The following is a 115,343-nucleotide window of genomic DNA, read 5'->3' as shown; positions in this document are numbered from 1 at the left end:
GATCACCGCCGCATCCACGTGAACGCCATGCGCCCGCGCGATGAATATGTCCGCACGCTGCAGGCCTCGCACGCGCATGTCTATTTCACCGAGCCCTTCGTCACCTCCTGGTCCCTGTCCGAGGCGATGGCCACCGGATGCCTGGTGATCGGATCGAACACCGCCCCGGTGCGCGAACTGGTCCGCGACATGGAGAACGGCCTGATCGTCGACATGGACGACGCGGACGAGGTCGCGGACGCGATGGCCTGGGTGCTGGACAATCCGGGTGACGCGGCCGACCTGCGCCGCGCCGCGCGCCGGACGATCCTGGCCGATCACGATGCGGCGCGGGTGTTTCCGGCCAAGGATGCATGGCTGCGCGCGGCCATCGGCGCGCCGGTCCACTGACCTTGTTGGACAAATTGCCGCGCGACCCCGCGTCGCCGTCGAAAAGGCTCGCAATCGGGCGTGAACCGTTCCAACATGGGGACTGTTGACGGTGGATGACCGGTCGCGGGATACCGCTCCGGGCCAGGCCATCCCGCCAGGTCAGAACCCAAGCGCGAAGGCACTGATGAGACGAGACGTCAACCCGATCCACGCCACCCTTCTGCAGACCAGACTTGAGGAGATCGCCCAGGGATTCGGTGCCGTGTCGCAGCCGCTCGGCGCGGCCATGAGCCATGGCGCGCTGTCCTCGGGCAAGCGTTTCCGCGGCATGCTGATGCTGCTGGCGGCCGAGGCTTCGGGCGGGGTCTGCGACACGATCGTCGACGCCGCCTGCGCGGTCGAGATGGTGCATGCCGCATCGCTGATCTTCGACGACCTGCCCTGCATGGACGATGCCGGGCTGCGCCGCGGCCAGCCCGCGACCCATGTGGCGCATGGCGAAAGCCGCGCCGTGCTGGGCGGCATCGCCCTGATCACCGAGGCGATGGCCCTGCTGGCCGGTGCGCGCGGCGCGTCGGGCACGGTGCGGGCGCAGCTGGTGCGGATCCTGTCGCGGTCCCTGGGGCCGCAGGGCCTGTGCGCCGGCCAGGACCTGGACCTGCACGCAGCCAAGAACGGCGCGGGGGTCGAACAGGAACAGGACCTGAAGACCGGCGTGCTGTTCATCGCCGGGCTGGAGATGCTGGCCGTGATTAAGGAGTTCGACGCCGAGGAGCAGACCCAGATGATCGACTTTGGCCGTCAGCTGGGCCGCGTGTTCCAGTCCTATGACGACCTGCTGGACGTCGTGGGCGACCAGGCGGCGCTTGGCAAGGATACCGGTCGCGATGCCGCGGCCCCCGGCCCGCGGCGCGGCCTTCTGGCCGTGTCCGACCTGCAGAACGTGTCCCGTCATTACGAGGCCAGCCGCGCCCAGCTGGACGCGATGCTGCGCAGCAAGCGCCTTCAGGCTCCGGAAATCGCGGCCCTGCTGGAACGGGTTCTGCCCTACGCCGCGCGCGCCTAGGCGTGATGCGGCCGGGTCCAGAGGCCCTGCCGCGACACGCCCGCCCCCGGCAGGCGTGATCGCGCGACATCCCAGCCCCCGATGCCCAGCAGGCCGATCTTGGCGGCCTTGGACGTGCTGATCCGCTGGCGATAGGCCTGCGGCCCGCCCTTGCGGATGCGCAGCCCGATGGCGCGATAGATGCGCAACGCGGCGGCGATGGACCAGGCGCAGCGCGGCGGCAGATCCGCCAGACCCACCCGCGCCGACGCGTAATAGGGTTCTGCCGCATCCAGCAGCCGCAGGATCACGGTGTACAGCTCCGGCGACGGCACCGGCCCGTCGACCCGCGCGCCCGCCTGATCCAGCCAGTCGCCTGGCAGATAGCACCGCCCGATGCGCGCGTCGTCGATCACGTCGCGCGCGATGTTGGTCAGCTGGAACGCCAGCCCCAGGTCGCAGGCACGGTCCAGGACAGGATCGTCGCGCACGCCCATCACGCGGGCCATCATCACGCCGACGATGCCTGCGACGTGATAGGAATATTCCAGCACATCGTCCAGCGTGCGATAGTCGCGCGCCTCGACATCCATCGCAAAGCCTTCGATCAGGTCCATGGGCCACGCCTGCGGGAAATCATGCCTCCGCGCCACCGCGCGCAGCGCCGCAAAGGGCGGGGTCACCGGACCGTCGCCCTGCAACGCGGCCAGCGTGTCGGCGCGCAGGCCGTCCAGCCGCGCCTGCGGGTCGTTCACCGCCTCGGGGCGGCTGCCCAGGGCCTGACCGTCGATCACGTCATCCGCGTGGCGGCACCAGGCATAGAGCATCACCGTGTCGTCGCGGATGCCCGGCGGCATCAGCTTGGCCGCCGTGGCAAAGCTTTGCGACCCTTGGGTGATCGCCTCGGTCGAGGTCAGGACCAGATCGCTCATGCGCCCGCCAGGTCGGACAGCATCACCTGGGCCGTGGCCTTGGCCGAGCCCACGACGCCCGGAATGCCCGCGCCCGGATGGGTGCCCGCGCCGACCAGATAGAAGTTGCGGATCGTCTTGTCGCGGTTGTGCGGCCGGAACCACGCGGATTGCGTCAGGATCGGCTCGACCGAGAAGGCGCTGCCATGATGGGCGTTCAACTCGCTGGCGAAATCGGACGGCGTGAAGATGCGCGTCGTGGTCAGGTTGGCGCGCAGGTTCGGGATCAGCCGCTCCTCCAGGCTGGCCAGGATGCGGTCGGCATAGCGCGGCCCCTCGACCGCCCAATCGATCTCGGCGCGGCCCAGATGCGGCACCGGGGCCAGCACGTAATGCGTGGACATGCCCGGAGGCGCCATGTCCGGATCGGTCGTGCAGGGCGAATGCAGGTACAGCGAGAAATCCTCGGCCAGCTTCGGGCCCTTGAAGATCTCGTTGACCAGCTCCTTGTAGCGGGGGCCGAACAGGATGGTGTGATGCGCGATGTCCTTGGGCGCCTCGCGCAGACCGAAATGCAGCACGAAGAGCGACATGGACCAGCGCTTGCGGTCCAGCGATTTCGCGCGGCTCTGCCCGCGGGCGGTGTGGCCCAGCAGGTCGCGATAGTTGTGCATGACGTCGCCATTGCTGGCGACCATGTCGGCCCTCAAAGACCGCCCGTCGGCCAGGGTGACGCCCGTGGTCCGCGCGCCCTCGGTCTCGATCCGGGCGACTTTGGCGTTCAGCATCATCTGGCCGCCAAGCCGTTCGAACAGCGCGACCATGCCTGCGACCAGCTGGTTGGTGCCGCCCTTGGCGAACCAGACCCCGCCGCGCCGCTCCAACGCGTGGATCAGCGCATAGATCGAGCTGGTCGAGAAGGGATTCCCGCCCACCAGCAGCGTGTGATACGAAAACGCCTGCCGCAGATAGGGGTCCTTGATGAAGGTCGCGACCTTGGCATGGACCGACTTGTAGGCCTCCAACTTCATCAGCGCGGGCGCGGCCTTGAGCATCTGGCCCAGCTTGAGGAAGGGCACGGTGCCCAACTTGACGTAGCCCTCCTGGTACACCTCCTCCGCGTAATCGCGGAAGCGGCGGTATCCCTCCAGATCGTCCGGGTTGAACTGGGCGATCTGGCGCTCCAGCTGATCGGCCTCGTTCACGTAATCGAAGACCTTCCCGCCCGGCCACATCAGCCGATAGAAGGGCGACACCGGCATCAGCGTCACGTCGCGCGCCATGTCCTGCCCGGTCAGCGCCCACAGCTCCTTGAGCGCATCGGGGTCGGTGATGACCGTCGGGCCCGCGTCGAAGACATGGCCCTGGTCGTGCCAGACATAGGCGCGCCCGCCGGGCTTGTCGCGGGCCTCGACCAGGGTGGTGGCGATGCCCGCGGACTGCAGGCGGATGGCCAGGGCCAGCCCGCCAAAGCCTGCGCCGATCACGATGGCGGTCTTGGCCGCGGGCGAATGGGCGTTCATGCGTTTTCCTTCAGCAGGGGACGTTCGGGCAGGCAGCGGATGGCCGTGCCAAGGGGAATGGGAGGCTTGCCGGTCACGATGCGCAGCTGATCCGCCACGCTCAGCCGGCCGGCATAGAACCGTTCGATCAGTCCATGCGGCATGCGGTAGAACCGCTGCAGCAGGGTATAGCGCCGGTCGGGCGCGCAGCCGCGGAACAGCATCCGGTTCAGCAGTCGCAGAAAGCGGTCGCGGCGTGCCCGGTCGATCGCATAGTCGCGGATGGCGCCGCGCAGCGCGTCGGTGCCGGGCGGCCCGGACAGACCCGCCACCACGTCCGCCACCTGTGCCGCATAGGGCAGCGAATAGCCGGTGACCGGGTGAAAGAACCCCGCGCGCAGTCCCACGGGAACAGGCCCCGCCGCGTGATCGGCCCAGAAGCCCGCCGCGTCATGGGCCAGCGCAATGGGAAGGATGCCGCGTTCGCGCCGGACCTCGGCCCCGGTCCAGCCCTGCTGGCGGGCATAGTCGTGGGACGCCGCCGCCAGTGCGTCGTCGTCCAGATCGCCGCCATCGGAATAGCGCGTGTCCTCGATCAGGATGCGCGTCGGAGAGAAGGGCAGCAGATAGATGAAGCGGTACCCGTCCTGCTGGGTGACGGTCGCGTCCATGATCATCGGGCGGGGCACGCCGTGGGGGCGGTCGGTCTCGATCTCGACGCCCACGAATTTCTGGAAACCCACGGTCAGATGCCGCGACGGCTGCGCGCCGCGTCCGTCCAGCACCGCGCCCGCCTCGATCCGGGCGCCGCAGGATAGTGTCGCCCCCTGCGCATCCAGCAGGGCGATGTCGCTGTTCCAGCGGATCTCGGCGCCCGACCGGACCACCGCATCCGCCAGCGCCGCCCCGTCCAGCGACCCGTAACCGGTGGCCAGCCGCCGGGCATGGCGAGGAAAGCGCACCTCCTGGTCGGGCCAGTTGGCGCGGCGCAGGGGCTTCAGCCGCGCCAGCCAGTCCGGCGACAGGTCGGGGTCGTGGCAGGACCAGGTGTGGCCGTCTGACGGTCCCGCGGCATGGTCCAGCAACAGCACCCGCAGGTCGGGCCGCGCCGCGCGCAGCGCCAGGGCGATCAGCCCGTTCGCAAGGCCCGCCCCTGCCAGCAGCACGTCATGGGTCACGTGCGCTCCTGCGCCTCGGCTCGCAGCACGCCCGACGTCTTCAGGTCCTGCTTCAGCTTGTCGACCGGCGGCGCATAGATGAAGCCGAAGCTGACGCAATGGTCGCGTCCCTCGACCGCGTGGTGCAGGCGGTGGGCCTGATACAGGCGGCGGGCATAGCCCTTGCGCGGGATATAGCGGAACGGCCAGCGCTGATGCACCAGCCCGTCATGCAGGACGAAATAGATCAGCCCGTAGACGGTCATGCCCAAGGCGATCCACCACAGGACCGGTGCCCAGATCCAGCCCACCGTGAACAGCACCGTGGCGATCACCGCAAAGACCAGGCCGTACAGGTCGTTCTTTTCCAGCGCGTGGTCGTGTTCCTCGTGGTGGGACTTGTGCCAGCCCCAGCCCAGGGGGCCGTGCATGATCCAGCGGTGGACGGAATAGGCCGTCAGCTCCATCACCAGCACGGTGGCGACGACGATCAGGAAATTGGTCATGCGGTGTCCCCCTTGGTGCGGGTGCTGGGCAGGCGCCACCAAGGCACCGTCGGGTGCAGGTGGTGTTCGTGATGATAACCGCCAAAGTGAAAGCAGGTCAGCAGCGACACGGGGTCGCTGATCCGCGACGACCGCGCATTGTGGCGGTCCGGGAACGCGTCGTGGCCGGGGCGGTGCGGCAGCCAGGTGCCGAACACGAACAGCTGGATCGACGCCAGGATCGACGGCAGCGGCCAGAAGACCACGTACATCCAGCGATCCCCAAGGATCAGCGCGTAGACCGTCACGATGACGGGCAGCAGCAGCCCCTCGCGCCAGCCGAAATAGGTGCCGATGAAGCGGGCGTACCAGCGGACCGGGCCGCCATGGTCGAAATCGGGGTCGTCGTCGGTTCCGGCATGGCGGTGATGCGCCATGTGCTTGACGATCATCTTGCGCCACGAAAATCCGGCATACAGCCACAGGACAAGCTGGCCCATCGCCGCATTGGCGCGCGGACGCCCCGGCACGACCGACCCGTGCATCGCGTCATGCGCGATGATGAACAGACCGACCGACAGCCAGGTCAGCCCCAGGAAATTCGCGACCGCCAGGATGGGATGGGCCGCCGCGTCCAGAAACCACAGCGCATGCACATGCAGGGCCAGCCACGCGGCGATGATGCCGCCCGAGACGATCAAACTGGTGGCGGTCAGATCTGCCTTGGGCAGGGCATGTGCGCTCATCTTGTCCCCCGGACCGGCGATCCGCGCAGACTACAGTCCCGCATCGCCGGTTTCCATCCCCGTTGCTTGCGACCATTGGCCACCCGGCCCAAGCACCAGCAAAGGCGCGCGGCGCAGCGCCGCAAGGTCGCCGGATCCCGTGCAGAACATCGCGATGCGCAGCTGGGTCACCACGTCGGACAGGTGATCGGACAGGGCCTCGGCGCTGTGACGCGCGGCGGGCAGAGCGCGGGCCGCCTGCCCCACGAGATCCGCGCCAAGGCGGATGGCCCGCGCGACGTCCAGCCCGTGACGCACCCCGCCCGATCCGATCAGAACCCGGTCCGGACCCATCATCGGCGCGATGGCGCGCAGCGACGCGGTCGTGGGAATGCCCCAGTCGTGGAACGGTGCCGCCAGCGCCTGCAGGCGGTCGGGACCGCGTTCGGCCTCGACACGCGCCCAGCTGGTGCCGCCGGCGCCGGCGACGTCCAGGATCGTCACGCCCGCGTCGATCAGACGGCGCGCCACGGGCGCCGACAGCCCCGCACCGACCTCCTTGACGCCCAGGGGGACCGGCAGGCTGGTGGCAAGTTCCTCGATCCGCGGCAGCAGGGCCGCAAAGTTGCGGTCGCCACCCTCCTGGATCGCCTCCTGCAGCGGGTTCAGGTGCAGGATCAGCGCGTCGGCCTGGATCATGTCCACCGCGCGCTGCGCCTGCGCCACGCCAAAACCATAGTTCAGCTGGACCGCGCCAATATTGCCCAGGATCGGAATCTGGGGCGCCCGTGCCCGCAGGCTGGCGCCCAGGCCGCCATTGCCGCCCGCCTCGACCGCGATGCGCTGCGATCCGACGGACAGGGCGATGCGGTGATGGGCACAGGCCTCGGCGATGTGCAGGTTGATGCGTTCCGCCTCCTCCGGACCGCCGGTCATGGCCGAGATCAGCAGCGGCGCCGCCAGGCTGCGCCCCAGGAACCGTGTTCCCGTGTCGACGGCATCCATGTCCAGATCAGGAAGCGCCTGATGCAGGAACCGGACCTGGTCGAACCCGCTGTCCAGCCGGTCCTGCGCCCCGCGGCCTTCGGTGACGATGCGCAGGTGATCCGACTTGCGACGAGAGATTTCGGTCATGTCCTGCCATCCGGTTGCGTCATCCGACTATCGCGTCAATGCCTTCCGGGTTCCAGCCCCAGTTCCAAGAGGACGAACTGTCGCGTGCCACGGCCCGGCGCCGTCGAACCCCTTGGACGGCGCCGCACGGCGATCTGCAAAAAGGGGCCAGAAAGCCCCTTGCCCCCCCTTGGCGACATCCATATACGGGTCGGCGGAGACGTGGCCGAGTGGTCGAAGGCACACCCCTGCTAAGGGTGCAGGCCCGAAAGGGTCTCGAGGGTTCGAATCCCTTCGTCTCCGCCATCACACCTTTATTGTTATATTACCGTGTGTTAAGGGTTACTGACCACACACGCTGACAACACACGTTTGCGTCACACACGCCATGCAAAAGTCAGTTCCCTCAAGACCCTTTCAAGCCTACACAAATCTCCACTACAAGAATCTTACCTTTAGTATGGGTAGGAGTGATTTGTGCAAGTCAAAGCGTTTGGAGAACAGGGCGAGGGTCTGTGAGTTTTACAAATGAAGATGCAGAAGCGTATATTAATAAGAACCTCAGCCATATTAATCGGCTGCGACGCACAGTAATTGCGCTAGCTACAACACAAGATATTCTCATATACTCGAAAAGGCTGAGAGAAGTCAGCGAAACAGATGCTTCAATAGATGCATACCGGCGCGTCATGGACATGGAAGCCTTCACCACAATTATCGTTATCTCCTATGGTAGACTATTTACCGAGAGTAAGGGTGCGCCTGTTTTTAAGCGCAAGCTGATACCAGAACATCTGCTTCCAGTGCACGATAAAATTATCTCTCTGCGGCATGAGCGCTATGCTCATCATGGGGACCATGAAACTGTAGCTGCAAGACTAGGACTTTATGTAACAGAGCATGAGGTAAAGACAACAATCCACTGGAATGCAACCGTTCATGACGGGGTTCCGCCGCAGTGGCTCGAACTATTCCAATGGTTGAATAATTACATAAAGGGTTCGTTCTCTAAGCAACTTGAATATCTAAATACAACAGGAAAGCGTTGGGAAAATTTTGATCCTGTGCTAGCTCCCAGATAGGCACCTGCCATTAGATAAAGGCATGAGGATTTAGTTTATTATCCTACAAATTACCTTTCCAAATTCTCGCTTCGTTTCCCCGAATCCCGACATTGACCCAGATGATCCAAAATCGACTAATACAAGGGTCATATCGCGAAATGCAAAGGGTAGCGTTTGGTTGTAGTCACCATTTGCGACAAGCTTCTTGGCTACTACTATGCCTTCACTCCTCCGAACTTCATGCGCCTGTAGCTTGCCCACGATCCGATCAGATTGCTGAATCTCATCAGGGTCCAACGGTTGTGCTTTCTTAGGTGTAGCCAGCGCATCAGCAAGCTTCGTGGTCAGTTCAGCGATCCTGTGGTCACGATCCACAAGCTTGCCTGTCAGATCATCAATCCTATCGTCACGAGTTGAAAGGCTACTGTTCAAGTTTGCCATGCGCGTCGTGTAGGCCCACTGAAGTACTCCCCATACCACAACGGCTACAACCGCAACCGAGCCTACAAAAGACCATGGAGCACCAGCAATTACTGGCCATTCCGCACTTAGCGTCGTCACCAACCCTGCCATATCAATGCTTCCTAAGTTGAGTTTTATTTTTTTATATAGTAGATCAGTGACCCTACCCACGCGCCATAGGGGTGGCCCGGTTATTTTCGGGGGGGACCCTACGCATGACTAAGAGGGGAACTCCACCAAAGGAATCCCCCACCTACATAGTTCCAGGCAGCAGCGTGACTACTCTAGGAAGCGGTAGACGCTGGAACGAGCTACACCCATACGCTTAGCTATCTCCGACGGTCCTACACCCTCAGCCGCAAGCTGCTTGACCACAGCAGGATCAATAGAGGGCTTGCGCCCCTTGTACACACCCTTGGCCTTAGCAGCCGCTATGCCCTCTAGCTGACGCTCTTTGCGTAGGTTCGTCTCGAACTCAGCGAACACACCTAGCATCTGGAAGAACGCCTTACCTGCCGGGCTACTGGTGTCTATGGGCTGTTCCGTTGCCCTCAGTTCAACACCCTTCTGTTCAAGCTGGCGTACTATGGTGGTCAGATCATCCATAGAGCGGGCCAGACGATCAAGCCGTGTGATCACCAGAACGTCCCCTGTGGTCAGGAAGTCTAGCAGAGTGGTCAGTTCCCTTCTGCCTTCCAACTTGGTCCCTGTGGCCTTCTCAAAGCGTATGACGGTACACCCTGCCCTCTTGAGTGCTTCCTGCTGAATGGTCAGGTCTTGGTCTGTGGTGCTGACGCGGGCGTATCCGTAGGTTGCCATGATGATGTGTCCGATTAGGGTCTAGATGTACTCTAGGTACTGTCCGATAATTCCTGAGTCAACCCTATTAGGACGCTTAAACTGTCCGATTGAGACGTAGTGCTACGGTACACCCATTTCGGACAAAGAATCATCTAAGTTTGCGGCTTAAGCTTATTCCTGGGAGTCAATAAAAATAGAGAACTTGGACTAAAAGAATCATTAAGTGGAGAGATTATGAAAAGGAACAAATGTCAACGCAAAGAAGGGCGATCAATAGAGGTAAAGTCAGCACCCTACCCGCGATGGGAATGATGATTTAATTTGACTAGGAGAGCGGCAGGGTAAGACTTTTCCACCAAATACGAACAATGCTGAAATGGAACCAAAGTAGAACATAGTATTGAAATAACAGAATAATCTTAAGGATACATCACTACTATAGCGGTGTGTAAGCTATTGTTATGTAACTAAGGTATTACAGCTACAGATAAGAGAACAGTAACGAGCGCCAGCGGGTCAGCCATGACAGCTTACGCTGCCCTGTCTGTGACTACTACGTAGCCAAAACCCTTGGACTCCTGTCGGGAACCTACAAAGAATAGCTACATAATAAGATGGATACGTAGTAGTCTAAATCATATCTTCTACTAATAATAAGGCCGACAGGCCAGCCGATAGGCTAAGTCATGACCATATAGTATCTAACTACTGTAGCCTCTTTAGCTTATGCTTTAATTACCGTGCTATCGCATCTTGGCTTGTAAGCCATTTATATATTTAGAGATAAGAAAGATAACTACAGTTACAGCACTATACCATACTTCTTATTTTGTAGATGGACTTGATAAGTTAGCTAAACGAGTCAAGGAAATTCATCACGAAGGGATGACAGGAAGCAAGACGTAAGGCTTGATTGCTGGTCCGCTGTGCTCGTTATCACAGTAGTTATTGGCATGTCTGTCTTACTAGTTTTATTCTAAGGGTCAGGCTGAATTTCCCTTTTTTATCCAATGGTTAAGACCCCCACTTGGGCACATTCCGCCCAACCCTGTAATAATTGACTGACCAATCAATAATAAATCAGGCTCAATAAGCACCTGGACTAACGCCACTCCTCATGTTTATTTTCGCAAGTGACATGGTTTACGCTGCAAAAATCGGGCAGAGTGCTTATATTAGTAATTCAAAGAAAGCATAGACCAACCGTTCTACTACTTAGTGCGGGTGCGGTTTGGGTAATCTGGATATTACCAAATAAATCACCGATTATATTCAAGGTGACGTAACGTCATATTGCCTATACCCCTTGAAATTTCAGAAAAAAGTATTATATTATAATCGGAGACAAAATAGCACGTTCTGCTGTCTATGTGTTAATGCAGCGTCTGCCAGTGCTGCTAAAAAGACAGTAATCCTTGGTTGTTAAATCATAGACTTTAGCCGATAGCCCGATGTCTGAAATCGTTAGCTATCGGCCATTTCTTCTTTTAACCAATCATCCCCATTCACATTCACGACTTTAGATGCCGGGGGGCATTGTCGCGATATAAGAAATACCTTGGTCATTCCTCAAGGTTTAAGCCGTCACTCACGTTCCCCCGGACGTTGGAGTGGCGGCTATTTTATTTTTTAGGCTAATCCCATGAAAACAATTTTAGTACTCGATGCCCTTCCAGGCACAGGCAAGTCTACAGCTATCTTCAACATGATGCGCAAGAACCAAGACAGTAAGTACATCTACGTGTCACCGCTTCTCAGTGAAGTAGAAGAACGTATTCAGTCAGAACTGCCAGAACTGCAATTCAAAGCCCCTAAGAGCGATAGCGATACCAAGACAGCAGACGCTCTGAAACTACTCCTAGACGGTGAGAACATTGCCACTACTCACTCACTGTTTGCCCTTATGGATCAGCGGCATTGGCAGGTTATTCAATCTCAGAGTTACAAACTGATCCTAGATGAAGAAATCAATGTAGTTGAGGAATTTGCCTGCAAGTCTCGTGACGTTACCATGATGGTAGAACAGGACAGTGCAGAGATTGTGACGTTGCCCCCGACTTTTATCCAGCGTGAGCGAGACTCCGAGTTTGAGTTTTGCCGTTTTGGACGGGTTGGGCAACGGGGGCTGGCGCGGAGCTTTGCGGGTTGCGCAGCGTCAGGCCCCGTTGCGGGGTGAAGGTTTGGGCGAACTCGGCTGGCGTCTGCCAGCCAAGGCGTGAATGCGGGCGTTCGATGTTGTAGTCCATGCGCCAGGCTGCGAGCGTGGCGCGGGCATGGCTCAGGGACGGGAACAGCGTCTCGTTCAAAAGCTCGTCGCGCAACCGACCATTGAAGCTCTCGATGAAGGCGTTCTGGGTCGGCTTGCCGGGCGCGATGTAGTGCCATTCGATCTTGCGATCGTCAGCGAAGGTCAAGATGGCGTTCGACGTAAATTCGGTCCCGTTGTCGCTGACCACGGTTCCGGGCTTGCCGCGCACATCGAACAGCGTTGCCAGTTCCCGCGCGACCCTCGCACCGGACAGCGATGTGTCGGCGATCAGGGCAAGGCACTCCCGCGTGCAGTCATCGACCACAGTCAACACGCGGAAGCGGCGGCCATCGGTCAGCTGGTCGGAGACGAAGTCCAGTGACCAGCGCTGGTTCGGCATCAGTGGCCGCGACATCGGAGCTCGTGTGCCGATGGCCCGCTTGCGCCCGCCGCGGCGCCGGACATGCAGCCGTTCCTCACGGTAGATGCGGAACAGACGCTTGTGGTTCACCTCATGCCCCTCGCGGCGCAGGAACACATGCAGCCGCCGATAGCCGAAGCGGCGACGGACCCGCGCCAGTTCCTTGAGCCGCTCGCGCAGCACCGGATCGTCCTGCCGGATCGCCTCATACCGCATGGTCATCCGGCAACAGCCGATCACCCGACACGCCCGCCGTTCGCTCATCCCGTGGCCTGCCACTAGATGTGCGACCGCTTGCCGCTTCGCGGCGGGCGCTACCACTTTTTTCCCAGGAGATCTTTCAGCGCCGCAGTGTCGAGCATCGCATCGGCCAGCAGCCGTTTCAGGCGAGCGTTCTCGTCCTCAAGCCCCTTCAGGCGCTTGGCCTCGCTGACGTCCATGCCGCCATACTTGGCCTTCCACTTGTAGACCGTCGCATCGCTGACGCCGTGCTTGCGGCACAGATCGGCGACGGAAACTCCTGCCTCATGCTCCTTCAGAATGCCGATGATCTGATCTTCGGTGAACCTGCTGCGCTTCATCTCTGGTCCTCTTGGTTGGGCCAGAGTCTACCTCAAACTGGATTAGGCGCAGGGGGCAACGTCAATTACTCATCCCTACAATCAGGTTATTCTAAAAAAGCCTGTTTCATATTTTGTCGGTGGATCATTCGAGAACATTGCTAAGGAAGCAAGTAAAGGCAATCTCTACACTACCAAGACAAACACATTCCTAGTAACACAAATTCCTATTGAGTTGTTTAAGGCTGCTAAACAGACAATCATCATCACGTACATATTCAAAGGCTGTGTACTAGAGCGATTTCTTAAACTTTATGGTATTGATTGGAAGTATCTAGATATTCCTCTCTACAAATCGAATGACGATGTAATTAAGTCATTGCGCGACAACATCCAATTTGTCCATATTCCAACTATGGACCCCGTGAAGCGAATTAGTCTTTCTTCTACTTGGTATAAAAGGACTGCCACCCCAACACAGCTACAGCTAATCGGTAAAATTGTTCGAGGGGTAAGGAATCATGCAGATAACGATGACAACAGGATCATGGCAGCACTGCCTAAGCTGAATGCTAACAAGGGTCCTAAGTATGTAGGTCGCCCCAAAGATCGGCCAGTATCGAATGTATATCTATCAGCAATGTCTAGGGCGACTAATGACTACTCACACAAAGACGTAGTTCTACATTGCTATGATCGGTACCCACACGTCTCAGTCAGTGCCTATTTTCAGTCTCACGACCTACCGATTGACAGTGACCAATTTGCACTAAGTGAGATGATCCAGTTTGTGTTTCGCAGTGCAGTTCGTAACGGTAAATCTATTTCACTATTTGTAGCATCTACAAGAATGAAAAAACTTCTAGAAGATTGGCTTAACAGTCAGGAAGAAGAAGTATTGGAAGAACTATTAAACTAAATACTATTCAAGGAAATAATTAATGAAGGTAATTACATTAACATACAAACTACGAACTTACGAAACACTACCAAGCCATAAGTCAGACAAGAAATCTAAGTTTGCTATCTACCTAAATGACAACCTGATCGGCCTAGTCAACAGTCCCGTACGTGATGGTGCAAGAGCCTTGCTCAAGATGGGTTTCGATCCTGAGACGCTCATGACCACTCAGGCTAAGGACAGTCAGAATCCCTCATGGAAGCCTCAGACGCTACGCCATCGGGCTAAGCTGACAACAGAGGAACAAGACGACCGTGCAGTACGTGCTAAATCGTTCAGAGAGTGGGAACGGATAGGGACTACAGAGCCATCAGAGCCTTTCCCTATACCGACCTACTTGGACAGTGAGGGAGGGCTTGAAACAGGCTGTCGGGGACACGCAGAAGCTATCCGGGACGCCACCCTATAAGTACTGGTTTCGTCATAGACTACGGGAGGAAGGGCTGTGCTCATGACTAGCGTATCCCGTACACGCCACAGTGTATCAAAGCAGGGTGTAGCTCAAAGCCCTACCACGAGGGTAACATTCATTACAGTCCATGCGTAACCCGCCTACAGAAAGAGTAGCTGAGCCCATTTAGAGTAGATCACACCAGGAAGATTTTAAACTCTGTTCTGGCGGACGTTAAACGCTATTATGATCCATCCAAAGATGAATCTGTTGATAATCTTCTTTCACAGGCAACTACTGAAGTTCTAGCCAAGCTTGGTCTTCATAGAAGCAGAACTTGAATCTGAATTTTTCGAATATCTCACCCCTAGATGGCATAACAAGATACGTTACCTCCAACTCAAATACGGCCTCTTCGTACTGCCTTGGCCATTCAGACGAGGGAAAGGCGAAATAAATTGTTTTGGTATTCTTCTCTGGTGGAACCGCTGAGAAGCGCACTGGTTCGCTAGGTAATTTTAGAAAGGGATCGTGTTTGGAATTTGCGGCGTCATCTGCTCCACCTGAATAGAACTTAATCGCCTTATTAACACTTACGTTAAGAGCGGGCGTATTTCCAAAATTCCTCAGGCTTACCCAGATCCTATCATAAACTTCGTATTCACCTTCATGGAATGTCTCTTCGTTTGCTTCATAACCGAAATCGTGGACATGCAACCAAGCCCGAGTTTGCGCGATGTTCGTTTCAGCTTGCTGCTTAGCCATGTCTTGTGTTGCTGAGAGCGTATCTCCTGTTGCCCTCAAAGTTTCGCTGACAAGATAAACAGCGTAGATGCTGACGAACGTAGCAAAGCCGCTAAACACTCCCTGTAACCAGGGTGGGACTGCCTGAATGGTACCAACACCAAAGGCTCCAGCCAGCATTGATAGTATGAAGCCAATCATACACCCAGCAAACAGGCCAACTACTAACGTGTTACTCAAGTCACCGTCCTTGATGCGCCTCTGGGGTGGGTTTGTCGCTCGATGGCTGTTCAGCGTCACCGAATAGCAGGCCACTGTTCGCAACCAGAAGCAAGGTTACTGGGATCAGAACTAGAAAAGCGACGACGCCCTCAGTTCGGTCTCTCTTTGGCTCCAGGCCGAAAATGTACGCCAACGAAAGCACCCCGCTCTCGTAGGCCATGAAGTGTAAAGGGATCGAGAAGATAAACCAAAGCACTCCAGCAGCTACCCCTGCCCTACTAACATCTGCGTTCCCCATAAGGAACAGAAAGAGCGTCAGGGAGGCTGCTAGCAATGCTACGCTGTAAGTGAAGGCTTCAACACCTTTGAGTAGTGTGTCTCGATCATCTCTCATAAACTGGCACTCCTTTGGTTGCCCGCCAGTGGCTCCGGCTCATTTGTAAGGTGTTGTCTATAAGCGAACAGCGTCCAACATAAAGGACTTGAAGAGCATGGCCAATACGGACTTTTGACTTGTATCTCATTGAAAAAAAAGTTCCACATGACAACACTGCAAACCAATTTCAAGCCAAGCAATAACTACACAAGCGAATTCATCAAAGAAAACAAGAACAGCCTTTTAGGTATTCATGGTGAACAGAGACAGGAACTAGAGAAAGTCATTTAGATTGAAAGTAGGCTTGGAGACGCCCGTGCTCAAGTTTCTAAGGCACAGATTGAAGCTATGGCAAGAGAGGAGCTTGCCCTGGAGCGAAAGCTTCAAAGAGAGCAAGAAATCTAGAATCTAGGCAAGAATAGCGTGGAGAGCCTTCTAATGACTGTCGTGGATGGTACTTCAAGTATCAAAGATGCTTTCAAAGGTATGCTTAGAAATATTCTCCTAGAAGTCTATCAGCAATATGTAGCTAAAGGTGCTGCTGATATGGCTGGTAATGCTCTATTCAGTCTGCTGTCAGCTAAAGGTAATGCCTTTGGTGCTGGTGGTGTCAAAATGTTCGCTAAAGGTGGCGTTGTAGGTTCCCCTACCCTCTTTGGCTATGGCGGCAATAAGACAGGAATGATGGGTGAAGCAGGACCAGAAGCTATCATGCCGCTTAAACGCAATGCTCAAGGTCAACTTGGTGTAGCTGTCTCAGGTGGTGGCGGTAGTCAGGTGAATATTTACCGCAATTTCCACATTGCAGCCAATGGCGACGAGTCTGTTGCTAGAATTGTCAACGCACAGATTCCAAGAATTACTAAGGCTTCAAAGCAAGCAGTTCAGGATTCAATTCGTAGGAACAAGCGGGGGTTTTAATACCCCTTCCTACATAGACTATTTTACAATCAAGGAACTTAAACATGATTAAATTCAAAACAAACTGGTCTGTCCTATCACAAGATCAAGCTACAGCCCAAAAGGTAGCAGAACTGAAATTCTACCTAGATAATCGACTATCTGTTGTCAAAGAGGCTACAAAAGATGATCTAGAACGTATTCTGGTAAGCTTCCTAGCCTATGGTAGTAATGAGTTTCAGATTGCTATGGAGACTATCCCCGATCAGGACAAGGAACTTGTTGCAGTATGTAGGGATACGCTCACAGGGAAGCTGCTACAGCGGACTAAAGGTCGAAATGGCTACCGGGTCAGGGACGATCAATTAGGGCAGTACAGCGTCACTACAATAGGTGTGGAGAGCAAGTTTAGGGTACTCACCAAGTACGGTTCAGCGATCCTGGACGACAGCTACCATAACATTCCCCTAGATCAGCTAAAGACGCTAAATTACTATCCTATCTCGTCAATCACTGTCATTAAGCCCCATCTACAGACAAGCTGGTGTGTGACAGGTGCGGGTCCCGCGCTACGGTGGCTTAATGTAGAAGGTGATGAACTACCCGAAACAAGTCTATTCACACAGATTAGGGACAGGGCTGTAGCTGACAACTGGATGAACCTAGCACCTTATGGAAAAGATACCATTCTCTGTGTAGATGCCAATCGGGCTTGTGTGTCCCTCAGGACTGCTACAGCAAAGGTCACAGGACAGCTCTTCAACTATTCCGCATCATTCAAAGACCAATTTGGACGAAAAGGTGTTACTTGGGGCAGTAAAGAATAGATTCTACAATCATCAAATAAATATATCCCTAGGGCATTAAATAGCCTTAGGGACTTTTTCTATCTTAAAGGAACATATTATGATCTTTAGCTTTATCTACATCGCCTCAGCACTAGCAGTAGCCGTATCAGCAATGAATAATTCCTACACCTTCAACGAGTAACTATAGTTACTTACTATAGTACTATCTTATTCCATGACTGATTGATGATTTGTCATGCCTGTAGTTTCAACTACTATAGTAGTGCAGATAGGCACGGTTACTGCCCTGTCAAGAGCGCAGCATTCACTACATCAAATAAAGTTCGGTGTTTATTGAGCGTAGCGTAGAGCGGCATTGGCACTCTCAGGTAGGATGATCTACATAAGGGTTCTTTCGCCGCTCTACGGTGCCTTCTACGGCCTCTATGACTACTTCAACTTGCCGCTCTTGACTGCCTCAACAAGCCAAGCAGGAAGCCTACCCTTATCTTTGACAATGTATGTCTTACCTTGAGGGTCAACATAACCCTTACCAAGCTTAGTGGTTCGCCATTCCGTCAACATCTGACTATCTTTATCCGCTGTAGGCTTGTTCTTCTTTGCTGCTGGCACAGTAGATAGACCGAGCAATTCGGAAACGCTTTGACCAGTTGCGCTACTGATAGCCTCAAGACGCTCTTTAATTTCTGCTACTTCTTCTTGCGAAGCGTCTACAATTTGCTGCTTAAGTTTTTCCTGTTGAGCCAGCAGATCACTAAGTTTAGCCATTTTTATTTCCATTCCAGCTTGTTGATGGTTTCTTGCAGAACAGTAAAGTCCAGCTTGTTGCCTGAGTATAGGCCGTAGGTCATTGTCGGTATGTCATGCCCTAGCAGGTTAGCAGCTACATTCTCAGCTACACCAAGTCTCTGAAATTGAGTAGCAACACCTTTCCGCAACGAGTGAAAAACTATGTTTCCGCCAAACCCACATTTTAGCTTTAGCTTGCCAAAACGCTTACCTATTGCGTTTGACCTGTCGCCATACTTGTTGAAGGATAATCCAGAAAGCAAGTGACGTTGCCCCCTGCGCCTAATCCAGTTTGAGGTAGACTCTGGCCCAACCAAGAGGACCAGAGATGAAGCGCAGCAGGTTCACCGAAGATCAGATCATCGGCATTCTGAAGGAGCATGAGGCAGGAGTTTCCGTCGCCGATCTGTGCCGCAAGCACGGCGTCAGCGATGCGACGGTCTACAAGTGGAAGGCCAAGTATGGCGGCATGGACGTCAGCGAGGCCAAGCGCCTGAAGGGGCTTGAGGACGAGAACGCTCGCCTGAAACGGCTGCTGGCCGATGCGATGCTCGACACTGCGGCGCTGAAAGATCTCCTGGGAAAAAAGTGGTAGCGCCCGCCGCGAAGCGGCAAGCGGTCGCACATCTAGTGGCAGGCCACGGGATGAGCGAACGGCGGGCGTGTCGGGTGATCGGCTGTTGCCGGATGACCATGCGGTATGAGGCGATCCGGCAGGACGATCCGGTGCTGCGCGAGCGGCTCAAGGAACTGGCGCGGGTCCGTCGCCGCTTCGGCTATCGGCGGCTGCATGTGTTCCTGCGCCGCGAGGGGCATGAGGTGAACCACAAGCGTCTGTTCCGCATCTACCGTGAGGAACGGCTGCATGTCCGGCGCCGCGGCGGGCGCAAGCGGGCCATCGGCACACGAGCTCCGATGTCGCGGCCACTGATGCCGAACCAGCGCTGGTCACTGGACTTCGTCTCCGACCAGCTGACCGATGGCCGCCGCTTCCGCGTGTTGACTGTGGTCGATGACTGCACGCGGGAGTGCCTTGCCCTGATCGCCGACACATCGCTGTCCGGTGCGAGGGTCGCGCGGGAACTGGCAACGCTGTTCGATGTGCGCGGCAAGCCCGGAACCGTGGTCAGCGACAACGGGACCGAATTTACGTCGAACGCCATCTTGACCTTCGCTGACGATCGCAAGATCGAATGGCACTACATCGCGCCCGGCAAGCCGACCCAGAACGCCTTCATCGAGAGCTTCAATGGTCGGTTGCGCGACGAGCTTTTGAACGAGACGCTGTTCCCGTCCCTGAGCCATGCCCGCGCCACGCTCGCAGCCTGGCGCATGGACTACAACATCGAACGCCCGCATTCACGCCTTGGCTGGCAGACGCCAGCCGAGTTCGCCCAAACCTTCACCCCGCAACGGGGCCTGACGCTGCGCAACCCGCAAAGCTCCGCGCCAGCCCCCGTTGCCCAACCCGTCCAAAACGGCAAAACTCAAACTCGGAGTCTCGCTCACGCTGGATAAAAGTCGGGGGCAACGTCACAAGTACTCATCTTTACTCTCTTTTTTCATTGTAGCGACGAGATCAAGAATGTCCGTATGTAGGGGTATAGTTCTCCACCCTGCGGGTGACTTTGCGTCCTCTACCAACAATCTGTCAGGAAGTACCTTGTCCAGCTTAATGCTACAAAGTTCCTCTACCCTAGCGCCTGTATAAGCCCCTAGCTGTATGAGGTAGGCAAGTTGGGTATCACCCTTCTCCTGTGCAGCTTGTAGGAGTGTACGGTAGTCCTCAGGCTCTATGTCCTTGCGTCTGGTGGCAACCTGCTGCTTACGGCTCACAGTGCGGTCAGGGACTACATATTTGAAGGGTTCTAGGACGTTCAGGTCTTTCCTGTCGGTAAGGTATTTCCAGTACTGGCGCAGGTTAGACATGATCCTTCTACAAGTGGCTACAGACAGTCCATCCTCAGCGATCAGGTTGACCTCTACCCATTCTTTTACGTCTCTGTTTGTAGCATCCTCAGCATATTTGAATTTCTTGATGAACCTACGAATGTCAGAGAGCCGCATGTCCTTAGACTTGGCTTCAATGTGTGAAAGCGTCTTTTCGTAGGCTGCCAGATGGTGCTTGAGGGGGAATTTCTTGCCATGCAGGACAGCAGACAGGTCCTTACGGTTCGTCTCTAGATCACTCATGTCATGATCGGTTTGGGGGGTCAGGATCATAGCAATGTCTACAGGGTCAGGTTTGACCTTCGCGGCCATCTTCTGACGGACAAGTACAACCCTGTCTAAGTTGGGTGAATTACCCTGTGCAGCCTGTATCTCTGCCTTCCAGCGACCTATCAGTTCATGCTTCCTGACCTCAGCAACCTTGAGGCTGTCAGTCTGTAGCGACTGGATGAACCTTGCCTTGCCCATCTTGCCTCTGAGAGCGCGTGGGACCTCTAGGACTGCATAGTAGCCCTGACGACGCTTCTGTAGGTATTGGGGCACGTTCAACACCCCTCATGGGGTGAAGGGGCATAACCCCTGTTTGAACTGACAAGTTGAAGCTCTGCTTCTACGGGCATGATGATCCTGGTAGCAACACACGCTGACCATCATAACTACATGGGATCAATGAAAATAATACGTTAACCCCTTAGATCATCCCATCCCTTCGTCTCCGCCATCACCTCACCGTCACGATATGATCAACTGACCTGATGCGGTTCTGTGGTCGTCGTGAGTGTCGTCGGACGCCTCCGTCGCATGACCAAAGCACCGTCGGCCATGGGCCAGGCAAACCATCATTCCGTCCGCGGCGATGAGGGTGCCGGTCGCCCGACATCCTCACCGCAGCAGATGCAGATCTTTGGACGGTCAGCGGCGGGGGATGATCCGGTCTGCCTCCAGCTGTTCGAACAGGTCGAAGAACGCCTCGTCCGTCGCCTGATAGGCGGTGAAGCCCAGCTTGCGGCTTTTGGACATGTCGGTCACGACCTCGATCGGCCGACCCAGGTCGGCGTCGGTGTGCCACGGCGACACCAGGCGGGTGATATCCGGCTCGGCCAGCCCTTCGCGTTCGGCGATGCGTGCCCAGATCGCGGCGTCGTCCGCCATCTGGTCGGCCAAGGGGCGTTCGGTGCCGTCGAAATCCTCGGCTTTGACGCCGAACCAGTCGGCCAGACGGTGCCACATCCAGTTCCAGCGAAAGACGTCGCCGTTGACGATATTGAACGCCTGGTCATGCGCGGCGGGTGTGGTCGCCGCCCAGATGACCTGGGCGGCCAGCTGGCGGGCGTCGGTCATGTCCGTCAGGCCGTTCCACTGCACGGCCGATCCGGGAAAGCGGAACGGGCGCCCGGTCTCGCGGCAGATGGCGGCATAGACGGCCAAGGTGGTGCCCATGTTCATGGCGTTCCCGACCGCCTTGCCGATGACGGTGTGGGGGCGGTGGATGCTGTAGGTGAAGCCGTCGCTGCGCGCGGCCTCGAACAGTTCATCCTCTTGCGCGTAATAGAAATTCGCGACGTCCAGCCGCCCCTGATCCTCGCGGAACGGGGTCTTGGGCAGGCTGCCCTTGCCATAGGCCTCGAACGGTCCAAGGTAATGCTTCAGCCCGGTCACCAGCGCCGCGTGGCGCACGGTGCCAAGCGGACGCAGACCGTCGAACAGGTTGCGCAGCATCAGGGCGTTGACGCGGATGTTCTCGGCCTCGGTCGACTGGCGCAGCCAGGTGGTCAGGAACACATGCGTCGGGGCCAGACCGTCCAGGGCGGCGGCGACGGATGCGGGGTCCAGCAGGTCGGCGGCCACGGGCGTCACGCCCTCCTGCGGCTGCGGATTGCGGCTGAGGCCCAGGACGGCCCATCCGTCGCGGACCAGTTGGGCGGCGATGGCCTGGCCCTGAATGCCGGTGGCGCCGACAACCAATGCGGTGCGGGTCATGAATCTCTCCTGTCTTTGTGCTGTCAGGGGATCTAGTCAGCGCGGCGCGGTCGTGCCAGACGGCACCAAATTGGGACATAGCCACCGAAAGGTAACCACCATGGAACCCGGCAGCATCGACACCGACTGGCGCGAGGATTGCGCCCCCCGGCGCACGATGGAGATCTTTGCCACGAAATGGACCAGCATGATCCTGCACACGCTGCATGCCCAGCACGGGGGTGCGGCGCGCAATGGGGTGCTGCTGCGCAGCCTGCCCGGGATCTCCAAGAAAATGCTGGTCCAGACCCTGCGCGAGATGGAGGACAGCGGCCTGATCGACCGCCATGTCGAAAGCACGGTCCCGCCGGCGGTCGAATACAGCCTGACGCCGCTTGGCAGGCGCTTCGTCGACCTGGTCGAGACGGTCTATGCCTGGGGCCGGGCCAATGCCGACGCGCTGGATCAGCTGCAGGCCCGCGCGACGTCCCGGCGGAACCGCTAGGCCCGCGACCAGTCGCGCAACCAGCGCATCGCGTCGAACCCCGGCGCGCCGGCGGGGGCATAGATCTGGTGGTCCAGCTGGCGCAGCAGGGCCTGCCTGCGCGGCCCGCCGCCCCCGCGCCACGCCAGATGTGCCGCCGCGGCTGCACGCAGCCCGGTCAGATCGCCACTGGCTGCCGCCCTGCGCATCGCGGCCGCATGCGGGCCGGGCCGCAGCCGGCGCAGGCCGCGCCCGATCGCGGGCAGCCTGCCCCACAGCACCACGGCCAGCGCGACCACCCCGCCCGAGAGCGCCAGCCCCACCATCTGCCAATACAGAGCGACGCCCGTCCCCGATGCGGTGCTGAAGCCCGCGAAACCGAAGGGGATCGGCTTCATCGCCGCCACCTCGATCCGGCGGCTGTCGGTGTCCAGCCAGGGAAAGGGGATCGCGGGCAGGACGCCTGGCTCGCCCGTGCGGGGGCGCATCTGCCATTCCCAGACCACGCGGGCGACCGGGCCGTCCGGGGTCGGGATCGTCTCGCGGGTTTCCGGCAGGGTAAAGCTGATCAGCCAGGGCTGGGCGATGTCGGGGCGCGGCGGCAGGTGATGGGCCATCGCGCCCAGGGCCTCGATGGTGACGCGGCGGGTCAGGATGTCGTCCTTGGCCAGGCGGCCGGGCGGTGCGGACAACTCGTCCGTCAGCACCAGCCTGCGTGCCGTCAGGGGGCGGCCAGAATGGGGAAAGGGCTTGACCGTCAGGCGCGTTGTGCCCGACGTGACGCTGACCTCCTCGCGGACGCCGCTGCGGGTGATGTTGGTCAGGTTATGGGTTAGCGGACCGATGGTCAGGTCCCCTGCCCGGCGCGGAAACAGCGCGATGTCGCGTTCGAAGATCTGGATCATCCGCCCGCCGATGCGTTCCTGGAACCAGCGGTCGCGGTCGATCTGCATCCAGTCATAGGCGTCGGACGACGGAAAGGTCAGGCTTTCCAGCGACACGGTCAGGTCGTATTCGCCTCGGAGCGTCAGGCGTACCATCTCGGCCACGACGGGGTTGCCGTGATCGTGCAGGATCAGCAGCCGCGCCTCTCCGGGGGCCAGGGGCGCAGGGGTTTCGGCGCGCAGCGGCGTGGCCAGCATCAGCAGCAAGAGGATCAGCCGGATCACCACGGGTCACCCGCCTCGGGCCGGATCAGGCCCAGCCCGGCGCGCCGGTCGTGTTCGGCCTGCAACCGCAGGGCCAGGAATTCGCCGGGATCGTCGGCGATGGTTTCCAGCCACGCGTCGCTGGCGGCCATGCCCCGCGCCTCGACCGGACGGCGCCAGCTTTCGGCGGCGGCGTCGGTCAGGGCGTTGGCGATCATCTCGTCCGGGGCGGGACGCCCGCCCCGCCCCAGGATGCGACCCGGCGCGACGCTGTCGCCCTGCTGCGGCGGAAACATCGTCGCCACCAGGTCGCGGCTGGCGCGGGCCTGTTCGTCGGCGGGGTTGGCGAACAGCACCGCGTCGAAATAGGCGACCGCCAGGGGATAGTCGCCCGTGGCGGCCAGCGACAGCGCGCGGTTGTAGGTCTGCGACCGGCCCGCGCGGGCGAAATCGGCATCGGCCAGGCCGTGGTCGCCCAACCGGTAATGGGCCACGCCCCGTGCGCCCGGATCGTCCAGCAGGATCAGCGCGACCCGGTCCCACCCCGCCCGCAGCGCCAGCGCACCAAGCGCCGCGGGGCCGGCAAGGACCAGCGCCGCCACGGCCAGGACCAGAAGGACCGCCGCCGCCCTCATTGCCGCCGCCTCAGCATCTGCAGCAGCGGCAGGGCGGCCAGCGCGGCCAGGAACGGCCCCAGATCGCGATAGCCCAGGGCCGTAACCGCTGGATCGCGACGGCGATCGCCCCCCTGGCGCAGCCGGGCGGCCAAGTCGTCGACATCCTGTGCCAGCACCATCTGACCGCCCGATTGCACTAGCTGCGCCAGCGCATCGGGCGCAGGGGTGGGCGCCTGCGGCGCGGCGCCCACGACCCGGACCGCCCAGATGCGCGTGCCCAGGGCGGCCAGACGCCCGGCCTCGGCCACGGCCTGGCCATCGACCCCCGCCCCGTCCGAGATCAGGACCAGATCGGCCTGCCCCGCATCGGCGAACATCTGCCCGGCCAGGCCGATGGCGGCGGCGGGTCTGCTGCCCTGACCGGGCACCGTGTCGGCATCCAGGACCGCGATCAGCGTCTGCAGCGTGCGCGGATCGGTGGTGGGGGCGGATGCGGCATAGGCCTCTCCGCTGTAGAGGATCAGGCCGACGGGCCGGCCGGCCAGCCCCTGCAGCAGGGCGGCGGCGGCCTGTTGCGCCTGCGCCAGCGCCGGTCCCCGCGCGACCGACGGGGACAGGTCGATGGCGATCAGCACGCTGTCGGTGCGCGCCAGGACGGGCGCATCGGCGCGCGGCAGGGCCGGCCCGGACAGGCCCAGCACCAGCAGCGCCGCCGCCCCCACGGGCAGCAGCGGACCCCACCGGCCGGTGCTGCCGCCCAGGGCGCCAATCGCGCGCATCGCGGCCAGCATGTGCGCCGGCATGACCTGTTCCCACCCGCCAGCGGACGGCCCGCGACGGTCCAGCCACCACGCAAGCGCCAGAAGCGGCACCAGACCCGCCAGCCACCACGGCCGCAGCAGCAGCGCGCCGGTCATTCCCGCCTCCGGATCGCGGCCAGCATCAGGCAGGCGGCGCACAGCATCGCGGGCCAGATCCACAGCGACCGCCAATAGCGCAGCGGCGGCCGTTCGCCCGGGCTGGGCTCCAGCCGGTCCAGCGCCTGCGCCATCGCGGTCAGGTCGGCGGTGTCGCGCACGCGAAACAGCGCGCCCCCCGCGGTTTCGGCCACCGCGCGCAGGGTCGCCACGTCGACCGCGTCGCGGGCGGTGGGGCGGGTCTCCAGGTCCTCGGGGCCCAGGGCGATGGTGTGGATGCGCAGCCCGTGCGACGCCGCCAAGCGCGCCGCGTCCACCGCCAGCACGCTGCCCGAGGTGTCGACCCCGTCCGACAGCAGCACCACGACCCGGCCGGGCGACGTGCTGTCCTGCAACCTGCGGATCGCCAGGCCCAGGCCGTCGGCGATGGCCGTGCCGCGGCCCGACACGCCGATCTGCGCCTCGTCGATGGCCTGCACGACGGCGTTCAGATCGAAGGTCAGCGGCGCCGCGACATAGGCGCGTCCGCCGAAGATCACCAGGCCGATCCGGTCGCCCGTCCGGCTTTGCACAAAGGCGCGGGCGGTGCGCTTGACCGCGTCCAGGCGGCTGACGGGCTGACCGTCCAGGGTGAAATCGGCCTGTTCCATGCTGCCCGACAGGTCCAGCGCCAGGACGATCTCCCGCCCGCTGGCGGGAACCACCTGGGCCTGGCGTTCCACCTGCGGCCCCGCCAGGGCGACGACAAGCAGCACCCAGGCCGCGGCCGCCAGCCACGGGGCGCGGTGCAGCGGCGGCAGGCTGCCAGGCGTGGCATGGGGCAACAGGTGGTCGGGCACGTCCAGCGCGGCACGGGGCCGGACCACCGGCGGCAGAAGCCAGCGCAGCAACAGCGGCAGCGGCAGCAGCGCCAGCAGCCAGGGTGCGGCCAGGCTCATCTGCGCCACAGGCGGCGCAGGCGGGCGCCGCGGGTGATCGCCTCGATCCGGCGGTCGGACGGTGGCGGGGCCGCGCCATAGGCGGCCGGGCGCAGCGCCGCTGGCAGATTGCCCAGCATGCGGGCGATGGCCAGCAGGCGGTCCGGCACCGGCAGCCCCCGCAGCGCCGCCACGCGCAGACGCGGGCGGGCCGCCCGGCGGCGCGTGAAGGGCAGCACCGCCAAGGCCAGCACCAGCCCCGCGATGATGCCCAGTGCCAGAAGCGCGGCCATCTCTGCCGTCGACAGGATGGCCATCGGCGTGGGCAGGCGGATCGGGGACAGGGCCTGCATCAGCTGGTCATGGGTCATCGCCTCAGGCGTCACGGCTCAACCCGTCGCGCAACGGCGCCCATCGCGGCCAGGCGGTCGGTCTGGCCACCCAGATCGGCGGGCTGCAGGCGCAGCAGCCGCGTGGCGCCGCCCTGTCGAACCGGCAGCGGGCGGGCGGGTGGCGCGGTCTCCAGCGGGTCCAGGATCAGCGCGACCTCCACCCGGCGGCCGCGGGCCAGGCGGGACAGCGCGGCATCGGCCCCCTGCCAACCATCGGGCAGGGTGGCCAGGACGACATGGGCGCCCGTCGGCGCGGTGCGGGCGGCCAGGGACAGCGCCTCGGTCAGGGGCGCCGTGCCGGGGGGATCGGCCAGGGCGGCGGCATGGCGGTCGACCAGCAGGCGGCAAAGGGTCAGCATATGGCCCGCGCCGGTCGCGGGCGGCAACACGCGGACCCCCGCCCCTTCGGCGACGATCAGGCCGACCGCACCCTGGCGCGCCACCGCCTGCCAGCCAAGCTCCGCCAGATGCCGCGCGCCGCGCACCGACCGCAGCGAGTCGCCCGTGCCCCACAGCATCGGCCCGCGCAGATCGGCGATCAGCAGCGTGATGTCGTCGCGATCCTCGTGCAGGGCGCGCACATGCGGCACGCCCGTGCGCGCGCTGGCCGAAGGGTCCATCCGGCGCGGATCGTCGCCGGGGACATAGGCGCGGATCTCCCTCAGGTCCATGCCGCTGCCCGGATGGCGCGAGGCCATGACCCCCGCCCGCCGCGCCATGGGCCGCTGCCGGGGCATGACGCCCTGCCCCGCCTGCAGGTCGACCAGCGCCTCCAGCGTCAGGGCGATGCCGGGCGCGGACCGCCAGCCGCTCATGGCGCCCCTACCACGGGGTCACCTGGCGCAGCGCCTCGGCGATCAGGCGGCGGCCGTCCTGCCCTTCGCTGGCGGCCTTCCAGTTCGGGACCAGCCGGTGGGCCAAGGCATCGGGGGCCAGGGCCTGCACGTCCTCGGGCAGGCCGTGATCACGGCCCTGCAGCCAGGCCCGCGCGCGCACCGCCGCGGCCAGCGCCAGCGTCCCGCGCGGAGAGACCGGGTGTTCGACCGCCTCTGCCAGCGCCCCGCCGGGCCGCGTCGCCAAAACCAGCCTGATGATGAAATCCTTGAGCACGGGGGCCAACGTCACCTCCGCGACCTGCAGGCGCGCGCGATCCAGGTCGGCGGCCGTCACCTGCGACAGCACGGCCGCCATGCTGCCCCGGCCCTCGGCCTCGACCAGGTCCAGAATGGCGCGTTCGTCGTCGGCGCCCGGCAGATCCAGCCGCAGGTGCAGCAGAAAGCGGTCCATCTGCGCCTCGGGCAGCGGAAAGGTCCCTTCGTGCTCGATCGGGTTCTGGGTGGCCACGACCATGAAGGGATGCGGCAGGGGGCGTGTCACGCCGCCGGTGGTGACCTGCCCTTCGGCCATCGCCTCCAGCAGGGCCGACTGGACCTTGGGGGGCGCGCGATTGATCTCGTCCACCAGGACGATGTTGTGAAAGACCGGGCCGGGCAGAAAGTCGAAGCCGCCGGTCTCGGGACGGAACACCTGGCTGCCGGTCAGGTCCGACGGCAGCAGGTCGGGGGTGCACTGGATGCGCGCATGCTCGCCCGGCAGACGAGCCGCCAGCTGCTTGACCGCGCGCGTCTTGGCGATGCCCGGCGGCCCCTCCAGCAGGACATGGCCGCCGGTCAGGTACGCGATCAGCAGACGTTCGACCAGCCAGTCGTGGCCCACCAGCGTCCCCGCCACGTCGTCGGCCACGGCCCTGACACTGGCGCGGGCCAGATCGACATCAGCATGATCGTCCATGAGCGCCCCTCGGATTGCTTGCAGATGGTGCAGCGGCTTTCCCATCATGGCCAGCCGGGCCGCGCCGCGCTGCCACCAAAGTCGGGCAGGCCCGCCCGCGCTGTGCGACGGTCCCGCCTCGCCACCGGAAGTGGAATCACGCCATTGTGGGGGGCGGAACGGGCCGCCGCAGTACCGATAACCGGGTGGATTCGGCATCTTCCCCTTGCCCTGCAGGCCCTGGCGCGGGATGGTGCACGGCGCGCAATCCAGCGCCCATCGCATACGGAGCGGACAGTGCCTGACGTCGGTCTGAGAGAGTGGTTCGCGGTCGGCCGCGCCATCGCAAGCGGCAGCCTGCTGCGCTATGACAGCGGGGCCAGCCGGACGGCCCTGTTCGAACGCGAGATGGCCGCCCAGACCGGCGCCGCGCATGTGCTGGCCGTGAATTCGGGGACCAGCGCGCTGGTTGCGGCCTTGGCCGCCGCCGGGATCGGTCCGGGCGACGAGGTGCTGGTGCCGGCCTATACCTGGATGGCGACCGCCGCCGCGCCGGTGCAGGTCGGGGCCGTGCCGATCCTGGTCGACATCGACGAGACGCTGACCATGGACCCCGAGGACATCCGGGCCAAGATTACCCCCTATACCCGCGCGATCATCCCGGTGCACATGGTCAACGCGCCCTGCGACATGGACGCGATCATGGCGATCGCCAAAGAACATGGCCTGATCGTCATCGAGGATTCGTCCCAGGCCGTTGGCATCCGATACAAGGACCGGCATTGCGGGGCGATCGGCGACCTGGGCGTGTTCAGCTTCAACCGCATGAAGAACATGAACATCGGCGAAGGCGGGGCCGTCCTGACCAGCGACGAACGCTATTTCATCCGCGCGCGCAGCTATCACGATCTGGGATCGATGGTACGCCAGCACGGCGACCGGCTGAACGAGCCCGAATTCGTCGGCATGAACATGAAGGTCACCGAGATGGACGGCGCCATGCTGCGCGTCCAGCTGAAGAAGGTGGTCCCCATGCTGCGCCGGATGCAAAAGCGCCGCGCCGTCCTGGCCGATATCCTGCAGCACAGCAGCGAATTCAGGGTCACCCCGCACAACGATCCCGCATCGGCCGTCAGCCTGTCGATCCTGGCCCCGACCCGAGAGAAGGCGATCGAGCTGACCGGCCGCCGGGGCGTGCACAACCGCCTGCGCGACAGCTCCAAGCACCTGTACACCAATTGGGAGCCGATCCTGAACAAGCGGACCTTCCATCCCAAGATGAACCCCTGGGCCTGGGCCAAGCGCGACATCGAATACACACCCGACATGTGCGCCCGCACGCTGGAGATTCTGGACCGGACCTGCATCGTCACGCTTGGGATGCGCTATCCCACCCCGCTGATGGCGATGGTGGCCCGCAAGCTTGCGGGCCAGCGCTGATCAGCGGGCGGCCGCATGCGCCGCGGCGCGTGCGGTCAGCATCATCATCGTCAGGGTCGGGTTGTGGACATGCTGGCGCGGAAAGCACGCCCCGTCCGTGACATAAAGGCCCGGCACGTCCCAGCATTCATTGTGCATGTCCACGACGGATGTTGCGGGATCGGTTCCCATCCGCGCCGTGCCGCATTCATGCACGCTGGTGCCGCCGGGGGACAGGTCGGTGTTCACAATCACGTCCGTCAGACCGATATCCGCCGACAGCTCGCGGATGATCTGCGCCTGACGGTCCGCCAGGGCGCGCTGTTCCGCCGAATGGCGGAAGCGGATCACCGGGACCGGGATGCCGTACCGGTCGGTCTGCGACGGCGACAGCGTCACCCGGTTCCACGGATCGGGCAGCATCTCGGCGAACGAGACGATGTCGACCCGCGCGGCCCCGTCGGGACGGGGATGGACATGGATCTGCATGCTGATCGACGGATGCAACGACGGGTCGGGCGGAATGTGGATGCAGCGGCCTGGCTCTGCCTGTTCGGGCAGGACGTCGTCCGATCCGGCGCGATATCCGGTTCCGCTCATGACCGCATGGTCCATCAGGTGACGGCCCAGGGCGGGCGATTCCGTCCCGATGCCCGCATCATCGCCCACCGACCGCGACAGCAGCAAAATGCGCGTGCTCTCGATCGCCGAGGCGCAGAGGAACACGACCGGCGCGTGGACGGTCCGGACCGCGCCCGTGCGGCCGTCGATCCATTCGACCCCGCTGACCGCGCCCGACGGATCCTTCAGGACGCGGCGCACCACGGCACCGGCCTGAAACGCCATGCGGCCCGTGCCGGCCGCGATGTCCAGCCATGACAGGGGCGGCGCGAAATTGCCCAGCACCGGCCGTGCCCGCGGCCATCTGGACCGGATCGCGCCGATGATCGCCTGCTCGGACGGGGTGGGCTGCAGGACGCCGGCCAGGCGGCTGGTGTCCGGGCCGGGAACGGCCTGATCGCCGCCGCGCAACTGCAGCTTGTCCTCGACCCATCCGTACCAGTCGGCGACATCCTCCAGCGCAAAGGGCCAGGCATTGTCGGCGCTGTTCGAGCCATCCGACTTCATGCCGGACAGACGATAGTACTGGCGCCCATGGCCGGGAACGGTCATGCGCCCCCCCGGCTGGCGGGCGCGGAACCACAGGAACTGGCTGCCGTCCTCGGTCTGGTAGGGACAGTCGCGGTCGTCGACCAGCACGTTGGGGGCCATCGCCCAGGCAAAGCAACGCGACTGGACCGGCTGGCGGGCGCGGCCCAACAGCCGAAAGGCGCGTTCACCAAAGCGGGCCAGGCTGGGCGGCATCCGGCTTTCGGCCCTGGTCCTGTCCAGGAACCGGGCCACGGCCGTCAGGGCCTTGGTCACGGGGTTGATGCGGCCGGGCCCGGCATCGCCGGCCTCTAGGACCGCCACGCGCATCCCCGCCTCGGCCAGCGCGGTGGCGGCGACGCCACCTGCCGCGCCAGAGCCCACGACGATCGCGTCAAACCGGCTGCCATCCGCGATGGATGCGTGCCTCCACGTTGCAGCGCCGGTCATGGGCATGCCGATCGTTGAAGATGATCCAAAAGGCCGGAAGCCGGCCACGATCGGGTGGGGGCGCCCATTGCGCGGTGCAGGGCGGACCGACGCAAATCGTCGAACGGAAAGGACGTGTGGAAAAGGAACTGGCTGAAATTCACCTGATCATCCTTGTGGTCGCAATATGCCACGGTCCTAGACGTTTCCAACGGGGCGGGTCATCGACGTCCGTTCCGTCATGACAGACCGCATGCTCTTCGCCGACGTGACAAGGTTGCGCACCGGCAGGTCAGGGGAACAGCTCATCAAATACTCCATGCGTCAAAACGGGCATCATTCATCGTGCCGCACCGCACCGACCGGAAATTGAATCGTTCGCACGATAATATTGCGAAAAGCATACAGGTTCGGCATCGATTGCGGGAATAAGACATGTCCGTGACTGTGACAACAGTCCCGCGATCGACCGGTCTGCGCGCAAAAAGATTGCGCAGACAACCACAGCGGGCGTCGCGCGGCGCTAAGGTGCTGTAGTCTATTTGTATTATTAATTTCCCGCCGCAATCTCAAACGGCGGATTTATCCATTAACCACCGTCAAAATACGTCAATATATATATATTGGCAGTTTCGGCCGTCATTTCGCAATCGAGCCCGGTCGCTTTGCATATATCAATCCGCAACATTCGGCGGGGCGGATTTTTCCGGAAGATTGAACAGGTCCATGAACCTGCGCAGGTCGCAAGCTGCGCCCCTGCAGGTCACGCCGGCCGTTTCAGGTGCGACTTTGCCATAGAACAGCGCGGCCATACGGGGTGCCGCATCCGCCTCGAAGACCAGATCGGCCGCGTCGGGAAGCCCGCGGGTGACATCCAGACAGGCCTGTTCAAGACGCAGGCCAAAGGAGGATCCGCCGATGGTGATCGCCACCGTCAGGGACAGCCCCGCGGCCGCCTGGCGATCCAGCATGGTCCGCAGGGACATGATGAAGGACGCCGCCGACAGGGGCAGCGTCGGGTCATGCAGCGGAGAGGCGGCAGCCCACCGCCCGATCTCCTGCAGGATGGGTTCGGCCGACCGGCCCCAAGGCGTCAGCTGATAGACCTGCGCGGGCACCGGGTCGGACAGGGTGATGCGGGCCAGGATGCCGCTGCGCTCCATTCCGGCCAGCCGTTCGGTCAGGATCTTGGCGCTGATGCCGGGCAGGTCCGCGCGCAGGTCGGTGAACCGGCGCGGCCCGAACATCAGTTCGCGCAGGATCAGCAGGGTCCAGCGTTCGCCCAGCAATTCCATGCCGAAGGCACTGCCGCAGGCATCGTCGTACCAGCGGCCATGGGCGGGTTCCGGCCTGATGGTTTCTTTTTGTAACTTCATGGTTGCCTCAGGTAACCAAGCGCCCCCATCCTGTCAACAGCACAGGAGGAGCGAATCGATGACCCGGATGATCTTCGTCAACCTGCCCGTCACGGACGTGGCGCGGGCGACCGCCTTTTACGAGGCGATCGGCTTTACAAAGAACGAGGCCTTCTCGAACGAACAGGCCAGCGGCATGGTCTGGTCCGATGCGATCCACGTGATGCTGCTGGATCACGCGTTCTACGCCACCTTCACCGACAAGCGCATCATCGAAGCCCGTACCCAGTCGGGCGTGCTGCTGTGCCTGACCTTCGACAGCCGCGCGGCCGTCGACGACATCCACCGCCGCGCCCGCGAGGCGGGCGGGCACGACACGCGTCAGGTCGAGGACCAGGGCTTCATGTATGGCGGTGCCTTCGACGACCCCGACGGCCACGGGTGGGAGACGGTGTGGATGGACCCCGCCGCGACGCGGGACGGCCCCCCCGACATGCAGGATGCGGGGGGCCGCCATGCCGGTTGATCCCGCGGCCAAGATCACCATCACCGCCTTCGACTGGGTTCCGGATTTCGCCAGGGGCCAGGTCCGTGACCTGCGCGTCCGGTGGGCGCTGGAGGAGGTGGGCCAGCCCTATTCCGTGCGCCTGCTGTCCCAAGGCGCGCAGAAGCGGCCGCCGCACCGGTCGCGCCAGCCCTTCGGCCAGGTGCCGACGCTGGAGGATGGTGACCTGATCCTGTTCGAAAGCGGTGCGATCGTCTGGCACATTGCCGAACGCTTCCCCGGGCTGATGCCAGGCACGGTGGCGGCGCGGGCGATGCAGCTGGAATGGGCATTCGCCGCCCTGAACACGCTGGAACCACCGTTCATGGACCACGCCATGGCCACGCTGTTCGAGGCCGACGCGCCCTGGTCCGCGCCCCGCCTGCCCGCGGTCATGGCCCGCATCGACGAACGCCTCCACGAGGCGTCGGACCGGCTTGGCACGGCGGACTGGTTCGGCGGCGAATTCGGGCCGGGCGATCTGCTGATGGTGTCGGTCCTGCGGATGGCGGACGGGATGCTGGACGACCATCCCAACCTGGCCGCCTATGTCGCACGCGGAACGGGGCGCGATGCGTTCGCCCGCGCCTTGGACGACCACATGGCCGGCTTTACCGGCGCCCCCCCTCCGGTCGGCCCGGAACGGGCGCCGCCGCCGGACGGGCCGTGACCGCCCAACCCCTGTCGCACAAGCGCCATCAGAGTGTCGCAAGGCCGTCACCGACCGTGATCAAAGAGGACCCCGAACCAAAACGGGGGATTCCACGGTGCAAAGACTTGCCCTTCTGACGTCGGCCGTCGCGCTGGCCACGGCCATGCCTGCGATGGCCCAGACCACCTTCGACCGGATCGCGACATTCGCCACGCCCGACAACATGGCCGCGGGAGAGGACCGGTCGCGCCCGACCTCGGCCGAGATCATCTCGGCCTCCGAAGACGGCAATACGCTGGTCTATTCCGACAGCCCGCTTGGGGTGCTGGGCTTTCTGGACATCACCGACCCGGCCGCCCCCCTGCCCCTGGGCACCGTGCCGATGGACGGGGAACCCACCACCGCCGTGATCATCGGCGACCGGGTGTATGTGGGCGTGGACACGTCGACCTCGTTCACCGAACCCTCGGGGCAGCTGCGGGTGCTGGACCTGAAGACCCGCGCGATGCTGGCATCCTGCGACCTTGGCGGGCAGCCGGATGCGGTCGCCCGTGCCGATGACGGCAGCTTTCTGGCCGTGGCGATCGAGAACCAGCGCGACGAGGATCTGAACGACGGCGCCCTGCCGCAGATGCCCGCGGGCCATGTGGTCACGCTGGCCGTCACCGACGGCACGCTGGACTGCGACGGGCAGACCCGCATCGACTTGACCGGTCTGGCGGACATCGCCCCCGACGACCCCGAGCCGGAATATGTCGACATCAACGCCGCGGGAGAGATCGTCGTCACCCTGCAGGAAAACAACCATGTCGTCGTGATCGGCGCGGACGGCACCATCGCCGCGCATTTCAGCGCCGGCACGGTCAGCCTTGACGGCATCGACACGCGCGACGACGGGGCGCTGACCTTTGACGGGGCGCTGACGGACGTTCCCCGCGAACCCGACGCGGTCAAGTGGATCGACGCCGACCATTTCGCCACCGCGAACGAGGGCGACTATCAGGGCGGGTCGCGCGGATGGAGCATCTTTCACCGCGACGGCACGGTCGTCTACGACTCGGGCAGCAGCTTCGAACACGCGGTCATCCGGGCGGGTCACTATCCCGACAAACGCTCGGACGCCAAGGGTGTCGAACCGGAATCGATCGAGGTCGCGACCTTTGGGGGCATCCCGCATGTCTTCGTCGTCTCGGAACGGGGATCGCTGATCGGCGTCTACGATGTCAGCGACCTGGCGGCGCCGCGGCTGACGCAACTGCTGCCGTCGGGCATCAGCCCCGAAGGCATCGTGGCCCTGCCCGCCCGCGACCTGCTGGTCACCGCCAACGAGGCCGATCTGGGCGCAGAGGGCGGCGCGCGCGCCCACGTCATGCTGTTCGGCGCAACCGACGGTCCCCCCCGCTATCCGACGATCACCGCGGAGGGCGCGGACGGGCTGATCGGATGGGGCGCGCTGTCGGGCCTGGCCGCGGGCGACGCACCGGGCCAGCTGTTCGCCGTGTCGGACAGCGCCTATGGCGCGCAGCCCGCGATCCATACCATCGACGCCACGCGGACACCGGCGCGGATCACCGCCAAGACGATCGTGACCCGAAACGGTGATCCGGCGCAGAAGCTGGACCTAGAGGGCATCACGCCCGACGGTCAGGGCGGCTTCTGGCTGGCGTCCGAGGGTCGCAGCGACCGTCTGATCCCCCATGCCATCATCCATGTCGACGCCCAGGGCGAGATCCAGGAGGAGATCGGCCTGCCCGCCGAACTGCTGGCCCACGAGGACCGCTATGGGTTCGAGGGGATTGCCCGGCAGGGCGACCGCCTGTGGATGGCCGTCCAGCGCGAATGGGGCGACGACCCCGCCGGCCAGGTCAAGCTGGTCTCCTATGACCTGCTGACGCAGGACTGGGGCGCCGTCGCCTATCCGCTGGACCCTGCGGGCGACGGCTGGACGGGCCTTTCAGAAATCGCCATCGACGGCGACTGGGCCTATCTGGTCGAACGCGACAACCTGATCGGCGACGCCGCCGTGCTCAAGGCGCTGTTCCGCGTGCCGCTGTCGGAGATGGTGCCCGCAGGGCTGGGCGACCCCCTGCCCGTCGTGACCAAGGAGCTGGTCCGCGATCTGATCCCCGACCTCAAGGCGCAGAACGGCTATGTCCTGGACAAGGTCGAGGGGTTCGCCATCGACGCGGCCGGTATGGGCTGGGTGGTCACCGACAATGACGGCACCGACGACAGTTCCGGCGAAACACTGTTCTGGTCCACAGGCCGGATGCGCGCCGCGCAATAGGCCGCGGTTCCACAGCCGCCGCTGGAACGGAACACAGTGCCCGGTCCGATCGGACTGGGCACAGTCGTGAGTGGCCCTTGACCGTCGGGTGATGCGGCTGGCACGCCCGCCCAAAACCGCTCCCGACATTCGCACGGCGATCCGGGAGGATGACGCGGGGGCATGAATCGGGCCATGCAGCCATCAGGTGCGCCGAACCGACGCGGGTCCGGATGCATCCCCCAGACCGGCCGCGCCCGATCACTCCGGCATTCCGGCTCCCGGCGCGGCCCGCGCCGGTATTCTGGCACACAATGGCAGGACCGCCCGGCGTTAACGCCCGGTCAACCACGACCGGCAAAAAAGGCCTGCGTCGCGCGGGATGTTAACCTTGCAGAACATGCAAATCCCTAATGGTCGGGAAAACCCTGCAGAAGGACATTCCCGTGATCACGTTCAGCATTCGGGGCGATCAGCTGATCGTCGATCCCGCCGTCGGCACCAACTCCTCTCAAGGCACGGCCACGGTGCAATGGGGTCGCCAGATGTGGGCCAAGGACCACCGGATCGAGATCACGGCCATCGACGACACGGGGACCGAGCTGACCGGCAGAAGCGGCATCACCGGGATGAAGGTCTTTGACGGGTCGGGCCGGCAGGTGGCGGAATACCGGCCCATGAACCCCGGCCAGACCGCCAATATCCAGGGCGACCTGTCGGGGCTGGGGGATCACTATGCCCGGATCAACACCTCGGTCATGCAGCCCGCGGCGGGGTCGCCCTGGATCGGGCCGATCATGATCACGAACGGCGACCGCTCCTTTGCCACGCTGCCGCAGACGTTCCAGGTCGGCAACGGCGCCTATGACATCGCACCCGCCCCGCAGCGACAGGCAGCGGCGCCCTGTTTCGGACCGGACGTGCAGGTCGACGTCGCCCGCGCAGGCGTGATCGCGGTTCGCGATGTCCGCGCGGGCGACGCGATCATGACGACCGACGGACGCCAGCCGGTGCTGTGGACGGGCGCGCGGCACTGTTCCGGGAAGACCCCCCAGGATTGCCCCGTTGACCTGAACGGAGAGCTGTTCTCTCCGCTGCACCGGATCCTGTGGCGCGGGCGTTGGGCCAAGGCCAGGCATTTGGCCGAGGCCGGGCGCGCCATGGCGCGGCCCGATCATGGGCCCATCGACTATCACCACATCCTGCTGCCGGTGCATTCGGTCATCCTGACCGCGCGCAACCGGGTCGAAAGCCTGCTGATGACACCCTATTCCCTCGACCTGTGGAAGGACGCCCCTGCCCTGCGCAATCATGCAAGCGCGTCGACGCGCTTGCGCTACGAGGAATGGCGGCGGGGCGATCTGCTGCGCCACGAACGGCGCACAGGCGGATCGGGCGACGTGCGGCAGGATCACGACGCCCACGTCCCGGCGCATTAGGCGCGCCTATTCGCCATAGCCGCGCGACAGCACGGCATCGACATGCAGCAGCGCGTCCTCCAGCATGCTTTGCCATGCGGGCCAGTCATGGCCCGCTTCGATCACGCGGAAACGGTGGCGGATGCCCGCATCGCGCAGGGCGACGTGCAGCTGGGCCGTGCCCTCGAAGAAGCTGTCATCCGACCCGGTCTGGACATGGATCGACGGGATGCGAGCCAGCCGGGCCGCATCCGCCGACGCGGCCATCGCTGCGGGCCGGAACGCGGCCCACCGGTCGGTCAGCCGCGCCGCACCCTCAAGATCCGGGCCCAGCAGGGTCGCGAAACGGTCGGCATAGTCGCCCGGCGACAAGGCCAGCAGCTGTTCGTCCGTGCGCAGCGCCGGGCTGAGGGCGGCGGCCCCGGCGAACAGGTCGGGATGCTCTAGCCGATAGACCAGCGCGGCGAACCCGCCCATCGAAATGCCCATGACCGCCCGCCGTCCGGGCAGCACCGGGTGACGGGCCTCGATCCCCGGCATCGCTTCATCCAGAAAGGCGGTCTGCCACCGGGCGGCCCCGTCCGCATCGTCCAGGAAATAGCTGGCCGGCCCGTCATCCGGCCGCCGACCGTTGGGCGCGACCGCGATTAGGGGCCTGATCCGCCCCTGGGCGATCAGCCGGTCCAGCACCTGGTCGATCCCCGCCAGGGTGAACCAGTACGACGGCTGCCCCGTCCCGCCGCCATGCAGCAGGTACAGCACCGGATAGGCACGCGTGCCCCCCTCGCTGCCCGGCGGCAGGTAGATGTCGTAGGACAGCGCACGCCCCAGGACGGGGCTGAAGACCGTCTCTCCCATCCGGACCTCGGCCCGCGACACGGTGGGCGGGGCGATAGCCATCAGCAGGGTCAGCAGGACAAGGCGGATGCGGGTCATCGGGCTCTCTCAGAAGGACAGATCGTAGGTCAGCGACAGGGTGCCGTCGCGCAGCCCGGCGCCGGGCCCGTCGCCCCGGTTCCAGGGAAACCGGTTGGCGGCGTAATTGCCATAGCCGACGCGCAGGCGGTCGGTCACCTTCCAGGTCGCGCTATAGGTGTAATCAGGGTCCCACGGCCGTTGCACCCCCGACGCATAGGCATGGGCCGAAAGGCCCAGGGACAGCCGCTCGGTCAGCCTGAGGCCACAGGACAGGACCAGCGCATCGCGGGTCGGATCGGGCAGCGTGACGCGCATCCGGCAATCGGCCCCCCGTCCCGCAGGCAGGGGGATGCGCGGCAGGGTCAGTTCGGCCCGCAGCCTGCCTTCCAGCAGACCGCTCCAGGACCCGTCCATGCGGATGGACCTGCTGGCATAGCTGAGCGACAGGCGGTCCGTCGCGCGCCAGGTCAGGGCATAGCTCAGGTCGGGGTTCCGCCCTGCCCCGCCGCGTCCGGTCACACCCAGGTTCAGCGTCACACGATCCGACAGCCGTGCGCCGCATCCCAGGGTGACGCGCGCCGGCCCCGGGCCGCCTTCCCCCTGCGTTGACAGCGCAACCCCCGCAGTCACCGCGCAGGTCGTCCGCGGCCTTTGGGCCTGGTCGAACACTGACGGCAGGCGGAGCGGTGCCGTGCATGCGGTGCCGCGACATGGCAGGAACGCGCCGGGGAACATGGTCAGCCGATACCCGTCCCGCGCCAGCGGCGGCGCCGGATGGTCACTGTGACGGCGGTCGGGTGCCGCAGGTCGGGGCGCGATGGCATCGACCACGGGAACCGTGGCGCGGGGTTGCGACCCCGAACCGGCCAGCACCCACAGCGCCAGATAGCGGGCAAGCGTCTCGCCATCCGCTGTGTCGGGCACCGTCGGGCGGGGGCTGCCCGTGGCCGGGATACGGGTCACCAGACGCGTGCCCGACCAGATGCGGCAGGCCTCGCCGCGAATGCAGTCCATGCGCAGCGGTCGCGCCTGCGCATCGCCGTCGGGCATCACCACCGCCGACCCGTCAGGATACAGCCAATAGCGCCAGCCGCCCAACCGGCCTGCCTGCGCGCGCGACCAGGTCAGGGCGTTGGGCGTGTCCGACAGCACCTCGACCGCGCCCGGAACGGCCGGATCATCGGTGCGCAGGATCTGGGGGCCGGGCCAGGCCAGCGCGGCGCCCGGCCCCCAGATCGCCAGCAACGTGGCCATCAGGACAGGTCCCAACCCCCGCATCGCTCAGCCCCCGCAGCGCATGGCCAGCAGCGCCAGGATTGCGTGCGGCACATCCGCATCCGACCCCGGCCCCAGTGCGGCCCGCAGCGCCGCCCGGCTGCGCGCACCCAGGACGCCGTCATCCGGGCCGGGGTCCTGCCCGGCAGCCAGCAGCATCCGCTGCACCGTCTGCGCCGGCGTGTCGCCGAACAGCGCCGGGTCGGGCATGCATCGCGCCACCGCGCGGCGCGGTGCCTGCCCCGCCGCCGTGGCCAGCGCTGCGGCGGGGGGCAGAGACCGACCTCGATCCGGCACGTCATCGGACAGACCGGTCGGAAAGGCCGGTGCGGCGCGCCGCAGATCGGTTGCGGTCACGTCCCGTCCCATCAGGCAGCGCCCCAGGGCATCGGCAATGCGATCGGCTCCCGCATCGGGCACGCCGGTCGCCGTGATCCGGCAGGTCGCGGCGGCGCACTCGATCCGGACCTGCCATCGCGGTGCGCCGGGGTCGTCGGACAGGACCGCCGTGCCGTCACCGAAGATCCGATAGGTCAGCCCGTCCACACGGCCCTGCTGCCACAGGCCGGGAAACCGCGCGGTCGGCACATCCGCGCTGACCTGTCGCGCGTCCAGGGCGCCCGGCAGAGGACGGTCCAGCGCCGCCCCGACGCAGGGCGCCGCAGCCACGCAGCCGGGCCAGGCCAGCGCAAGGATCAGCAGGACCACCCTCATGGCGCACCCCGCAGCAGCGGACCCGCGGCCTTGAAGGCCAGCGCCGCCAGGACCAGGGCATTCGTGTTCGCCGTGATCGAGGCGTTGGTGGTGCCGTCGACCTCGTAGATGCCCTCGGGCCAACCGCGCCGGGGGTCGGCGGTGGGGACCACAGCCTCGACCAACTGTGCGGTGTAGGGCGTGCCGTAAAGCGCGTCCCAGCCGAAGGCGGCCTTGGTCGCCAAGGTGCGGCGGCTGTCGATCCGATCGCCCTGGAATGTCAGGACGGACCATGGCGCGCCCCCGCCCCAGACGGTGGAATATGCAAAGAACGGCGCCTCATCCAGATGCGTCTCGGTCACCGCGGTCAGATGGCCGGTCTGGTCATGGCGGGCCTGCTGAGCCAGATAGACCGCGGACGCGATGCGCGACGAACGTGCGTCAAAGCCGAATTCCAGCCCGTCGAACAGATAGGGTTCGCTGACGACGAAGGCCGGGGTGCGGCCACGATGCAGGCGCGTGTCGACGGGAATGTCCTGCCCCATCACGGGCTGGATCATGGCGCTGTCGGCGGGATCATAGGCGCGCACCATGTCGAACCCGGACAGCATCATCGCCTTGGCGGCATATTGTTCATAGCCCAGGCGCCCCTCCTGGTTCTCGCGGACCTCCGCGTCCACGACGCTGGCGCCATAAAGCTGTCCGTCGCGGATCATCCGATCCAACCGCCAGTCATCGGTCGCGGCCGCGATGGCCGGGGCCATGTCGGGATGGGCCGCGCGCGCGATGGCCAGTGCCGCCATCAGCCGCGCCACGTCCAGCGCCGACCAGCCCAGACCCAGATCGGTGGGTCGATTGGCGTAATCGACCATTTTCAGCGACCGTGTGTCATAGGCCTTGTTGGGCAGGCTGTCCTGGAACAGCGGCAGGCGGTCCAGGCTGGTCAGGATGGCGGCCAGCCGATCCTTTGCCTCGGTGGCATCGATCAGCGACACACGCTCGGCCGCGACGATGGCCACGATCAGGGACCCCGTTTCCCACATGGTGGTCGAGGGATAGCCGTCCACCGAATGCACCAGCCCGGTGTTCGGATCGGTGTTGTTCCTGAAATACGTCCAGGCGATGGCGGCATGGTCCAGGTCGGCAGCGCTGGAGGCACCGCGGATGGCCAGCGGCAGCGGCGTCGCGGCCTCGATCGCGGCCAGGGGCGTGACCGGAGCCTGCCCCGCGGCCGAAGGTCCGGCCTGCTCAAGCCAGGTCACGACCATCAGGCCGCCGATGACCCCCAGGATGAAGACGATATGGCCGCGCGCGCGGACCAGGTTCTGACGAAGGCGCATCAGGGTTCCTCGGGGGTTGATGGGTCGGGCTGCCACAGCGCGGCGCGGATGATGCCCGACATGGCGATGCAGTTGTTCAGGCCCCACAGGGCGTTCGTCACGACCCCGGTCGCCGTGTGCCCGGTATCCAGGGCCCACAGCGCCAGCGTGGCCCAGGCCACGCCCGCCACCGTCAGCGCTACGACCGCGACCTGCGGACGGACCAGATGCAGGAAGCGGCCCGCCTGGCGGTCCTTGGGCGTGACACGGAACGCGATGCGCCGGCCGCGCAGCACGGTCCACAGCGCGCTGAGCCCGATGGGGAACGACGCCAGGTAGCTGGCCTTGGCCGACTGGCCCGCGATCCCCCAGGTGCCCACCATCATCGCCAGTTCCAGCGACAGGATGAACGGCACCACATGCAGGAAGAACTGCGACGAATAGGCCGCCACGGGCGAGATGCCGGTGAACAGATAGGCGGTGGGCGCGAACAGGAACACGACGTTCCACAGGGCGCCCAGATAGGAATAGAAGGTCGCCCCGTACATCAGGCGCTGTCGCAGGGTCAGGCCGCGCCGGAACAGCGGGTTGTCGTTGACCAGGATGTCCAGGCTGCCGCCCGCATACTTGAACCGCTGGATGGTCCAGCCGATCAGGTCCTGGGGCGACAGCATCCGCGTCTCGACGAAGGGGTGCAGCAATGATGTCCAGCCGCGGTCGCGGTCGGCATGCAGCACGATTGAGGTATAGATGTCCTCGGACACGTGAAAGCGGTAGGGGCTGAGGATCTCGGTGCCGACCGCCTGGGTGCGGATCGCGTCCAGAAGATCGGGGGCCACGCCGCGTTCCCGCGTCTCCAGCGTGATCTCCTCCTCGGCCTCGATCACGCGGCGTTCGACCTTGGCCCCGAAGGCGCGCAGCGCGGCCTCCATCACCGCCTCGCGCCGGTGGATCGACCCCGCGCCGCAGCAGAAGGCTGCATTGGCGTGGTTCCGGCGGCGCTGGATCACGTCATAGAACATCTGCGGATCGTTGGCCAAGGGATCGCGCCCGATGCGGCATTCGCCGACGATCCGCTCGACCGCGCGCCCTGCCCGTCCGGCCCGTGCGCCCCATCGGGCCTGCAGGACCTGGGACAGACGGCGCCCTTCGGGCAGGTCATAGAACCATTGCGGCGTCTGCACCCAAGCCAGGCTCGGGTCGCGGAAATGGCCCAGGGTGCGGGCCAGGCACGTCGGGAACGGCCGCGTGTCCGCATCGCAGATCAGCAGGAAGTCGCCCGAGGTCTGCTCCATCGCGTTGCGCAGGTTGCCGGCCTTGAACCCCTCGTTCGTGGCGCGGGTGATGTAGCCCACGACCTCCTGCCGCGCGACCTCGGCCATGGCTGGGCGGCGGCCGTCGTCCAGCACGTGGATGCGGATGTCGATCGGATGGGGATAGGCGATGGCCTTGGCGTCGATCAGGCCAAGCCGGACCAGCTCCGGATCCTCGTCATAGGTGGCAAAGAACACGTCGACGGTGATCGGCAGAGACGGGTCCGGTGACGCGGGATCGACCTCGCCCCGCGTTGCGGGTGCGTCGGGGCAGGTCACCGGCTGATCGCGCCACAGGTTGGCGACGAACAGGATCAGGCCCAGATAGGCCAGCGTTTCGGCCAAGGCCAGCAGGGCCGCGAACCAAAGCGCGTCGGGGTTCAGCGAGGAGGACCAGCGCCAGGCGATGTACCAGCCCCCCATCACCAGCGTGACGACCGCCAGAAACTGCCACAGCGCCTCGCGCAGCGGATTGTAAGGCAGAGGTTCGGGCGGCCTGCGATCATCGAAGGCACTGTAATACGGGATGCTCATGCCGGGACCGCTCCGGGCTGCGGGCGCGCCTTGCGGGCGGCCCAGGGGGTGGGGCCAAGGCCGATGGTCCAGGCGACGGCGGGCAGACGGCCGATCGCCACGGCCAGCCCGAAGGCCACCGGCAGCACCACCGCGAACCGCGTCACGACCAGCAGGGCGGGCGACGGCGCCAGATCCGCCTTGATCAGCGCGATGTCGAAAAGGTCGATGACCGCGGGATGGACAAGATAGACGCCGAACGTATAGCGCGCCATGACCGACCAGCGGGGCGACCAGTCGCTGTACTGGCTGCCCAGAAAGGCGCAGAAGACCAGCAGCGGCATCAGGAAGTGGCCGTAGTAATCCCAGCCCGCCCGCACCGGAAAGCTGCCCGTCAGCAGGGCGCCGCCATAAAAGGGCAGCGTCGCCAGATAGGCCAGCAGGACCAGATACAGCGCGCCGCGCCGGATCAGGCGGCTTTCTCCGCGCGGCAGGCCGTCCTTCCACAGCGAATAGAGACCGAAGGCCGCCAGGCCATAGCCGACATAACCGCAGACCTTGGTGACCCGTACCAGATAGTCGCGCGTCAGCGGCGCAAGGTCGATCGCATAGAGAAACCCCTGCGCATGGTTCATCGCGCCCAGGGTCGCGACCAGCAGCACCCCCAGCATCGGATAGCGCATGGCCAGCCGCATCACCGGATAGAACAGGAAGATCGCGAACAGCGTGGGCAGGAAATGCATGTGGTACTGGGCCTTGCCCAACAGCAGATAGGCGACCCAGGTCTTGATCTGGGCCAACTGCACCAGATATTGCGGGGCATAGCCGAAGGCCTCGGCCTTGATCAGGCGGAACAGCGCATAGAACAGCGTCCAGACCGCAAAGGGCACCAGCAGCCTGTGCGCCTGGGTCGCGATCGCATCGCGATAGCGCGGCCTGTGGCGGTCGATTCGCAGAGCCATCAGGAACAGCGAGAACAGGAAGAACATCTCGGACCCCGAGAACTCTCCGATGGAGCGCAGCAGGACGGGCACCGCGCGTTCCGCCACGCCGGCATCGGGGAAAGGGCGACCCGCGAAATCGGTGGTGCTGTGGATCAGCACCACGCCCGCGGCGGCGCAGACGCGGTTGGCGTCGAACCACAGCATGCGGCCCGTGGTCATGGCTGCACCGCGGCGGTGCGGCACTGACGCGGCAGCACGTCGCGCGGTTCGGGCCTGGCCGTGACCTGCGGGCCGGTGGTGCAATCGGTCGCGGCGATGCCGTCCTCGCCCTCGACCGGGCGGCACAGGATGAAATCCGCGGAGGCGATGGTCGGGACCGGCGGCGGCAGATCTCCGCAGGTGCAGCAGGGAACCTCGCGCAGCATCGGCTCGGGCAGGCACTTGTTCGCGCGGATGTCGGTCTGGGAATAGGCCATGTCCCAGACCGTCGTGTTCGGGTTGGCGAACTGCAGGATCGGCCCCTGCACCTTGTAGAGCAGCGCGGCCAGGATGATGCCGTTGTTGTTCGCGGTCTGCAGCGGGATGACGCCGTTGCCGTTTTCGTACAGGCCTTCGAAAAACCCGCCATCGGCTTCGGACAGGTCGGCCACGGTGTCGAACAGCAGCTGGGTGTAGGGCACGTCCCACAGCGCCCACATGCCAAGCGCGGCCTTGGCGGATACCGCCGCCCGGTCGGGCTGATAGACGTCGCTGGGGTCCAGTGTGTTCCAGGCATAGCCGTCGGCGAAGATCGCGTCATAGACGAAATAGGGCTGCCCCTCGACCTGGTGTTCCGACCGCGCGGTGATGATGCCGGTGCTTTCGAACCGCCGCTGCTGGACCAGGAAGATCCGGTGCGCGAATTCCGCCCGCCAGCCCTGCGACGCGACGCCGGGGCCCGCGGGGTCTGCCGCGGGCATGTCCCAGCCCATCTCCAGCCCGTCCAGCAGATAGCTTTCGGTCAGGACATAGTTCTGGTTGTGAAAGATCCGCGGATCGCGGCCGTCATAGGGAATGTCGATGTCGTGGATCGTGGTATAGGCCAGCGGCGCGGGCTCCAGCGCGCCCGTAACGTCGAACCCCCAAAGGGCAAAGCCCTTGGCCGCGTATTCCTCGTATCCCAGGCGGCCTTCCTGGACATAGCGGGTGTCGCCGTCGCCCGACACGACCGACCCGAACAGCCGCCCGTCATCCCTGACGATGTTGCAGAAGTTCCAGCGCAGCGGCACGTTGTCGACGCCGTTGGCCAGATAGGGATAGCGTTCGCGCAGGATGCGCAGCCAGACCAGCATGCGGCCCATGTCCAGGACCGAGAACCCGACCTCTCCGGGTTCGTTGGCATAGTTCACCTTCTGCCCGGTCTTGGTGTTGTAGACCTTGTTCGGCGCCTCTCCGCGATACAGGTCCAGATTGCGCAGCGTGGCGATCAGCAGCGTGGCCCGGCGGTCGAAGTCGCGCTTGTCTATGATGCCCAGCTCGTATGCCGCGACCAGGGCGCTGACATAGGACGCAGTGTCCCACAGTGTCGTCGACGGATAGCTGCCCACCGCGTTGACCAGCCCCGTCTCGGGCTGGAACCCGGCCTCGAAATAGCTCCAGGCGGCGCGGGCCATCGCCATCTCGCGCTCTGTCAGGGGGCCGTGGCGGCCGAAGGGCGGCGCGGGCCGCTCTGCCTGCTGGTCGGCCAGCGGCTGCAGCGCCTGCGGCAGCGGGCCGTCCTGGGCCGCGGCCTGGAACGGCAGCAGCAGCGCCAGCAGCGGCACCGCGATGCGCAGGGTCCGGGTCATCACGACCGTCCCCCCAACGCCGCCGATGCCGCGGCGCAGTCAGCGAAGACCGGAAAGACCTTGTCCATGCGGGTGATGCGGAACATGCCCGCGACGCTGCCCGACAGGCCGCACAGCACGATCTCTCCGCGCATGCCCAGGCGCTTGAGCACGCCCACCAGCGCGCTGATGGCGGTGCTGTCTATGAAATCGACGGCGGCCAGGTCGACGACCAGCCGATCCTCGCCTTGGTCGACCAGGTCATAGACCTGGTCGCGAAAGGCGGTGGCGTTCGTCGCGGTCAGGCGCCCGGTCCGCAGGCGGATCTCGCAGCTGCGGCCCGCTGCGGGGCGGGTGATGCGGAACATGCCGCGGTCGGCGGCCATGGGGTGGTCGGGATAATCGATCGTCAAGTCACGCATGTGCGGCCCCGTCTCTGGTAAGGATGGCATGGGAGGTCCTGCGACCGGCACCGACAGGTGCGGCCCGGACAGGACCGGACAGCCCGCCTGCGGCGGGGTCGTCCGGCAACGGATCGTTCGTCAGGTCAGATCAGGTGATCATCTTGCGGTCGCGGGCGATCATCGCGGCCTGGGTGCGGTTCCTGGCGTCCAGCTTGCGGCACAGGGTCTTGACGTGCAGCTTGACCGTGACCTCCTGCAGGCCCAGCAGCCGCCCGATATCCTTGTTCGACCGCCCCTCGGTCAGGCCGCGCAGGACCTGGGTCTCGCGTGCGGTCAATTCGCCCACGGGGGCGTGGTCGTCCTGTTCCAGATAGCCGTAGGGCACGAAGATCTCTCCGGACGCGATGAAGGTCACGGCCGCAGCCAGCGACCGCGCGTTCATCGTCTTGGGCAGAAAGCCCCGCGCCCCCGCCGCCATCGCGTCCCGCGCCACGCTGCGCGAGGCGGTCCCCGACAGGATCGCGACGGGGCGCGGGTGCATCAGGCCGCGGATCACGGCCAGTCCCGCCAGCCCGTCCATCCCCGGCATGTCATAATCCAGCAGCGCCAGATCGAAGGGAACGTCCCCCGCCTGCGCGATCGCCCGTTCCGCGCCGGGGACATCGCCGACCTCGACGACCTGGGCGTCGATCTGCGCGCCCAGATACAGGACCAGGGTCTCTCGGATCAGGTCATGGTCATCAGCCAGTAAAATTTTCACGACTTCACCTCTTACGCGGCAAGCCAGACATGCTAGCCTGTGTTGCCGGGGTCCGTGATACCCGATGATCGGAGGTCTTCGATCCGCCCGTATCCGCATGGCCCGCCCGTCTGCGCCAAAGGATACAACCGGACTATCCGTTCGTATAGCGTCCGATACGAATGATGTCGTGCGTGTCTGTGTCGTCCATGCGACATTTCCGACCATGATCGCCAGACTGCATCGGGATACCCTCATGGTTCGCACATTCCTTCACGGCACCCTTCTGTCCGCCGCCCTTGCCCTGGCCGGGCCGGCTCTGGCACAGGAGGCGGCCCTTCTCAGCGTCGACGGTCCGAACGGGTCGCGCAGCTATGACCTGCCGGCGCTGCAGGCCCTGGGCGAGGCGCAGATCAGCACCTCGACCGTCTGGACCGAAGGGGTGCACGGCTTCACCGGCGTCCCGCTGGCCCGCATCCTGGCGGATGCCGGCATCGCCACCGGCCCCGGCAGCACAGGAGAGGTGTCGGCGACCGCGATCAACGACTATGCCATCAGCATTCCCCTGGCCGAGATCGGCCCGGACGTGCCCCTGGTGGCCTATCTGATGGACGACCGCGAGATGTCGGTTCGCGACAAGGGACCGCTGTGGATCGTCTATCCCTATGACGCCGACCGGCAGTACCAGACCGAGGTGATCTACTCCCGCAGCATCTGGCAGCTCAACCGTCTCAGCACCGCCCCGGTACCATGAGCGCCATCCGCACCCGGCTGCAGGTCGCAGTGGCCGTCCTGACGGTCTCGATCGCCGTGTGCGGGTTCGTGGTCTGGGTCGTCAGCGACGATGCGCGGCGCCAGATCGATCAGCTTGCCACCGCGAATTCAGACAGCATCCAGTGGTCGCTGGCCCAGTCAGAGGTCGAGCTGCTGGCCCTGCTGGTCGCGGTCGGCGACGCCCGCGCGCAGCCCGGCGACCCCGCGATGCTGGCCGAGGTCAGGACGCGGTTCGACATCCTCTATTCCCGCATGCGGACGCTGACCACGGGCCGGGTGTTCCAGACCCTGCGTCAGGACGACCCCGCCCGCCGCAGGCTGGACCAGACAGAGGCCGCGCTCGACGCCATCGTGCCGCTGATCGACGGGTCCGACGACCGGCTGCGCGACGCGCTGCCCACGCTGCAGGCCCGGGTCGCGGCCCTGCGCCCGGTGGTGCGGTCCGCGTCGCTGGAGGGGGTGCGGCTGTTCTCGGGGCAGTCCGACCGCCAGCGCGAACAGGTGTCCGCGGCCATGCACGACCTGGCCCTGCTTGTCGGGATGATGGTCGTGGCGGTGACGTTGGTGGTCGCGGCGCTGGCGGTCATGGCGGACCGCGCGCGGCGCCAGGCGGCACGGATCGCCACGACGCACGCACGGCTGCGCACGGTCATCGCAACATCCCACGACGCCATCGTCGTGGCCGACACCGACGGCCGCATCCTGGATTTCAACGAATCCGCGCAGCGTATCTATGGCTATGGCGCGGAAGAGGCATTGGGCGCCGACATGCTGACCCTGATCGTCCCCGAGGCCGCCCGCGCCGAGGTGCGGGGGTTCCTGGCCGACATCTCCACACCGGCCACCGATCCGGGCCGTCCGGTCCGGGCCACGGCGATGCGCAAGTCCGGCGAGATCTTTCCCATCGAGGTCACCGTCGCCCGCGCGCCCAGCGAACGGGGGCCGGTCATGATTGCCTTCGTGCGCGACGTCACCCGCCAGGTGCAGGAGGCCGATGAGCTGATCCGCGCCCGCGACCGCGCCGTCGCCGGAGAGCGGGCCAAGGACGAGATGCTGACCGTCATGAGCCACGAGATGCGGACCCCCCTGAACGGCCTGCTGGGCACGCTGGACCTGCTGTCAGCCACCCCGCTGAACCCGCAGCAGCGCCGCTATGCCGAGGTCATGGCCCAATCGGGCGCCCTGCTGCTGGGGCATGTCAACTCGGTCCTGGACATCGCGCGGGCCGATGCGGGGGCGATGCGGCTGGAGCAGGTCGCCTTCGACCCGCACAGGCTGGTGCTGGACCTTCTGGAGGCGCTGCAGGCGCGCGCGCGGCAACGCGGAAACACGCTGTCGGCGCAGGTGATCGGGGACGCCGCCTGTCCTGTCCTAGGCGATCCGGCGCGCCTGACGCAGATCCTGATGAACCTGATCGGCAATGCCATCAAGTTCACCGAAGGCGGCCGCATCACCGTCACCATCGACCGGCGACAGCGCGGTCTGGTCGGATTCCGCGTGCATGACACCGGCATCGGCATCGCCCCCGAGGATCACGCACGCATCTTCCAGGAGTTCGTGACCCTCGACCCGTCGTTCCGCCGCACGGTCGAGGGGACGGGCCTGGGCCTTGGCATCGTGCGCCGCCTGACCCGGCTGATGGACGGCGACATCCGCGTGGAGAGCGCGATCGGACAGGGCGCGTGCTTCATCCTGACGGTGCCGCTGGCCGACCAGCCGCTGCCGCCCCCGGTAACGACCCCCGCCCGCCCTGCGCCCCCCATGCCCGGTCCCCGGCGCCGCGTGCTGGTGGTCGAGGACAACGAGGTCAACCGGATGGTCGTCCGCGAGATGCTGCATGCCCGCAACTGCGACGTCGTCGAGGCCGTGGACGGGCAACAGGGCGTGGATGCCGCGCTGGCGCAGCGATTCGACCTGATCTTCATGGACATCAGCATGCCCCGCATGGACGGCATTACCGCCGCGACGCGGATCCGCGCGCAAGGCCCGAACGTCGCCACGCCGATCATCGCCCTGACGGCCCATGCCCGGCCTGCGGATCAGGACCGGTTCCAGGCGGCGGGCATGTCGGCCACGCTGACAAAGCCGCTGTCCTTCCAGGCCCTGGACCCCCTGCTGGATCGCATCGCGACCATGCGCGGCGCGTCCCCGGCAAGGGACGCCGCCCGGCGCCATCTGGCCGGCAACATCGGGCCGGAGCATGCCGACAGGATGCTGAACCGCATTTTGTCTGAGTTCCACGACGGGCTGGCCCGGCTGGATGACCTGACGGCCGATCCGGCGACCCTGTCGGATGCGGCGCATCTGGCCCATCGGATGGCCGGGTCCGTGGCGCTGCTGGGCCTGTCCGAATTGCGCGATGCGCTGAGCGACCTTGAGAGCGGGCTGACGGCCGGCACGCTTGCGCGGCCCGACATCCTGAACCGGCTGGCAGCCATCGGCGCCATGTCCCCGTGATGCTCCTGCCCGCCCCGGGGTTCGTTGGGGCCTACCTGGGATTGGATGATCACGCGCCATCAGGGCCGCGGTGCCGGTCCTTGGGCAGGCTGGTCAGGACCGCGGGGTCGCACACTCCACCTCCAGCACGCCGTACTTGGCCAGCCGCGAATACAGCGTCGTGGCCGCAACACCCAGCAGGGCCGCGGCGCCGTCGCGGCCCGACACCATGCCGCCCGCCTCGCGCATGGCGTTCAGCACGGTGTCGCGGGCCAGGATGCGCATCTGGGCATCCCTCATCACCGCCCCGCCAGGATCGACAGGGGCGAATTCGTGGAGATCCTAAGCCATTTGGGATGCGGAAAATCGACGATCATGAACATCCTGGCGGGCTTGACGCAGACCACCTCCGGCGTCGTGACCATGGACGGGGCCGAGATTTCCGGCCCCAGCCTGGACCGAGGCGTGGTCTTCCAGAACTACGCGCTGCTGCCGTGGCTGACCGCGCTTGGCAATGTCCGTTTCGGGGTGCGCGCCCGCCATCCCGATTGGAGCCGCGCACAGGTCACGAGGTCGCGACCCGGTACCTGTCGATGGTCGGGCTGAGCGCGGAGGCGATCCACCGCAAGCCCAGCCAGCTGTCGGGCGGCATGCGCCAGCGCGTGCCCATCGCCCGCGCCTTTGCCAACCACACCAAGCTGCTGCTCTTGGACGAGCCGTTCGGCGCGCTGGACGCGCTGACCCGCGGCACCATCCAGGACGAGCTGCTGAAGATCTGGGGCGGCGCCAACCAGACCGTCTTCATGATCACCCATGACATCGACGAGGCGATCCTGCTGGCCGACCGCATCCTGCTGATGACGAACGGACCCTTTGCGCGGGTGGCGGAATCGGTTCGGATCACCATCCCGCGGCCACGCGCGCGCACCGACATCGTCGATCACCCAAACTACTATCCGATCCGCAACCACCTGGTGCAGTTCTTGGGCAGGCGGTCCGCGGAACTGGCGGGACAGGCCTTGGGCGGGGCGGCGCAACGCCCCGATCCGGTCCGCATCGACCTGACCGGACCGGTCCCGGCGCATCTGCGGGCCATCGCCGAATGACCCGCCCGCCGGTGCCGCCCTTCTCGCGCGAAGACGCGATCCTCAAGGTCCGCATGGCCGAGGACGCGTGGAATGGCCGCGATCCGGCCCGCGTCGCGCTGGCCTACACGCCCGACACCGTCTGGCGGAACCGGTCTGACTTCCTGCATGGCCACGACCAGGTGCAGGCGTTCTTGGCCCGCAAGTGGCAGGCCGAACAGGACTATCGCCTGATCAAGGCTTTGTGGTGCCACGCCCCCGACCGCATCGCGGTGCGGTTCTGCTATGAATGGCACGATGCCGAAGGCCGGTGGTTCCGGTCCAACGGCAACGAGAACTGGCAGTTCGACGCGGACGGCCTGATGGCCGCACGCCACGCCTCGATCAACGATGTCGCCATCGGCGATGCCGACCGCCTGTTCCGCTGGCCGCAAGGGCCGCGCCCTGCCGATCATCCTGGCCAGACCGACCTGGGCCTGTAACCCCCTTTACCGCAAGGAGACGACCATGAAAGACCAGATTGCCCACACCCTGACCGGCGAGGACGTGACCGCCCTGATCCTGGCCGCCAGAAAGGCCAAGGGCCTGTCCTGCGGGGGATCGCCCAGCGCATCGGCATGTCGCAGGTCTTCACGCATTCGGACTGCATGGGCATGAACGCCTTTTCCTTCGACAAGGCGCAGGAACTGGTCACGGCGCTGGACCTGCCCGCCGATGCGGCCGACCTGCTGTCCGAACCGCCCACCAAGATCTGGAGCCAAGCGGTGCCAACGGACCTCTGCCTCTATACCTGTACGAGATCGTGGGCGTCTATGGACCCACCATCAAGGCGCTGATCGAGGAGAAGTTCGGCACTGGCATCATGTCCGCCATCGACTTCGAGATGTCCGTGATCCGAGAGATCAACCCCAAGGGCGACCGCGTCAAGCGGGAGATGCCGGGCAAGTATCTGGCCTATGACGCCTGTTGACGGCCGCGGCCCGGGAGCCGGGGACTTTGGGACGCCCCGGACGGGACCGCGGGGCCGCTGCGGGGCCGTCTCTCAGTCCTGGTCCCGGGGCGTGTTGCCGATGGGGAACATGTCCTCGCCGTAATGGTGCAGCTTGACGTGATGGGTGCGGCACAGCCAGCGCACCGCCAGCGGCTGGTCATAGTGGTCGTGATGGGCATCGACCGTCTCTGCGCCGCAGACCTCGCAGGGCCGCTTTTGCAGCTGCCCCGAGGCCAGCGCCCGCTGCACCGCCAGATGGGCGCTGTATTTCAGCAGGTTGGCGCGGCGCCAGTTGGTCTGCCGCGTGTCGCTTTTCAGTGCAGGGGGCATGGGGCCCGCGGGATCGGGGGTCACCGACCCCTGATCGTCCTCATCCTGCTGTTGCACTGTCTGTCCCTGATCCATCGGGCCAGCATATGCCCGACCCGCGCAAAAGACAAAAGGTCGCTTGATGCGCATCGCCGGGCGCGGCGTCAGGCATCCGGCCCCGGCCCGAAATCCAGCGTGACGCGGGCGCGCGCGTCGGTCATCGCATAGCGCACCGCAATCCCGTGGGCCGCGGCCATGCGCGTCACGATGGCCAGGCCCAGCCCGGCACCCTGCGACCCCGCGCCCTTGTCGAAGGTCGCATGGCGAAAGGCCGCGCCCGGCCCGACCGCATTGCTGACCGTCAACGCCGGCCCCGCCGAAATCAGCACCCGCAGGTCCCCCGTCCCGTGGTCGACCGCGTTGCGCAACAGGTTACGCAGGATCAGCGCCAGCGCGTCGGGATCGACGGCCACCGGGGCCTGCGTCGTCTCTCCGTCGTCGAACATCACCGGCTGGCCGATGTCGTCAATGACCATCCGCGCCACGCGGATCAGGTCGCACGGGCCCGCGCCCATTGCCCCTGCCTCCGCCCGCGACAGCTGCAGCAGGCGTTCGACCAGGTGGCCCATGCGGGAAAGCGCGCCCGCCAGCCGCCCGGCCGCCGCGTCGTCGGCCAGCCCCGCCGCGATCAGCTGCGCCTGGCCGGACGCGGCGGAGATGGGCGTGCGCAACTCGTGCGCGGCGTTGGTGGCGAACTGGCGTTCCGCATCGATCCGGGCGCGGATCGTGTCCAGATAGCCGTTCAGCGCCTGCGCGATCGGGTCCAGTTCGATCGGCAGGTCCGGGGTCGCGACGGGGGACAGATCCTGGGCCGATCGCCGCCGCAATTCGCCCGCGAAGCGCGTCGCGGGCCGCAGCGCAGACCCGACCGCCCCGCGGATCGCCAAGGCTGCGGCCAGCAGCACCGGCAGCATCAACCCCACCAGCCAGGTCAGGCTTTCGCGCAGCTCGTCGCGGCGCCAGGCGGTTGTGTGGCCGACCTCGACGACCAGATCGCCCGCCGGATCGGCCAGGCGGAACACCCGCCAGCCGGGCAGGTCCTGGCCGCCATCGGCGGTGACCGGCGCCCAGGGCGCGTCGGTCACCGCCACGCCTCCGTCAATGATGCGGATCGCGCTGTCGCCCGGGGCCAGTGTCCCGACCTGACCCGCGCCACGGTACAGCGACAGCGACAGGCGGGCCGATGCCTCCAGGCTGTCATCCATCAGCTCGGACATCTCGTGAGAGATCACCGTCGCGGCCAGCGCCACCCCCGCCAGCCACGCGGCGCAGGCCCCCAGCACGACCCGGCGCACCAGCCTGCCGCGCAGGGACCAGGGCCGCGTCACGGGATCAGGTATCCCAGGCCGCGCCGCGTCTGGATCGCATCGGCCCCCAGCTTGCCCCGCAGCCGCGAGACATAGACTTCGACCGCGTTCCCCTCGATGGCGTCGTCGAAGGCATAGAGGCGATCCTCCAGCGCCTGCTTGGACAGCACCCTGCCCCGCGCGGACAGCAGTGCGTCGAACAGCGCCCATTCGCGCGAGGTCAGGCGGATCTCGGTCTCGTCCTTGAACAGGCGGGCTCCGGCGCGGTCCACCCGCAGCCCGCCGAGCCGGCTTTCCGTCGCCGGATCGCCCGATGCACGGCGGGCATTGGCGCGCAGACGCGCCTCGATCTCGGCCAGGTCATAGGGTTTGACGACGTAATCGTCCGCGCCCGCATCTAGCCCGGCGATGCGTTCGGTGATCTGGTCGCGCGCGGTGGCGATGATCACCGGCACGCGGTTGCCGCGATGGCGCTGTTCGCGCAGAAGCACCAGCCCGGACCCGTCCGGCAGCGCCAAGTCCAGCAGGATCGCGTCAAAGCCCGCAACCTCCAAGGCCGCGCGCGCGATATCCAGGTCCGGTGCGTGATCGACCGCATGACCCTGCGCCCGCAGGTACCGGACCAGCGCATCTGCGATGTCGGCCTCGTCTTCGATCAGCAGCACACGCATCCGATTTCCCTTCGTTCCGCCAAGACATGGCGGGACGGGGGGCCCGGATCAATGGAAAAGAGCGCCTCACGGCGTCGTGATGATGGCTTCCCTGTCTGTAAGCCTGCTGCAAGCTTTGCCCGTCAGATCAGGGGCACGAACCACGCAAAGGCCCCACCATGCATGCACTGCGCCACCTGTCCGACCACGCCATGCACATGCAGATCCTGCAGCCCCTGGACCCCGGCTGGCAGGCCGCGGCCCTGATGATCGAAGGCCATTTCCATGACGCCTTCGACGCCCGCATGACCCTGCCCGCGGTTCCCCTGGCGGTGGCGCGGTCGGCCTCGGGCGCGGTGCTGGGGGCGGCGGGCCTGCGCGATGCGGCGGCGGGGTTTTTTTCACAGGTCTATCTGGACCGGCCGGTGGCGCTGCTGCTGTCTGAACGCAGCGGCCGTGCGGTTCACGACGACGACATCCTGGAGGTCGTGTCGATGGCCTGCCCCCGCCCCATCGCCACGCTGCCCCTGATCGAGGCCATCGCCGCCGAGGGCCGCCTGCAGGGCAAAAGCTGGGGCCTGTTCACGGCGACTACCGCCCTGGTCGCGATGCTGCAGCGGACCGGCGTGCCGCTGCTGGCGCTGGCACCGGCGCGGGCGGAATGCCTGCCCGATGCGGCCTGCTGGGGCCGCTACTACGACACGAACCCCTGGGTCTGCGCGCTGGTCGAACGATCCGAACCGCTGCGCTTCATGCCCCGCCCCTCCCGCAGCTTCAGCAAGGTCTCCCCCCGATGATCCCGATCTTCGACGCCCTCGCCCGCCATGCCCGCCAGCGGCCCGACGCCATCGCGTTCCGTGACGGTGACCGCACGATCAGCTGGGCGGGCCTTGCCCGTGCCGTCGGTCATGCGGCCGCCGGTTTCGCGGGCGGGCCCCGGACGGTCGGTCTGCGCCTTGTCGGGCTGGACTATGTCATCGCCGATCTGGCCGCGACTTTGGCCGGGTGCCGCGTGGTGCCGGTGCCGGGCTTCTTTTCCGCCGGGCAGGTCGATCACCTGCTGGCCGATTCCGGCGCCACGCTGATCGACCGCCTGCCGCGACCCGACGCCGCGCGGCCGCTGGCCTATGCCGGGGGGGCGGATCGGGTGATCTATACCTCCGGGACGACGGGGCGGCCCAAGGGCGTGGTGCTGGGCGACCGCCAGCTGACCGCCCAGACCCGAGCGTTGGCGGCGGCCATCGGGGCCACGCCCCGGGACCGCTATCTGTCCGTCCTGCCCCAGGCGCAGCTGCTGGAACAGATCTGCGGCATCTTCGTGCCGGTGCTGATCGGCGCCGAAACCGTCATCGCGGCCGAGGGCGCGGCCTGCCTGTTCACCGGCGACGGCACCGCCTTGGCGCGCGCGGCCGCAACCTGCCGCCCGACCGTGACCGTGCTGGCCCCGCGCCAGCTGACGCTGTGGGTCGCGGCCCTGCGGCAGGGCGCCCGCGCGCCGGACAGCCTGCGCTATATCGCGGTCGGGGGTGCGCCGGTCTCTCCGGTCCTTCTGGCCGAGGCCCGCGCCTTGGGCCTGCCCGTGGCTGAGGGCTATGGCCTGTCCGAGGCGTCATCGGTCGTGGCCATGACGCCGGCAGGCGGCACCGCGATGCTGCCCCTGGACGGCGTGGACCTGCGCATCGAGGATGGAGAGATCGTGGTCGACGGCCCCGCCATTATGTCGGGCTATCTGGGCCATGCACCCCATCGCGGGCCGTGGCGGACCGGCGATCTGGGCCGGCTGACGAATGGGCGGCTGACGGTGCTGGGTCGGCGCGACGCGATGATCCTGCGCGCCTCGGGGCGCAACATCGCGCCCGAATGGGTCGAGGCCGCGGCCCTGGCCGATCCGGCCATCCCGGCGGCCGCCCTGATCCTGACCGGGGACGACCGGCTGATGCTGGTCCTGGCCGCCACGGGCAGCCCGGACATGGCGGCGCTGGCGGCGCGGCTGGCCGCCCTGCCCGACTATGCCCGCCCCGACACGCTGGTCTTCGCCGACCCGCGCGAGGCCGGGCTGATCCGCGCCTCGGGCACCGCCGACCGGCAGGTGGCCGCGCGCATCGCCCGCTGTCCGGGGGCGCTGCTGGTGCCGCTGCCCGGTTCCGCGGCGGCCAATGCAGAGGTGGCGGCTTGAGGGTCCTGATCACCGGCGCCGGGTCGGGCATCGGCCGGGCGCTGGCCGTCCAGGCCGACCGCCAAGGCCATTGCGTGATCCTGGTCGGCCGCCGCGCAGGACCGCTGGAACAGACCGCGGCGGGGCTGCGCGACGCGCAGGTCCTGCCCGCCGATGTCACCACCTCCTACGGGCGCGCCAGCATCGCGCAGGCGGTGGCGGGGACCGGTCTGGACATCCTGATCAACAATGCGGGCATGGTGCCCTCGGGCACCGCCGACACCGCCGACGACGCGCAGATCGCGGCCACGCTGGCGCTGAACCTAGCCGCGCCCATGGCGCTGACCCGCGACCTCTTGGGCGCGCTGACGGCCAGCCGGGGGCAGGTCGTGAACGTGGGGTCGGTCTTCGGCGACATCGGGTTTCCGTATTTTGCCCTCTACTCCGCGTCCAAGTTCGCGCTGCGGGGCTGGTCGGACGCGCTGCGGCGCGAGCTGGCCCCGCGCGGCATCGCCGTCACCTATCTGGCGCCGCGCGCGACGCGGACCGATGCGGCGCAGGGCTTCGACGCGCTGATCGGGCCGATGGCGATGACCCTGGACAGCCCGGACGCCGTCGCGGCCCATGCCTGGCACGCCATCGCGGCGCGCCGGCGCGAACAGATGCCCGCCTCGCGCGAGCGGTTGTTCGTGGCCCTCCAACGCCTGCGCCCCGGCCTGATCGACCGGGCGCTGATGCGCCTGGCCCGCGACCCGGCGGTCATCGCCGCCGCGACCCTTCCCAAGTGATGAGGATCCCCATGAGCTACAACATCCTGCGCCACCGCGACCATCCGGGCGGCCTGGCCGATCCGGGCCTGCTGGCCACCATCCGCGAGGACCTGGCCCGTGACGGCTGGACGCTGCTGCGCGGCTTTCAGCCCGACATGGAGGCGTTCTCGGGCGTGGTGACGACGCTCTGCCGCCGCGTGACCTTCGATCCGGCGCGCAGCCATACCACGGACACGACGCAGATGGTCGATGCGGGGCTGGGCCCCATCGGCCTGCATATCGAGAACGGCAACACGCCCCGCTGCCCCGACATCGTGACCTTCTTCGCGCAGACCGCCGCCTTCGAGGGGTCGCAGACCACCCTCTGCGACGGGCGCGCGGTCTGGGACCGGTTCGACGATGCACTCAAGGCCCGCTGGTCGCAGCGCATGACCGTCGAACGCGTCCTGCCCGAGGCGCTGTGGAAGCGCTATCTTGCGAACGAGCACCCCGCCATCTCGGACCCGGCGAAGGTCACGATGGAACACGTCCTGCAGTTCAAGGCGGCGATCCCGGATCAGGACTTTGCCCTGCACCCGGACGGCTCGCTCACCTATCGCCTGACGCTGGACCCGGTGCGTCCCTCGGCCCTGGGCGGAGAGACGCGCGGCTTTGCCAATGCCGTCCTGGGTCCGTCGCACAACTATCAGCCGCCGCGCTATGCGATGGCTGACGGCACCGAGGTGACCCCGGATGAGATCGAGCAGATCCGCGCCCTGGCCGAGGAGGTCACGCACGAGATCAACTGGCAGGACGGCGACATCGCCATCCTGGACAACACCCGCGTCATGCATGGCCGCCGCGCCATCGCGGATGCGAACCGCAACCTGTTCATCGGCATGGGAACGATCTGACATGAAACCTCGCATGACCCGCCTTCTGTCGCTGCTGACCGCGCTGGCCCTGGCGCCTGCCGCCATGGCATCCCCCGGCGCCAGTGTCCCCGCATCGGGGCGCCTGGCCTTCGACGTGATCCGCAAGGACCGCGACATCGGCGACTATGTCGTCACCTTCCGCGGATCGGGCGACGACCTCACCGTGGACATCGCCACCGACGTCAAGGTCAAGGTCCCGGTGATCGGCGTCGCCGCCTATCGCTTTTCCCAGACCAGCACCGAGACCTGGCGTGGCGGCCAGCTGGCCGGCCTGGCCTCGCGCACGGATGACAACGGCACGCCGCATGACATCCGGGTCGGTGCGACCTCGCTGATCCCGGCCAGCCTGTGGAACGCCGACATGGTCCGGTCGCAGGCGGTGCTGAACACCATCGACGGCAGCACCGACCCGATCAGCGTCAGCAACCTGGGCACGGAAAACGTGGCCACCGGCTCGGGCACGGTCGCTGCCACGCATTACGCGCTGCGCGGCGGGCTGAACCGCGACCTGTGGTACGCAGGCGCGACGCTGGTCCATGTCCGCTTTGCGGCCGAGGACGGATCGCAGGTCGACTACGTCCTGCGCTAGCCCCTGCCCCCGGCCCGCCATGCACGCGGGCCGGGTACCTTTCGCGCCCCTTGCGCGTTGCATGGATGAACCCGCTGCATCCCTGGTGCGCCTGTCCGCTTTGGTCGTGCCCGAAACCCCGACGACAGGACCCGCATGACCCCCTGGACCGAAGACGATCGACCCCGGCTGCTGTCCATCGGCACCGCCGTCCCGCCCAACCTGCTGCGCCAGGACGATATCGTGACGGAGTCGCGCGCCTTGCTGCAATCGCGCTTCTCTCAGTTCGACCGGCTTGCCCCGGCGTTCCAGAACGCCGGCATCGACACGCGGCATTCCGTCGTGCCGCTGGACTGGTTCCGGCAGCCCCATGGCTGGGTCGACCGCACCCGCGCCTATGCCGAAGGGGCCGCGGCACTGTTTCGCGTCGCGGCCGGGCTGGCGCTGGACCAGGCGGGGCTGCGGGCGGACCAGGTGGACATCATCGTCACCGTGTCCTCGACCGGGATCGTGACGCCGACGCTGGAGGCACTGACCGCGCGCGACCTGGGCTTTCGGGCCGATGCGATGCGCGTGCCGGTCTTTGGCCTGGGCTGCGCGGGGGGCGTGTCGGGTCTGTCCATCGCCGCCGACCTGGCGACCGCCCGCCCCGGCGCCGTGGTCCTGATGGTCGCGGTCGAGACCTGCACCGTCCTCTTTCGCCTGGACCGGCTGGCCAAGGCCGACATCATCGCCACCGCCCTGTTCGGCGACGGGGCCGCGGCGGTCGTCCTGCGCGCGGGTGACGCGGCCGACGATGCGCGCCCCCGGATCGGACGGGGCCGCCAGCACATGTGGCCCGACACCTTGGGCATCATGGGCTGGACGGTCGAGGAAAACGGCCTGGGCGTCGTCTTCGACCGATCGATCCCCAGCTTTGCCGAAGCGGAATTGCGGACGGCGCTGGACGGCCTGATCCCGGATCACCCGGTCGACCGCCATGTCTGCCACCCGGGCGGCGCCAAGGTCATCACCGCGCTGGAGACCACGCTGTCCCTGCCGGAGGGGTCGCTGGACGTCGAACGCCGGGTCCTGGCGCAGAACGGCAACATGTCCGCCCCGACCGTCCTGTTCGTCCTGGAACAGGTGCTGCGCGCGGGCACGCGCGGATCGCTGCTGGCCATGGCGCTTGGGCCGGGCTTCACGCTGTCGGTCCTGCCGATCACGGTGCAGTAGGATGGAGCATCACGCCGCGTCCCTGGCCTTCATCGCCTTCCTGCTGCTGCAGCGCGGGGCCGAACTGCTTGTCGCCCGGCGCAACACCCGCCGCCTGCTGGCGCAGGGGGCGGTCGAACACGGAGCAAGTCACTATCCATTGATCGTCGCGATGCACGCAGCCTGGCTGGCGGCCATCTGCATCTGGGGATGGTCCAACCCAGTCCACCCCGGATGGCTTGCCGCCTTCGTGGTCCTGCAGGGTCTGCGGATCTGGGTGCTGGTCAGCCTGGGGCCGCGCTGGACCACCCGCATCATCGTGCTGGACGCGCCGCTGGTGGCACGCGGGCCCTATCGCTGGATGTCGCACCCGAACTATGCCGTCGTCATCGCCGAGATCATCGTGGCGCCGATGGCCCTGGGCCTTTGGGGGGTCGCGGCCCTCTTCACCATCCTGAACGCCTGCGTGCTGACGATCCGCATCCGTGCGGAATCCCGCGCGTTGGCCGGGCGCTGACCGCGTCAGGCCTCGCGCGTCGGATCGAAGGCCAGCAGGCGCAGGGCGTTCAGCGTGACCAGCACCGTCGCGCCGGTATCGGCCAGGATGGCAATCCACAGCCCGGTGACGCCCATGACCGTCGTGACCAGGAACACCGCCTTGAGCCCAAGCGCCAAGGCAACGTTCTGGCGGATGTTGCCCATCGTCGCCCGCGCCAGCCGTATGATCGCCGGCGCATCGGTGACATGGTCGCGCAGCATCGCGCCGTCTGCCGTCTCCAGCGCGACATCGGACCCCGATCCCATCGCGATGCCGACGCGGGCCTCCTTCAGCGCCGGGGCGTCGTTGATACCGTCGCCGACCATCATCACGCCGCCCTGGCGGTTCATCGCACGGATCGCGGTCAGCTTGTCCTCGGGCAGCATGCCCGCGCGATGATCCAGCCCGATTTCCCCCGCGATCGCGGCGGCGGTGCGGGCGTTGTCGCCCGTCAGCATCGTCGCGCCCAGGCCCATCGCCGACAGCTGGCGAATGGCGGCGGCCGCATCGGGACGCGGTTCGTCGCGCATCGCGATCAGCCCCAAGGGCTGTCCCGTCCGAAACACCGCGACGACGGTCCGGCCCTGTTCCTCCAGCGCGATGACGCGTGACAGGGCGGCGGGGTCGACGCCGCCCGCCTCCGCAGCGTAATAGGGCGATGTGACCCAGGCGGGCGCGCCGCCGACTGTCGCCACCGCCCCACGCCCGGGCAAGGCACGGGCATCCCGCGACGTGGGCACCAGAGCGCCCGCGGCCTGTGCCCGGGCAACGATCGCCTGCGCCAGGGGGTGGCCCGATCCGGCCTCGACACCCGCGGCGATGGACAACAGGTCGATCTCGGCGACGCCCGGTGCCGGGATCAGGTCGGTCACGACCGGGCGCCCGCGGGTCAGCGTGCCGGTCTTGTCGAAGACGACATGCGTCACCCGCGCCGCCGCCTCGATCACGGCGCCGCCCTTCATCAGCAGCCCCCGCCGCGCTCCCGCAGACAGCGCCGACGCGATCGACGCGGGGACAGAGATCACCAGCGCGCAGGGGCACCCGATCAGCAGCAGCGCCAGACCGCGATAGATCCAGGTGGTCCAATCCTGCCCGAAGGCCAGCGGCGGCAACAGGATCACCAGCGCCGACAGCGCGATGATCGCAGGCATGTAGATCCGAGAGAGGCGGTCGATGAACCGCTCGGTCGGGGCGCGCGCGTCTTCGGCGTCTTCGACGAGGCGGATGATGCGGGCGATGGTGTTGTCGCGGGGTTCGCGCGTCACGCGCATCCGCAACGCGGCCTGGGTGTTGATCGCGCCGGCAAAGACCGCATCGCCCACGCCACGGGTCTGCGGGACGCTTTCGCCGGTCACGGGGCTTTCGTCGATGCCGCTGGTCCCCTCGATGATGTCCCCATCCGCGGGGATGCGGTCGCCGGGGCGGATCAGGACCACCTGCCCGATCGTCAGGCTGTCGGCGGGGACGGTGCGTGTCCCGCCCGACTGCTCCAGCATCGCGGTCTTGGGCACCAGATCGGCCAGCGCGCGGATGCCCTGGCGGGCGCGGCCGGCGGCGACGCCTTCCAGAACCTCGCCCACGGCGAACAAGAACACGACCAGCGCCGCCTCCTCGGCCGCGCCGATCAGCAGGGCGCCGCCCGCAGCGATGGTCATCAGGCTTTCGATCGTGAAGGGCTGGCCCATGCGCAGCGCCGCAATGGCGCGCCAGGCCACGGGCGCCACCCCGATCAGGCAGGCGGCGACGAATGCCGCATAACCGCCGCCCGCGGGCGTCAGCAGCGCGACGACCCAGGCCAGCGCCAGCAGCAGTCCGGTCAGCACCACCAGCCGCCCCTTGGCCGTCCGGTACCACGACGGTTCCGCACCCGTCGCGGGGCGGACCGCCTGTTCGGGCACGTCATCGACCGCCACCGTCGGCGCGATGCCATAACCCAAGGCCCGGACGACCGCCTCGATCTGGTCCGATTGGGTGATGCCGGGGTCCAGATCGACGCTCAGCCGTTCGGCCATCAGCGCGACCCGGGCCGCGCGGACGCCGGGCATCCGCTCGACCGCGCGAACGACCTTGGCCGTGCATCCGGCGCAATCCATGCCCGTGACGGTCCATTCCCGCCGGTGTGTCGTGTCATCCGTCATGTCGCATCCTGCCATGGCTCTTTTCGTCCTGTGGCCGGGAAGATAGGATCTCTAGCAACTAGAGCTTCAAGGGGTGTTTCATGCTCAGCATCGGAAAATTGAGCGCGGCCACCGGGGTCAAGGTGCCCACGATCCGCTATTACGAAAGCATCGGCCTGCTGCCCGAACCCGAACGCAGCACCGGGAACCAGCGCCTCTATGGTCCCAGGCAGCAGGAGCGGCTGGCCTTCATCCGCCACGCCCGCGACCTTGGCTTTCCGCTGGACAGCATCCGCGAGCTGCTGAGCCTGTCGGATCGTCCCGACATGCCCTGCGCCGCCGCCGATGTCGTCGCGCGGCGCCAGCTGCAATCGGTCCGCGACCGGATCGTCCGGCTGGAGGCCCTGCAGCAGGAGCTGAGCCGCATGCTGGCCCAATGCGCGCATGGGACGATATCGGACTGCAAGGTCATCGAGGTCCTGGGCGATCACGCGCATTGCCTGCACGACCATCACGGCGATGGCGTGCCGTCATAGGCAGCGTTTCTCCGTGGCGGTGACTGCGGGCGCTGCTTTCCATGCTTCCACGAGCTGCCGGCCTGGCTCAAGGCGTTGGTGCTAATCGGCTATGTGCCAGGTGATCCTGCTTGCGACGCGAACCGCACAGAATTCCGCCGATCGCAACGACCCGGTGATATCCGGGCCGGATCGCAGTCGTCGCGACCCCGTCAAGGACGCCGCCTGCACCGCCGACGATCACGCCAAATGCCGCCCGACGACCGATCCTTGCCCGACCAGGGCGCGACACCGGCGCGCTTTCGGCGACCCCTGTTCTGTCGTAGAAGGCGGGATGGCCCGTCGGACCCCAGGCAGCGCCGCGGGAATAACCGGCATCCGCCCCGAACTGCCCGGAAGGACCGATGAAGACGCAATCCCCCACGAACATCGCGCAGAACGCCGCCCGGCGCAATCTGGCGCAGCTGAACCGCATGCGCTGGATCGCGGTCGCGGGACAGCTGCTGGCGATCTGGGGAACGGTCGTCCTGCTGGACGTGACGACGCTGCCATGGGGGCAGATGCTGCCGGTGGTCGGGTTCCTGATCTTCCTGAACCTGTTTTCCGCCTGGCGGCTGCGCCGGGGGCACCCGATCACCGACCTGACCGTGACGGCCGAACTGCTGATGGATGTGGCCAGCCTGACGATCCTGCTGTATCTGTCGGGCGGCGCCTCCAATCCCTTCGTGTCGCTGTTCATCCTGCAGGTCATCCTGGCGATCGTGCTGCTTCCCCAGGGGCATGCGGCGCTGATCCTGCTGGCGACGATCGCGGCGCATTTCTGGCTGACCGGCAACGGCGTGCCTCTGCCGCTGCCGCATCTGTGGCACGGGGCGGGGCCCAGCTTTCTGGACCTGCACCTGCAGGGGATGTTTCTGTCCTTTCTGCTGGCAGCCAGCCTGCTGACCTGGTTCGTCACCCGCATCACCGCGAACCTGCGCGACCGCGACGCCCAGATCCAGGCCCTGCGTCAGCAGATGCTGGAGGAGGATCACCTGGTCCGTCTGGGGCTGCTGTCCAGCGGGGCGGCGCATGAATTGGGCACGCCCCTGACCACGCTTGCGGTCACCCTGGACGACTGGCAGACGCTTGGCGCGCCGCAGGGGGACGAGCTGGACGACAAGATCGCCGTCATGCAGCGGGAACTGTCGCGATGCCGCCAGATCGTGTCCGAGATGCTGCTGTCATCGGGCCAGGAGCGCCTGGACGAGGCGCAGGCGACGCGCGCGCGCGCCTTTCTGGAGGCGGCGATCGAGGGACTGGCCCTGCCCGTGCGGATCAGCTTTGACATGCGGTGCGATCCGGTGATCATGGCCGATCCGATGCTGGAACAGGCGGTCCGCCAGCTGGTGGACAATGCCGCCGAGGCGGGCAGCCGCAACATCCGCATCTCTCTGTCGCCGGGGGGGGCCGAACAGCTGGTCTTGGTCATCGAGGATGACGGACCGGGTTTTCCCGACGCCATCCTGGCCGACCCCGGCCAGCCGTTCCAGAGCGACAAGGACGGCGCCGGGCGCGGGCTGGGCCTGTTCCTGACGGGCAACGTCATGCGCCGCCTGAACGGAGAGATGCGCCTTGCCAACCTGCGGCACGGCGCGCAGGTGACCCTGCTGCTGCCAACATTGGAGACCGCCGCATGACCCGCCGCCTGCTAATCGTCGAGGATGATGCCGCGCTGGCCGCGACGCTGACGGAAAGCTTTGCCCGCCGCGGCTATGACGTCCGCCATGCCTCATCGACCGACGAGGGGATCGTGCTGGCGCAGCAGAGCCCCCCGGACTTGGCGCTGGTCGATCTGAAGCTGCCCGGGCGCAGCGGACTGGAATGCGTGCAGGCGCTGGCCGGCATGGACCCCGCGCCCCGCATCGTCGTGCTGACCGGGTTCGCCAGCATCGCCACCGCGGTCGAGGCCATCAAGCTGGGCGCGGCCCATTACCTGGCCAAGCCCGCCACGACGTCCGAGATCAAGGCCGCCTTCGCCCGCGAGGCGGGCGATCCGTCGGTCGAGGTCACCGCACGCCGCACCAGCCTGCGCACCCAGGAATGGGAGACGATCCAGTCGACGCTGCGCGATTGCGACTTCAACATCTCGGAAGCCGCGCGGCGGATGGGCATGCATCGGCGCACCCTGGCGCGCAAGCTTGCCAAGCGGCAGATCGGCTGATGGGCTGATGGGCTGATGGGCTGATGGGCTGATGGGCTGATCGCAGTGGCCGCATGGGTGGCCGATGCCAAGGGCCGGGAACGCTGACGCACGCCCGATCGATGGCGCGGGTCTGTTCGATGCCACGGACCGTCTAACGACCGTGCGGCCGGTGAATGAAGACCAGCAGGAAGGCCAGCCCCGCCGCCATCGCGAACCAGGTCAGCGCATAGCTGAGATGGCTGTTCGGGAAGGACACGACCGTCAGCCCCCCGATGGGCGCCCCCTGCCCCGGACCGCGGTCCAGGTCCAGGAACCACGGCGCGACCGAATCCAAACCGACGGCGGCGCCGATGGCCTGCGTATCGCGCGAGAACCAGCGCCCCGCCTGCGGATCGTTGTCGCGCAGGAAGGCCCCGCCCTCCTGCGTGGCGCGCATCAGGCCGGTCAGGACCTGATCCGGCGCGGTCGATGCGGGGGCATAGTCGTCGGTCCCGTCAGCCGCGACGAAGCCGCGGTTGACCAGCAGGGTCCACCCCTGATCGGTTTGGAACGGCGTCATCACCCAATAGCCCGCGCCCAGGGCCGTGACGGCACGCACCAGCGTGTCCGGGGCCTGCAGGTAGCGGCCGGACAGCATGACGCGGCGGTATTCGAACGTGTCGTCCCCCGCCACGGCCTGGGGGGACGGCGCCGCCACCGGGGCGGCGGTGACGGCGGCCTGGGTGCGCGCGATCAGGTCGCGCTTCCATTCCAGCCGCTGCACCTGCCAGACGCCCAGGGCCAGGAAGATCAGGCACAGGACGGTGCCGGGGATCACGATGCCCCATCGGACCGCTCCGCGCCACGCCGCCATGTTACGTTCCGAAGCCGGACAGCTGCGGCATGCCGTCATGGTTCATCTGGGGCATCATGTTGGCGTTCATGTTGTGCATGACCCAAAGCGACCCGGCCAGGATGATCACCACCACGACGACGGTGAAGATCAGCGCCATCATCGTCCAGCCTTCGTCGGACCGGCCGTTCATGTGCAGGAAATAGACCATGTGCACCAGGATCTGGATCGCCGCCGCGCCGATCACGATCCCCGCCGTCAGCAGGCGGCTTTCCAGGCCCCCGGCCATGACCAGGCCGAAGGGGATCGCGGTCAGCACGACCGACAGGATGAACCCGATGACATAGGACCGATAGGTGCCGTGGTCATGGCCGTCGGGGTGATGGACATGGGCTGCGGTCTTGGCATGTGCGGTGTCGGCCATCAGATCATCCCCAGCAGATAGACGAAGGTGAAGACGCCGATCCAGATGACGTCCAGGAAGTGCCAGAACATCGACAGGCAGGTCATCCGCCGGATGTTGGCTCCGGTCAGCCCGTGCCGGGTGATCTGGACCATCAGGGTGACCAGCCACAGGCAGCCGAAGGCCACGTGCAGCCCGTGCGTGCCGACCAGCGCGAAGAAGGACGACAGGAAGGCGGACCGCTGCGGGCCTGCGCCCAGGTGGATCAGGTGGTGGAATTCATAGATCTCGACGGCAAGGAAGGCCAGTCCCAGGACCAGGGTCGCGCCCAGCCACATCATCGCCGGACCCTGCCGGCCCGCCAGCGTGGACAGCATCGCGAACCCGAAGGTCAGCGACGACAGCAGCAGGAAGGCGGTGTTGATGGCGACCAGGTGCAGTTCGAACAGCGCCTGCGGGCCTGGGCCCGCAGCATAGCTTTGCCCCAGGACGCCGAAGACGGCGAAGAGGACGGCGAACATCAGGCAGTCGCTCATCAGGTAGATCCAGAACCCGATGGTCGTCGAGGCCCCCTCCTCGTGGTGATGGGGTTCGGTGTCCCAGTACTGGACGTCGGTTGCGGTCGCGGGTGTCATCATGTCCTCCGATCAGGCGCCAAGCGCCGCCAGCTGGCGGTCGCGCGCGGCCTCGGTCCGTGCAACCTCTTCGGCCGGAATGTGGAAGTCGCGGTCATAGTTGAAGGTATGGGCGATCGCCACGGCGATCATGCCGATGAAGGACGCCGCCGCCAGCCACCAGATGTACCAGACCAGCGCAAAGCCGCAGACCGTCGCAGCACCCGCCAGGATCACGCCCGTGCCGGTGTTGCGGGGCATGTGGATGGGCAGATAGGTGCCCTGCGGGCGGGTCTGGCCGACCTGCTTCATGTCGTTCCAGGCGTCCAGGCCGTGAACCACCGGCGTGAAGGCGAAATTGTAGGCCGGCGGGGGCGACGAGGTCGCCCATTCCAGCGTGCGCCCGTCCCAGGGATCGCCGCTTTCGTCCACTAGCTCCTTGCGGCGCCAGATCGAGACGCCGAACTGCATCAGCATCGCGCCGATGCCGCCCGCGACCATCGCGACGCCCAGGCCGGATATCGCGAACCAGATCCACAGGTCCGGGTCGTCGAACACGCGCATCCGCCGCGTCACGCCCATCAGGCCCAGGATGTAGAGCGGCATGAACGCGAACCAGAAGCCCACGACCCACAGCCAGAAGCTGATCTTGCCCCAGAAGACGTCCAGCTGGAAGCCGAAGGCCTTGGGCCACCAGAAGTTGATGGCCGCAAACAGGCCGAACAGCACGCCGCCGATGATCACGTTGTGGAAATGCGCCACCAGGAACAGCGAGTTGTGCAGCACGAAGTCCGCGGGCGGCACGGCCAGCAGGACACCCGTCATGCCGCCCACGGTGAAGGTCAGCATGAATGCCACCGTCCACATCATCGGCAGGTCGAACCGGATGCGGCCGCGATACATGGTGAAGATCCAGTTGAACAGCTTGGCCCCCGTGGGAACCGAGATGATCATCGTGGTGATGCCGAAGAACGCGTTCACCGAGGCGCCCGACCCCATCGTGAAGAAGTGGTGCAGCCAGACCAGATAGCTGAGGACCGTGATGCAGACGGTCGCATAGACCATCGAGGTATAGCCGAACAGCCGCTTGCCCGAGAAGGTCGCCGTGACCTCGGAGAAGACACCAAACAGCGGCAGGATCAGGATGTAGACCTCGGGGTGGCCCCAGATCCAGATCAGGTTAACGTACATCATGGCGTTGCCGCCAAGATCGCTGGTGAAGAAGTTCGTGCCGACATAGCGGTCCAGCGTCAGCAGGACCAGCGTGACCGTCAGCACCGGGAAGGACGCCACGATCAGGATGTTCGTGCAAAGCGCCGTCCAGGTGAAGATCGGCATGCGCATGTAGTCCATGCCGGGCGCACGCATCTTGATGATGGTCACCAGCAGGTTGATGCCCGACAGCGTCGTTCCCACGCCCGCCACCTGCAGGCCCCAGATGTAGTAGTCGACCCCGACCCAGGGGCTGAAGCCGATGCCCGACAGCGGCGGAAAGGCCAGCCAGCCGGTCTGCGCGAACTCTCCCACGAACAGCGAGGCCATGATGATCACCGCGCCGCCCACCGTCATCCAGAACGACAGGTTGTTCAGGAACGGGAAGGACACGTCGCGCGCGCCGATCTGCAGCGGCACCAGATAGTTCATCAGGCCGGTGATGAAGGGCATCGCCACGAAGAAGATCATGATGACGCCATGCGCCGTGAAGATCTGGTCGTAGTGGTGCGAGTTCAGGTAGCCCTCGGACCCGTTGAAGGCCAGCATCGACTGCAGCCGCATCATCACTGCGTCGGCAAAGCCCCGCAGCAGCATGATCAGCGCCAGCACCATGTACATGATGCCGATCTTCTTGTGGTCCACGGTGGTGAACCATTCGTGCCACAGATAGCCCCACAGGCGATACTTGGTCAGCACCGCCATGAGGCCCGCCCCGCCGATCGCGACGACGACGAAGGTCGCCCAGACGATGGGATCCTGGGGAATTGCGCTGAGGTTCAGACGGCCAAGAATAAAGGTCGTGCTGTGGTCGATCGTGGCCATGGTTCTTATCCTGTCTCTCGGCTCAGAGCTCGTCGGCGTCGGGGTCGCGCGACAGGCCGGTCAGCACCCGGGCGGGGCGGCGCAGCATGTCGACCAGCCCGGTGCCCGGATGGTCCAGTCCGTGTCCCCGCAGGGGCGCGGCGTCGACGGGGGGCGGCGGCAGGTCCGCCCGCAGCGTCAGCATCAGATCCTCTTCGGCGGGCGAACAGAACCCGCTGACGTAGAAGGGTTCCCAACCCAGGGTGGGCGCGCGCTCTCCGCGCTGCGCGACGCGGTCCTGGACCAGCGACTGCATGTTCATGGTGCCGGCCAGGCCCGTGCCGCCCTGGCGGTCCAAATCCATCATCTCTGCCATGCAGATCTTGCCGTCCTCGACGCACATGTTGACCACGCGCGGGAACAGCTGCGCATCCACCGCGCCATAGCGGTGGGGCGCGACGTTCTCGGAGGGGCGCGCCAGGTCCAGGTACTCGGCACGGTCCAGCTCTCCGCCGGCCTCGCGTGTCTCGGCCGCCCACTGGTCGAAGTCGGCGTCGGTGACGGCATGGGCCTTGAATCGCATGCCCGAGAAACCCGCCCCGGAATAGTGCGACGCCATCCCCTGGAACGTGCCCTCGGCATTGAAGATGCCGTGCAGCGTCGTCTCCATCCCCGGCATCGAATAGATCATCCCCGCCATCGACGGGATGTAGAACGCGTTCATGACCGAGGACGATGTCAGGCGGAACTCGATTGGGCGGTCCACCGGCACGACCAGTTCGTTGACGCTGGCCACGCCCTGTTCGGGATAGATGAACAGCCATTTCCAATCCAGCGACACCGTCTCGACCACCAGCGGGGTCTGGTCCGTCAGCGGCGTGTCCGCCGAGACGCGCTGGATGGGGCGGTACGGGTCCAGGTGGTGCGTGCCCACCCATGTCATCGCGCCAAGCGCGATGATGATCAGCGCGGGGATCGCCCAGATCACCAGTTCCAGCTTGGTCGAATGGCTCCAGTCCGGGGCATAGCTGGCATCGCGGTTCCGGGCGCGATAGCGCCAGGCGAACAGCACGATCAGCACCAGCACGGGGATGATGATGATCAGCATGATCCCCGTCGCCCAGACCAACAGGTCGCGCTGCTGGGCCGCGATGTCGCCGGTGGGGGCCAGGACCTCGGCCTTGCAGGCCGAGAGCGCCATCAGGGGGATCAGCCAGGGGGCTCGCTTGATTATCCGCATCATAGCTTCATCAATCCGGGTCAATGGCACGGTCGTCTGCGCGCCGGGTGATTCGCCTTCGAAAGTCGAGACGGGGTTTTGAAGGCAGGCGGTATTGCGTCGGGGCGGCGGGCGACATTGGACAAGTTGACCTATGACAACTTGTCCAATTCCAATCCGGCCGTGCCACGGGCAAGGGAGCGGGTGCCCGGATCATTCCGGCCGTGCACCCCGCGTCAATGCAGCATCTATCAGGAGGCGTCTTGCCATGGCGACGTCAACCCACACCGGCTCCCGGCTCAATACCGGCCAGGACGCGGACGACCACCACGTCTCTCCCTCGGACATCGCGGTCGGCGTGATCATCGGCCGCACGTCCGAGTTCTTCGACTTCTTCGTGTTCTCCATCGCCTGCGTGCTGGTCTTTCCGGCGCGCCTGTTCGGCTTCCTTGACCCGGTCGAAGGGACGCTTGCATCCTTCGTGCTGCTGGCGCTGGCCTTTGTCGCGCGTCCCGTGGGGACGGTGATCTTCATGGCCGTCGACCGCGCCGTCGGGCGCAAGGGCAAGCTGACGGCCGCGCTGCTGCTGCTTGGGACGTCGACGGTCGCGATGGGCCTTGTGCCCAGCTATGACACGCTTGGCTGGTGGGCGATCGCGATCATGGCCGTGCTGCGGATCGGTCAGGGCCTGGCCCTGGGCGGAACCTGGGACGGTCTTCCGTCGCTGCTGGCCCTGTCGGTCAGCCGCGAAAAGCGCGGCTTCTATGCGATGATTCCGCAGCTTGGGGCGCCCATCGGCCTGGCCGTGGCGGCATTGCTCTATGCCTATCTGCTGATCAACGTCTCGGCGGACGAATTCGTGGACTGGGGCTGGCGCTATCCGTTCTTCGTGGCCTTCGCCATCAACGTCGTCGCGCTCTTCGCCCGCCTTCGGATCGTGGCATCGCCCGAATTCGACGACATGCTGAACTCCAGCGAACTGCGCCCCTCGCGCATCCGCCCGACGCTGAAGCAGGACGGCAAAAGCATGATCCTGGGCATCTTCATGCCCTTGGCCAGCTTTGCGATGTTCCACATGGTCACGATCTTCCCGCTGTCCTGGGTGTTCCTCTATTCGAACGATCCCCCCGAGGCGGTGCTCTATTCGCTGATCTGGGGTTCCGTCGCGGGCATCGTGTCGATCGTGGCCTCGGGCTACATCGCCGACAAGATTGGCCGGCGTCGCCTGCTGATGCTGGGTGCCCTTGCGATCGGCGCGTTCGCCGTCCTGGGCCCGCTGCTTCTGGCCGGCGGACGCGAGGGAGCCACGACCTACATCGTGCTGGGCTTCGTCCTCTTGGGCCTCAGCTTCGGGCAAAGCTCTGGCGTCATCGCCTCACTCTTCGGCAAGAAGAACCGCTACACCGCCTCGGCGCTGGTGGCGTCGCTGTCCTGGATGTTCGGGGCGGGCTTCGCCCCCCTGACGGCCCTGTCGATGTCCAGCGTGCTGGGCCTGTGGGCCGCGGGCGTCTATCTTGGATCGGGCGTGATCTGCACCGTGATCGCGATCCAGTCGTCCCGCAGGGGCCAGATGGAGATCACCGACGAATAAGATCCCGCCGCGTCTTTCGGCGCGGCGAGACCTTGCACACGTGCCGCCCGGACAGCTTCGGCCTTGTTCAGGCGGCGTCGATACCATCCGTGTCGACCGCTGGTCCAAGACATGAGGGGCGATTTTCTGGCGCGCAGACCGACGGTCCGGCCAAGGCGGTTTTAGTATCAGGAAAGTGCATTGCGCTTCGCAGGACCCATCGCGCCTCTTTCATAAGCGAAGGTTTCTGACGTTCAGCACGGATTTTCTTTTGCCGTCCGGTACCATCTGCTGAGCACAGAATGACCGCGACCCACCGGCACGCAGATTGGACGGTGTCATCACGCCACCCCTGTCCATGCTAGAAAAATTGAATGGGCGCAGTTGCCTCGCCTGTTCTCCCAGACTGATTTGACGTGCCTCGCGCCTGATCACCCATGACGTTGGCGGTGAACTTGTGCCCGCAAATTATGCGGCAGGGGCCAGACCGACCAGCGATGCGGCGTTTCCATTTCCGGTCTGCCGCCCTGCGATATCGCGGTCTGGCAGAACCGACCCCGAATGCTCAGACGGCGCCGAAACCGGCGATCAGTCTTTGAAACGCGCGCGCTCCCATAATCTGGATGGAATGCCCCGCATCCCGCATCTGCACGGCTTTCTGGTGCTTGGCGCTGCGCAAGGCGCCGTCGTGTTCGAGCAGGTCCTGATCCCCCACGACAAGATGGGTGGTCTGCCGTGTCACACCCGCCCTGACATCCATCCCGGATCGCGCCGCCATGTCGGCCGCCATTTCGCGCGGCATGCCAAGCGTGCCCGTGAAAACCACTGTTGACCCCGCCAGCGGCCCCGACGGATTTCCCGCCATCTTGATCGCAGACGGCTGGCGCTTTTTCACGACCGGCTTGATCAGGTCGTCGAAGGGCAGGCCCAGGCGGCGCTCGGCATGCTGCACGACCATGGCCGCCGCGCGGGCGTCCTCTCCCGCGTCGTGGTGGTGGAACCGAAGGTTCAGCACGCGTTTGAGGTTTGCCAGCCCATGCCCTCCGTTCCCCTTCAATTCGGGCCAAGCCCGCCTTGCGATCGTGACGCTGTCGCTCCAGCGCAGATCGGGAACGTCCAGGCCGCAGGTCCGGCAGGCGGCATTCATCGCCTGCTTGTCAAAGTTGCTGTGCTGCACAAGCTGATGGCGCGTCAGCAGGGGCAGCAGCATCTCCAGCGCCTCGGCAAAGCCGGGGGCCTGTACCACATGGTCCGGGCCGATGCCGTGCAGACGAATGTTGAATGGGTCGAATCGCGACCTGGGATTGACCAGCATCGAAAACGTCTGAATTTCGCCATCCGGCTGCACGCAGGCCAAGCCGATCTGACAGATGCTTGCCGCGTCGCTGCACGCCGTCTCGACGTCCAGCGCGACGAAGCGAAAGTTGCCCACAGGAACCTGATCGGCATGGCCGAAGGCTGGCCTGGCAGCCTGCAGATCGATCCCGGACGTTGGCAGACCGCGACCCGCCCCGCGTCGATCATGAAGGTGTACGTCGGGCATGGTCCCGAAAGGCCGATCGAACCGGGTCATGCAAATCCTCGCCATCAAGGCCGCCGCGTCACGTCAGACGGCGCCGCTATCGTCGGACATCTGCCGGCACGGTGCAACCGCTTCGCAGCGTCAGTTCGGCCACGATGCATTGATGATCGGATGCCCTCCGGTTCACCTGACCAGATACCACGATTGCAGTGCAGCCACGTCCCTGGTCAGACAACCCTGCCCCGCGGGCCGACGCCAAGCCCGGCGGCGATTATGCAAACCTACCCCTGAAGTTGGGCAAAAGGCGTGCCAGGAATCGGCACGCCCTTCCGATATTCAGGCGACCAGCGCCTTTCTGTTGCGGGCATGGCGTTCCGCTAGCTTTCGTCCCAGCCGCCCGGTCAGCATGGGGCGCACGGCCGCACGCGACGTTCCATCGGCCAGATCCGGGAACAGGGCCAAGATTTCGGCACGCGCCTCGACGGGAACCGCCTTCAGCGCCTCCTGTCCGGTGTGAAGCGACTCGGTCTCCGCCCCGTTGGACAGGACGATCTGGTGGTCGTCGAACAGGAAGTGGACATAGGTCACCTCGGCCAGATCGTCGGCCACGTCGATGCCGTCGGCGGCCATCAACTGCTTGGCGGCGACCAGGACCTCGGGCGCGCCGACCATGCGCGTGGCAATCTTCGATCGCACCAGGATGCGGTGCTGGGGCGAGACGATCAGGTCGCTGCTGGGCAATGCCTGGCCCAGGGCGCCGGCGCGGATGCGGATGGGCGCAAGTGCGGGCCGATCCGCCAAGGCGGCCGCATCGATGACGCGCTGACCGATCCAGCGGATGGGCTGCGCGCCGTTGTCGCGGGTCAGCACCATGTCGCCCACCTTCAGCGCACCGGCCGGCACGGGACCGTCCACCGTCTGGATCAGCGCGTCCGACCCGAAGCACAGCACAGAGGTCGAGCCTTCGGTCAGCTGCGCCGCCGTCACCGCCGTTCCGCCGTTCTGGATCCTCAGCGTGACGTTTTCGGCAAAGCCTGCATCGGTCCGGATGCTGTTCAGCACTCCGTCATCGGCCTGGTCCGCCCTGAGCCAGCCCAAGGCGGAGTTGTAGGGTGTCAGCCCCGCCGACACCCGCTGCGCATTGATGATCGCCAGGTTGTCATCGTTGTAGAAGGCCGTCAGATCCACGCTATCGTTGTTAGCCGGGTCGCCGGTCGTAAAGTCGGTGATGAGATCGCCGTTCGACACGACGAAGACGTCGTTGCCCGCACCACCCGTCAAGGTGTCGGCACCAGAGCCGCCGTCCAGATAGTCATTTCCGTCGCCACCCAGAAGAACGTCGTTGCCGGCACCCCCCAGCAGGCTGTCATCGCCGGTGCCGCCGCTCAGCTGGTCGTCGCCCGTGCCACCCAGCAGGGTGTCGTTGCCCGCACCGCCGGCGACGGTGTCGTTTCCGGCCCCCGCATCGACATAGTCGTTGCCCTCACCCGCGTCGACAAGGTCCTGCCCGTCCCCCGCGCTGACGACATCCGCACCGCCACCCGAGACGATCGTGTCGTCGCCCGCCCCGCCATCGATCGTCTCGGCACCAAGGCCGCCGGTAAAGCTGTCATTGCCCGCACCCAGGGCGAAGCTGGCGGCCGAGGTGTTGGTCGCCGCGTTGACCGTATCGGCCCCCGCGCCTGTGGTGATCGCCTCGATGGTGTTGAAGCTGGCCGTGCTGCCACCATTGGCAAAGGTGCCGGTGCCGTTGGTGAACGTGACCGTGGACGCGCCCGTCAGCGTGGCCCCTGACAGCGTGTCGCTGCCCGCGCCGCCGGTGATTGTGTCGCTGCCGAACGTTCCGGTCAGGTTGATCAGGTCGTCGCCGTCGCCCGCATTGATGGTATCCGCGCCGGAACCGCCCGCGGTGATCGTGTCCGCCCCGGCGCCCGTGGCAAAGCTTCCCGCGGCGGTCCCGCTGATGGTGACCGTATCGGCGCCGGCGCCGGTGGTGACGGCCTCGATGGTGTTGAAGCTGGCCGTGCTGCCTCCGCTGGCAAAGGTGCCGGAGCCGCCGTTGAATGTGACGGTGGACGCGCCTGTCAGCGTTGCCCCGGACAGCGTGTCGCTGCCCGCGCCGCCGGTGATGGTGTCGTTGCCAAACGTCCCGGTCAGGTTGACCAGGTCGTTGCCCTCGCCCGCGTCGATCAGATCGTTTCCAAGGCCGCCGTCGATGGTGTCGTTGCCCGCGCCCGCGCGGATACGGTCATCGTTGAAATTGGTGCCCGCGCTGGTCAGCCCGTCATTGCCGTCGACCCGGTCGGAGCCGCCGGCGGCAGGCTCTACATAACTGGGACCGATCAGGTCGGCCCCGGCCGTGCCATCGACAAATCCATCGTCGAATATCCCAAGCTGGCGGTCGATCAACAGGTTGACGTCATTGTTCGCCACCGAATCCAGCCGGATCGACTGGATCGGCTTGAGCGTCAACGCCGCGTTCGAACCCGTGGCCGGCGGCGGCGCAAGAAACAGTTCGCCCGTTTCCGCCTGCACCACCAGCAGCGTCACGTTCGACGCGGTCGAGCCATCCGCATAGGTCACGGTGCCGTTGTAATTGACCAAGGCGTCAAAGTTGAAGGTCTGGACTCCGGCGCCAATGTTGGTCGTAAAGCGATCCGCCGATGTGCCGACCGCCGTATCCGTGTCCAGCGCATTGTCGCTGCCGCTGCGATTGATCATTGTTGCAGAGGTGATGCTGTTGTAGAGCGGCGCGCCCTGCGAACCGAACACCCGGGGCCCCGAACCGGACGCGGCGGTCAGGAGGCTGGATGCGTTTTCTGCGCCGGCGATTATCTCTGACGGGTCGACCGTGACGATGCCGCCGGTGGCGTTGCGGGGCGTTCCAAGAGAGATCCAGTTGAAGGTCGTCGGCATGATGTATCCTGTGTCCAGCCCATGGTCCGGGCATGATGAAGAGACACCGCGGATCGCGGTGCCGGCTCAGACATGAATGTGCACTAGGTACGAAGGGGCAGACGGGTCCGCGAATGCGGCCTTTCCCGGAACTGCCCGGCAGTCTGCGTCATGGAGGGCTGTCGTCGTGGCGCATGTCTGCGGATTGCAGGGGGGTGCGAAGTTTGGACAGGCAAGCGTGCAACCTTTGCAATCGGGTTGTTGTCAGTCGGTGGTCGGCATTGCTCGACCACCACCATGAAGGTTCGGCGTAGCAAGACACCATTAACCAATCAACTCAAGATTGTATTTGTCGGCACATTTGCGCCGGTGATGGCGAAATCGTTACCATGCACCTGACGACAATGCGACGGGGTCCGTGGGCTTTATGGTCACCGCAGGACGCTTGGTACGGTGTGCTTGCCATCCCACTCAGCCAGCCGCACCCCAAGATGGATGACATAGCGGGCAACGGCGCTGTGCGCATCGTCAGGCGCCAGATGTCCATCCAGCGTCAGATAAATGGCAGCCGCATTCCGATATTCTTCCTCTGAGGTGATTTCGGCAGCCCCACCATAAAGGTCGAAATAGGAGAGGATGGGATCAACCTGGGTTTCGGGCACGCCCGCGGCCACGAACCGGTCGCGCAATTCACGATCGATCATCAATCACCCAGGTAGCGCGCGGCCCTATAACCCGCACCTCACTCAACCGTTCATTCATTTCGCGGTATTCTCCATCACCGCGTTGCTAGGTAGCGCTTCCCACCGTTGTAAGGTCAAGACACCCACGACACTGCGATCAATTGTGATCGCTTTGTCTATCCTAAAGCGACGTGCGGGACGTCATTGGAAGGACGTTGCTCCAAAAATCGAAACTGTCGTACGTTTTGCAAATTATTTGTCGCTCTATAGTAAGCAGTCTCAGGATGCCGCGCTCTGGTCTAAGATATTGCGAACTATTCGGGCAGCGACCGAATCAATTGCAAATTAAGTTCCGGAAAACTGAGCTCAGCTATCCAAACTTCGGTCGACAATCAGTCTGCGGCTGAACCCAATTAGCATTGGCACCATCCGGCCGCTTGCATCAAATTTTCATTGTTGATTCAGCCTGAAACTATTAAATCGTGACGACTGCGAGGAGCATACCGTTTTCGTGTACGGGTACCTTAGCAATGGGCAATCAGCTGTTGCGATGCGCCGAAGTGTTGAAACCGGTGTAACACCTCGATCGTGACGACCTCAACGCGTTCCGAAACATGCCGACAAGCGCCAACTTCAGATTGCAGGCCATAATCCATCTCGTGGAACACATCAGGTGTTCATCTTGTGGAGGTACGTACAGGCCAATGCACAGCATTCGATAACAGGAACGCTTTCACATGAAAAATATGCGATGGCGGATTACGCCACGCCTGGAAGTGCACTCGATCTGAGGTTCCAAATAAAACAGCCTACCTGCAGGCCGTGGTGGGTAGCAGGAAAGAAAGCAACGTCGCGACAAGATGCAAGTCAGGGCGACGGTGCGGAACGCAATAACCGTCAGCTCGACGTTCCTCCCGCTCCGGTTCAGATAAAAATCCTTTTCCTGGAACATCAGGCGGGGGTTCCGGTTCAGACGCTGCATAGACCAAGGCTTATCAATGGCGACGATCCGAAAGAATACCACGCGCGCGCGACCCAAATCAGACACAAAGTCGAAGGCCGCAAAGCACGTGCCTCCGATGAAAAGCAGGTCGGCCATGTCGGCGCCCGCCTTTCTGGACAAGCTGATAGAGTCCAAGGTCGATCAGGCGATACGGCTGCTGAAGGATTACAGGAAGAGCTAAACGCATTCAGGAAGCACGGCTTGCAACCTTGTGCGTAGCTTCGATCGGGATGCATTTCCATCGTCGACCGTATGAATCGATATTGCTAAGTTCATCTTCCACTGATCGTTAAATGCTGCCGCAACTTCCTTACCGCCGAGATAATACGTTCAACACGTTAAATATGGCGGGCCAGGGTTGCTGATCTGCTACGGAATTTTTCCTTCACTGATGTGCTCCCCATTCTTTTGACAGGATCTGGCGCTTTTCAAGCTCTGATCTGCTCCTGCTGATCGGGTTGCGTTGCTTCTCCTGTCAGTGAGCAGACCACTGCCGGCGGTCGGCCGCCAAGGGCCTTGTGCGGCCGGCGGTGGTTGTAGAATTCCATCCAGTTGCGGACACCGGTGCGTGCCTGTGATCCGGTCTCCCAAGCATGTAGGTAGACGCATTCGTATTTCAGGGTGCGCCACAAGCGCTCGATGAAGATGTTGTCGAGGGTGCGCTTGCGAACGCCTTTGCCATCCATCGAGATGCGGACGCCCGACCGTCGCAGGCGGTCTGTCCAGGCAAACGACGTGAAGTGGGACCCTTGGCGTCGCATGGCCGCTTGGACCGATGGCGCGACCATGCTCCATGGTCATGATGTCCGGCGGTCCGAACCGATAGATGGTCTCGTTCAGCGCCTCGACGCAGAAGTCGGCGTCCCCTCGCCATGGCCCTCGGACCAGTGGCGGACCATGGCTCGATGTTCGAGATCCGCCACGCCAGGACCATGCGGGTGTGCCAGTCCATGATCGCCACCAGGGAGAGCGAGGCATGAGCCGCCACTGGTCCGAGGCCATGCCGAGCGCCGCGACGCATCGGCAGATAGGTGATGTCCACACACCAGACCTGATTTGGCCGGGCCACACGCAGCCCGCGCGAGCCAGATAGGGGTAAGTCTTGTGTCCCTTCGTCGGCCGGCGGGTGTTGGGCTTCTGGTGGATCGGCATCAGACCCGTCAGGCGCATAAGCCGACGTATGCGCTTTTCGTTCACCTTGTGGCCGTTTTCGGGCTTGCGCGGCCCCACTGGGGCCACGGTCCCTGCAACTGCGCAGGTGCCAGGTCATCTGACGGACGCCAAGGAAAGGCGTGTCGAGGAACCGCACGTCGATCAACCGCAGTGAGCCATGTGGCCGCCACTGGTTCGAGGTCCATGGCGAACGCGAGGTTCTGGTCCGTCTCACCTTGCGGCGTATAGTAAAAGGACGAACGAGGGACCTGCAGCAGAGCGCGCTGCCGGCCGATCGACAGGTCCGGATGGTCGCGTTCGACCATGCCGTTCGGCATCGTCTCTCGGACCAATGGCGTTCCAATGCCTCATCACTTCCCGCCCCAGGACTACAGCTTTCTTTCCAAAAAAGAGTCGGCCACCGCCAGCTCCCCGATCTTGGCATGCAGATCCCGGACCTGATCCTCATCGATCACCGACGCCTTGCGGCCACCGCGTTCAAAGACACCGGACGCGCCATCGAGCAACGCGCGTTTTCATTGATTGATCATCGTCGGATGCACGCCGAACCGGCTCGCCAGCTCCGACACGGTCCCCTCGCCTTTCAGCACCTCAAGTGCCACCTTCGCCTTGAACCCAGGGACGTGCCGCTTTCGTTTCGACATCGTCGATCTCCCTCGTGATGGAGATCAGCAGACAGCAAAAACAGAGCTTACGTCAGTGCCCAGCTTTCGGGGGGCACCTCAATCCGTGCGCTCGCGGCGATCCCGGATACTTCGATATCCGGACGGCGCGTCGCACGAGAGCAATCGGCTTGGATCGAGCGTCAAGGGAAGCTTGGAACGATTGTCTCATACAACGGCACCGAACTAACATCGACCGCCATCCTGCGGTGGTGTTCCCAGCATCGGATCGAGTGGCACTGCATCGCGCCGGGAAAGCCGATGCAAAACGGCTTCGTCGAGAGTTTCAATGGTCGGATGCGCGATGAGCTGCTCAATGATGCCATGTTCCGAAACCTGGCTCATGCGCCTGTTGTGATCGCTGACCGGGCCGCCGACTACAACACCGAGCGCCCGCATTCGGCCCCGGATCACCAGACCCCGCCTGACTACGCGCTGACCCTCACCACCGCAATCGCCCGCCCCGCTGCGCGAGATGAAAGCTCCGCGCGTCGAGCGATTGCTCAACCCGGCAGGTCATTGCGACCCACCCTACTAATCATTTTCCAGCGGTCAGATCGGTCGACCTCAGCAATGCGACAAACCGAGAAAGTGTCGACCGGACGGCGCGTGCATGAAATTGGTCGGGCCGTGTGCTGGCAGCCAGCTTCGGTCCGATGATCCAGTAGACCCTCACAAACAAGCGACCAGCCCCCGTCTTGATCAGGTGGTTGTCGCGGAACGCGCGCAACGCAACGACGTCGGGATGCCAGGGATTTCCATAGGCGGACGTTGCGACGAAACAGGCGCCGCCAGAGGCGGATTCCTCATCCTGATCTGAATAGGGATCGTCCGGGTCGGGGGTGTGGGGATCGTCGGCAACCGGCGGAACGGAAGGCAGGTCGTCTTCGTCGACCGGTCGAACGGGCGGGTCGTCGTTCGGAAGACCTTCGTCATCCTCTCGCAGTTCCAGACGGGCCATCGTCGCTTCCAGCGCATCGAAGTAGATCGACGTACCCTGCTGGTCCGGCTGATCGAAGTGTCCCTCCCCCTGGCGAAAGACCTCGACAACCTGGTCATGCGTCAGCCCGTTCAGATAACTGTCCGTCACCTCGACGATCCGGTCATGGTCCATGAAATCGAGAACCTGTTCGTGCAGCATGTCGATCCGCTCGGCCTGACCGGCAAGAATGACCTGGCTTCCGTCGGGGAGCCCCACCACGATGTCGCTATCGATCACCTGCGATGCGTCGCGAAGTGCGCCCGCATCGGCGAAGGCTCCGCCAAAGCCGATATGGTCCCGGGCCGAAAAATCCAGGATGGACGCATCGCCGCCATTGCCGACCAGGAACAGGTTTCGTCCGCCGCCGCCTTCAAGGACGCTGTGATCCCGCGGGTCGTCGCCGCTGGCCACGATCATGTCGTCGCCGTCGCCGCCTGTCACGGTGTCGTCGCCGCCATCCGCGAAGATCACGTCGCCCTGATCCGATGCCACAAGAACGTCGTCCCCCCTTCCGCCGGACAGGACATTTCTGCCGCCGCCCCCTTCTATCGTGTCATCGCCGACATGGCCGCGCAGGATGTCGTGACCCAGCCCGCCGACGATCAGGTCGTCGACCATCCCGGTGGCCGGATCGGTGACGTTATGCGCCCCCTCGATGATCAGGTCGCGGCGAGGATCGGAGACCACGACGACCAGCATCTCTCCCGGTCTCAGATCGTGGCGATCCTGAACGCCGGGGCCGGAGACTACGTTCATGTCGGCCCGCGCGTCGGCAATGCCGTTCGCGCCCGTCACCGTGCGTGCGGATTCGTCGAACCAGGGTGAATGCGGCGAATCCGCGGGGGTCAGCGTCCGGACCGAGACGTGCATCCCGTCGGCGATGCCCCCAAGATCGACCCTGCCCGCCTCGTTGGTCGGATTGTGCAGAAAGACGATCTTCTGGCTGTCATCCGCAAAGCCGGTGACGCCGATCCCGTCGGTCACAGCGATGTCCTGCAGGGCATGAGCATCGGTCATGGTGGTCTTTCCGACCAGATGGCTTTGCGCGATGTCGTAGATCTGCCCCATCGGCGTTGCGATCGCGACGATCTGTCCGCCGTCGCTCTCCGCCGCGGGAAACCGGGTGTCATAGAACTTGTTCGACAACCAATCATAGGCGATGCCCCAATGGTCGATCGAATCAACGCCAAGATCCACCGCCTTTGAAAACGCGTCGATCCAGGCCGCACCTTGGTCGATGCCGACGGCCGTGTTCGCGCCGATGTTGAATTCCGAGAGCGAGAACTTCAGATCGCTGGAGAACCCCTCGAACCGCTCAAAGACCTCCATCGGGCGGATCGCCCAGTTCAGGTTCTGGGTGATCGTGCTGGCATCCGGGTAGCTGTGCTGGAAGACCGTGTCGATCATGCCGCGATGTTCCAGCGAGATCTTGGAGATGATGTCCGCGGACTCCTGCGGCCCGTCCGCGGTCCATCTGCCGTCCGCGCCCTGCGTCGCGCGCCACTGGACCCCCGCCTGAACGCCCAGGCCTGGGGCATGCCAGCCGGACATGTCGTCCGAGAGCCGTTCGATCATGTCGTTGAGCTTGGGGATCTGCGCATTGGCGATCGCGCCGTATTGATGGCCCGTCAGGCCGCCCCAGGCCTTGCTGCCCCAGTATTCGTTGCCGATTTCCAGGTCCCTGACCACGGCGTCGGGAAACGCATTCAACGCCGTCTCCAGCCTGTCGACATAGCGGTCGAACCCCGAGTGATCGAAGACGCCCCCCTGCTTGTCATAGAACTGGAAGGTCGGCACGACCACGGTCATCGCCTTGCCGGTCAAGGACGCATATTCCAACGCCTCGTTGATGGTCATGACATAGTTTTCGCTGCCGGGTTCGATCGGATCGCCGAACATCCGCGCCAGTCCGCCATTCGCCCAGGTCTGATCCTCGGTCACGCCGCCGCCGGGATAGCGAAACCCCGAGAAGTCGATTTCCTTGAGGGTTTCGGCAAAGGGCTGGCCATCCTTCAGACTGTCCCGCGTCAAGATGATGTTCGCGCCGAAATGAGCGTCCGTGATGAGTGACAAGGCGGTCTCCTTCAAGCCTGACCTGCGCCTGTTGCCGAAGGAGTGCCTGTCGACGCGCATGCGCCGATCCGCGTGGTCTGATGCGTCGGCCCGATCGACGCTATGCAAGAGCCCTTGATAAACCGTGAAGACGCGGCGGATTTCGACATGGCATCAGAATTGCGACCTAGGCCTGCATCGCAGGGGCCGCTGCTGACCACTGCCCAACCTGTACGCTAACTCGGTCCCCGCACCTTTCGCTGAAACCTGACGATGGAGCATTCCAGCATCGTAGCGTTCTGAAATAACAAGCATTCTTGGAATTGCAGCAGCTTTCGGCCGCTTTGTGATGAATGGGGCGCGCAAAATAGGTGCCGTTGCTGTGCGTCCGCGCCGGCGCTGTATCCAGAAGGCTGTTCCGGATGGATCAATGGTGCGGGGATTCAGCGTCGCGAATGCTGGTGACGACCATAATCCTTCAGAACAAACCAACACTCTGTGCGAGACATCGCTTCGCCCAAAGGCCGCGCCTAAAGATGCGCCCTATATGGCATCGCGAAGGCGCATCCGCGATGCCGCACCGTTACACGCTCTGGCCTGCATCCACGCCCGCGCCTGCTGTGCTATCAAGCAGGGAAATACCCAACTGCAACGCGGCACCGATGGCCTTGGTCAGAACGATGTCAGGCGCGCCCGCGAACTGACATTCCCTGACCACGGGTGCGTCCCCGCGAAGGCAGGCCGCAATGCAGACATATCCCGCCGGCTTGCCCTGATCGTCGTCCGGACCGCCCACGCCGGTGATCGCCAGCGCCAGCCCGGCGCCGGGGGCCGCATCCAGCGCACCCGTGGCCATCTGCCGGGCCACCTGCGGGTCATAGACCGTGCGCTCCTGGATCAGCTGTGCGGAGACCCCAAGCGCATTTACCTTCATCGACGGGGCATAGGTGACAAAGCTTCCCTCCAGCGCGGAGGAACTTCCGGACACGCCCGCGATGCTTGCAGCAAGCACGCCGCCTGTGCAGGATTCCGCCGTCACCACGCGGCAATCGTGCCGCTCCAGCAGCTTGCAAAGCGTGCCGGCGGACGCGTGCAGATCGTCGGGAAACCCGATGTCCACCCGCTGCCTGCGCAGGATGGCGGGGCGGAACAGCCTTTCGTCCAGCCGGTCGATCATCGCAAGCCGATCGGCTTTCGGATGCGCAAGATTGATGGGGTTGACGCGCTTGAACCAGGTCCGTCCCAGCCGCGTCACGACGGTCGACACGATCCTCTGCGCATGCGGGTCGTCGTCTGTCCCCAAGCGCCGCTGGACATCGGCCATATCCATGTCGGGACCGTCCTTGCGCGCCTGATCCAGGGCAAAGACCACGATGTCCCATTCCAGATAGGTCGCGCCGATCTGCGCCTCGTCTCCGGCACCTATTCCCAACCCGTCGGTCGGCTTGGCGCGCCACGTGTGCTCAGGGACGCCGATATTGCGGGCCAGCCACGGAATCTCCCACGACTTGAGCAGACCCTGTACCGGCGCCAGATCGCCCACATCGCCATGCAGCGTCCAGAAGCCCGCCCCCAGCTCCGAAAAGTTGTCCGTGCTGGCGACCAGGCCCCCGAGCCGGTGAGCCTGGTCGTAAAGCGTCATCATGCGCAATCGGGCGCGCAGGTTGCCCCGACGGGTGCGTGCCCCGTCATCATCGGCGGTCGCGATGCCGGGGTGCAGTCGGGCCATGGCGGACACCATGGCGTCGTATTCCGCTGACAGATCCAGGTGAAAGTGTTCAAGGCCCAGCGCCTTGCAGGCGTCGATGCCGCGGTCGGTCTCTTCCGGCACCTGATGGATGGGCAGGGTCAGCCCGATGACCTGCCAGCCCGCCGCCTTGAACAGTGCCGCGGTCAGCGCTGAATCAACGCCACCCGACATCCCAAGGACCGCCGTTCCGACCCCGGCCTGCCGGCGGTAGTCCTGCAATTGACCGATCAGGTGATCCTGCACCTGCTGCAACGCGGGCGCGGGAAGAAACAGGTCGTCCTTCACCTGTTCGGCGAATTTGCGCGCGAACCAAGGCGACAGCGCCCCTGCCTGGTCCTGTCGTGAAAGATTCAGAATTTCCGTTTCCAACATGGTGCACCTGATTTGGATTGGACCCGTATACCCATCCAAAGGGGCATTTTGTTCCCGCGCAACCGGACGGACTTCAAACCCCGGTGTCCGCTACGCCGTCGCATGATCCGAAGGCGGCACCGACTGCCAATCCGAACAATACTGCATCCCAATCATCAGCGTTTAAGACCCCGCCTTGGGGGCGAGCCGCAGGAGTTTTCAGATTTTGGCACTGCGACGTGAAGGAGCCGCTGTGGAATCCGCCTTACGATCACCCTGCTCGTGGCAGAATGCTGAAAAGCAAAGACACTTCGATCAGCCCCTAGCAGCATTCCGACTGCCGCGCGGAGTGATTCCCATCACGCCCGCTGGTCACAGCCAAGGACGCCGATGCGATCTAAGTACCGGGGCAAAGTCGGGAAAAGCGAGCTGAATGGGCAGCGCCCGCCTCGGCGGCGGGTTAGGTCACATTCGTCCGCCCGGACAGCAGATAGGCACGGACATGATACAGGCGGGCCTGAGCCAAGCAGTTGCGCGGCGCAAACCGTCCGCATTCGTCAAACGCCAGCTGCAACGATCTGGGGCTGCAGTTCAGCCTGCGACAAATCGCAATGATGCCCGCCGGCTCGGCATGGACCGCATGCATCAGTTCGATCGACTGCCCGACCCTGCGCCGCCCCGCCCGACACGGGGCACCTGTGGGCGCGGTAAGGTTGGCCCCAAGATCGCTTGGGACATCAGCAAGCAGGGCGGACAGATGCCCGAAGGTCCGGTCCGCGACAGCCCCAGCGGCCCCATGTTCAGCCAGCGACGGTGTCTCGCTGATCACGCACTGCAGATCCGCGACCTCCGGCATCCGGGGCACCTGCCCGCAGCGGGTCAACTCCGCCGGCAGATCGTTCAACCGACAGGCCTGCCGCAGGGCGGCGCGGGGAACTGTCAGAAGGTCCGCCAGATAGGGGGTCGATGGCCCGCCGCGCCGGACCGTGGTGCGCCGACGGCTTGGATCAAGGGCCAGCACGCGGTTCGCGCTGACCCCGAAGACTTCGCCCCTCACCTCGCAGTGGACGGTCCTGGACTATGGCAGGATGACCGGCAGGCGGTCCGGCTCTTCAAGCATGATCTCATGTCCGGTCGAACGCACGCGGACCAATGTAATGGGACGGTCCGGAACCTCGAGGCTGGTAATCCGCAGATGCACTGCCCTGATCAGGAACCGAAAGCTATCGGTACGGTCGAACAGCCCCGGCGAGGTCGCATCGTGGGCGGCACGCACCACGACCCCCTGCATCGCCCTACTCCCGCACCATGGCACCTTCCGCATTCGGAAAGGCTGTACTGTCGGCGGGGCCATGAGGACGATGATTCACGACATGCAATGTCCGACGCTCCCATGCGCGCTGGAACCCTTGGGTCCAACAGGAACGAACGACGTGATGAGACGACCTATCGCATGGCTGGCCGCGGTGACGATGGTGGCCGGCAGTCCCACAGTCGCCGACACCATCCCCCACGCGGTCCGCCTTGCCAGCGGACCTCGGGGACCACCATGGCGGGGCAGGTCAAGTGTTATGACAGAGTCCAACACGCGATGGGCGTGACGATGGGGCAAAAGCTGGACGTGCAGCTAGATAGCGGCAATTCCAGCCTGTATTTTACCATAACTGCCCTCGTGCCACCGCTGCGCTGTGCAAGCTGCTTTCAATCGCGCGCTCGTCTTTCTCCTACACGCCCAAGGGCGGGCCGAACAAGACGTCGGCCTGATGCGGCGGATCGACGAGCAATTCCTTGGAGACCCTGTTCTTCGGCGTCCGGCAAATGACCCGGCATCTGCGTAACGACGGACACCGGGTGAACGAGAAGCGGATTCGGCGGCTGATGCGCTTGTTGCCGATCTACCAGAAACCCAACACCAGCAGGCCGGCATGGGGCCACAAGACCTATCCATATCTGCTGACAGAGTTGCCGGTGGAACGTCCGAACCAGGTCTGGCGCCCGGACATCACCCCCCTGCCGGTGCGGCGTGGCGCTCGGCATGGCCTCGAACCGGTGACGGCTCATGCCTCACTCTACGTCATGGCGATCATGGACTGGCACACGCGCAAGGTTCCATCTTGGCGGATCTCGAACATCCTCGAATGAGACCGTGTTCGCCACGGGTTCAAGAACAGGGTCAAACGACTTCTGTGTCGAGGCGCTGAACAAGGCCATCCACAAGTTCGTGCCGCCCGAGATCACGACTATGGATCAGGCAGGCCAGTTGATATCCTTCGGCTGGACGGACCGTCTCCGCCAATCAGGGGTGCGAATATCGATGGACGGGAAAGGCGTTCGCAAGCTCACCCCCAACACCATCTTCATCGAGATGCTGTGGCGGACCCTGACACACGAACGCGTTCACCTGCATGCCCGGGACACCGGATCAGAGACGAAAGCGGCGATCCGGAAATGGATGACCTTCTGCAATCACCAGCGCCCTCACTCAGCCAACCCGATCAGCAGGTGCAACGAGCAGCTTAAATTACGTCAGATCCCGTCCAGGAGACGGGACGTAGCTCAGACATACCACGCTTGGCTAGTAACGTATGGCTGCCGAACTATTGGTAGGAGCTCTCGATCTGCCCCTGAAGCGTGCCACTCACAGCAGCGGTCGTATCACCCATATCGGCATCGGCATGACAGCGGACGCCCTGTGCTATCAAAGATATTGCGATTTTTAAGATGTCTGCTTGGCTCCCCGCGCGTCTTACCATCGGCAAGGCCGTGTGTCCAAAGTCGGTGCCAAGTATCGCCATATCGACGAGCTATAAACTTTGCGACGTCTGGTTAACAGATCGTATTAGAGAAAGTGCGTGCGGCAGTTGGCATGGGTTTCTGTATCCTCGCGGTGACCACCGGCCTTCTCGCTGTGACAGCTGTGTGGATGGTGCAGAGAGGGGTCTGGCGCTCTGGCTTCGCCAACTCTGATAATAATCCTAAAGGCTTTTCGCACCCTCGGCCCAAAGCGCGTTTGTGCGGCTAGCACTGACGGCCTCCTAGCCTCTGTCTACGGACCACTGGTCGTGGGCGCAAAAACTGTGGCTGCGCGGTACCGGAAGGGCGCGCGCGGTGGTTCCAGCGGAAACTGGCTTTGGTCCTTATCGTCAAGCAGTTAGCGGTGCGCTATCAGGCTCCAGAGAGTACAGAGATAAGGAACGGCCAGCTTGCTTGAACGGCCAGCTTTGCTGCTATCAATCTGTGCATCGTCGTAGGCCTGTCGATTAGTAGCACCTTTAGTTGGCCCATCTCGACTTTCCCACTGCGGGCCGCCGCCGTTCCTTAAACTCCCATGTTCTTTTGACTGACGGCGCGGGCCTTATCTGCCGCGCTGATCCCTTCGGCCTTCCTGCGCAGGCCGGCCCTTCGTCTCAGCCCCGGTACCACCCGACGTTTTCGTGGGTCTGATGCTGGTCCGGCGAGACATGCCTCACCTCAGCCCATTGTAAAAAAGACGGGTCACGTCGTGCTTGCCCACAGGGTGGTAGCAGGTTCCTATCGTGTCGGGCGCCTCGCGATGCAGCCGCTGACGCGATTGGCGTTCGGGATTACACTATTCTGCGCCAGCATCCTGCTGATCCGGTTCATTCAGCGCAAAATAACACCATTCCATCTCTGCCCCTGCAGGCAAGAGTGCTTGAGCCCGGTACGCCTTGACCGTAACCGCGGTGATGCGGCTTGGGATGACGGGTCTTCCGTCGTCGCTGACCGGGGCAAGTGCGAACTCCATCCAGCCGCAACAGCGGGTCAGCGTAGCCGCCTTGATCGCGCGGCGCCTCGCCGTCTGTGGATGCACATTCCAGACGATAACCGGGGCTCAGCGCAGCCTCGACAATGATCTGGCCTCAGATCGGCCCCCGTCGAGGCCACGACGCGTCTGGGGCTAGATCTGTTTGGCGATAGCACTCTATGGAAACGAACAGCAGGCATGATCACTGATCCGGGGCAGGACGCTACTTTGGATTGAGATCAGATCCATCAGACCAAGGGTACCATGTTGCACAGCCAGGCCATTGCAGCAGCGCAGCAGGTCTTGGCGGGGCTGACCCCGCGGCACTCCTTGGAACCTGACTAATCGCACGGTAATGATGTCTTTTGGTTTGCACGGCGCGGCTGACAGGCGCAGCTCCGCGGGATTTCCATAGCCGTACTCTGACGCGCCCTTGCTAGGGTCATAGAACCGTGGGCTGCAGCCTCAGGCGCAGTTCACTCGCTGCGACCTATACAGCGCACTTTCTTAAGGCATGTTCGACCTGATCACCGGGCTTTCTTCTTGATTGTCCATCGCCCGCCTTGGCCGATGCTGCAGTCCGCTCATAAGCAGTGCGGCGGCTGCGCCGAGATTGCCATCTTCTGGTCGTTTTGAATGCAGCCCGCTGCAGTGGAACGGTGACGTGATACCTTCAACCATCTCGTCCCTGGTGACAAAGGACCTAATCCGATCGACGCGTGGTGCTTGATCGCTGCGCGGCAAAAGTTGCTACCATAAGACCTGAATCAGGTATTCCCAGCATTGAACGCGCAATGGTGTCCCATCACGGAGGGGTCGACCTGTCGACTTTCCTGCACCTCCGTATCATCTGGTGCTGCCGCTGACGCTTTTCGGTCAGATCGCGGCCAAGAACCACGAAAACAGGATGCGCAACCCCTTTGCCCATATGCGCAAGGATCTGGGCGTGGCCTTCTGCAACACCGTGTCGGACGGCAACCCGCGCGTGGCAGGGCTGCTGAGGCGCAGCGACTGTTCGCTGATCTCGGACGGTGCGCCTGTGCTGGTGCTGGCCGATGCCGAAACCGCGATGACCATGCGCCGCGCCATCGCCTTTCGCGCCCGGACGCAGGCCAACGACCCGCTGGCCCTGTCGCGCTGCGACATGCCGGAGATGTGCGCCGCCCGGTCGGCATGGACGCAGGCGCTGGACCGCGCGGGCGTCACGCTGGACGACCTGTCGCTGGTCGAGACGCATGACTGCTTCACCATCGCCGATATGTTGGAATACGAGGCGATGGGGCTGGCCGAACACGGCGAGGGCCACCGCGTGATCCGCGACGGCGTCACCGCCCGCGACGGCCTCCTGCCGTTGAACCTGTCGGGCGGGCTGAAATCCAAGGGGCATCCTATCGGCGTGACCGGCGACGCGGGCGACATGCAGCTGCCGGGCGCGACCATGGCGAGGGTCTTCAACATGGGAGGGGCTGCGATGACGAACTATGTCTCGATCCTGAACGGGTACGATGCCCCCCGTTTCCGACCGGGTGATGAACCTGGGACATTTCCTGACCCAGAACGCCCGCCGTCTGCCCGACGCCCCTGCCCTGATCCACGGCGATTACGTTACCACCTGGGCCGAGATGCAGGCCCGCGTGGGCGCGCTGGCCCATGCGCTGACCCAGGATTATGGCATCACCAAGGGCGACCGGGTGTTGGTGCAATCAGCCAACTGCCTGCAGATGCTGGAGACGATGTTCGCCTGCCGGCGCATCGGCGCGGTCTGGGTGCCCGCCAACTTTCGCCTGTCTCCCGATGATCTGGCCTATCTGGCGCAGTCATCGGGTGCAAAGGCCATGTTCTGCGGCGCGCAATTCCCCGACCACGCGGCGGCCTGCGCGGTCCACATTCCGGCGATCATCCCCATCGGCGTATCGCCCCTGGGCCCCGACCACGACGCGCTGATTGCGCGCCACATGGGCCGGATGCCGCCCGAGGCCGCGATGGCCCGCGACGATCCGGCCTGGTTCTTCTACACGTCGGGAACGACGGGGCATCCCAAGGCTGTGTGCTTACCCACGGCCAGATGGCCTTCGTCGTTACTAACCACCTGTGCGACCTGCTGCCCGGCACCACGGAACAGGACGCGTCGCTGGTGGTGGCGCCGCTGTCCCACGGTGCGGGCATCCATGCCCTGACCCAGATCGCCCGCGGCGTGCCGACTGACGGTCGTGTGGCCTTTTACAGCGACACCCGCACCCTTGGTCCAGGCGCCCGCATCATCAGCGCGGGCCTGCATCTGGGCCAGGGGGGTGACATCCACGCACATGGGCTCTGGACCGATGCTGCGAGCGTCCTGCACATGGGGCATCTGCGCCCCAAGGCCACGCACATGTCCCGCGACGCCTGTATCACGGGATGGCAGTTGGACGGCGCCATCTTCCGCCGCCTGCCAGACGCCGAGACGGGCTTTGCCCCGTTCCGACGCGCCGACGGCTGCCCGGTGGCCTACTGGCGCGCCTTGTGCGCCTGCGTCCGAATCTGGACCTCGTTCCCGTGATCACCGCGCTGATGCAGACCCGTACACGTATCCAAGGCCTTGGTGCCTTGTCGGCGCTCAGTTCGCCATAGGCGCACCTCGGCTCGGCCCGGCGACAGAGATCCTCATCCTGGGTCAAGACCGCACATCACTGCACGTCGCGCCGGTCGGAGCGGCACTGTTCGCCAAGGCGTGCTGTCACAACAAATCATGATCTGCATTACCGCGGAACTGCTGCTGATCGACGCGCACCAGTCCCTGAATCACCACACCCTGTGGATCCGCAAGCGTGAAGAAAGAACTACCCAAGGAGGGAGTGCAATGTCCGTCGGGAATGGGATGTCGTCGTTGCAGATACTTCCGCCAGAGTTCTGCTGATTGGTCGGCACATCGTTGATTTTACTCAATCATAAGCTGCATCAATCACGCTTTTTACACGGTCTTTGTTGGTCCACTTTACTCGCGATGCATGTATTTCTGAAGATATTCTCGACCGAAGCCTACCTAAAAACATAGTCTGTAAAATTTTAAGGAACTTTCCGGAGATTTGCCCCTTGTGCCGCACTTGAGAGATGTTGGCACTATCAGGAAGTCGTCACGATGCGAGCTGTTCGCGTTCCGCAGGTTACCCCTCCCCTTCGTAAATCCATGTCTGTCCTGCAGGACCCGACATTCAGGTTTCGGTCTGATGCATCTTCCAACCAAGCCGCACCTGTGGGTGGCATGGCCAAGCGGGGGCTGGATGTCACGTTGGCGGTTCTGGGCCTGCTGCTGCTGGCGCCGCTGATCCTCGCGCTGGTCATCGTCCTCAAGCTGACGGATTCCGGGCCGTTGCTCTATGGGCACCGCCGCGTAGGCTTTGGTGGGCGCGAGTTCCGCTGCTGGAAGTTCCGCACCATGGTCGTCAACGGCGACGCCGTCCTGGAGCAGTACCTGCGCAAGCATCCCGCCAAGGCGGCCCTGTGGTACGAACAGCGCAAGCTGGTCGACGATCCGCGCGTCACCCCCCTCGGCGCCGTGCTGCGCAAGCTGAGCCTGGACGAGCTGCCCCAGCTCCTGAACGTGCTGACCGGAGAGATGAGCCTGGTCGGCCCGCGTCCGGTCGTGCGGGCAGAGCTGGACCATTACGCCAGCTCGACCCGCCACTATCTGGCGGCCCGCCCCGGCCTGTCCGGCCTCTGGCAGATCAGCGGCCGCAGCAACACGACCTACATGGAGCGCGTGCAGATGGACCGCTTCTACGTGATGAAGTGGAACCCGTGGATGGACCTGCGCATCATCTTCATGACCATCCCCGCCGTCGCGCTGTCCCGCGGAGCGCATTGAGCGGGCGGCTGTATCCAATGCACGAATAGCCCCATGTTTCTTAGACACCTTCGTATGTCATCTTCTGCCGCCGTTCGAACTCGACTGGTGACAGCATCCCGTTCCTCGCATGCTTGCGCTTCGGGTCGTAGAACATCTCGATGTAATCGAACACGTCCTGCCTGGCTTCTTCGCGGGTCCGATAGGTTCGCCGTCTGATCCGTTCCCGCTTGAGGAGGTTGAAGAAGCTTTCCGACACCGCGTTGTCGTGACAGCCTCCTAGGCGGGTCATGGAGTGCTCAAGATTGTGGGCGCACAGGAAGGCGCCCTAATCCATGCTGGTGAATTGGCTGCCCTGACCGGAGTGGATCAGCACCTTCGCCTTGAGTTTGCGTCGCCAGACCGCCATGAGCAGGGCTTGCAAGACGACGTCCGTGGTCTGGCGGCTTTGCATCGACCATCCGATGACACGCCGAGAATAGAGGTCAATGACCATCGCGAGATAGGCAAAGCCCTCCTGCGTCCGGATGTAGGTGATGTCCGTCACCCAGACACGATCCGGTGCTTCGACGTCGAACTGCCTGTCGAGGGTCATGTCGACCATGACCGAAGGCTTGCCTCCGTAGCTGCCCGGACGCCGCTTGTAGCCGATCTCCGCCTTGATCCCTGCAAGCTGTGTCAGTCTGGCCACGCGGTTCGCGCAGATACTTGCTCCCTGCTCCAGAAGATCGTCGTGCAGTTTGCGATAGCCGTAGACCTTGCCGCTGTCGGTCCAGGCATTGAGCAGCATCTTCGTCTGGCGCTTGTCTTCCATCACCCGACTGCTCAGCGGCACCTTAAGCCATGCATAGAACCCGCTCGGATGGATGCGCAGGCACCGGCACATGGCCCTGACGGAAAACTGCCCTCGATGCTCGGCCACGAACGCGTATCTCACCTTGCATCCCTGGCGAAATACGCGCTCGCCACTGTCCTCGGACCGATGGCGGACAGGACTCGCCCTTTTTTAGAATGTCCCGCTCCTCCGACGCGCGCGCCAGCTCGCGCATCAGCCGACGGACCTCGACATCCTTATCGGTCTCGCCTGTGGCCGCCTTCGCGAACTTGCGCTTCCACGCATAGAGCGAATGCAGTCTGACCCCGAGCCGCTCCGAAACCTCCTTGATCGGGTAGCCCCGCTCCGTGATCTGTGCGACCGCGTCACGCTTGAACTCGTCTGTGAAATTGCCTGTGCCCATCATGGCCTCCTTGCCTCAAAGTCAGCGAAGAAAACGTCCAGGAAACATGGGGCTATTCAGATCACCCTTGCAGCAACCGTCATCTGTTGGTCGGGAATCCAGACGATAAGCGCATGCGGACTAAGCGCAGGACCTCAGGATCCGTAACGAGGTAGGGAAAAACATGTTTTGCTATAGTGAGACATTCCATAGCCGAAGGCGGAAGCGCCATAACAGAGAGATTCCGTTACCTGCCAAATCCGAACGTTTGTAGGAGATTAGACGCACTGGCATCGACGAACCTCTTTGCTGCTCCATAATGCTGCAAACTTCGATCTCTCAATGCTATGCACGAGACGACTGGCAACATGCCCCATGGCAAGCGAACGACCAGACGGTACAAGCGACGTTTACAACCGTCGATCTACACTCGCACGCCATGCCGACATGAGTGAACCTGCCTGCCTCGGCAGCGCCACCATCATATGACGGCACAGTATCTTCCGGCATCCAGATACGATCGGTCGCAGCGCCACTCGCGCCATGCGGCCCGAAGCGCCGGTCGGCACGACACGTTTTGCCATAACGGGGCCTACGCGCCAGTAAAGGCGGATGAAGGCGCGGCCAGTTGGGTATTTGACAAGCACGCGATCCCGGTATCGCCGAAGCGTCACCACATCCGGATGCATGCGGTCTCCATAGGCTGCGGTCGCGACGAAGCACGCCCCTCCCGAGGCGCCCTGATCCTCCTGGTCGGTGTCAGCCTCGTCACCAGTGCCTTCGTCATCCGAAGGGTCATCACCAACGGCAGGCAATTCGTCCGCGTCTGCCGCTGGCTGCGACGTTCCAGGAACCGGCTCGCCGTCGATATACTGCGTCGTGACAGTCTGTCCGTCCACCGTCTCCTGGACCAGGACGGGCTGGGTCGTGTTCGCGAAGTTCTGGGTCATGAACAACGCGTCCTGAGTTCCGCCCTGTTCCTCGACCGACCCCAACGACAGGCCGATCCCGACATACGCGACATCGGGATCGAGGATGTTCGCCTGATGGGAGGGGCTTTCCATCAGCGCGGAATGCAGCCGGTCGACGTCGGCTTCGGTGGCCGGACCTCTCAGTCCCGTATAGGCCACATTCTCCGTCAGGTTCCATGACCCGCCGGCAAGCGGAAAGTCCGCATCCTCGACCCTGTCGGTCGGAGAGGATCCATTCTCGCCAGCGTGCGAAATCGCCTGCTCCTCGGCCATCCAGTCGGAATGGTCCTGAGCTGCGGCGTTCAGATGAACTTCGACGTGGACCGGGTTGAGGCCAGTCTGTTCCCGCTCTGCATTCACCAGATCGACGACGTGAAGTTCAAGACTGTTCGCGATCTCAGATGGCATCTTCCGCTCCAATTCCGTGAAGGAGGAGCGCGATGCAAATTTGCCGACGCAAAGGCCTGCTTGTCAGGCACGCTGCCTCATCTGACGCGAAGATTGTCACAGCTTCCCAAGCTTTTCCAGATGAGCAGGCACGGTCGGCGACCGTCCGCCGGGTGATTGCATCAGGCCCTGTCCCTTCACGCGTCCCGCGCCGGCTTTGCGCGAACGCACGGACCCTTCGTTCAACACTCAGTCCATGCAGCACGATCATGCGGAGCCATCATGCTCGCCTGCTCCACCAGCGAACGATGCAGGGCTTCGAGAGAGGATGCCGAAAGAACAATGATGCCGCCAGCATGCCTCAAGACCAAGCACAATCATGATTCCTCCAGAAGCACGCGGGTTGGAATCGAGCGCGAAATTCCCCTTCACTGATGTTCTCCCCATTCCTTTGACGGGATCTGGCGCTTTTCAAGCTCTGATCTGCTCCTGCTGATCGGGTTGCGTTGCTTCTCCTGTCAGTGAGGAGACCACTGCCGGCGGTCGGCCGCCAAGGGCCTTGTGCGGCCGGCGGTGGTTGTGGAATTCCATCCAGTTGCGGACACCGGTGCGTGCCTGTGATCCGGTCTCCCAAGCATGCAAATAGACGCATTCGTATTTCAGGGTGCGCCACAAGCGCTCGATGAAGATGTTGCCCAAGGTGCGCTTGCGAACGCCTTTGCCATCCATCGAGATGCGGACGCCCGACCGTCGCAGGCGGTCTGTCCAGGCAAACGACGTGAAGTGGGACCCTTGGCGTCGCATGGCCGCTTGGACCGATGGCGCGACCATGCTCCATGGTCATGATGTCCGGCGGTCCGAACCGATAGATGGTCTCGTTCAGCGCCTCGACGCAGAAGTCGGCGTCCCCTCGCCATGGCCCTCGGACCAGTGGCGGACCATGGCTCGATGTTCGAGATCCGCCACGCCAGGACCATGCGGGTGTGCCAGTCCATGATCGCCACCAGGGAGAGCGAGGCATGAGCCGCCACTGGTCCGAGGCCATGCCGAGCGCCGCGACGCATCGGCAGATAGGTGATGTCCACACACCAGACCTGATTTGGCCGGGCCACACGCAGCCCGCGCGAGCCAGATAGGGGTAAGTCTTGTGTCCCTTCGTCGGCCGGCGGGTGTTGGGCTTCTGGTGGATCGGCATCAGACCCGTCAGGCGCATAAGCCGACGTATGCGCTTTTCGTTCACCTTGTGGCCGTTTTCGGGCTTGCGCGGCCCCACTGGGGCCACGGTCCCTGCAACTGCGCAGGTGCCAGGTCATCTGACGGACGCCAAGGAAAGGCGTGTCGAGGAACCGCACGTCGATCAACCGCAGTGAGCCATGTGGCCGCCACTGGTTCGAGGTCCATGGCGAACGCGAGGTTCTGGTCCGTCTCACCTTGCGGCGTATAGTAAAAGGACGAACGAGGGACCTGCAGCAGAGCGCGCTGCCGGCCGATCGACAGGTCCGGATGGTCGCGTTCGACCATGCCGTTCGGCATCGTCTCTCGGACCAATGGCGTTCCAATGCCTCATCACTTCCCGCCCCAGGACTTCAGCTTTCTTTCCAAAAAAGAGTCGGCCACCGCCAGCTCCCCGATCTTGGCATGCAGATCCCGGACCTGATCCTCATCGATCACCGACGCCTTGCGGCCACCGCGTTCAAAGACACCGGACGCGCCATCGAGCAACGCGCGTTTTCATTGATTGATCATCGTCGGATGCACGCCGAACCGGCTCGCCAGCTCCGACACGGTCCCCTCGCCTTTCAGCACCTCAAGTGCCACCTTCGCCTTGAACCCAGGGGCGTGCCGCTTTCGTTTCGACATCGTCGATCTCCCTCGTGATGAAGATCAGCAGACAGCAAAAACAGAACTTACGTCAGTGCCCAGCTTTCAGGGGGCAACTCATATTATGTTCTGTGTCTTCACGTTACTCCAAGGCTTTGCGGTCCAAAAAGCTCTGTACGAAGTGTGCTTCTCAAAGATTTTTTAGTCGGGCTGCAAGCGAATGGGCGAACCGGCAGTAACGCTGACTTCCTGCCAATATCAAAGCCGTAAGCTGACTATCAGGGGAGCGGATCGTCGGCCGCAATGCTTACGAGCGTCAATCTATATGCGGTCCAAGACGGATGTGTCGCGGCAAATCGAACCATGGCCAGCAACGCTGACTGAATTTGAACCGACAAGCCGTTGGCAAAGGATGGCGTATCAACATAGCGCGTGCCACGACCAATCAGTTGCATTTAGCTCGCGAAGTCATCGTGACGCTCGGCCATTGATAATCCCGCAGAATGCAATCATTGCGCCAACAGGGATGTATGCTCTGCGGTGACCTCACAAAACCCTGACATCTCCCGGTTAGGTCAGCGGAAAATCATAGCGCAACTGCGGTGGAAGTACTGGCATGTCGCAGGGACAGGCCAACCAGAGACGACCCCCGCCGAGGCCAGCTGGACGAGCGTCGGAGCGGGACGGACAGATGTTCGAAATGCATCGCCTGAACGCGGATAGAACGCACCGGCCGGCGGCTGCAGCGTCATGGGCGTTGTCGGTTTGCGACCATAGGTCGAGGATACCCGTGTCGTTTGATGCTGATCTGAAGCGCAAGGGAAGTACGCGACCTAGCATCACGATGCGCAGGGGACGCCAGCATTCCCGCGCCAACGGCGCTTGTTCTACATGGATGCCGGACGCATCCAAGCTTTCACTTTTTCATCATCTGTTCGGTAAGCGGTGTCATCAAAAGCGCAAATTGGCCGGGTAGAGTGGCGGTCGGGGTCTGTCGGTGATAGCGGGCGCGCTCCACAGTCCGTCATTTCCACAACGGGAATGACGGGCCTCAGAAGTGGCGCGTTGCCCGCGTAAGGAATCTGAATGACCCTCTTCCACCTTGTCCTTGTCGCCATCATCCAAGGGATCACCGAGTTCCTTCCGGTCTCCTCCTCTGGTCACCTGATCCTGCTTCCGGAACTGACCGGAATGCAGGACCAAGGCCTTGTCATCGACGTCGCCGTCCATGTCGGCACGCTTTTCGCGGTGATCCTGTTCTTCCGGCGCGACGTCGCCGCGGCCCTGGCCGGATGTGGCAGGCTGGCCCGGGGCAGGATCGACACGCCCGGCGCAAGGCTGGCCGCGTCACTGATGGTCGCCACGATACCGGTGGTCTTGGTGGGGCTGGTGCTGAAGATGTCCGGCGCGATGGAGATGATGCGGTCGGTGGCCGTGATCGGCTGGACGATGATCATTTTCGGTCTGCTGCTCTACTGGTCCGACCAGCGTGGAGAGGGCCGCAAGCGGACCGCGGACTGGACGATGCGGGACGCCGTCATCGTCGGCCTGTGGCAGGCGGTGGCGTTGATCCCCGGAACCTCGCGATCGGGGGCGACGATCACGGGCGCGCGGGCCCTGGGCTATATCCGCGAGGACGCGGCGCGGATCTCGATGCTGATGTCGATCCCCACCATCATCGCCTCGGCCGCGCTTCTGGCGGGCGACGTCATGTCGGACTTCGACGGTGCAGCGGTCGCACAGGCCGGGATCGCTGCAGGTTTCGCCTTTGTCGCGGCCCTTGTCGCTCTGTCCCTGATGATGCGGCTGCTGAGGGCCGTCAGCTTCACGCCATACGTGGTCTATCGCCTGATCCTGGGCGTCGCGCTGTTGGTCTATGCCTACAGTTGACGCCTGCCATGCGGATCACGTGTTTCTGAAGGAGGTCGGGATTATCATCCCCAAGGGCGCGCGCTAGGCTGTTCGGACAATTCAGAACAAGATCGAGGGGCAGGAAATGAAGACGACATTCGGAGCGATGGGGACGGCCGTTGTCTTGGCGCTGGCAGGATGTGCCGGCGGTGGTGGCTACCACGACAGCCCGCTCAATAGCGCCGCGGTCCGGACGGTGGGCGGCGCGGGTGCGGGGGCCTTGGCGGCCGACGCCTTGGGGGGGTCCAAGACCAAGGGCGCATTGATCGGCGCGCTTGCCGGTGGTGCGTCCTGTGTCAACGGAAGCTGCTACTGACGGTAATAAACGACATCATCGGTGAAGGTTTACCCACCCCTAGACGGACGGTCCGTCAATACAGATCACCGTCCGTTCGCTTTCGATGATCGATGTTCCTGCCTGTCTCCGTGTACCAAATGCTGCGGCGACGCATCCCGGTGTGCTGGATCCTTATCGGACCCTGCCGTGCTGCGCCGGCGCCTTACAGATCGCGGCAACTGCCGCCTTCATACCGCCCGGATCCTCACTGCCGGGCGACGCGCAGACCCGTTCGGCATGATGATTGCAGATCGGGTTGAGGCGCACTATGGCCTTGTGTCATCCCTGAATGGTCCCCATGAGAACCTCTGTTCCGCGAACCCGGTTACAAATCCGCCCTCTGCCATACTTGCGGACAGATCTTTCCGCTGCCGGCGCTGCATGCCTGAATGTCAGTTCGCCCTGGACTGTCCGCCTTGATTGAGACGGAGCCACCGGACTGATCCGGTGGCCGCATCATTTGCCAGACCGATCTGGCGCGATTTCGCAGGCAATACGTCGAACGCATGCTGGAGGACGCGCGTGGCGAGCTGTCGACCTTGGACAAAACCGTGCTCGACAGTCTGGAGGCTGGCACGATTCTGTCGTGCCAGCTGGAGCCGGCGCTGGACGATCGCCTGACCTTCGGAGACCAGATAACCGACAAGGTCGCACGTTTTGGCGGCATCTGGCCGCTCATCCTGGTGTTCGTCGGCGTCCTTGGCGGCATGGATCGGCACGAACGTCCCGGGCCTGCTGCGACCGCCCTCCGATCCCTACCCCTTACCTGGTGCTGTCCTGTGTCGCCACCCTGCAGGCGCCAATCATCATGATGAGCCAGCGCCGGCAGGAAACCAAGAACCGCCTGCGGGGCAAAGCCGATATCGCATCAATCTGAAGGCCGAACTGGAAATTCGCCAGCTACATGAACGATCGACTATCAGTTTGCCCGTCAATGGCAGCGCCTGGTCGAGATGCAGCAGATCGGAGAGCCCGCAAACGGAATGCGCCACGCGGACGTCATATCCTTTGGGGATCAGGTAGGTGTGGGTTTCCTGATCAACGCATAGGTTGAGTTTGCTGAAGAAATGCCCCGTCTGCGGCAAATGACCAAGCTGCTCCTGTGATCTTGGGAAACCGGCTGGCATTGGAACCTCCTTGCCAGCCGGTCATGATGCTTATCAATCTGGATCAGCCGTCACAGGATGAAGTCCGATGCCGCCAGTTCGTGGATGCCTAGGATGCGGATCTGCGCTTCGGCTGCGACGTCGGTGTCCGTGTCGATCTGAACGAACGTGTCCGTCCCGTTGTTGAAGACGCGCACCTGATTGGTCCCGCCGGATGCGAAGCCTCCCGATCCCACGAACTGGAAGGCCAGTCCTGCCATGTCGCCGATGTCGATGACATCGCCGCCCGCCGATCCCGCCTGACCGAAGTCCATGATCACGTCCGACGCCGCCAGCGTGCTGTGGGCGGGTGTCGCGAAGACGAAGACGTCATCGCCCAGCCCGCCGACAAGGACGTCCAAACCCGCGCCGCCGATCAGCATGTCGTTGCCCGCATCACCCTCCAGGGTGTCGTTGCCGTTCACGCCGCTAAGCGTGTCGTCACCGCCGCCGCCCCATAGGTGGTTGGCCCCTGCGCTGCCGAAGGCGATGTCCGCGCCGCCGCCCAGGATCAGGGCCTCGACCGACTGGACGCGGTCGGACAGCGCTGCTGTCGTGCCCGTTCCCAGGATCGTCGCCGTGGCAAAGGAAATATCGACCGACAGCTCGCCGGAATAGGCGGACAGGTCCAGCGTGTCGAAGCCCGCCGCACCGGTGTAGAGGTCGCTGGCATCATCGGCCCTTGCCACGAAGAAGTCGTTTCCACCCCCGCCGTTCAGCGTGTTGGCCTGGTCGTTCCCGGTCAGGACATCGGCACCGTTCCCGCCCTGGACGGAGGCGATGTTGGCAACCGAGGCAAAGCCCGACGCCGTCCCCGCGCCCAGGTCGACGACGACGCCGGCCGATCCGGCGGCATAGACCAGCCGGTCCGCACTGCCCGCAAGATCGACGTGGATCTGCTCGACAGAGGTGATCGCGGTGAACCCGGTCAGCGCAGTCAGCGCGGCACCGTTCCAGGTTGCGGTCAGGGTCTCGTTCGCAGCGGTGCCAGAGATGCGCATCCGGTCGGTGCCATCGCCGCCGTCGACCGCATCATTCCCGTCACCCCATGCAAAGAGGATCAGGTCGTCCCCCGCGCCGCCCTGCACCTGATCGTTGTTGCGACCGCCGATCAGGATGTCGCGCCCAGCGCCGCCGGTCAGCTGATCGTTTCCGGCCTGGCCGAACAGGACGTCGTCCCCCGTGCCGCCCGTCAAGACATCCGTTCCGGCCAAGCCGTACATCAGATCGTCCCCGGCCCATCCTGCCATGGTATTGGCCGCGTTGCTGCCGGTCTGGACCTGCAGGCGTTCCGTCCTGCTGACCCCCGACGTCGCAAAGGTCAGATCCAGCTGGTGCGTCTGATTGAGGCCAAGCGTTCCGGTCACGGCAAGCGTCCCGTCGGCTGCAACGCCGAACAGGGGACTGCTGCCGGCAGCCAGGGCAAAGGTGCCGGGAACGCCTTCGGCGGTGATGCGGCCGATGGTGGCACCGATGGCCGGCAAGGCCGCAGGGGCGCCATCGACGTCCAGCGCCAGGTTCACGTTGATGCCGATGGGCGTGTCGATGGCGATGACCTGATCGGTGAATTCCAGATCCTCGACGTTGCGGATCAGATCGATATCATCGAAGGCCGCGCGCCCGTCCCCGCCCAGGTCGCGGACAGAGATGAAGCCGTCGCCGTTCATGTCACGCGCCGCCTGGATCAACGTGCTTCCTGGCAGCTGCGTGCCGCGCCCCTCGATCTCGTATTCGTCCAGCGCGCCTGCAAAGACCGCCCTGTCACGGGCCGTGCCAGGTGCCGCCGTCACGATCTCGCGGACGATGGACATGTCGCCGGGGTTGATCGTGCGGTCCAGCAGCAGCGAGGTCAGCGACCGCCCCCCAAAGGCCGGCGCAGAGAAGTCCGGCCGCCCGTCGGCACCCATCGCATAGACCCTGCCCGCATACGGTCCGGCGGCCGCCTGAGAGCTGTTCAGCGATTCCGCCGAATACACGGTTCCGTCGACCACGATGCGGATGCGGACATTAAGCCAGGCGTCGCCGTCGATGACGTCGAAGCCGCCGCGCCCCATCATGCGATCGGACCCCGCGCCACCCATGATCAGGTTACCGTCGCGGAAGCGTGTGGCTCCCGGTCCGCCTAGGGTCTCCAGCGCGCCGTCGAACCAGTTGCGCAGCCCGTTGATGCGGTCGATGCCCGCCGCGGTCAGAACGTGGTCGTCAAAGCTGCCCGCCGCATCCGTGTCGCCCACGGTCCCGCCACGGTTGTCGCCAAGCAGTGTGTCGTTGTGGATCCAGCCCGACATCCCCTCCATCAGGTCAAAGCGGTCACGCAGGATGTCCGCAGGCGCCGATGTGAAGATCGGGATGTTGAAGTCCCAGTTCACACCGGCCACATCGTATTTCGCGCTGGCCCAGTCAAAGCCGAACATGCCCTCGAAGCGCTGGACGCCGATCCCGGACAGGGCGATGTCGTCGCCCGATTCAAGATCGTAGTCCTGGTCGTTGCCCTGGCCCCAGGCCACATCATGGCCGATGATGGTCGAGTTGAAGAACAGTTCCGAATTGTCGCCCGAGATGACGTCGAATCCCTCTCCGCCTTCTATCCAGTCGTTGCCTTCGTTACCCAGCAGGTTGTCCCCGCCGGAACCGCCCAGGATGAAATCGTTGCCCTCGCCACCGAAGGCCTCGCCCGCGTCCTGACCGACCAGCAGCGCGTCCCGCCCCTCGCCGCCGAACAGCAGGTTGATGCCCCGGGACGACGAGACGACGTCGTTGCCCCGTTCGCCGCGCAGGAAGTTGTCGCCGAACGTGTCCTCGATGATGTCGTCACCGTCGCCGCCGAAGACCTGGTCGGCCCCTGCCCCGCCGTTCAGGTAATCGTTGCCGCCATCGCCCCACAGCGCGTCGTCACCCAGATCCGACTTGATGTAGTCGTCACCCTCGGTCCCGCCCAGGACGACATGTTCGCCGCCGCGGAAATGCAGCTCTCCGCCGACCTGGTGGCCATTCGCGTCGGTGACACCGGAATCCACCCGGATCACCTTGGGGTCGAGGCTCTGAATGATCGGGTCGTCCCAGACCGGGTCACGGCCAGCACCCGCGCCGTTGTAGTCGCGCTGTGCGATGGCGCGGTCCAGTTCCAGTATCATGTCCGGGGTCAGGAACAGGTTTGCGTTGATATGCGTGGCGTAATCGCCGCTCAGCGCCGAGTTGCGCATGACGATGTCGGCGAAGGTGTTCGCCTCAAGCGCGTCAAGCAGGTTCAGACCCTGCGTGCGCGACAGGTAATAGAACCGGTCACCATTCTGCAGCTGCTCCATCTGGTATTCGAAGATGAAGCCGAAGGTGGTGCCCAGCATGCCGCCGAACTCGGTCACCTTCTCGGCCAGGCCACCGATCCACAGGTCGACATTGTCCAGCCCGCCCCGGTCGTTGCCGGCGCCGTAGCCGCCCCGCCCGTTGAGGAAGTTCAGCCGATCCTCGTTCGTGTAGGTCACGCCGCGTATCGTCACGCCATCGCTGTTGGTGCCGTCGCCGAACAGCAGCAGGGTGGCAGCCTCGCGCTTGTCGGCGAGGGTCGTGGCCGAGGTGATCGACGCATGATTTCCATAGGCCGCGATGAAGTTCGCGATCGAGAACGGGTTCTTCAGATACTGCGTGAAATCGGTCCAGCTGGCATAGGGCTTCAGGTCCGGCAGGCCGAAGTCGTTGTAGAGCTGGGCCCGCGTCTCGTTCAGCGACGGGACGCCGGTATCGCGTGCCCGCGCGATGTTCAGCGCGGCAAGGTCCAGCGGAAGACCCAGCAGGTTGCTGCGCAGGGCGGGGACGATGAACTCGTCGATCTCGCTTCCCACGTCCGAGGTCAGGCCCCGGATGAACGCCGCCTGCGCCTCGTCCAGCGAACTGCCTGACCCCGTGAAGGCTTCTGGGTTCAGGAACGCTTCGATCAGCGACATCTGTTCCGCATCACCGTTCACCGGCATCAGCTGGGCGTCCAGCCGGTCCACGGTGTCTGTCAGCATCGAATGGCCAAAGCGATAGACCGCGTGCGCGAACTCGGCCATGATCGAGGGATCGATATCGGCGGAATTGGTGAAGACGAACGGATCGATCCCGGGCTGTATGCGACGGGCGAATTCCTCGAAGACCATGTGCTGGTACTGCATCTCGGTCGTGAACCGCGCAGCCTGGAACAGGCGTTCACCATTCCACACCAGATCGGCCGGGTCGACCGTGGCCAGGTCCGTGCCTTGGGCCAGCGGCACCAGCAGCCATTCGTTGATGAATGACACGTCATCCGAATCCAGGATGGTGTGCTTGTTCTCCTCGACCATGCGGTTGTGTTCCGAATGGAAGATCGAGTGGATCGACTGAAGGGCGATGTTCTCGTTGCCGCGCCCGTCGCCCGACACGATGTGCAGATCCAGCATTTCGTCGTCATAGGTCTGGGCGTTGTTGTCATCACCCGTGACGCTGTCCCCGTCAGCCGTCGTCGTGCTGCTGGGCGCCGCATGGTGGGCGATGTCCACCAGGAAGGCCGGACCGGCCGCGATGCTGCCCTGCGTCGTGATCCCTTCGGCGGTGCCCTCGCGCAGCCAGGGGCCGGAATGGGTCGCGTCGGGTGCCATGACCATCTGGGCATAGCCGTTCGGCCCGGTGATCAGGTTGCCATAGGCATCGGTCGCCAACAGCGGCACCCGGTGGACGTCCATGTCCTCCAGGCGGATGCCCAGGACCGACAGCGCCTGCGCTTTGACGTCGGCCCACGTCCCCACCGCACCGTCCAGAGAGCCGGTCTCGCTCGACGCGTCCAGCAGGTGGCCCGTGGAATAGGCCTTGGTCACCCCATCGATCTCGACGCGGATCTGCTCTCTCAGGAACACCTGATGCGAGGCGTGCGAAGTATAGGTCTGGTTCTGGTCGACGAACGACGTCGTGGCATTGACGTGCTGCTCCACTCCGTTCTCGTCCAGGACCGGGGTGGCCCGGGTCAGCGCCATGAACCGCAGGCTTGCGGGAAGATCGTCGCCCGTGCCGAAAATCTGGTCGGCGCCCGCAATCAGTGGGTCATCGGCCTGCAGCGGAATGAAGACAGTGCCGTTGCCACCCTTGTTCACGAGGTCCAGACCATGGTCGAAGAACTGGCCGAAGATGGTCATGAAGCTGTTGAAGGGCGCAGTCAGGCCGACATCGGGCGACACATGGTCGATGATCAGGCCCCCCTCCGGACCGGTGGCCAGCCCGTAATGCTCCAAGGTGTCCGCCAGGAAGTCCGCGGTCTGGGCGGGTGTGCCGGCAGTCTGCGCCTGCTGCACCGCGGTATTGTAATCCGCCTGCGCCTCGGCAAGGGCGGCCTGCGCGGCGTCTCGCACCGTCGCGGCGGCGTCGGCCTGATCCTCTGCCGAGGCCAGTCCGGCCTGGATCGCATCCATGCTGTCGGCGGCATGTCCGTCCGATCCCAGCACCGCCCCGAAGGCCTCTACAGCTTCGACTAGCGCCGCCTCATCGATCGGAAGGCTCTGGGCGGCGGTATCCAGGAACTCCAGCAGTTGTTGGGCAGCGTCGGCCACCGCCTGAGCGGCGGGAACGGCATCACCGCCCAAGGCGGTCGTCACCGCATCCGCGGCCTCTTTGGCGGTGACGGCGGCAGCCAAGGCCGTGGCAAGGGATCCAGTGACGTCGTTTCCGCCCTCCACGTCGGCGACAAGCACCGTCAGCGCGTCGCTGGCCGCGTCGGCGGCCTCCGCCGCAACATCCGCCAGCGGACCGGCCGAGGCGAAATGCCCCACGCGCACCTCTGCGGCATTGAAGGCTGAGACGGCCGCGCCATGGTCCGCGGTCTCGGCGCTCAACGCTGTTTCGGCGGCCTCCACGGCGGCGTCGGCCCCCTTGGCATTCAGCGTCGCCTGGTAGGCCACCGTGATCGCGGCGACGGCGGTATTCGCATCGACGCCCGTCGTTCCCACGGCCTTCAACGCCGCATAGATGGCCGCGACATTGGCGGGCGTCTGGTCCACGATCAAGTTTGAGATCGTGCGCGGATCGCTGTCCACGACATTGCCGCTGTTCCCGTAGTTCGTGTTCGAGATTCCAAAGAACGGGTTTTCGTCACCCTCGTTCGAATAGACCGGGTCCAACAGGCGCGGAAAGGGCGTGTCCCCTGCCCCGTTGCTCTCGGTTCCGGGCAACAGGCTGTTGTCGCTGCCGTCCACGGTCCGCAGGCCCACCGGCATCAGGGCCGCATCCGCGGCGCTGACGCCGTAGACCGCCTGGATCGCCTCCACGGTCGTCATGCCCGGCGTCGATGCCTGGAGTTCGGAAACCTGGATCTGCTTCAGAATGAAGCTCAGGTCATGCACGTTCACATGAAAGCTCGTTGCCATGATAATCTCCCTGACGTGACCAGAGGCCGGCGCATGACAGGGTGATCTCCCTCACCATGGGTGGAGAGGCGTTCACGTCGGCGCAAGCCATTTACAAGATACGTGGTCCACCCCCGGTATCGGGACGGCGGCCCATGTCGACAGGTTACGCCAAGACGGGCCGTCCCCAATACGGCGTTAGGTCCCCAGCAATGGCGACTTTCGTCGCCATGGCGTCTGCGACCGGCGAATCGCCGGATGGACCACACGGGCCTTGGCACAACGCCCGGTGTGGGCGCGCAGATTGCCATGCAACTTCAGGAAGATGGAGATTCTTCGGACCGCTGTTTCAGGCACCGAAATCATCCGGAACATCGCAATAGGACCGGATCGGAACTGATAACGCCTATGTGAACGAGGGGGCATATGCTACCTTGTGGACTACATCCGACGGCATATCCCGAAACTCGTGGTGGGTGGTTTGACCGGCATGTCTGACGCTCCTCTCCTCTCGCCGGAAACGCGCTCTCGGCCTGTCTGGCAGGGCCTGGGTCTGTTGCGGCGCCATCTCTCCAGCTGCGCGCTGATCGTCGTCGTGGGGCTGGCCATTCTGGGCGTCTGGACGGCATCGCGCCTGCAGCAGACCGTCGAAACGGAGGTCGGGCATCGCGCTGCGACCGTGCTTGAATCTATGCTGAACCGGCATGCCGAGGATCTGGCGGCGGATACGCTGTCGCCGGAACTTATCGGTGTCATCGATACGTATTTTCATGACATCTCTGATGCGCTCGGCATTTCCGAAATGAAGATATGGAATGCCCAAGGTACCATTCTTTACGCATCGCGCCCCGGCCTGACGGGCTCCGCGCAGCCCGTCAGCGACGAGCTGGCAACCGCGCTTGCAGGAGAGATATCAGTATCGGTCGGCGACACCTTCCACGTGGAATCCGGCTGGCCCAGCACCACCACGGGCCCCCAGCAGTTCGAGATCTATGTTCCGATCCGCATCCGTTCGCTCAACCGGATCGTCGCGGTGGCGGAGTACTATCAGAACGCGGCCGTCGTTTCGGACGCGCTGACCCGCGCCCGCTGGCAGACCTGGGGCCTGTTGACCGTCATCGGGGCCATGTTCGTCGCCATCCTGGTCATGATCCTTCGTTATGGCGATGCGGTGATCCTGCGACAGCGCACCGATCTGAGCGCACGGATGGCCGACCTGGTCCTGCTGCTTGACCGAACACGGGAGACACAGGCCAGGATCCATCAGCGCACCATCCGCCTGCAGGAGGAGCAGAAGGCGCAGCTTCGTCAGATCAATTCGGACATCCATGACGGAATTGGCCAATTGCTCACCGTCGCCCTGCTGCGCATGAAGTCCGCACCGCCTTCGAGCGGACCGCAGGAAGACGGGGTGCAAAGCGTTCGGCTTATCCTCGAAGAGGCTATGAGCGAGGTTCAGGCCCTGCTGAGCGGCACCAGCCAGAGACCGGTCGCCGAACTGCCCCTGGCGGACGCGGTTTCCGCCCTTGTCGAGGACCATCGGCGCCGAACCTCGACGGAAGTCCGCACCGTTCTGGCGGACCGCCTTCCGGAGCCAAGCCTGCCCGTCAAGGTCGCCATCTGCCGTGTCGTGCAGGAGGGGCTGCACAACGCCTTCAAGCATGCGGGGGGACGGGATCAACAGGTGCATCTGTACGTCGATCACGGTATCCTGGTCATCGCAGTCAGCAACGACGCCCGTCACGGTCAGGACGCATGCCGTGATGTCACCCGCCAGCCGATGGGCCTGCGCAATCTGCGGCATCGCATCGAGAATCTGGGGGGCATCTTTCAGGTTCTGGATCTGGAACACCACCGCATGGAAATTCGGGCCAGTTTTCACGAGTACAGCATGGAGCATAGCCATGAGTGAGATCAGCGTTGCCGTCGTCGACGACCATCCCATCGTTCGAGAGGGATTGATCCAGGTGATCGGGGGCTTTGGCGGATTTCGCGTGACCGGTGCGGGCCATTCCGCCGCGGACGCGATCGACCTGGTGCGGCGTAACGCCCCCGACATCCTGATCCTCGATCTCGAGATCCCCGGTTCGGGCATCGAAGCCATTCGGGCCATCACCCATGCCGGGTCCCAAACCCGCATCCTGATCCTGACGATATCAGAGCGGCCACAGGACGTGATGGAAGCGATGCGCTTGGGCGCCGCCGGCTACGTCCTTAAAGGGATCAGCGGCGACGAGCTGTTTCATGTTCTGAACCGACTCGTCAACGGCATCGGCCATATCACCCCCCATCTGGCGGCGCGCGTCTTGGGGTCGTGGGGAGCCGCGCCGGCGCTGGAGATCGAGGCAGATGCCAGCATCCTGAGCAAGCGCGAAGGAGAGATATACGTCCTGATCCGCCGGGGTTGCTGCAACAAGGAGATCGGCCGGTCACTTAACCTCAGCGAAAAGACGGTGAAGCACTATCTGACAAACATCTTCCGCAAGCTTGATGTCCGAAACCGCACGGAACTGGCGATGCACGCGTACAACATACCCACTCAAGTCACCCAGAACCGGATGCTGAGCATCAACTGCTCTCGAAATGCCGCACGGTGAAGTCATCCACGTCAAGAGAGAGAAACAGCCCCCGGTTTTTGCAATCGAACGCCCCTCCCGCAAGGCCTTGGCGCGGACCGAGGCAGAGAACGCGGCTCTCGTGACCGCTACCAAGAACAGGCCATATCACCCATGCCGGCATTCCTTGGCTGCGGCACCTTCGGCACGCGCGGCCCCACCTGCACTTCTGACCCTTTGACGGGTGGGATCCAGCACCCGGTGCAACCGTGATCACAGAAGTTTATCCGAAGTGACCTGCCCCCCGATCGTCCCTCGTTCATAATGAGAGTCTGCCTGTTTGAGATTGGTAGTCGGGGGGCGGTTTCATGGCAAGCGCGCCGGGCGCGGAGCCATCAGGGAGCGCAAGCGTCCGGCGCGCTTCGAGCGGCGTCAGGTTGCCGAGCGAGGAGTGCGGCCTGACAGCGTTGTAGTCGTAGCGCCAGAGGGCGATCTTTCGGCGCGCGTCATCCAAGGTGTCGAAGACCTCCCCGTTCAGCAGCTCGTCGCGCAGGCTGCCGTTGAAGCTTTCGATGAAGGCATTCTGCTGCGGCTTGCCGGGATCGATGCAGTGCCAGGCAACGTCGTTCTGATCGGCCCACTTCAGGATGGCCCGACTGGTGAACTCCGTCCCATTGTCACTGACGATGCAAGCCGGCTTGCCATAGATCCGCACCAGTGCGTCCAACTCGCGGGCCACCCTCGCGCCCGAGATGCTGGAGTCGGCAACCAGACACAGGTTCTCGCGGCAGCAGTCGTCGATCACCGCCAGGATGCGGAACCTGCGCGACGCCCCGAACGTGTCCGCCATCGAGCCATGGGAACGCCACTGGTCCGAGTGACCATGGCGAGGGTCCAATGACCAGCGCTGGTCGGGCATGAGGGCCAGGGGCATCGGCATGCGTGTGCCACGGGCGCGCTTGCGGCCGCGCCTGCGCCGGACCGACAGCCCCTCTTCGCGGTAGAGTCGATACAGCTTCTTCGGGTTCATCAGCATGCCCCTGCGCTCCAGCAGTAGTCCGATCCGCCGATAGCCGAACCGGCGACGCACAGCCGCGACCTCCTGCATGGCCTTGCGGATCTCCGGATTGTCGGGCGGCCGCTCGCGACGCACCGTCTTCGGATCGACACCGACCAGGATGCAGGCCCGGCGTTGCGAGATGACGTGATCCCGCATCGCTTTGAGCACTGCGTCCCGCCGCGCTTTCGGTGTCGTCAGGCCTCAGCCATGGTCCTTGGACCAGTGGCGTCCCATGGCTTCGATCCCAGAAGATCCTTCAGCACGATGTTGTCGAGCATGGCATCTGCCAGCAGACGCTTCAGCTTGCCGTTTTCGTCCTCGAGCGCCTTCAGCCTTTGGGCATCGGACACGTCCATGCCGCCATACTTGGCCTTGAGCTTGTAGAACGTCGCCGGGCTGAGACCATGCCGGCGACAGACATCCGCCGTCGCCATTCCGGCTTCCTGCTCCTTGATCATCCCAATGATCTGCGCCTCGGTGAAGCGGCTTTTTCTCATGTCGTCTGCTCCTTCGTGATGAAGCAAACTCTACATTAAACCGAGGGACGTTCCGGGGGGCAGGTCACCCAGTTGGTAGCCTCAGGGCCAGGCTCCATTTGAGGGATGTCCTTACCGGCCACAGATTTTCCTGCAAGGCGCACCACGTTTGGCGCCTGTTCAGACAGCCAGTCATACGTTTGATCCGTGATCAACGCCGATCGGGACGTGCCTTGGATCTGCATGGCTATCGCGGGCAGGCGTGCATAGGTCCATAACCGCAATGCCTCGGTGATGGAGGCCTCGGCTGCGCTCAGCTGTCTGCGGCCACGCTGAGCATCCTGAAGATCGACGAGCGGCCGAACAATGCCATGGTGACCTAACTTCAAAAGCGACGCTTTTTCGGCCGCGGTCATCACCGTATCCACGACGATTTCCTCCTTGGTCAGTCCAAGAATGCCGTGGAACGGTCGACTGAACACTCTGTCTTGCACACTGTTGTAAGCCTCCGTGTCAGGTGTTGAAGAGCACCTGAGGTTAACGACCATCACGGCGGGCGCTAACGTCGTTACCGAAGGCACGGCGCCCTCAGGCTTTTACCGGTATTCTTTCATTGCATCGGCCGACAAGGCAGAGATGTAATAGGGGAGCGCGTGCAAACTGTTCCCTCCCGCAAATGTCTGATTGAATCTCAAGATATTGCGGCACTCGCGCTCAGGTTGACCGGACCTAAAAGACGAGGTCAAGTCATATGCGCAGACAAGATGAGGCAACCCGCGTTCCAACCTTTGGGCAGCCTGAGTCCGACGCCTTCGACGCGACTCTTGAAGAGGCATCAAGCGCTTCCCATTCTCGGGTTCACCCTTCGCTTGTGGCGCTGGCCCGGGCGCTTGGCCGCGGTGCTGCCGAGGCGGACATTGCGAGGCAAAGGCAGATGCTTCCCGGAGACCGCTCATGAGCCGACCCCTTCGTGCCCTGATCTACGCTCGCTACTCCACCGACCTACAATCGGCCAGCTCGGCGGAGGACCAGATCCGCGTCTGCAGACAGCTCTGCGAGCCCCATGTATGGCACGTGGTCGAGGAGATGCGGGATGAGGCGATCAGCGGCGCCTCGCATCTGCGTCAGGGCCTTCAGCGGCTGCACAAGGCGGTGCGGGACGGCATCTGCGATGTCATCGTGGCCGAGGCGCTGGACCGGCTGTCCCGGGATCAGGAGCATATGGCGGGCCTCCACAAGCGGATGGCCTATCACAGGGTCAAGATCGTCACCCGGTCGGAGGGCGAGATTGACGAGATGCGGATCAGCTTCGGCGGGTTGATGTCGTCGCAGTTCCTCAAGCAGCTGGCTGAGAAGACACGCCGCGGCCTCGAGGGCCGGGTGATGGCCGGCAAGTCAGGCGGTGGCAACAGCTACGGCTACCGGGTGCGGCGCGGTTTCGACACGGGCGGCACGGTGATCACCGGAGAGCGCGACATCGACGATGCCGAGGCGGCGGTGGTCCGCCGGATCTTCACGGATTACAACAGCGGCCTCTCAGCAAGGACGATCGCGGCGGCTCTGAACGGTGAAGGCGTGGCGCCGCCCCGCAGCGGCGGCAGTGGCTCTGGCAGCTGGGGATCATCGACCATCCAGGGCAACTGGCGACGCGGCACGGGGATCCTGAACAACGAACTCTATGTCGGGGTGCGGGTCTTGAACCGGGGCAGAGCTTCGTGAAAGACCCCGACACGGGCAAGCGCCAGGCGCGTCTGAACCCGCCGGAGATGTGGGTGACGACCGAGGTGCCCGAACTACGGATCATCGACGCGGCGCTATGGGATCGGGTGAAGGCGCGGCAGGCCGGCATCCGCGAAGCGATGAACCCCGCCGGAGTCAACGATGCCCGCATAGGGCCGGAATGCGCGAGGCGACCGGCTTACCTGCTGTCTGGTCTGGTGCGTTGCGATTGCTGCGGGTCTGGATACTCGATGATCAACCGGACCCGCCTCGGCTGCAGCGGGGCGCGCAACCGCGGCGCGGCGGTCTGCATCAACCGGGCGACGATCCGGCGCGAGGAACTGGAAGAGCGGGTGCTGGGCGGGCTGCGCGACCGGTTGATGCATCCGGAGCTGGTCGCGGCCTTCGTCGAGGCCTATCGCCTGGCCTTCAACGAGGCAGCCGGGCGGCGCAGCAGCGATCATGACGCCACCTGCAAGGAGCTGGCGCAGATCGAGGCAAAGATTGCGGGCGTCCTGACGGCGATCGAGGACGGGATGTATCACCCGTCGATGAAGGCGAAGATGGAGGCTCTTGAGGGACGCAAGGCGGAGCTGACCCGGATGCTTGCGGCGACGCCCGAGCCCCCTGCCCTGCGGCTGCACCCGGCCTTGGGCGAGCGCTACCGCCAGGAGATCGGCTGCCTGGCGGAGGCAATGCAGAGGCCGTCCAGGCGATCTGTGGCGACGGGGATTTTGCGGGGTCTGATCTGTAAGATCCGGATGGTGCCGGAGGCTGCTGCGCCGGGCGCCCACGGTTTTCCACGTTTGGGCGAGCTTGCGGCGGTTCTTTGCCTTGCGGAAGGCCAGGCCGGCATCAGTCGCCCGGACATGCGAAAGCCCCGGCGTTTGGCCGGGGCTGGTGGTGAGTCTTTGACGGTGGTTGCGGGGACAGGATTTGAACCTGTGACCTTCAGGTTATGAGCCTGACGAGCTACCGGGCTGCTCTACCCCGCGCCAAGGTTGTCCTGATCGGGTTTGTTTCATCGTATCAGAGAGATATTGCGTTTCTTACCAGGTCTGGCGGTGACCTACTCTCCCACGTCTTAAGACGCAGTACCATCGGCGCAGCGGCACTTAACGGCCGAGTTCGGGATGGGATCGGGTGTTTTGCTCGCGCTAGGGCCACCAGACCAGGAAAGAAACGCTCAGCGTCGGACCCTTTGAAGGGTCTGATATTGTCCAAGGATGCTTTGGAGGAAGGAGGATAATCCTGCTTCTTCCGGATCAAATCAAGCCTATCGAGCCATTAGTACCGGTCAACTGAATGCATTGCTGCACTTACATCTCCGGCCTATCGACGTGGTGGTCTTCCACGGCTCTCAAGGGAGACCTTGTTTTGAGGGGGGCTTCACGCTTAGATGCCTTCAGCGTTTATCCTGTCCGTTCATAGCTACCCAGCACTGCCGTTGGCACGACAACTGGTCCACCAGTGGAACGTCCACCCCGGTCCTCTCGTACTAGGGGCAGCTCCTCTCAAGTCTCCAACACCCACGGCAGATAGGGACCGAACTGTCTCACGACGTTCTAAACCCAGCTCACGTACCTCTTTAAACGGCGAACAGCCGTACCCTTGGGACCTGCTCCAGCCCCAGGATGAGATGAGCCGACATCGAGGTGCCAAACGATGCCGTCGATATGGACTCTTGGGCATCATCAGCCTGTTATCCCCAGCGTACCTTTTATCCGTTGAGCGATGGCCCTTCCACTCGGGACCACCGGATCACTATGGCCGACTTTCGTCTCTGCTCGACTTGTCAGTCTTGCAGTCAGGCTGGCTTCTGCCATTGCACTCAACGACCGATTTCCGACCGGTCTGAGCCAACCTTCGCGCGCCTCCGTTACTGTTTGGGAGGCGACCGCCCCAGTCAAACTACCCACCACGCAGGGTCCCGGACCCGGATAACGGGCCGCGGTTAGACATCAAGAGTGCGAAGGGCGGTATCTCAAGGATGGCTCCACGAGGACTAGCGTCCCCGCTTCAAAGCCTACCGCCTATCCTGCACATCGCAATCCTGATGCCAGTGCGAAGTTGTAGTAAAGGTGCATGGGGTCTTTCCGTCTAACCGCGGGAAGTCTGCATCTTCACAGACAATTCAATTTCGCTG

The 115,343-nt window shown here is 64.3% G+C and carries 94 protein-coding genes, 2 tRNA genes, 2 rRNA genes and 7 pseudogenes (2 of these 105 cut by a window edge); 43 read left to right on the top strand and 62 right to left on the bottom strand.

The window, feature by feature from the left end:
- Together PRL19_RS09830 and PRL19_RS09825 are read left to right on the top strand one after the other, a co-directional pair.
- Positions 1–390, top strand: the 3' end of a protein-coding gene (locus PRL19_RS09830; RefSeq protein ID WP_052715287.1) for a glycosyltransferase family 4 protein. The gene continues 858 nt to the left of window position 1, outside the view; the window shows 390 of its 1,248 coding nt (coding positions 859–1,248); its start codon lies off the left edge, out of view; it ends in the stop codon at positions 388–390.
- Between the two features lie 166 nt (positions 391–556).
- Positions 557–1,438 (top strand): polyprenyl synthetase family protein, encoded by an 882-nt coding sequence (locus tag PRL19_RS09825; protein ID WP_052714724.1) that lies wholly within the window; start codon positions 557–559, stop codon positions 1,436–1,438.
- On the opposite strand, the gene PRL19_RS09820 is transcribed toward PRL19_RS09825, so the two are convergent.
- From PRL19_RS09820 to fni, 6 genes are read right to left on the bottom strand one after another with little or no spacing between them, the layout of a single operon-like run.
- The gene (locus PRL19_RS09820) at positions 1,435–2,349 is read right to left on the bottom strand and encodes a phytoene/squalene synthase family protein (protein ID WP_273742818.1); all 915 of its coding nucleotides are present in this window, start codon (positions 2,347–2,349) and stop codon (positions 1,435–1,437) included. The two genes, PRL19_RS09825 and PRL19_RS09820, sit on opposite strands and share 4 nt — an antisense overlap.
- Positions 2,346–3,851 (bottom strand): phytoene desaturase, encoded by a 1,506-nt coding sequence (locus tag PRL19_RS09815; protein WP_273742817.1) that lies wholly within the window; start codon positions 3,849–3,851, stop codon positions 2,346–2,348. Before PRL19_RS09815 ends, PRL19_RS09820 begins: the two co-directional genes overlap by 4 nt.
- Positions 3,848–5,008: a lycopene beta-cyclase CrtY gene (gene crtY, locus PRL19_RS09810; protein ID WP_273742816.1), complete on the bottom strand. Its 1,161-nt coding sequence runs from the start codon at positions 5,006–5,008 to the stop codon at positions 3,848–3,850. Before crtY ends, PRL19_RS09815 begins: the two co-directional genes overlap by 4 nt.
- Entirely contained in the window at positions 5,005–5,493 is a 489-nt protein-coding gene (locus PRL19_RS09805; protein WP_127898118.1) for a sterol desaturase family protein, read from the bottom strand. Before PRL19_RS09805 ends, crtY begins: the two co-directional genes overlap by 4 nt.
- Positions 5,490–6,218 carry a fatty acid desaturase gene (locus PRL19_RS09800; RefSeq protein WP_045982217.1) on the bottom strand — a complete coding sequence of 243 codons (729 nt, stop codon included), beginning with the start codon at positions 6,216–6,218 and terminating at the stop codon, positions 5,490–5,492. Before PRL19_RS09800 ends, PRL19_RS09805 begins: the two co-directional genes overlap by 4 nt.
- Before the next feature lie 30 nt (positions 6,219–6,248).
- Positions 6,249–7,331, bottom strand: a complete 1,083-nt coding sequence (fni, locus tag PRL19_RS09795) for a type 2 isopentenyl-diphosphate Delta-isomerase (RefSeq protein ID WP_273742815.1) — start codon at positions 7,329–7,331, stop codon at positions 6,249–6,251.
- 195 nt (positions 7,332–7,526) lie between these two features.
- Here fni and PRL19_RS09790 point away from each other — a divergent pair.
- Both PRL19_RS09790 and PRL19_RS09785 read left to right on the top strand, forming a co-directional pair.
- Positions 7,527–7,616, top strand: a tRNA-Ser gene (locus PRL19_RS09790).
- 209 nt (positions 7,617–7,825) lie between these two features.
- Positions 7,826–8,392, top strand: a complete 567-nt coding sequence (locus PRL19_RS09785; RefSeq protein ID WP_273742814.1) for a hypothetical protein — start codon at positions 7,826–7,828, stop codon at positions 8,390–8,392.
- Positions 8,393–8,422: 30 nt separating this feature from the next.
- Here the strand turns inward: PRL19_RS09785 and PRL19_RS09780 are convergent, their stop codons facing one another.
- From PRL19_RS09780 to PRL19_RS09765, 4 genes are all read right to left on the bottom strand, one after another.
- Positions 8,423–8,947: a hypothetical protein gene (locus PRL19_RS09780; protein WP_273742813.1), complete on the bottom strand. Its 525-nt coding sequence runs from the start codon at positions 8,945–8,947 to the stop codon at positions 8,423–8,425.
- A gap of 168 nt (positions 8,948–9,115) precedes the next feature.
- Complete coding sequence (locus PRL19_RS09775; protein WP_273742812.1) at positions 9,116–9,655, bottom strand: recombinase family protein; 540 nt, start codon at positions 9,653–9,655, stop codon at positions 9,116–9,118.
- Positions 9,656–11,697: 2,042 nt separating this feature from the next.
- Positions 11,698–12,887 (bottom strand): IS3 family transposase gene (locus tag PRL19_RS09770; protein ID WP_273742807.1). Its coding sequence is split into 2 segments (ribosomal slippage): positions 11,698–12,629 and positions 12,629–12,887, totalling 1,191 coding nucleotides; the frame shifts between segments, so codons are not numbered across the junction.
- Positions 12,888–14,512: 1,625 nt separating this feature from the next.
- The gene (locus PRL19_RS09765; protein ID WP_273742811.1) at positions 14,513–15,202 is read right to left on the bottom strand and encodes a hypothetical protein; all 690 of its coding nucleotides are present in this window, start codon (positions 15,200–15,202) and stop codon (positions 14,513–14,515) included.
- Positions 15,203–15,998: 796 nt separating this feature from the next.
- Between PRL19_RS09765 and PRL19_RS09760 the strand changes: the two genes are divergently transcribed.
- Entirely contained in the window at positions 15,999–16,481 is a 483-nt protein-coding gene (locus tag PRL19_RS09760; protein WP_273742810.1) for a phage tail tape measure family protein, read from the top strand.
- A gap of 44 nt (positions 16,482–16,525) precedes the next feature.
- Positions 16,526–17,287 carry a hypothetical protein gene (locus tag PRL19_RS09755; RefSeq protein WP_273742809.1) on the top strand — a complete coding sequence of 254 codons (762 nt, stop codon included), beginning with the start codon at positions 16,526–16,528 and terminating at the stop codon, positions 17,285–17,287.
- Positions 17,288–17,698: 411 nt separating this feature from the next.
- On the opposite strand, the gene PRL19_RS09750 is transcribed toward PRL19_RS09755, so the two are convergent.
- Entirely contained in the window at positions 17,699–18,037 is a 339-nt protein-coding gene (locus PRL19_RS09750) for an H-NS family nucleoid-associated regulatory protein (RefSeq protein ID WP_273742808.1), read from the bottom strand.
- Between the two features lie 349 nt (positions 18,038–18,386).
- Here PRL19_RS09750 and PRL19_RS09745 point away from each other — a divergent pair.
- A protein-coding gene (locus PRL19_RS09745; protein ID WP_273742807.1) for an IS3 family transposase occupies positions 18,387–19,576 on the top strand; the annotation gives its coding sequence in 2 pieces (ribosomal slippage) (positions 18,387–18,645 and positions 18,645–19,576; 1,191 coding nt in all).
- A gap of 15 nt (positions 19,577–19,591) precedes the next feature.
- Here the strand turns inward: PRL19_RS09745 and PRL19_RS09740 are convergent.
- Positions 19,592–20,551, bottom strand: a complete 960-nt coding sequence (locus PRL19_RS09740; protein WP_337960278.1) for a DUF6538 domain-containing protein — start codon at positions 20,549–20,551, stop codon at positions 19,592–19,594.
- Positions 20,552–20,920: 369 nt separating this feature from the next.
- Positions 20,921–21,988, bottom strand: coding sequence for an SDR family oxidoreductase (locus tag PRL19_RS09735; RefSeq protein WP_273742804.1), 1,068 nt, complete (start codon positions 21,986–21,988; stop codon positions 20,921–20,923).
- Positions 21,989–22,088: 100 nt separating this feature from the next.
- Here PRL19_RS09735 and PRL19_RS09730 point away from each other — a divergent pair, with 100 nt between their 5' ends.
- The gene (locus PRL19_RS09730; protein ID WP_046000940.1) at positions 22,089–22,472 is read left to right on the top strand and encodes a winged helix-turn-helix transcriptional regulator; all 384 of its coding nucleotides are present in this window, start codon (positions 22,089–22,091) and stop codon (positions 22,470–22,472) included.
- On the opposite strand, the gene PRL19_RS09725 is transcribed toward PRL19_RS09730, so the two are convergent.
- The 7 genes from PRL19_RS09725 to PRL19_RS09695 are packed head-to-tail and all read right to left on the bottom strand — an operon-like array spanning position 22,469 to position 28,233.
- Positions 22,469–23,620: a hypothetical protein gene (locus PRL19_RS09725; RefSeq protein ID WP_273742803.1), complete on the bottom strand. Its 1,152-nt coding sequence runs from the start codon at positions 23,618–23,620 to the stop codon at positions 22,469–22,471. The genes PRL19_RS09730 and PRL19_RS09725 overlap by 4 nt on opposite strands.
- Positions 23,617–24,234 carry a tetratricopeptide repeat protein gene (locus PRL19_RS09720; protein WP_194885251.1) on the bottom strand — a complete coding sequence of 206 codons (618 nt, stop codon included), beginning with the start codon at positions 24,232–24,234 and terminating at the stop codon, positions 23,617–23,619. The genes PRL19_RS09725 and PRL19_RS09720 overlap by 4 nt, the downstream gene beginning before the upstream one ends.
- The gene (locus PRL19_RS09715) at positions 24,231–25,133 is read right to left on the bottom strand and encodes a VWA domain-containing protein (RefSeq protein ID WP_273742802.1); all 903 of its coding nucleotides are present in this window, start codon (positions 25,131–25,133) and stop codon (positions 24,231–24,233) included. The genes PRL19_RS09720 and PRL19_RS09715 overlap by 4 nt, the downstream gene beginning before the upstream one ends.
- Positions 25,130–26,071: a VWA domain-containing protein gene (locus PRL19_RS09710; RefSeq protein ID WP_273742801.1), complete on the bottom strand. Its 942-nt coding sequence runs from the start codon at positions 26,069–26,071 to the stop codon at positions 25,130–25,132. Before PRL19_RS09710 ends, PRL19_RS09715 begins: the two co-directional genes overlap by 4 nt.
- On the bottom strand, positions 26,068–26,436 hold the full coding sequence (locus tag PRL19_RS09705; RefSeq protein ID WP_273742800.1) for a hypothetical protein: 369 nt from the start codon (positions 26,434–26,436) through the stop codon (positions 26,068–26,070). The genes PRL19_RS09710 and PRL19_RS09705 overlap by 4 nt, the downstream gene beginning before the upstream one ends.
- Complete coding sequence (locus PRL19_RS09700) at positions 26,433–27,257, bottom strand: DUF58 domain-containing protein (protein ID WP_273742799.1); 825 nt, start codon at positions 27,255–27,257, stop codon at positions 26,433–26,435. Before PRL19_RS09700 ends, PRL19_RS09705 begins: the two co-directional genes overlap by 4 nt.
- Positions 27,258–27,264: 7 nt before the next feature.
- Complete coding sequence (locus tag PRL19_RS09695; protein ID WP_273742798.1) at positions 27,265–28,233, bottom strand: AAA family ATPase; 969 nt, start codon at positions 28,231–28,233, stop codon at positions 27,265–27,267.
- A gap of 276 nt (positions 28,234–28,509) precedes the next feature.
- Between PRL19_RS09695 and PRL19_RS09690 the strand changes: the two genes are divergently transcribed.
- On the top strand, positions 28,510–29,652 hold the full coding sequence (locus PRL19_RS09690) for a DegT/DnrJ/EryC1/StrS family aminotransferase (RefSeq protein ID WP_045983192.1): 1,143 nt from the start codon (positions 28,510–28,512) through the stop codon (positions 29,650–29,652).
- On the opposite strand, the gene PRL19_RS09685 is transcribed toward PRL19_RS09690, so the two are convergent.
- Positions 29,653–31,230 (bottom strand): GMC oxidoreductase, encoded by a 1,578-nt coding sequence (locus PRL19_RS09685; protein ID WP_045983193.1) that lies wholly within the window; start codon positions 31,228–31,230, stop codon positions 29,653–29,655.
- Positions 31,231–31,883: 653 nt separating this feature from the next.
- On the bottom strand, positions 31,884–32,585 hold the full coding sequence (locus tag PRL19_RS09680) for a winged helix-turn-helix transcriptional regulator (RefSeq protein ID WP_273742797.1): 702 nt from the start codon (positions 32,583–32,585) through the stop codon (positions 31,884–31,886).
- Positions 32,586–32,643: 58 nt separating this feature from the next.
- Here PRL19_RS09680 and PRL19_RS09675 point away from each other — a divergent pair, with 58 nt between their 5' ends.
- The 4 genes from PRL19_RS09675 (at position 32,644) to PRL19_RS09660 (ending at position 37,465) form a co-directional block, all read left to right on the top strand.
- On the top strand, positions 32,644–33,090 hold the full coding sequence (locus PRL19_RS09675; RefSeq protein WP_273742795.1) for a VOC family protein: 447 nt from the start codon (positions 32,644–32,646) through the stop codon (positions 33,088–33,090).
- Positions 33,080–33,778 carry a glutathione S-transferase family protein gene (locus tag PRL19_RS09670; RefSeq protein ID WP_273742794.1) on the top strand — a complete coding sequence of 233 codons (699 nt, stop codon included), beginning with the start codon at positions 33,080–33,082 and terminating at the stop codon, positions 33,776–33,778. The genes PRL19_RS09675 and PRL19_RS09670 overlap by 11 nt, the downstream gene beginning before the upstream one ends.
- A 145-nt stretch (positions 33,779–33,923) precedes the next feature.
- Positions 33,924–36,047, top strand: a complete 2,124-nt coding sequence (locus tag PRL19_RS09665; protein WP_273744492.1) for an esterase-like activity of phytase family protein — start codon at positions 33,924–33,926, stop codon at positions 36,045–36,047.
- Positions 36,048–36,472: 425 nt separating this feature from the next.
- Positions 36,473–37,465: a Hint domain-containing protein gene (locus tag PRL19_RS09660; RefSeq protein ID WP_273742793.1), complete on the top strand. Its 993-nt coding sequence runs from the start codon at positions 36,473–36,475 to the stop codon at positions 37,463–37,465.
- A 6-nt stretch (positions 37,466–37,471) separates the two neighbouring features.
- On the opposite strand, the gene PRL19_RS09655 is transcribed toward PRL19_RS09660, so the two are convergent.
- The 9 genes from PRL19_RS09655 to PRL19_RS09615 form a co-directional block, all read right to left on the bottom strand.
- Positions 37,472–38,380, bottom strand: coding sequence for an alpha/beta hydrolase (locus PRL19_RS09655; RefSeq protein WP_273742792.1), 909 nt, complete (start codon positions 38,378–38,380; stop codon positions 37,472–37,474).
- A gap of 9 nt (positions 38,381–38,389) precedes the next feature.
- Positions 38,390–39,616: a hypothetical protein gene (locus PRL19_RS09650; protein WP_273742791.1), complete on the bottom strand. Its 1,227-nt coding sequence runs from the start codon at positions 39,614–39,616 to the stop codon at positions 38,390–38,392.
- A 27-nt stretch (positions 39,617–39,643) separates the two neighbouring features.
- The gene (locus PRL19_RS09645) at positions 39,644–40,351 is read right to left on the bottom strand and encodes a hypothetical protein (RefSeq protein ID WP_157001567.1); all 708 of its coding nucleotides are present in this window, start codon (positions 40,349–40,351) and stop codon (positions 39,644–39,646) included.
- The gene (locus PRL19_RS09640; protein ID WP_273742790.1) at positions 40,348–41,670 is read right to left on the bottom strand and encodes a DUF3131 domain-containing protein; all 1,323 of its coding nucleotides are present in this window, start codon (positions 41,668–41,670) and stop codon (positions 40,348–40,350) included. The genes PRL19_RS09645 and PRL19_RS09640 overlap by 4 nt, the downstream gene beginning before the upstream one ends.
- Positions 41,670–43,496: a glycosyltransferase family 2 protein gene (locus tag PRL19_RS09635; protein ID WP_273742789.1), complete on the bottom strand. Its 1,827-nt coding sequence runs from the start codon at positions 43,494–43,496 to the stop codon at positions 41,670–41,672. The genes PRL19_RS09640 and PRL19_RS09635 overlap by 1 nt, the downstream gene beginning before the upstream one ends.
- Complete coding sequence (locus PRL19_RS09630; RefSeq protein WP_273742788.1) at positions 43,493–44,638, bottom strand: acyltransferase; 1,146 nt, start codon at positions 44,636–44,638, stop codon at positions 43,493–43,495. Before PRL19_RS09630 ends, PRL19_RS09635 begins: the two co-directional genes overlap by 4 nt.
- Complete coding sequence (locus tag PRL19_RS09625) at positions 44,635–46,245, bottom strand: DUF3131 domain-containing protein (protein WP_273742787.1); 1,611 nt, start codon at positions 46,243–46,245, stop codon at positions 44,635–44,637. The genes PRL19_RS09630 and PRL19_RS09625 overlap by 4 nt, the downstream gene beginning before the upstream one ends.
- Positions 46,245–46,646, bottom strand: a complete 402-nt coding sequence (locus tag PRL19_RS09620) for an STAS domain-containing protein (RefSeq protein WP_273742786.1) — start codon at positions 46,644–46,646, stop codon at positions 46,245–46,247. Before PRL19_RS09620 ends, PRL19_RS09625 begins: the two co-directional genes overlap by 1 nt.
- 130 nt (positions 46,647–46,776) lie before the next feature.
- The gene (locus tag PRL19_RS09615) at positions 46,777–47,388 is read right to left on the bottom strand and encodes a response regulator transcription factor (RefSeq protein ID WP_273742785.1); all 612 of its coding nucleotides are present in this window, start codon (positions 47,386–47,388) and stop codon (positions 46,777–46,779) included.
- Between the two features lie 235 nt (positions 47,389–47,623).
- Here PRL19_RS09615 and PRL19_RS09610 point away from each other — a divergent pair, with 235 nt between their 5' ends.
- Together PRL19_RS09610 and PRL19_RS09605 are read left to right on the top strand one after the other, a co-directional pair.
- Positions 47,624–48,121 (top strand): putative pterin-binding protein, encoded by a 498-nt coding sequence (locus PRL19_RS09610; protein ID WP_273742784.1) that lies wholly within the window; start codon positions 47,624–47,626, stop codon positions 48,119–48,121.
- Positions 48,118–50,598 (top strand): hybrid sensor histidine kinase/response regulator, encoded by a 2,481-nt coding sequence (locus PRL19_RS09605; RefSeq protein ID WP_273742783.1) that lies wholly within the window; start codon positions 48,118–48,120, stop codon positions 50,596–50,598. The genes PRL19_RS09610 and PRL19_RS09605 overlap by 4 nt, the downstream gene beginning before the upstream one ends.
- Positions 50,599–50,691: 93 nt before the next feature.
- Here PRL19_RS09605 and PRL19_RS09600 read toward each other — a convergent pair whose 3' ends face one another.
- Positions 50,692–50,862, bottom strand: a complete 171-nt coding sequence (locus PRL19_RS09600; RefSeq protein WP_273742782.1) for a hypothetical protein — start codon at positions 50,860–50,862, stop codon at positions 50,692–50,694.
- 90 nt (positions 50,863–50,952) lie between these two features.
- Here PRL19_RS09600 and PRL19_RS09595 point away from each other — a divergent pair, with 90 nt between their 5' ends.
- The 4 genes from PRL19_RS09595 (at position 50,953) to PRL19_RS09580 (ending at position 52,632) form a co-directional block, all read left to right on the top strand.
- Positions 50,953–51,183 (top strand): P-loop NTPase family protein, encoded by a 231-nt coding sequence (locus PRL19_RS09595; protein ID WP_273742781.1) that lies wholly within the window; start codon positions 50,953–50,955, stop codon positions 51,181–51,183.
- Positions 51,171–51,683 (top strand): ATP-binding cassette domain-containing protein, encoded by a 513-nt coding sequence (locus tag PRL19_RS09590; RefSeq protein WP_273742780.1) that lies wholly within the window; start codon positions 51,171–51,173, stop codon positions 51,681–51,683. The genes PRL19_RS09595 and PRL19_RS09590 overlap by 13 nt, the downstream gene beginning before the upstream one ends.
- The gene (locus tag PRL19_RS09585; RefSeq protein ID WP_273742779.1) at positions 51,680–52,144 is read left to right on the top strand and encodes a nuclear transport factor 2 family protein; all 465 of its coding nucleotides are present in this window, start codon (positions 51,680–51,682) and stop codon (positions 52,142–52,144) included. The genes PRL19_RS09590 and PRL19_RS09585 overlap by 4 nt, the downstream gene beginning before the upstream one ends.
- A 320-nt stretch (positions 52,145–52,464) precedes the next feature.
- Entirely contained in the window at positions 52,465–52,632 is a 168-nt protein-coding gene (locus tag PRL19_RS09580) for a cyanase (RefSeq protein ID WP_273742778.1), read from the top strand.
- A 72-nt stretch (positions 52,633–52,704) separates the two neighbouring features.
- On the opposite strand, the gene PRL19_RS09575 is transcribed toward PRL19_RS09580, so the two are convergent.
- From PRL19_RS09575 to PRL19_RS09565, 3 genes are all read right to left on the bottom strand, one after another.
- Positions 52,705–53,040 (bottom strand): hypothetical protein, encoded by a 336-nt coding sequence (locus PRL19_RS09575; RefSeq protein WP_273742777.1) that lies wholly within the window; start codon positions 53,038–53,040, stop codon positions 52,705–52,707.
- Positions 53,041–53,126: 86 nt separating this feature from the next.
- Entirely contained in the window at positions 53,127–54,350 is a 1,224-nt protein-coding gene (locus PRL19_RS09570; RefSeq protein ID WP_273742776.1) for a sensor histidine kinase, read from the bottom strand.
- Positions 54,347–55,000 carry a response regulator transcription factor gene (locus tag PRL19_RS09565; RefSeq protein ID WP_273742775.1) on the bottom strand — a complete coding sequence of 218 codons (654 nt, stop codon included), beginning with the start codon at positions 54,998–55,000 and terminating at the stop codon, positions 54,347–54,349. Before PRL19_RS09565 ends, PRL19_RS09570 begins: the two co-directional genes overlap by 4 nt.
- Positions 55,001–55,158: 158 nt before the next feature.
- Between PRL19_RS09565 and PRL19_RS09560 the strand changes: the two genes are divergently transcribed.
- The 7 genes from PRL19_RS09560 to PRL19_RS09530 all read left to right on the top strand — a co-directional run bounded on the left by PRL19_RS09560 (position 55,159) and on the right by PRL19_RS09530 (position 61,097).
- A complete protein-coding gene (locus PRL19_RS09560; RefSeq protein ID WP_273742774.1) occupies positions 55,159–55,776 on the top strand; it encodes a thermostable hemolysin in 618 nt (205 codons plus the stop codon).
- Positions 55,773–57,155, top strand: coding sequence for an AMP-binding protein (locus PRL19_RS09555; RefSeq protein WP_273742773.1), 1,383 nt, complete (start codon positions 55,773–55,775; stop codon positions 57,153–57,155). Before PRL19_RS09560 ends, PRL19_RS09555 begins: the two co-directional genes overlap by 4 nt.
- Positions 57,152–57,922 carry an SDR family NAD(P)-dependent oxidoreductase gene (locus PRL19_RS09550; RefSeq protein ID WP_273742772.1) on the top strand — a complete coding sequence of 257 codons (771 nt, stop codon included), beginning with the start codon at positions 57,152–57,154 and terminating at the stop codon, positions 57,920–57,922. Before PRL19_RS09555 ends, PRL19_RS09550 begins: the two co-directional genes overlap by 4 nt.
- Positions 57,923–57,933: 11 nt before the next feature.
- On the top strand, positions 57,934–58,797 hold the full coding sequence (locus PRL19_RS09545) for a TauD/TfdA family dioxygenase (RefSeq protein ID WP_273742771.1): 864 nt from the start codon (positions 57,934–57,936) through the stop codon (positions 58,795–58,797).
- 13 nt (positions 58,798–58,810) lie between these two features.
- Positions 58,811–59,407, top strand: coding sequence for a DUF6134 family protein (locus tag PRL19_RS09540; RefSeq protein WP_273742770.1), 597 nt, complete (start codon positions 58,811–58,813; stop codon positions 59,405–59,407).
- 135 nt (positions 59,408–59,542) lie between these two features.
- Positions 59,543–60,601 carry a type III polyketide synthase gene (locus tag PRL19_RS09535; protein WP_273742769.1) on the top strand — a complete coding sequence of 353 codons (1,059 nt, stop codon included), beginning with the start codon at positions 59,543–59,545 and terminating at the stop codon, positions 60,599–60,601.
- Position 60,602: 1 nt separating this feature from the next.
- Entirely contained in the window at positions 60,603–61,097 is a 495-nt protein-coding gene (locus PRL19_RS09530) for an isoprenylcysteine carboxyl methyltransferase family protein (protein ID WP_273742768.1), read from the top strand.
- A gap of 5 nt (positions 61,098–61,102) precedes the next feature.
- On the opposite strand, the gene PRL19_RS09525 is transcribed toward PRL19_RS09530, so the two are convergent.
- On the bottom strand, positions 61,103–63,256 hold the full coding sequence (locus PRL19_RS09525; RefSeq protein WP_273742767.1) for a heavy metal translocating P-type ATPase: 2,154 nt from the start codon (positions 63,254–63,256) through the stop codon (positions 61,103–61,105).
- A gap of 80 nt (positions 63,257–63,336) precedes the next feature.
- Between PRL19_RS09525 and PRL19_RS09520 the strand changes: the two genes are divergently transcribed.
- The 3 genes from PRL19_RS09520 to PRL19_RS09510 all read left to right on the top strand — a co-directional run bounded on the left by PRL19_RS09520 (position 63,337) and on the right by PRL19_RS09510 (position 65,953).
- Positions 63,337–63,771 carry a MerR family transcriptional regulator gene (locus PRL19_RS09520; RefSeq protein WP_273742766.1) on the top strand — a complete coding sequence of 145 codons (435 nt, stop codon included), beginning with the start codon at positions 63,337–63,339 and terminating at the stop codon, positions 63,769–63,771.
- A 383-nt stretch (positions 63,772–64,154) separates the two neighbouring features.
- Complete coding sequence (locus PRL19_RS09515) at positions 64,155–65,429, top strand: ATP-binding protein (protein ID WP_273742765.1); 1,275 nt, start codon at positions 64,155–64,157, stop codon at positions 65,427–65,429.
- Complete coding sequence (locus tag PRL19_RS09510) at positions 65,426–65,953, top strand: response regulator transcription factor (RefSeq protein WP_273742764.1); 528 nt, start codon at positions 65,426–65,428, stop codon at positions 65,951–65,953. The genes PRL19_RS09515 and PRL19_RS09510 overlap by 4 nt, the downstream gene beginning before the upstream one ends.
- 133 nt (positions 65,954–66,086) lie before the next feature.
- Here PRL19_RS09510 and PRL19_RS09505 read toward each other — a convergent pair whose 3' ends face one another.
- The 5 genes from PRL19_RS09505 to cyoA are packed head-to-tail and all read right to left on the bottom strand — an operon-like array spanning position 66,087 to position 71,043.
- On the bottom strand, positions 66,087–66,788 hold the full coding sequence (locus PRL19_RS09505; protein WP_273742762.1) for an SURF1 family protein: 702 nt from the start codon (positions 66,786–66,788) through the stop codon (positions 66,087–66,089).
- A gap of 1 nt (position 66,789) precedes the next feature.
- On the bottom strand, positions 66,790–67,191 hold the full coding sequence (gene cyoD, locus PRL19_RS09500) for a cytochrome o ubiquinol oxidase subunit IV (RefSeq protein WP_139597635.1): 402 nt from the start codon (positions 67,189–67,191) through the stop codon (positions 66,790–66,792).
- Positions 67,191–67,808, bottom strand: coding sequence for a cytochrome o ubiquinol oxidase subunit III (gene cyoC / locus PRL19_RS09495; RefSeq protein ID WP_046000909.1), 618 nt, complete (start codon positions 67,806–67,808; stop codon positions 67,191–67,193). Before cyoC ends, cyoD begins: the two co-directional genes overlap by 1 nt.
- A gap of 9 nt (positions 67,809–67,817) precedes the next feature.
- On the bottom strand, positions 67,818–69,821 hold the full coding sequence (cyoB, locus tag PRL19_RS09490; RefSeq protein WP_273742761.1) for a cytochrome o ubiquinol oxidase subunit I: 2,004 nt from the start codon (positions 69,819–69,821) through the stop codon (positions 67,818–67,820).
- Between the two features lie 22 nt (positions 69,822–69,843).
- Positions 69,844–71,043 carry a ubiquinol oxidase subunit II gene (gene cyoA / locus PRL19_RS09485; protein ID WP_273742760.1) on the bottom strand — a complete coding sequence of 400 codons (1,200 nt, stop codon included), beginning with the start codon at positions 71,041–71,043 and terminating at the stop codon, positions 69,844–69,846.
- 244 nt (positions 71,044–71,287) lie between these two features.
- Here cyoA and PRL19_RS09480 point away from each other — a divergent pair, with 244 nt between their 5' ends.
- Positions 71,288–72,610, top strand: a complete 1,323-nt coding sequence (locus PRL19_RS09480) for an MFS transporter (RefSeq protein WP_217844672.1) — start codon at positions 71,288–71,290, stop codon at positions 72,608–72,610.
- 544 nt (positions 72,611–73,154) lie between these two features.
- Here PRL19_RS09480 and PRL19_RS09475 read toward each other — a convergent pair.
- From PRL19_RS09475 to PRL19_RS09465, 3 genes are all read right to left on the bottom strand, one after another.
- On the bottom strand, positions 73,155–74,162 hold the full coding sequence (locus PRL19_RS09475) for an exonuclease domain-containing protein (protein WP_273742759.1): 1,008 nt from the start codon (positions 74,160–74,162) through the stop codon (positions 73,155–73,157).
- A 285-nt stretch (positions 74,163–74,447) separates the two neighbouring features.
- Positions 74,448–77,027: a Hint domain-containing protein gene (locus PRL19_RS09470; RefSeq protein ID WP_273742758.1), complete on the bottom strand. Its 2,580-nt coding sequence runs from the start codon at positions 77,025–77,027 to the stop codon at positions 74,448–74,450.
- A gap of 410 nt (positions 77,028–77,437) precedes the next feature.
- The gene (locus PRL19_RS09465) at positions 77,438–77,710 is read right to left on the bottom strand and encodes a hypothetical protein (RefSeq protein WP_046000905.1); all 273 of its coding nucleotides are present in this window, start codon (positions 77,708–77,710) and stop codon (positions 77,438–77,440) included.
- Between the two features lie 652 nt (positions 77,711–78,362).
- Here PRL19_RS09465 and PRL19_RS09460 point away from each other — a divergent pair.
- The gene (locus PRL19_RS09460; RefSeq protein ID WP_273742757.1) at positions 78,363–78,911 is read left to right on the top strand and encodes a hypothetical protein; all 549 of its coding nucleotides are present in this window, start codon (positions 78,363–78,365) and stop codon (positions 78,909–78,911) included.
- 209 nt (positions 78,912–79,120) lie between these two features.
- Here PRL19_RS09460 and PRL19_RS15790 read toward each other — a convergent pair.
- From PRL19_RS15790 to PRL19_RS09450, 3 genes and pseudogenes are all read right to left on the bottom strand, one after another.
- Positions 79,121–79,444, bottom strand: a pseudogene (locus PRL19_RS15790) (transposase); the annotation flags it as partial.
- A 789-nt stretch (positions 79,445–80,233) separates the two neighbouring features.
- A complete protein-coding gene (locus tag PRL19_RS15765) occupies positions 80,234–80,371 on the bottom strand; it encodes a hypothetical protein (protein ID WP_420704391.1) in 138 nt (45 codons plus the stop codon).
- 9 nt (positions 80,372–80,380) lie between these two features.
- On the bottom strand, positions 80,381–80,509 hold the full coding sequence (locus PRL19_RS09450; RefSeq protein WP_273742756.1) for a transposase: 129 nt from the start codon (positions 80,507–80,509) through the stop codon (positions 80,381–80,383).
- Between the two features lie 90 nt (positions 80,510–80,599).
- Here PRL19_RS09450 and PRL19_RS09445 point away from each other — a divergent pair.
- A pseudogene (locus PRL19_RS09445) lies at positions 80,600–81,037 on the top strand (integrase core domain-containing protein); the annotation flags it as partial.
- 28 nt (positions 81,038–81,065) lie between these two features.
- Here the strand turns inward: PRL19_RS09445 and PRL19_RS09440 are convergent.
- The 3 genes from PRL19_RS09440 to PRL19_RS09430 all read right to left on the bottom strand — a co-directional run bounded on the left by PRL19_RS09440 (position 81,066) and on the right by PRL19_RS09430 (position 86,953).
- Positions 81,066–83,582, bottom strand: coding sequence for a calcium-binding protein (locus PRL19_RS09440; protein ID WP_273742755.1), 2,517 nt, complete (start codon positions 83,580–83,582; stop codon positions 81,066–81,068).
- A 562-nt stretch (positions 83,583–84,144) separates the two neighbouring features.
- On the bottom strand, positions 84,145–85,683 hold the full coding sequence (nadE, locus tag PRL19_RS09435) for an NAD(+) synthase (protein ID WP_273742754.1): 1,539 nt from the start codon (positions 85,681–85,683) through the stop codon (positions 84,145–84,147).
- Positions 85,684–86,740: 1,057 nt separating this feature from the next.
- A complete protein-coding gene (locus tag PRL19_RS09430; RefSeq protein WP_273742753.1) occupies positions 86,741–86,953 on the bottom strand; it encodes a hypothetical protein in 213 nt (70 codons plus the stop codon).
- 497 nt (positions 86,954–87,450) lie between these two features.
- Between PRL19_RS09430 and PRL19_RS09425 the strand changes: the two genes are divergently transcribed.
- The 5 genes and pseudogenes from PRL19_RS09425 to PRL19_RS09410 all read left to right on the top strand — a co-directional run bounded on the left by PRL19_RS09425 (position 87,451) and on the right by PRL19_RS09410 (position 93,272).
- Entirely contained in the window at positions 87,451–87,804 is a 354-nt protein-coding gene (locus PRL19_RS09425) for an IS3 family transposase (RefSeq protein WP_273742752.1), read from the top strand.
- Between the two features lie 2,504 nt (positions 87,805–90,308).
- Positions 90,309–90,923 (top strand): annotated as a pseudogene (locus PRL19_RS09420) (thiolase C-terminal domain-containing protein); the annotation flags it as partial.
- A 10-nt stretch (positions 90,924–90,933) separates the two neighbouring features.
- Positions 90,934–91,458 (top strand): annotated as a pseudogene (locus PRL19_RS09415) (AMP-binding protein); the annotation flags it as partial.
- Between the two features lie 17 nt (positions 91,459–91,475).
- Complete coding sequence (locus tag PRL19_RS15690; RefSeq protein WP_337960281.1) at positions 91,476–91,967, top strand: hypothetical protein; 492 nt, start codon at positions 91,476–91,478, stop codon at positions 91,965–91,967.
- Between the two features lie 702 nt (positions 91,968–92,669).
- Positions 92,670–93,272: a sugar transferase gene (locus PRL19_RS09410; RefSeq protein ID WP_206692796.1), complete on the top strand. Its 603-nt coding sequence runs from the start codon at positions 92,670–92,672 to the stop codon at positions 93,270–93,272.
- Positions 93,273–93,312: 40 nt separating this feature from the next.
- On the opposite strand, the pseudogene PRL19_RS09405 reads toward PRL19_RS09410, so the two are convergent.
- From PRL19_RS09405 to PRL19_RS15750, 5 genes and pseudogenes are all read right to left on the bottom strand, one after another.
- A pseudogene (locus PRL19_RS09405) lies at positions 93,313–94,489 on the bottom strand (IS3 family transposase).
- Between the two features lie 389 nt (positions 94,490–94,878).
- The gene (locus PRL19_RS09400) at positions 94,879–95,847 is read right to left on the bottom strand and encodes a CFI-box-CTERM domain-containing protein (RefSeq protein WP_273742751.1); all 969 of its coding nucleotides are present in this window, start codon (positions 95,845–95,847) and stop codon (positions 94,879–94,881) included.
- Positions 95,848–96,297: 450 nt separating this feature from the next.
- Positions 96,298–96,815: pseudogene (locus PRL19_RS15760) on the bottom strand (transposase); the annotation flags it as partial.
- Between the two features lie 577 nt (positions 96,816–97,392).
- Positions 97,393–97,548, bottom strand: coding sequence for a hypothetical protein (locus tag PRL19_RS15755; RefSeq protein ID WP_373944621.1), 156 nt, complete (start codon positions 97,546–97,548; stop codon positions 97,393–97,395).
- A gap of 9 nt (positions 97,549–97,557) precedes the next feature.
- On the bottom strand, positions 97,558–97,686 hold the full coding sequence (locus PRL19_RS15750; protein WP_420704390.1) for a transposase: 129 nt from the start codon (positions 97,684–97,686) through the stop codon (positions 97,558–97,560).
- Positions 97,687–98,733: 1,047 nt separating this feature from the next.
- Here PRL19_RS15750 and PRL19_RS09390 point away from each other — a divergent pair.
- Positions 98,734–99,537, top strand: coding sequence for an undecaprenyl-diphosphate phosphatase (locus PRL19_RS09390; protein ID WP_273742750.1), 804 nt, complete (start codon positions 98,734–98,736; stop codon positions 99,535–99,537).
- A 750-nt stretch (positions 99,538–100,287) separates the two neighbouring features.
- Here the strand turns inward: PRL19_RS09390 and PRL19_RS09385 are convergent.
- Positions 100,288–100,614 carry a hypothetical protein gene (locus PRL19_RS09385; protein WP_273742749.1) on the bottom strand — a complete coding sequence of 109 codons (327 nt, stop codon included), beginning with the start codon at positions 100,612–100,614 and terminating at the stop codon, positions 100,288–100,290.
- A gap of 89 nt (positions 100,615–100,703) precedes the next feature.
- Between PRL19_RS09385 and PRL19_RS09380 the strand changes: the two genes are divergently transcribed.
- Positions 100,704–100,772, top strand: a complete 69-nt coding sequence (locus PRL19_RS09380; protein ID WP_337960277.1) for a hypothetical protein — start codon at positions 100,704–100,706, stop codon at positions 100,770–100,772.
- Positions 100,773–101,072: 300 nt separating this feature from the next.
- Here the strand turns inward: PRL19_RS09380 and PRL19_RS09375 are convergent, their stop codons facing one another.
- A complete protein-coding gene (locus PRL19_RS09375; protein ID WP_273742748.1) occupies positions 101,073–107,408 on the bottom strand; it encodes a peroxidase family protein in 6,336 nt (2,111 codons plus the stop codon).
- A 415-nt stretch (positions 107,409–107,823) separates the two neighbouring features.
- On the opposite strand from PRL19_RS09375, the gene PRL19_RS09370 reads away from it, so the two are divergent.
- Together PRL19_RS09370 and PRL19_RS09365 are read left to right on the top strand one after the other, a co-directional pair.
- Positions 107,824–109,299 carry a sensor histidine kinase gene (locus tag PRL19_RS09370; protein WP_273742747.1) on the top strand — a complete coding sequence of 492 codons (1,476 nt, stop codon included), beginning with the start codon at positions 107,824–107,826 and terminating at the stop codon, positions 109,297–109,299.
- Positions 109,292–109,984 (top strand): response regulator, encoded by a 693-nt coding sequence (locus PRL19_RS09365; protein WP_273742746.1) that lies wholly within the window; start codon positions 109,292–109,294, stop codon positions 109,982–109,984. The genes PRL19_RS09370 and PRL19_RS09365 overlap by 8 nt, the downstream gene beginning before the upstream one ends.
- A 277-nt stretch (positions 109,985–110,261) precedes the next feature.
- Here PRL19_RS09365 and PRL19_RS09360 read toward each other — a convergent pair.
- Positions 110,262–111,499, bottom strand: a pseudogene (locus PRL19_RS09360) (IS3 family transposase).
- 35 nt (positions 111,500–111,534) lie between these two features.
- Positions 111,535–111,960, bottom strand: a complete 426-nt coding sequence (locus PRL19_RS09355; protein ID WP_273742745.1) for a hypothetical protein — start codon at positions 111,958–111,960, stop codon at positions 111,535–111,537.
- A gap of 472 nt (positions 111,961–112,432) precedes the next feature.
- Here PRL19_RS09355 and PRL19_RS09350 point away from each other — a divergent pair, with 472 nt between their 5' ends.
- Complete coding sequence (locus PRL19_RS09350) at positions 112,433–113,197, top strand: recombinase family protein (protein WP_273742743.1); 765 nt, start codon at positions 112,433–112,435, stop codon at positions 113,195–113,197.
- 47 nt (positions 113,198–113,244) lie between these two features.
- Complete coding sequence (locus PRL19_RS09345; protein ID WP_337960276.1) at positions 113,245–114,159, top strand: recombinase zinc ribbon domain-containing protein; 915 nt, start codon at positions 113,245–113,247, stop codon at positions 114,157–114,159.
- Here PRL19_RS09345 and PRL19_RS09340 read toward each other — a convergent pair.
- From PRL19_RS09340 to PRL19_RS09330, 3 genes are all read right to left on the bottom strand, one after another.
- Positions 114,116–114,192: transfer RNA gene (locus PRL19_RS09340), tRNA-Met, on the bottom strand. The two genes, PRL19_RS09345 and PRL19_RS09340, sit on opposite strands and share 44 nt — an antisense overlap.
- Positions 114,193–114,253: 61 nt before the next feature.
- Positions 114,254–114,368, bottom strand: a 5S ribosomal RNA gene (rrf, locus tag PRL19_RS09335).
- 95 nt (positions 114,369–114,463) lie between these two features.
- Positions 114,464–115,343: ribosomal RNA gene (locus tag PRL19_RS09330) — 23S ribosomal RNA — on the bottom strand; it runs 1,953 nt beyond the window's last position.

It is taken from the genome of Paracoccus marcusii, from assembly GCF_028621715.1.
Taxonomy (GTDB): domain Bacteria; phylum Pseudomonadota; class Alphaproteobacteria; order Rhodobacterales; family Rhodobacteraceae; genus Paracoccus; species Paracoccus marcusii.
The sequence above is the reverse complement of the archived record's forward strand: the minus strand, read 5'-3'. Positions and strand labels throughout refer to the sequence as shown.

What these genes read in the sequence shown, in the direction of transcription:
- PRL19_RS09825 (WP_052714724.1), top strand. Translation starts at nt 557, where the DNA reads ATGAGACGAGACGTCAACCCGATCCACGCCACCCTTCTGCAGACCAGA.
- PRL19_RS09820 (WP_273742818.1), bottom strand. Translation starts at nt 2,349, where the DNA reads ATGAGCGATCTGGTCCTGACCTCGACCGAGGCGATCACCCAAGGGTCG.
- PRL19_RS09815 (WP_273742817.1), bottom strand. Translation starts at nt 3,851, where the DNA reads ATGAACGCCCATTCGCCCGCGGCCAAGACCGCCATCGTGATCGGCGCA.
- PRL19_RS09805 (WP_127898118.1), bottom strand. Translation starts at nt 5,493, where the DNA reads ATGACCAATTTCCTGATCGTCGTCGCCACCGTGCTGGTGATGGAGCTG.
- PRL19_RS09800 (WP_045982217.1), bottom strand. Translation starts at nt 6,218, where the DNA reads ATGAGCGCACATGCCCTGCCCAAGGCAGATCTGACCGCCACCAGTTTG.
- fni (WP_273742815.1), bottom strand. Translation starts at nt 7,331, where the DNA reads ATGACCGAAATCTCTCGTCGCAAGTCGGATCACCTGCGCATCGTCACC.
- PRL19_RS09780 (WP_273742813.1), bottom strand. Translation starts at nt 8,947, where the DNA reads ATGGCAGGGTTGGTGACGACGCTAAGTGCGGAATGGCCAGTAATTGCT.
- PRL19_RS09775 (WP_273742812.1), bottom strand. Translation starts at nt 9,655, where the DNA reads ATGGCAACCTACGGATACGCCCGCGTCAGCACCACAGACCAAGACCTG.
- PRL19_RS09760 (WP_273742810.1), top strand. Translation starts at nt 15,999, where the DNA reads ATGACTGTCGTGGATGGTACTTCAAGTATCAAAGATGCTTTCAAAGGT.
- PRL19_RS09755 (WP_273742809.1), top strand. Translation starts at nt 16,526, where the DNA reads ATGATTAAATTCAAAACAAACTGGTCTGTCCTATCACAAGATCAAGCT.
- PRL19_RS09750 (WP_273742808.1), bottom strand. Translation starts at nt 18,037, where the DNA reads ATGGCTAAACTTAGTGATCTGCTGGCTCAACAGGAAAAACTTAAGCAG.
- PRL19_RS09735 (WP_273742804.1), bottom strand. Translation starts at nt 21,988, where the DNA reads ATGACCCGCACCGCATTGGTTGTCGGCGCCACCGGCATTCAGGGCCAG.
- PRL19_RS09730 (WP_046000940.1), top strand. Translation starts at nt 22,089, where the DNA reads ATGGAACCCGGCAGCATCGACACCGACTGGCGCGAGGATTGCGCCCCC.
- PRL19_RS09720 (WP_194885251.1), bottom strand. Translation starts at nt 24,234, where the DNA reads ATGAGGGCGGCGGCGGTCCTTCTGGTCCTGGCCGTGGCGGCGCTGGTC.
- PRL19_RS09715 (WP_273742802.1), bottom strand. Translation starts at nt 25,133, where the DNA reads ATGACCGGCGCGCTGCTGCTGCGGCCGTGGTGGCTGGCGGGTCTGGTG.
- PRL19_RS09710 (WP_273742801.1), bottom strand. Translation starts at nt 26,071, where the DNA reads ATGAGCCTGGCCGCACCCTGGCTGCTGGCGCTGCTGCCGCTGCCGCTG.
- PRL19_RS09700 (WP_273742799.1), bottom strand. Translation starts at nt 27,257, where the DNA reads ATGAGCGGCTGGCGGTCCGCGCCCGGCATCGCCCTGACGCTGGAGGCG.
- PRL19_RS09695 (WP_273742798.1), bottom strand. Translation starts at nt 28,233, where the DNA reads ATGGACGATCATGCTGATGTCGATCTGGCCCGCGCCAGTGTCAGGGCC.
- PRL19_RS09685 (WP_045983193.1), bottom strand. Translation starts at nt 31,230, where the DNA reads ATGACCGGCGCTGCAACGTGGAGGCACGCATCCATCGCGGATGGCAGC.
- PRL19_RS09680 (WP_273742797.1), bottom strand. Translation starts at nt 32,585, where the DNA reads ATGAAGTTACAAAAAGAAACCATCAGGCCGGAACCCGCCCATGGCCGC.
- PRL19_RS09675 (WP_273742795.1), top strand. Translation starts at nt 32,644, where the DNA reads ATGACCCGGATGATCTTCGTCAACCTGCCCGTCACGGACGTGGCGCGG.
- PRL19_RS09670 (WP_273742794.1), top strand. Translation starts at nt 33,080, where the DNA reads ATGCCGGTTGATCCCGCGGCCAAGATCACCATCACCGCCTTCGACTGG.
- PRL19_RS09665 (WP_273744492.1), top strand. Translation starts at nt 33,924, where the DNA reads ATGCCTGCGATGGCCCAGACCACCTTCGACCGGATCGCGACATTCGCC.
- PRL19_RS09655 (WP_273742792.1), bottom strand. Translation starts at nt 38,380, where the DNA reads ATGACCCGCATCCGCCTTGTCCTGCTGACCCTGCTGATGGCTATCGCC.
- PRL19_RS09650 (WP_273742791.1), bottom strand. Translation starts at nt 39,616, where the DNA reads ATGGCCACGTTGCTGGCGATCTGGGGGCCGGGCGCCGCGCTGGCCTGG.
- PRL19_RS09645 (WP_157001567.1), bottom strand. Translation starts at nt 40,351, where the DNA reads ATGAGGGTGGTCCTGCTGATCCTTGCGCTGGCCTGGCCCGGCTGCGTG.
- PRL19_RS09640 (WP_273742790.1), bottom strand. Translation starts at nt 41,670, where the DNA reads ATGCGCCTTCGTCAGAACCTGGTCCGCGCGCGCGGCCATATCGTCTTC.
- PRL19_RS09635 (WP_273742789.1), bottom strand. Translation starts at nt 43,496, where the DNA reads ATGAGCATCCCGTATTACAGTGCCTTCGATGATCGCAGGCCGCCCGAA.
- PRL19_RS09630 (WP_273742788.1), bottom strand. Translation starts at nt 44,638, where the DNA reads ATGACCACGGGCCGCATGCTGTGGTTCGACGCCAACCGCGTCTGCGCC.
- PRL19_RS09625 (WP_273742787.1), bottom strand. Translation starts at nt 46,245, where the DNA reads ATGACCCGGACCCTGCGCATCGCGGTGCCGCTGCTGGCGCTGCTGCTG.
- PRL19_RS09620 (WP_273742786.1), bottom strand. Translation starts at nt 46,646, where the DNA reads ATGCGTGACTTGACGATCGATTATCCCGACCACCCCATGGCCGCCGAC.
- PRL19_RS09610 (WP_273742784.1), top strand. Translation starts at nt 47,624, where the DNA reads ATGGTTCGCACATTCCTTCACGGCACCCTTCTGTCCGCCGCCCTTGCC.
- PRL19_RS09605 (WP_273742783.1), top strand. Translation starts at nt 48,118, where the DNA reads ATGAGCGCCATCCGCACCCGGCTGCAGGTCGCAGTGGCCGTCCTGACG.
- PRL19_RS09600 (WP_273742782.1), bottom strand. Translation starts at nt 50,862, where the DNA reads ATGCGCATCCTGGCCCGCGACACCGTGCTGAACGCCATGCGCGAGGCG.
- PRL19_RS09595 (WP_273742781.1), top strand. Translation starts at nt 50,953, where the DNA reads ATGAACATCCTGGCGGGCTTGACGCAGACCACCTCCGGCGTCGTGACC.
- PRL19_RS09590 (WP_273742780.1), top strand. Translation starts at nt 51,171, where the DNA reads ATGGTCGGGCTGAGCGCGGAGGCGATCCACCGCAAGCCCAGCCAGCTG.
- PRL19_RS09585 (WP_273742779.1), top strand. Translation starts at nt 51,680, where the DNA reads ATGACCCGCCCGCCGGTGCCGCCCTTCTCGCGCGAAGACGCGATCCTC.
- PRL19_RS09565 (WP_273742775.1), bottom strand. Translation starts at nt 55,000, where the DNA reads ATGCGTGTGCTGCTGATCGAAGACGAGGCCGACATCGCAGATGCGCTG.
- PRL19_RS09560 (WP_273742774.1), top strand. Translation starts at nt 55,159, where the DNA reads ATGCATGCACTGCGCCACCTGTCCGACCACGCCATGCACATGCAGATC.
- PRL19_RS09555 (WP_273742773.1), top strand. Translation starts at nt 55,773, where the DNA reads ATGATCCCGATCTTCGACGCCCTCGCCCGCCATGCCCGCCAGCGGCCC.
- PRL19_RS09545 (WP_273742771.1), top strand. Translation starts at nt 57,934, where the DNA reads ATGAGCTACAACATCCTGCGCCACCGCGACCATCCGGGCGGCCTGGCC.
- PRL19_RS09540 (WP_273742770.1), top strand. Translation starts at nt 58,811, where the DNA reads ATGACCCGCCTTCTGTCGCTGCTGACCGCGCTGGCCCTGGCGCCTGCC.
- PRL19_RS09535 (WP_273742769.1), top strand. Translation starts at nt 59,543, where the DNA reads ATGACCCCCTGGACCGAAGACGATCGACCCCGGCTGCTGTCCATCGGC.
- PRL19_RS09530 (WP_273742768.1), top strand. Translation starts at nt 60,603, where the DNA reads ATGGAGCATCACGCCGCGTCCCTGGCCTTCATCGCCTTCCTGCTGCTG.
- PRL19_RS09525 (WP_273742767.1), bottom strand. Translation starts at nt 63,256, where the DNA reads ATGACGGATGACACGACACACCGGCGGGAATGGACCGTCACGGGCATG.
- PRL19_RS09520 (WP_273742766.1), top strand. Translation starts at nt 63,337, where the DNA reads ATGCTCAGCATCGGAAAATTGAGCGCGGCCACCGGGGTCAAGGTGCCC.
- PRL19_RS09515 (WP_273742765.1), top strand. Translation starts at nt 64,155, where the DNA reads ATGAAGACGCAATCCCCCACGAACATCGCGCAGAACGCCGCCCGGCGC.
- PRL19_RS09510 (WP_273742764.1), top strand. Translation starts at nt 65,426, where the DNA reads ATGACCCGCCGCCTGCTAATCGTCGAGGATGATGCCGCGCTGGCCGCG.
- PRL19_RS09505 (WP_273742762.1), bottom strand. Translation starts at nt 66,788, where the DNA reads ATGGCGGCGTGGCGCGGAGCGGTCCGATGGGGCATCGTGATCCCCGGC.
- cyoD (WP_139597635.1), bottom strand. Translation starts at nt 67,191, where the DNA reads ATGGCCGACACCGCACATGCCAAGACCGCAGCCCATGTCCATCACCCC.
- cyoC (WP_046000909.1), bottom strand. Translation starts at nt 67,808, where the DNA reads ATGATGACACCCGCGACCGCAACCGACGTCCAGTACTGGGACACCGAA.
- cyoB (WP_273742761.1), bottom strand. Translation starts at nt 69,821, where the DNA reads ATGGCCACGATCGACCACAGCACGACCTTTATTCTTGGCCGTCTGAAC.
- cyoA (WP_273742760.1), bottom strand. Translation starts at nt 71,043, where the DNA reads ATGATGCGGATAATCAAGCGAGCCCCCTGGCTGATCCCCCTGATGGCG.
- PRL19_RS09480 (WP_217844672.1), top strand. Translation starts at nt 71,288, where the DNA reads ATGGCGACGTCAACCCACACCGGCTCCCGGCTCAATACCGGCCAGGAC.
- PRL19_RS09475 (WP_273742759.1), bottom strand. Translation starts at nt 74,162, where the DNA reads ATGACCCGGTTCGATCGGCCTTTCGGGACCATGCCCGACGTACACCTT.
- PRL19_RS09470 (WP_273742758.1), bottom strand. Translation starts at nt 77,027, where the DNA reads ATGCCGACGACCTTCAACTGGATCTCTCTTGGAACGCCCCGCAACGCC.
- PRL19_RS09465 (WP_046000905.1), bottom strand. Translation starts at nt 77,710, where the DNA reads ATGATCGATCGTGAATTGCGCGACCGGTTCGTGGCCGCGGGCGTGCCC.
- PRL19_RS09450 (WP_273742756.1), bottom strand. Translation starts at nt 80,509, where the DNA reads ATGTCGAAACGAAAGCGGCACGTCCCTGGGTTCAAGGCGAAGGTGGCA.
- nadE (WP_273742754.1), bottom strand. Translation starts at nt 85,683, where the DNA reads ATGTTGGAAACGGAAATTCTGAATCTTTCACGACAGGACCAGGCAGGG.
- PRL19_RS09430 (WP_273742753.1), bottom strand. Translation starts at nt 86,953, where the DNA reads ATGCAGGGGGTCGTGGTGCGTGCCGCCCACGATGCGACCTCGCCGGGG.
- PRL19_RS09410 (WP_206692796.1), top strand. Translation starts at nt 92,670, where the DNA reads ATGGCCAAGCGGGGGCTGGATGTCACGTTGGCGGTTCTGGGCCTGCTG.
- PRL19_RS09400 (WP_273742751.1), bottom strand. Translation starts at nt 95,847, where the DNA reads ATGCCATCTGAGATCGCGAACAGTCTTGAACTTCACGTCGTCGATCTG.
- PRL19_RS15750 (WP_420704390.1), bottom strand. Translation starts at nt 97,686, where the DNA reads ATGTCGAAACGAAAGCGGCACGCCCCTGGGTTCAAGGCGAAGGTGGCA.
- PRL19_RS09390 (WP_273742750.1), top strand. Translation starts at nt 98,734, where the DNA reads ATGACCCTCTTCCACCTTGTCCTTGTCGCCATCATCCAAGGGATCACC.
- PRL19_RS09375 (WP_273742748.1), bottom strand. Translation starts at nt 107,408, where the DNA reads ATGGCAACGAGCTTTCATGTGAACGTGCATGACCTGAGCTTCATTCTG.
- PRL19_RS09365 (WP_273742746.1), top strand. Translation starts at nt 109,292, where the DNA reads ATGAGTGAGATCAGCGTTGCCGTCGTCGACGACCATCCCATCGTTCGA.
- PRL19_RS09350 (WP_273742743.1), top strand. Translation starts at nt 112,433, where the DNA reads ATGAGCCGACCCCTTCGTGCCCTGATCTACGCTCGCTACTCCACCGAC.
- PRL19_RS09345 (WP_337960276.1), top strand. Translation starts at nt 113,245, where the DNA reads ATGTGGGTGACGACCGAGGTGCCCGAACTACGGATCATCGACGCGGCG.